Annotated in this window: 99 protein-coding genes (2 of these 99 only partly in view); 32 read left to right on the top strand and 67 right to left on the bottom strand. The window is 71.3% G+C overall.

Going from position 1 to position 114,829, the window contains the following annotated elements; genetic code table 11:
- Both ABIA33_RS12995 and ABIA33_RS12990 read right to left on the bottom strand, forming a co-directional pair.
- Positions 1-306, bottom strand: partial view of an MFS transporter gene (locus tag ABIA33_RS12995; protein WP_370080693.1) — the 5' portion only. It extends 987 nt beyond the left edge of the window; only the first 306 of its 1,293 coding nucleotides appear in the window; the start codon lies at positions 304-306; its stop codon lies beyond the left edge, outside the window.
- 111 nt (positions 307-417) lie between these two features.
- The gene (locus ABIA33_RS12990; protein ID WP_370080690.1) at positions 418-1,809 is read right to left on the bottom strand and encodes a GH1 family beta-glucosidase; all 1,392 of its coding nucleotides are present in this window, start codon (positions 1,807-1,809) and stop codon (positions 418-420) included.
- 109 nt (positions 1,810-1,918) lie between these two features.
- Here ABIA33_RS12990 and ABIA33_RS12985 point away from each other — a divergent pair, with 109 nt between their 5' ends.
- Positions 1,919-2,548, top strand: a complete 630-nt coding sequence (locus ABIA33_RS12985) for a TetR/AcrR family transcriptional regulator (protein ID WP_370080688.1) — start codon at positions 1,919-1,921, stop codon at positions 2,546-2,548.
- A 114-nt stretch (positions 2,549-2,662) separates the two neighbouring features.
- Here the strand turns inward: ABIA33_RS12985 and acnA are convergent, their stop codons facing one another.
- The 7 genes from acnA to ABIA33_RS12950 all read right to left on the bottom strand — a co-directional run bounded on the left by acnA (position 2,663) and on the right by ABIA33_RS12950 (position 13,045).
- Positions 2,663-5,371 (bottom strand): aconitate hydratase AcnA, encoded by a 2,709-nt coding sequence (gene acnA / locus ABIA33_RS12980; protein WP_370080686.1) that lies wholly within the window; start codon positions 5,369-5,371, stop codon positions 2,663-2,665.
- A 188-nt stretch (positions 5,372-5,559) separates the two neighbouring features.
- The gene (gene argF, locus ABIA33_RS12975) at positions 5,560-6,561 is read right to left on the bottom strand and encodes an ornithine carbamoyltransferase (RefSeq protein ID WP_370080684.1); all 1,002 of its coding nucleotides are present in this window, start codon (positions 6,559-6,561) and stop codon (positions 5,560-5,562) included.
- A gap of 77 nt (positions 6,562-6,638) precedes the next feature.
- On the bottom strand, positions 6,639-7,154 hold the full coding sequence (locus tag ABIA33_RS12970) for a GNAT family N-acetyltransferase (RefSeq protein ID WP_370080682.1): 516 nt from the start codon (positions 7,152-7,154) through the stop codon (positions 6,639-6,641).
- A gap of 118 nt (positions 7,155-7,272) precedes the next feature.
- Positions 7,273-9,909 (bottom strand): polynucleotide kinase-phosphatase, encoded by a 2,637-nt coding sequence (locus ABIA33_RS12965; protein ID WP_370080680.1) that lies wholly within the window; start codon positions 9,907-9,909, stop codon positions 7,273-7,275.
- Entirely contained in the window at positions 9,906-11,471 is a 1,566-nt protein-coding gene (locus ABIA33_RS12960) for a 3' terminal RNA ribose 2'-O-methyltransferase Hen1 (protein ID WP_370080678.1), read from the bottom strand. Before ABIA33_RS12960 ends, ABIA33_RS12965 begins: the two co-directional genes overlap by 4 nt.
- 79 nt (positions 11,472-11,550) lie before the next feature.
- Positions 11,551-12,048: a hypothetical protein gene (locus tag ABIA33_RS12955; RefSeq protein ID WP_370080676.1), complete on the bottom strand. Its 498-nt coding sequence runs from the start codon at positions 12,046-12,048 to the stop codon at positions 11,551-11,553.
- A 220-nt stretch (positions 12,049-12,268) separates the two neighbouring features.
- Positions 12,269-13,045, bottom strand: coding sequence for a sigma 54 modulation/S30EA ribosomal C-terminal domain-containing protein (locus ABIA33_RS12950; RefSeq protein WP_370080674.1), 777 nt, complete (start codon positions 13,043-13,045; stop codon positions 12,269-12,271).
- A 363-nt stretch (positions 13,046-13,408) separates the two neighbouring features.
- Between ABIA33_RS12950 and ABIA33_RS12945 the strand changes: the two genes are divergently transcribed.
- Positions 13,409-14,353: a VIT1/CCC1 transporter family protein gene (locus ABIA33_RS12945; protein ID WP_370080672.1), complete on the top strand. Its 945-nt coding sequence runs from the start codon at positions 13,409-13,411 to the stop codon at positions 14,351-14,353.
- 69 nt (positions 14,354-14,422) lie between these two features.
- Here ABIA33_RS12945 and ABIA33_RS12940 read toward each other — a convergent pair whose 3' ends face one another.
- The 3 genes from ABIA33_RS12940 to ABIA33_RS12930 form a co-directional block, all read right to left on the bottom strand.
- Positions 14,423-15,367 (bottom strand): MBL fold metallo-hydrolase, encoded by a 945-nt coding sequence (locus ABIA33_RS12940; protein WP_370080670.1) that lies wholly within the window; start codon positions 15,365-15,367, stop codon positions 14,423-14,425.
- Between the two features lie 75 nt (positions 15,368-15,442).
- Positions 15,443-16,357, bottom strand: coding sequence for a GlxA family transcriptional regulator (locus tag ABIA33_RS12935; RefSeq protein ID WP_370080668.1), 915 nt, complete (start codon positions 16,355-16,357; stop codon positions 15,443-15,445).
- A 7-nt stretch (positions 16,358-16,364) separates the two neighbouring features.
- The gene (locus ABIA33_RS12930; RefSeq protein WP_370080666.1) at positions 16,365-16,925 is read right to left on the bottom strand and encodes a cysteine hydrolase family protein; all 561 of its coding nucleotides are present in this window, start codon (positions 16,923-16,925) and stop codon (positions 16,365-16,367) included.
- A 137-nt stretch (positions 16,926-17,062) separates the two neighbouring features.
- On the opposite strand from ABIA33_RS12930, the gene dapD reads away from it, so the two are divergent.
- Both dapD and ABIA33_RS12920 read left to right on the top strand, forming a co-directional pair.
- Positions 17,063-18,064 carry a 2,3,4,5-tetrahydropyridine-2,6-dicarboxylate N-succinyltransferase gene (gene dapD, locus ABIA33_RS12925; RefSeq protein WP_370080664.1) on the top strand — a complete coding sequence of 334 codons (1,002 nt, stop codon included), beginning with the start codon at positions 17,063-17,065 and terminating at the stop codon, positions 18,062-18,064.
- Between the two features lie 186 nt (positions 18,065-18,250).
- Positions 18,251-18,430 carry a hypothetical protein gene (locus ABIA33_RS12920; RefSeq protein WP_370080662.1) on the top strand — a complete coding sequence of 60 codons (180 nt, stop codon included), beginning with the start codon at positions 18,251-18,253 and terminating at the stop codon, positions 18,428-18,430.
- A gap of 122 nt (positions 18,431-18,552) precedes the next feature.
- Here ABIA33_RS12920 and ABIA33_RS12915 read toward each other — a convergent pair whose 3' ends face one another.
- The 8 genes from ABIA33_RS12915 to ABIA33_RS12880 form a co-directional block, all read right to left on the bottom strand.
- Complete coding sequence (locus ABIA33_RS12915) at positions 18,553-19,080, bottom strand: DUF6099 family protein (protein ID WP_370080660.1); 528 nt, start codon at positions 19,078-19,080, stop codon at positions 18,553-18,555.
- Between the two features lie 222 nt (positions 19,081-19,302).
- Positions 19,303-19,656 carry a nucleotide pyrophosphohydrolase gene (locus ABIA33_RS12910; protein WP_370080658.1) on the bottom strand — a complete coding sequence of 118 codons (354 nt, stop codon included), beginning with the start codon at positions 19,654-19,656 and terminating at the stop codon, positions 19,303-19,305.
- 30 nt (positions 19,657-19,686) lie between these two features.
- Positions 19,687-20,895: an AAA family ATPase gene (locus ABIA33_RS12905; RefSeq protein WP_370080656.1), complete on the bottom strand. Its 1,209-nt coding sequence runs from the start codon at positions 20,893-20,895 to the stop codon at positions 19,687-19,689.
- A 53-nt stretch (positions 20,896-20,948) separates the two neighbouring features.
- Entirely contained in the window at positions 20,949-21,809 is an 861-nt protein-coding gene (locus tag ABIA33_RS12900) for a putative RNA methyltransferase (protein WP_370080654.1), read from the bottom strand.
- Between the two features lie 68 nt (positions 21,810-21,877).
- Entirely contained in the window at positions 21,878-22,309 is a 432-nt protein-coding gene (locus tag ABIA33_RS12895; RefSeq protein ID WP_370080934.1) for a fic family toxin-antitoxin system, toxin component, read from the bottom strand.
- A gap of 2 nt (positions 22,310-22,311) precedes the next feature.
- Positions 22,312-22,545: a toxin-antitoxin system HicB family antitoxin gene (locus ABIA33_RS12890; RefSeq protein ID WP_370080652.1), complete on the bottom strand. Its 234-nt coding sequence runs from the start codon at positions 22,543-22,545 to the stop codon at positions 22,312-22,314.
- A 132-nt stretch (positions 22,546-22,677) separates the two neighbouring features.
- Positions 22,678-24,042, bottom strand: a complete 1,365-nt coding sequence (locus ABIA33_RS12885) for a class I SAM-dependent RNA methyltransferase (protein ID WP_370080650.1) — start codon at positions 24,040-24,042, stop codon at positions 22,678-22,680.
- Between the two features lie 12 nt (positions 24,043-24,054).
- The gene (locus ABIA33_RS12880) at positions 24,055-26,142 is read right to left on the bottom strand and encodes an APC family permease (RefSeq protein WP_370080648.1); all 2,088 of its coding nucleotides are present in this window, start codon (positions 26,140-26,142) and stop codon (positions 24,055-24,057) included.
- Positions 26,143-26,562: 420 nt separating this feature from the next.
- Between ABIA33_RS12880 and ABIA33_RS12875 the strand changes: the two genes are divergently transcribed.
- Together ABIA33_RS12875 and ABIA33_RS12870 are read left to right on the top strand one after the other, a co-directional pair.
- Positions 26,563-27,225, top strand: coding sequence for a TrkA family potassium uptake protein (locus ABIA33_RS12875; protein WP_370080646.1), 663 nt, complete (start codon positions 26,563-26,565; stop codon positions 27,223-27,225).
- On the top strand, positions 27,225-27,887 hold the full coding sequence (locus ABIA33_RS12870; RefSeq protein ID WP_370080644.1) for a TrkA family potassium uptake protein: 663 nt from the start codon (positions 27,225-27,227) through the stop codon (positions 27,885-27,887). Before ABIA33_RS12875 ends, ABIA33_RS12870 begins: the two co-directional genes overlap by 1 nt.
- 94 nt (positions 27,888-27,981) lie before the next feature.
- Here the strand turns inward: ABIA33_RS12870 and ABIA33_RS12865 are convergent, their stop codons facing one another.
- From ABIA33_RS12865 to ABIA33_RS12850, 4 genes are read right to left on the bottom strand one after another with little or no spacing between them, the layout of a single operon-like run.
- Complete coding sequence (locus ABIA33_RS12865) at positions 27,982-28,773, bottom strand: DUF3159 domain-containing protein (protein WP_370080642.1); 792 nt, start codon at positions 28,771-28,773, stop codon at positions 27,982-27,984.
- A 5-nt stretch (positions 28,774-28,778) separates the two neighbouring features.
- Positions 28,779-29,177, bottom strand: coding sequence for an OB-fold nucleic acid binding domain-containing protein (locus ABIA33_RS12860; RefSeq protein WP_370080640.1), 399 nt, complete (start codon positions 29,175-29,177; stop codon positions 28,779-28,781).
- A gap of 46 nt (positions 29,178-29,223) precedes the next feature.
- Positions 29,224-29,916, bottom strand: coding sequence for a response regulator (locus ABIA33_RS12855; RefSeq protein WP_370080638.1), 693 nt, complete (start codon positions 29,914-29,916; stop codon positions 29,224-29,226).
- Positions 29,913-32,462, bottom strand: a complete 2,550-nt coding sequence (locus ABIA33_RS12850) for an ATP-binding protein (protein WP_370080636.1) — start codon at positions 32,460-32,462, stop codon at positions 29,913-29,915. The genes ABIA33_RS12855 and ABIA33_RS12850 overlap by 4 nt, the downstream gene beginning before the upstream one ends.
- Before the next feature lie 244 nt (positions 32,463-32,706).
- Here ABIA33_RS12850 and ABIA33_RS12845 point away from each other — a divergent pair, with 244 nt between their 5' ends.
- From ABIA33_RS12845 to ABIA33_RS12815, 7 genes are all read left to right on the top strand, one after another.
- Positions 32,707-34,137, top strand: a complete 1,431-nt coding sequence (locus ABIA33_RS12845; RefSeq protein WP_370080634.1) for an amidase — start codon at positions 32,707-32,709, stop codon at positions 34,135-34,137.
- Positions 34,138-34,350: 213 nt separating this feature from the next.
- Positions 34,351-35,562 carry an ROK family protein gene (locus tag ABIA33_RS12840; RefSeq protein WP_370080632.1) on the top strand — a complete coding sequence of 404 codons (1,212 nt, stop codon included), beginning with the start codon at positions 34,351-34,353 and terminating at the stop codon, positions 35,560-35,562.
- 337 nt (positions 35,563-35,899) lie between these two features.
- Positions 35,900-37,237: an LLM class flavin-dependent oxidoreductase gene (locus ABIA33_RS12835; RefSeq protein ID WP_370080630.1), complete on the top strand. Its 1,338-nt coding sequence runs from the start codon at positions 35,900-35,902 to the stop codon at positions 37,235-37,237.
- Positions 37,238-37,262: 25 nt separating this feature from the next.
- On the top strand, positions 37,263-38,288 hold the full coding sequence (locus ABIA33_RS12830; RefSeq protein WP_370080628.1) for an ABC transporter substrate-binding protein: 1,026 nt from the start codon (positions 37,263-37,265) through the stop codon (positions 38,286-38,288).
- A 22-nt stretch (positions 38,289-38,310) separates the two neighbouring features.
- Entirely contained in the window at positions 38,311-39,258 is a 948-nt protein-coding gene (locus tag ABIA33_RS12825; RefSeq protein ID WP_370080626.1) for a TauD/TfdA dioxygenase family protein, read from the top strand.
- Between the two features lie 77 nt (positions 39,259-39,335).
- Positions 39,336-40,193, top strand: a complete 858-nt coding sequence (locus ABIA33_RS12820; protein ID WP_370080624.1) for an ABC transporter permease — start codon at positions 39,336-39,338, stop codon at positions 40,191-40,193.
- Between the two features lie 5 nt (positions 40,194-40,198).
- Positions 40,199-40,930, top strand: coding sequence for an ABC transporter ATP-binding protein (locus tag ABIA33_RS12815; protein WP_370080622.1), 732 nt, complete (start codon positions 40,199-40,201; stop codon positions 40,928-40,930).
- Positions 40,931-41,053: 123 nt separating this feature from the next.
- On the opposite strand, the gene ABIA33_RS12810 is transcribed toward ABIA33_RS12815, so the two are convergent.
- From ABIA33_RS12810 to ABIA33_RS12800, 3 genes are read right to left on the bottom strand one after another with little or no spacing between them, the layout of a single operon-like run.
- Complete coding sequence (locus tag ABIA33_RS12810; RefSeq protein WP_370080620.1) at positions 41,054-41,842, bottom strand: DUF3710 domain-containing protein; 789 nt, start codon at positions 41,840-41,842, stop codon at positions 41,054-41,056.
- A 2-nt stretch (positions 41,843-41,844) separates the two neighbouring features.
- Positions 41,845-42,342, bottom strand: a complete 498-nt coding sequence (gene dut / locus ABIA33_RS12805; RefSeq protein WP_370080932.1) for a dUTP diphosphatase — start codon at positions 42,340-42,342, stop codon at positions 41,845-41,847.
- A gap of 17 nt (positions 42,343-42,359) precedes the next feature.
- Positions 42,360-42,902, bottom strand: coding sequence for a PaaI family thioesterase (locus ABIA33_RS12800; RefSeq protein WP_370080930.1), 543 nt, complete (start codon positions 42,900-42,902; stop codon positions 42,360-42,362).
- 145 nt (positions 42,903-43,047) lie between these two features.
- Here ABIA33_RS12800 and ABIA33_RS12795 point away from each other — a divergent pair, with 145 nt between their 5' ends.
- Positions 43,048-43,503, top strand: coding sequence for a DUF3093 domain-containing protein (locus ABIA33_RS12795; protein ID WP_370080618.1), 456 nt, complete (start codon positions 43,048-43,050; stop codon positions 43,501-43,503).
- A gap of 7 nt (positions 43,504-43,510) precedes the next feature.
- Here the strand turns inward: ABIA33_RS12795 and ABIA33_RS12790 are convergent, their stop codons facing one another.
- The 5 genes from ABIA33_RS12790 to ABIA33_RS12770 form a co-directional block, all read right to left on the bottom strand.
- Positions 43,511-44,566: a hypothetical protein gene (locus ABIA33_RS12790; protein WP_370080616.1), complete on the bottom strand. Its 1,056-nt coding sequence runs from the start codon at positions 44,564-44,566 to the stop codon at positions 43,511-43,513.
- A gap of 25 nt (positions 44,567-44,591) precedes the next feature.
- Positions 44,592-44,891, bottom strand: coding sequence for a DUF4193 domain-containing protein (locus tag ABIA33_RS12785; RefSeq protein ID WP_030258984.1), 300 nt, complete (start codon positions 44,889-44,891; stop codon positions 44,592-44,594).
- A 455-nt stretch (positions 44,892-45,346) separates the two neighbouring features.
- On the bottom strand, positions 45,347-46,321 hold the full coding sequence (locus ABIA33_RS12780; RefSeq protein WP_370080928.1) for an acyl-ACP desaturase: 975 nt from the start codon (positions 46,319-46,321) through the stop codon (positions 45,347-45,349).
- Between the two features lie 201 nt (positions 46,322-46,522).
- A complete protein-coding gene (locus ABIA33_RS12775) occupies positions 46,523-47,746 on the bottom strand; it encodes a sensor histidine kinase (protein ID WP_370080613.1) in 1,224 nt (407 codons plus the stop codon).
- A 3-nt stretch (positions 47,747-47,749) separates the two neighbouring features.
- Positions 47,750-48,403 carry a response regulator transcription factor gene (locus ABIA33_RS12770; protein WP_370080611.1) on the bottom strand — a complete coding sequence of 218 codons (654 nt, stop codon included), beginning with the start codon at positions 48,401-48,403 and terminating at the stop codon, positions 47,750-47,752.
- A gap of 391 nt (positions 48,404-48,794) precedes the next feature.
- Between ABIA33_RS12770 and ABIA33_RS12765 the strand changes: the two genes are divergently transcribed.
- Positions 48,795-48,977 carry a hypothetical protein gene (locus ABIA33_RS12765; RefSeq protein WP_370080609.1) on the top strand — a complete coding sequence of 61 codons (183 nt, stop codon included), beginning with the start codon at positions 48,795-48,797 and terminating at the stop codon, positions 48,975-48,977.
- A 222-nt stretch (positions 48,978-49,199) separates the two neighbouring features.
- Here ABIA33_RS12765 and ABIA33_RS12760 read toward each other — a convergent pair whose 3' ends face one another.
- A complete protein-coding gene (locus ABIA33_RS12760) occupies positions 49,200-50,030 on the bottom strand; it encodes an inositol monophosphatase family protein (RefSeq protein WP_370080607.1) in 831 nt (276 codons plus the stop codon).
- An 11-nt stretch (positions 50,031-50,041) separates the two neighbouring features.
- On the bottom strand, positions 50,042-51,238 hold the full coding sequence (locus ABIA33_RS12755) for a ferrochelatase (RefSeq protein WP_370080605.1): 1,197 nt from the start codon (positions 51,236-51,238) through the stop codon (positions 50,042-50,044).
- 80 nt (positions 51,239-51,318) lie between these two features.
- Between ABIA33_RS12755 and ABIA33_RS12750 the strand changes: the two genes are divergently transcribed.
- Complete coding sequence (locus tag ABIA33_RS12750; RefSeq protein ID WP_370080603.1) at positions 51,319-52,554, top strand: MFS transporter; 1,236 nt, start codon at positions 51,319-51,321, stop codon at positions 52,552-52,554.
- Positions 52,517-53,851 carry a D-arabinono-1,4-lactone oxidase gene (locus ABIA33_RS12745; RefSeq protein WP_370080601.1) on the top strand — a complete coding sequence of 445 codons (1,335 nt, stop codon included), beginning with the start codon at positions 52,517-52,519 and terminating at the stop codon, positions 53,849-53,851. Before ABIA33_RS12750 ends, ABIA33_RS12745 begins: the two co-directional genes overlap by 38 nt.
- Positions 53,852-53,870: 19 nt before the next feature.
- Here ABIA33_RS12745 and ABIA33_RS12740 read toward each other — a convergent pair whose 3' ends face one another.
- On the bottom strand, positions 53,871-54,749 hold the full coding sequence (locus ABIA33_RS12740; RefSeq protein ID WP_370080599.1) for a hypothetical protein: 879 nt from the start codon (positions 54,747-54,749) through the stop codon (positions 53,871-53,873).
- A gap of 394 nt (positions 54,750-55,143) precedes the next feature.
- On the opposite strand from ABIA33_RS12740, the gene sepH reads away from it, so the two are divergent.
- Positions 55,144-56,325 (top strand): septation protein SepH, encoded by a 1,182-nt coding sequence (sepH, locus tag ABIA33_RS12735; protein ID WP_370080597.1) that lies wholly within the window; start codon positions 55,144-55,146, stop codon positions 56,323-56,325.
- Positions 56,326-56,332: 7 nt separating this feature from the next.
- Here sepH and ABIA33_RS12730 read toward each other — a convergent pair whose 3' ends face one another.
- Positions 56,333-57,175 (bottom strand): sulfurtransferase, encoded by an 843-nt coding sequence (locus tag ABIA33_RS12730; protein WP_370080595.1) that lies wholly within the window; start codon positions 57,173-57,175, stop codon positions 56,333-56,335.
- Positions 57,176-57,308: 133 nt separating this feature from the next.
- Between ABIA33_RS12730 and ABIA33_RS12725 the strand changes: the two genes are divergently transcribed.
- Entirely contained in the window at positions 57,309-58,082 is a 774-nt protein-coding gene (locus tag ABIA33_RS12725) for a VOC family protein (RefSeq protein ID WP_370080593.1), read from the top strand.
- A 7-nt stretch (positions 58,083-58,089) separates the two neighbouring features.
- Here ABIA33_RS12725 and ABIA33_RS12720 read toward each other — a convergent pair whose 3' ends face one another.
- From ABIA33_RS12720 to ABIA33_RS12705, 4 genes are all read right to left on the bottom strand, one after another.
- Positions 58,090-58,833: a thymidine kinase gene (locus ABIA33_RS12720; RefSeq protein WP_370080591.1), complete on the bottom strand. Its 744-nt coding sequence runs from the start codon at positions 58,831-58,833 to the stop codon at positions 58,090-58,092.
- Between the two features lie 63 nt (positions 58,834-58,896).
- On the bottom strand, positions 58,897-60,063 hold the full coding sequence (locus ABIA33_RS12715; RefSeq protein WP_370080589.1) for an alkaline phosphatase family protein: 1,167 nt from the start codon (positions 60,061-60,063) through the stop codon (positions 58,897-58,899).
- A 56-nt stretch (positions 60,064-60,119) separates the two neighbouring features.
- Entirely contained in the window at positions 60,120-60,710 is a 591-nt protein-coding gene (locus tag ABIA33_RS12710; protein ID WP_370080587.1) for a DUF5998 family protein, read from the bottom strand.
- 67 nt (positions 60,711-60,777) lie between these two features.
- Positions 60,778-63,597, bottom strand: coding sequence for a GNAT family N-acetyltransferase (locus tag ABIA33_RS12705; protein ID WP_370080585.1), 2,820 nt, complete (start codon positions 63,595-63,597; stop codon positions 60,778-60,780).
- A gap of 255 nt (positions 63,598-63,852) precedes the next feature.
- Between ABIA33_RS12705 and ABIA33_RS12700 the strand changes: the two genes are divergently transcribed.
- The 3 genes from ABIA33_RS12700 to ABIA33_RS12690 all read left to right on the top strand — a co-directional run bounded on the left by ABIA33_RS12700 (position 63,853) and on the right by ABIA33_RS12690 (position 67,464).
- Entirely contained in the window at positions 63,853-64,131 is a 279-nt protein-coding gene (locus ABIA33_RS12700) for an HPr family phosphocarrier protein (RefSeq protein ID WP_370080583.1), read from the top strand.
- A 138-nt stretch (positions 64,132-64,269) separates the two neighbouring features.
- On the top strand, positions 64,270-66,042 hold the full coding sequence (locus tag ABIA33_RS12695) for an AMP-binding protein (protein WP_370080581.1): 1,773 nt from the start codon (positions 64,270-64,272) through the stop codon (positions 66,040-66,042).
- A gap of 264 nt (positions 66,043-66,306) precedes the next feature.
- A complete protein-coding gene (locus ABIA33_RS12690) occupies positions 66,307-67,464 on the top strand; it encodes an ATP-grasp domain-containing protein (protein ID WP_370080579.1) in 1,158 nt (385 codons plus the stop codon).
- A 296-nt stretch (positions 67,465-67,760) separates the two neighbouring features.
- On the opposite strand, the gene ABIA33_RS12685 is transcribed toward ABIA33_RS12690, so the two are convergent.
- Positions 67,761-68,684, bottom strand: a complete 924-nt coding sequence (locus ABIA33_RS12685; RefSeq protein WP_370080577.1) for a DMT family transporter — start codon at positions 68,682-68,684, stop codon at positions 67,761-67,763.
- 71 nt (positions 68,685-68,755) lie between these two features.
- On the opposite strand from ABIA33_RS12685, the gene ABIA33_RS12680 reads away from it, so the two are divergent.
- Positions 68,756-69,754, top strand: a complete 999-nt coding sequence (locus tag ABIA33_RS12680) for a LysR family transcriptional regulator (protein ID WP_370080575.1) — start codon at positions 68,756-68,758, stop codon at positions 69,752-69,754.
- A gap of 62 nt (positions 69,755-69,816) precedes the next feature.
- On the opposite strand, the gene ABIA33_RS12675 is transcribed toward ABIA33_RS12680, so the two are convergent.
- The 4 genes from ABIA33_RS12675 to ABIA33_RS12660 form a co-directional block, all read right to left on the bottom strand.
- Positions 69,817-72,027 carry a SpoIIE family protein phosphatase gene (locus tag ABIA33_RS12675; RefSeq protein ID WP_370080573.1) on the bottom strand — a complete coding sequence of 737 codons (2,211 nt, stop codon included), beginning with the start codon at positions 72,025-72,027 and terminating at the stop codon, positions 69,817-69,819.
- Positions 72,028-72,188: 161 nt separating this feature from the next.
- Entirely contained in the window at positions 72,189-73,382 is a 1,194-nt protein-coding gene (locus tag ABIA33_RS12670) for an RtcB family protein (protein ID WP_370080571.1), read from the bottom strand.
- Positions 73,383-73,756: 374 nt separating this feature from the next.
- Positions 73,757-75,277 (bottom strand): MFS transporter, encoded by a 1,521-nt coding sequence (locus tag ABIA33_RS12665; protein WP_370080569.1) that lies wholly within the window; start codon positions 75,275-75,277, stop codon positions 73,757-73,759.
- A 79-nt stretch (positions 75,278-75,356) separates the two neighbouring features.
- The gene (locus ABIA33_RS12660; protein WP_370080567.1) at positions 75,357-76,025 is read right to left on the bottom strand and encodes a TetR/AcrR family transcriptional regulator; all 669 of its coding nucleotides are present in this window, start codon (positions 76,023-76,025) and stop codon (positions 75,357-75,359) included.
- Positions 76,026-76,368: 343 nt separating this feature from the next.
- Here ABIA33_RS12660 and ABIA33_RS12655 point away from each other — a divergent pair, with 343 nt between their 5' ends.
- Positions 76,369-77,697: an MFS transporter gene (locus tag ABIA33_RS12655; RefSeq protein WP_370080565.1), complete on the top strand. Its 1,329-nt coding sequence runs from the start codon at positions 76,369-76,371 to the stop codon at positions 77,695-77,697.
- On the opposite strand, the gene ABIA33_RS12650 is transcribed toward ABIA33_RS12655, so the two are convergent.
- Positions 77,635-79,020, bottom strand: coding sequence for a M16 family metallopeptidase (locus tag ABIA33_RS12650; protein ID WP_370080563.1), 1,386 nt, complete (start codon positions 79,018-79,020; stop codon positions 77,635-77,637). The two genes, ABIA33_RS12655 and ABIA33_RS12650, sit on opposite strands and share 63 nt — an antisense overlap.
- Positions 79,017-80,387, bottom strand: a complete 1,371-nt coding sequence (locus ABIA33_RS12645) for a M16 family metallopeptidase (RefSeq protein ID WP_370080561.1) — start codon at positions 80,385-80,387, stop codon at positions 79,017-79,019. The genes ABIA33_RS12650 and ABIA33_RS12645 overlap by 4 nt, the downstream gene beginning before the upstream one ends.
- A 168-nt stretch (positions 80,388-80,555) precedes the next feature.
- On the opposite strand from ABIA33_RS12645, the gene ABIA33_RS12640 reads away from it, so the two are divergent.
- The 3 genes from ABIA33_RS12640 (at position 80,556) to ABIA33_RS12630 (ending at position 84,457) form a co-directional block, all read left to right on the top strand.
- The gene (locus ABIA33_RS12640; RefSeq protein ID WP_370080559.1) at positions 80,556-83,021 is read left to right on the top strand and encodes a DNA topoisomerase (ATP-hydrolyzing) subunit A; all 2,466 of its coding nucleotides are present in this window, start codon (positions 80,556-80,558) and stop codon (positions 83,019-83,021) included.
- A gap of 320 nt (positions 83,022-83,341) precedes the next feature.
- Entirely contained in the window at positions 83,342-83,986 is a 645-nt protein-coding gene (locus ABIA33_RS12635; RefSeq protein ID WP_370080557.1) for a DUF6082 family protein, read from the top strand.
- Between the two features lie 234 nt (positions 83,987-84,220).
- The gene (locus ABIA33_RS12630; RefSeq protein ID WP_370080926.1) at positions 84,221-84,457 is read left to right on the top strand and encodes a hypothetical protein; all 237 of its coding nucleotides are present in this window, start codon (positions 84,221-84,223) and stop codon (positions 84,455-84,457) included.
- Positions 84,458-84,464: 7 nt separating this feature from the next.
- Here ABIA33_RS12630 and ABIA33_RS12625 read toward each other — a convergent pair whose 3' ends face one another.
- On the bottom strand, positions 84,465-86,054 hold the full coding sequence (locus ABIA33_RS12625) for an IucA/IucC family siderophore biosynthesis protein (RefSeq protein ID WP_370080555.1): 1,590 nt from the start codon (positions 86,052-86,054) through the stop codon (positions 84,465-84,467).
- 90 nt (positions 86,055-86,144) lie between these two features.
- On the opposite strand from ABIA33_RS12625, the gene ABIA33_RS12620 reads away from it, so the two are divergent.
- Together ABIA33_RS12620 and ABIA33_RS12615 are read left to right on the top strand one after the other, a co-directional pair.
- Positions 86,145-87,716 carry an IucA/IucC family protein gene (locus ABIA33_RS12620; protein WP_370080553.1) on the top strand — a complete coding sequence of 524 codons (1,572 nt, stop codon included), beginning with the start codon at positions 86,145-86,147 and terminating at the stop codon, positions 87,714-87,716.
- A 15-nt stretch (positions 87,717-87,731) separates the two neighbouring features.
- The gene (locus ABIA33_RS12615) at positions 87,732-88,637 is read left to right on the top strand and encodes a sucrase ferredoxin (protein WP_370080551.1); all 906 of its coding nucleotides are present in this window, start codon (positions 87,732-87,734) and stop codon (positions 88,635-88,637) included.
- A gap of 5 nt (positions 88,638-88,642) precedes the next feature.
- On the opposite strand, the gene ABIA33_RS12610 is transcribed toward ABIA33_RS12615, so the two are convergent.
- The 11 genes from ABIA33_RS12610 to ABIA33_RS12560 all read right to left on the bottom strand — a co-directional run bounded on the left by ABIA33_RS12610 (position 88,643) and on the right by ABIA33_RS12560 (position 101,797).
- Positions 88,643-89,347: a response regulator gene (locus ABIA33_RS12610; RefSeq protein ID WP_370080549.1), complete on the bottom strand. Its 705-nt coding sequence runs from the start codon at positions 89,345-89,347 to the stop codon at positions 88,643-88,645.
- A complete protein-coding gene (locus tag ABIA33_RS12605) occupies positions 89,344-91,002 on the bottom strand; it encodes an ATP-binding protein (RefSeq protein WP_370080547.1) in 1,659 nt (552 codons plus the stop codon). The genes ABIA33_RS12610 and ABIA33_RS12605 overlap by 4 nt, the downstream gene beginning before the upstream one ends.
- Before the next feature lie 245 nt (positions 91,003-91,247).
- Positions 91,248-92,852: a cation acetate symporter gene (locus tag ABIA33_RS12600; protein ID WP_370080924.1), complete on the bottom strand. Its 1,605-nt coding sequence runs from the start codon at positions 92,850-92,852 to the stop codon at positions 91,248-91,250.
- A 41-nt stretch (positions 92,853-92,893) separates the two neighbouring features.
- Positions 92,894-93,406, bottom strand: coding sequence for a DUF485 domain-containing protein (locus ABIA33_RS12595; protein ID WP_370080545.1), 513 nt, complete (start codon positions 93,404-93,406; stop codon positions 92,894-92,896).
- 313 nt (positions 93,407-93,719) lie between these two features.
- Positions 93,720-94,436, bottom strand: coding sequence for a response regulator (locus ABIA33_RS12590; protein WP_370080543.1), 717 nt, complete (start codon positions 94,434-94,436; stop codon positions 93,720-93,722).
- A 231-nt stretch (positions 94,437-94,667) separates the two neighbouring features.
- Complete coding sequence (locus ABIA33_RS12585; RefSeq protein ID WP_370080540.1) at positions 94,668-95,753, bottom strand: ABC transporter substrate-binding protein; 1,086 nt, start codon at positions 95,751-95,753, stop codon at positions 94,668-94,670.
- A gap of 58 nt (positions 95,754-95,811) precedes the next feature.
- Positions 95,812-96,702 carry an ABC transporter permease gene (locus ABIA33_RS12580; RefSeq protein WP_370080538.1) on the bottom strand — a complete coding sequence of 297 codons (891 nt, stop codon included), beginning with the start codon at positions 96,700-96,702 and terminating at the stop codon, positions 95,812-95,814.
- Positions 96,699-97,559, bottom strand: coding sequence for an ABC transporter ATP-binding protein (locus ABIA33_RS12575; protein WP_370080536.1), 861 nt, complete (start codon positions 97,557-97,559; stop codon positions 96,699-96,701). Before ABIA33_RS12575 ends, ABIA33_RS12580 begins: the two co-directional genes overlap by 4 nt.
- A 212-nt stretch (positions 97,560-97,771) precedes the next feature.
- Positions 97,772-98,929, bottom strand: a complete 1,158-nt coding sequence (locus ABIA33_RS12570; RefSeq protein ID WP_370080534.1) for a sensor histidine kinase — start codon at positions 98,927-98,929, stop codon at positions 97,772-97,774.
- Between the two features lie 76 nt (positions 98,930-99,005).
- On the bottom strand, positions 99,006-99,494 hold the full coding sequence (locus tag ABIA33_RS12565; RefSeq protein WP_370080532.1) for a DUF1453 domain-containing protein: 489 nt from the start codon (positions 99,492-99,494) through the stop codon (positions 99,006-99,008).
- Positions 99,495-99,658: 164 nt separating this feature from the next.
- Positions 99,659-101,797, bottom strand: a complete 2,139-nt coding sequence (locus ABIA33_RS12560; RefSeq protein WP_370080530.1) for a type IIA DNA topoisomerase subunit B — start codon at positions 101,795-101,797, stop codon at positions 99,659-99,661.
- A 469-nt stretch (positions 101,798-102,266) separates the two neighbouring features.
- Between ABIA33_RS12560 and ABIA33_RS12555 the strand changes: the two genes are divergently transcribed.
- Entirely contained in the window at positions 102,267-102,497 is a 231-nt protein-coding gene (locus ABIA33_RS12555; RefSeq protein WP_370080528.1) for a hypothetical protein, read from the top strand.
- Between the two features lie 181 nt (positions 102,498-102,678).
- On the opposite strand, the gene ABIA33_RS12550 is transcribed toward ABIA33_RS12555, so the two are convergent.
- From ABIA33_RS12550 to ABIA33_RS12520, 7 genes are all read right to left on the bottom strand, one after another.
- The gene (locus ABIA33_RS12550) at positions 102,679-103,551 is read right to left on the bottom strand and encodes a trypsin-like serine protease (protein WP_370080526.1); all 873 of its coding nucleotides are present in this window, start codon (positions 103,549-103,551) and stop codon (positions 102,679-102,681) included.
- A gap of 249 nt (positions 103,552-103,800) precedes the next feature.
- Positions 103,801-105,426 carry an RNA polymerase sigma factor gene (locus ABIA33_RS12545; protein WP_370080524.1) on the bottom strand — a complete coding sequence of 542 codons (1,626 nt, stop codon included), beginning with the start codon at positions 105,424-105,426 and terminating at the stop codon, positions 103,801-103,803.
- 473 nt (positions 105,427-105,899) lie between these two features.
- On the bottom strand, positions 105,900-106,862 hold the full coding sequence (locus tag ABIA33_RS12540) for a FadR/GntR family transcriptional regulator (protein ID WP_370080522.1): 963 nt from the start codon (positions 106,860-106,862) through the stop codon (positions 105,900-105,902).
- A gap of 187 nt (positions 106,863-107,049) precedes the next feature.
- On the bottom strand, positions 107,050-107,805 hold the full coding sequence (locus ABIA33_RS12535; RefSeq protein ID WP_370080520.1) for a hypothetical protein: 756 nt from the start codon (positions 107,803-107,805) through the stop codon (positions 107,050-107,052).
- 4 nt (positions 107,806-107,809) lie between these two features.
- Positions 107,810-108,973 carry an ATP-binding cassette domain-containing protein gene (locus ABIA33_RS12530; RefSeq protein ID WP_370080518.1) on the bottom strand — a complete coding sequence of 388 codons (1,164 nt, stop codon included), beginning with the start codon at positions 108,971-108,973 and terminating at the stop codon, positions 107,810-107,812.
- 150 nt (positions 108,974-109,123) lie between these two features.
- Positions 109,124-109,870 carry an NUDIX domain-containing protein gene (locus ABIA33_RS12525; protein ID WP_370080516.1) on the bottom strand — a complete coding sequence of 249 codons (747 nt, stop codon included), beginning with the start codon at positions 109,868-109,870 and terminating at the stop codon, positions 109,124-109,126.
- Between the two features lie 19 nt (positions 109,871-109,889).
- A complete protein-coding gene (locus ABIA33_RS12520; protein WP_370080514.1) occupies positions 109,890-111,074 on the bottom strand; it encodes a DUF4192 domain-containing protein in 1,185 nt (394 codons plus the stop codon).
- A gap of 205 nt (positions 111,075-111,279) precedes the next feature.
- On the opposite strand from ABIA33_RS12520, the gene ABIA33_RS12515 reads away from it, so the two are divergent.
- Together ABIA33_RS12515 and ABIA33_RS12510 are read left to right on the top strand one after the other, a co-directional pair.
- Entirely contained in the window at positions 111,280-113,502 is a 2,223-nt protein-coding gene (locus ABIA33_RS12515; RefSeq protein ID WP_370080512.1) for a RecQ family ATP-dependent DNA helicase, read from the top strand.
- A gap of 330 nt (positions 113,503-113,832) precedes the next feature.
- Positions 113,833-114,474 carry a hypothetical protein gene (locus ABIA33_RS12510; protein ID WP_370080922.1) on the top strand — a complete coding sequence of 214 codons (642 nt, stop codon included), beginning with the start codon at positions 113,833-113,835 and terminating at the stop codon, positions 114,472-114,474.
- 21 nt (positions 114,475-114,495) lie between these two features.
- Here the strand turns inward: ABIA33_RS12510 and ABIA33_RS12505 are convergent, their stop codons facing one another.
- A protein-coding gene (locus tag ABIA33_RS12505; RefSeq protein WP_370080510.1) for a hypothetical protein crosses the window boundary here: on the bottom strand, positions 114,496-114,829 show its 3' portion. Its footprint extends 41 nt past the window's final position; the window shows 334 of its 375 coding nt (coding positions 42-375); its start codon lies beyond the right edge, outside the window; it ends in the stop codon at positions 114,496-114,498.

Below are 114,829 nucleotides of genomic sequence, written 5' to 3'. Positions count from 1 at the left end.
GCTCACGGTTCGGTCGGACAGAGCCCCGGCCAGGGGGTTGACGACGACGGCGACCAGAGCGCCGATTCCGGTGACCCAGGCCAGGGCGGTGGACTTGTGGGCGGGGTCGATGTGCTCCAGTTGCAGCGGCAGCAGGATCTGGATCGGCGTCATGAAGGCCATGAAGACGGCCAGCGTGGACAGGCTGAGCGAGGCCGTCCACGCGGCGCGGACCCGCGCGGTGGGCTCCGCCAGGGCGGCGGGCGGCGTGGCACCGGACTGGCCCTCGTGACCCTGCAGCGGCGTGTCCGCACTGACTCGGCGCATCTGCTCTCCCAAGCTGGAGAACATGAGATCATCTCATGTTTGCGTGAGTGTAGCGGCGCTCCAGGGCCCGGCCAAGGGGGTTGGAACAAGGGGGTTGGAAGCTGTTTGAGGTCAGTGGGTCCTGGATGCGGCGCGATGTGCGGCGATCCGGTCCCGGTACCAGGCGTAGGACGCCTTGGGCGTGCGGACCTGGGTCTCGAAGTCCACGTGGACCAGCCCGAAGCGCTGGTGGTAGCCCTCGGCCCACTCGAAGTTGTCCAGCAGCGACCAGGTGAAGTAGCCCCGGACGTCGACGCCTTGGGCGACCGCGTCCGCCACCGCGTCGATGTGGTCGCGAAGGTAGTCGATCCGCGCCTGGTCCAGGACCTGACCGTCGACCGGCCGGTCCGGCTGCGAGCAGCCGTTCTCGGTGATCCACACGGGCGGCAAGGCGTCCCCGTAGCGCTCCTTGGTGCGCACCAGCAGTTCGGTCAGCCCGTCCGGGACCACCGGCCAGCCGAAGTGCGTCCGGCGGTACCGGTCGGCGTCGGGCTCCACCAGCTCGAACGGGAGCCCGGAGTCGGGCGCGGTCGGGGCCTTGATCCAGCTGGGGTTGTAGTAGTTGACGCCGAGTCCGTCCAGGGGTGCGGAGATGGCCGCCAGGTCACCGTCCCGGACCAGGCCGCCCCAACTCGGGTCGGCCACGCCGTAGACGGACAGGTCGGGGTAACGACCCAACAGCAAAGGGTCGTTGAAGAGCCGGTTGTGGAGGTTGTCGTAGGCCTCGGCGGCGGCGCGGTCTGCCTCCGAGCCGGCGCCGTCGCGGTCGGCGTCGGCGAGGCGTACCGGGGTGCAGTTGTTGGCGATCAGCACCTCCTGGGCACCGCGCTCGCGCAGCGCGGCGACGGCCAGACCGTGGGCGAGCAGCTGGTGGTGGGCGGCCGGGAGGGCTTCGAACATCAGGGCGCGGCCGGGGGCGTGCACCCCGTAGGCGTAACCGAAGGCCATGTGCACGAAGGGCTCGTTGAGAGTGATCCAGCGCTTGACGCGGTCGCCCAGGCGGTCGGCGACGACGGCGGCGTACTCGGCGAAGCGGTACGCGGTGTCCCGGTTCAGCCAGCCGCCCTCGTCCTCGAGGGCCTGCGGAAGGTCCCAGTGGAACAGCGTCGGGGTGGGCGTGACTCCGTTCCCCAGCAGCTCGTCCACCAGGCGGTCGTAGAAGTCCAGGCCTTCGCTGTTGACGGCTCCGCTTCCGCTCGGCCGGATCCGGGGCCAGGAGAGCGAGAAGCGGTAGGCGTCCAGGCCGAGGCCCTTCATCAGGGCGACGTCCTCGGGGTAGCGGTGGTAGTGGTCGCAGGCGGTGTCCCCGGTGTGGCCGTCCCTGACCGCACCGGGACGGGCGGTGAAGGTGTCCCAGACGGACGGGCCCTTCCCTCCCTCGGTGGCGGCGCCCTCGATCTGGTACGAGGCCGTGGAGGCCCCCCAGCTGAACGAGGAGGGGAGCTGCCGCAGGGGGTCCGTCATGGGTGACCGTCTCCTTCACGTACCGGGGCACATATCGGACGAGCAGAACATGAGTACTCCTCGCCTTATCTGTTCGCCAACGCTACACCCGATCCGGCACAGTGAGAGCATGCAAAGTGCAGTGCGCCGCCGTCCCGTCCAGCGCCGCAGCCTGGAGCGGTTCGAGCGGATCCTCGACTCCTGCGCGGAGCTCCTGGACGAGGTCGGCTACACCGGCCTCACCACCAAGGAGGTCGCCCGCCGCGCGCAGGTGCCGATCGGCACGCTCTACCAGTTCTTCCCGGGTATCGAAGGTCTGCTCGGCGCCCTCGCGGAACGCAATCTGGAGCACTTCGTCGACCGGCTCTCCCGCCGCGTCGAGGCCGAACAGCCCACGCACGTGGGCACGCTGGTGGACCTCGCGGTCGAGGAGTACGTCGCCATGCACCGCGCCGTCCCCGGCTTCGGCGTGGTCGACTTCGGGGCGGTCGGGGTGGAGGACCACGACAGCATCCATCTGCTGGACGATGTGCTCGACAACAACTCCGCCGTGGCCGAACGTCTGTGGACCCTCGTCTCCGGTCTCCTCGCCGCCGAGGACACCGACCCGGCCCACCCGCGACCCAACCCCCGTCTCGCCCTGCGCGTCGCCCTGGAGTGCGCCGACGCCATCCTCCGCCTCGCCTTCCGCACCGACCCCGACGGCGACCCCGTCCTCATCGCCGAGTGCAAGCGCCTGCTCCGCGTCTACCTCGCCTGAACGGCACAGCACCTGGACGGCACGGCAGACGGCCGGCCCGCTCCCCCTGAGGGGAACGGGCCGGCCGTCGACGTTGCGTCAGAGATCGCTGCGTCAGAGATCAGAGGCCAGTGCCTACTTGGCGATCAGCGAGCGCAGCACGTACTGCAGGATGCCGCCGTTGCGGTAGTAGTCCGCCTCGCCGGGGGTGTCGATGCGCACCTTGGCGTCAAACTCCACGTCGCCTGCCGTGACCTTGACGGTCTCCGGGATGCCGCCGTCGTTGAGCGCGGTCACGCCGGTGATGGAGAAGGTCTCCTCGCCGGTCAGACCGAGCGCGTCGGCGCTGGCGCCCTCGGGGAACTGCAGCGGCAGCACCCCCATGCCGATCAGGTTGGAGCGGTGGATCCGCTCGTAGGACTCGGCGACGACGGCCTTGACGCCCAGCAGCGCGGTGCCCTTCGCGGCCCAGTCGCGGGACGAGCCCGAGCCGTACTCCTTGCCCGCCAGGATCACCAGCGGGATGCCGGCGGCCTGGTAGTTCTCCGCGGCGTCGTAGATGAACGACACCGGCGAGTCGGTCTGGGTGAAGTCGCGGGTGTAGCCGCCCTCGGTGCCCGGCGCGATCTGGTTGCGCAGGCGGATGTTGGCGAAGGTCCCGCGGATCATCACCTCGTGGTTGCCGCGGCGCGAGCCGTACGAGTTGAAGTCGCGCTTCTCCACGCCGTGCTCGGTGAGGTACTGCGCGGCCGGGGTGCCCGGCTTGATGTTGCCGGCCGGGGAGATGTGGTCGGTGGTGACCGAGTCACCCAGCTTCGCCAGGACGCGGGCGCCGGCGATGTCCACGACCGGGCTCGGCTTGTGCGCCATGCCCTCGAAGTACGGGGGCTTGCGGACGTAGGTGGACTCGCTGTCCCACTCGAAGGTGTTGCCGGTGGGGATCGACAGCGACTGCCAGCGGTGGTCGCCCGCGAAGACGTCCGCGTAGTCCTTGGTGAACATGTCCTGGTCGATCGAGGAGGCGACGACCTCGGCGATCTCCTGCTCCGACGGCCAGATGTCCGCCAGGTAGACCGGCTTGCCGTCCGCGTCGATGCCCAGCGCGTCGCGGGTGATGTCGACGTTCATGTTGCCGGCGATGGCGTAGGCGACGACCAGCGGCGGCGACGCCAGGTAGTTCATCTTGACGTCGGGGTTGATCCGGCCCTCGAAGTTGCGGTTGCCCGAGAGCACCGAGACGACCGCGAGGTCGTGCTCGTTGACGGCGGCCGAGACCTCCTCTGGCAGCGGGCCCGAGTTGCCGATGCAGGTGACGCAGCCGTAGCCGACCAGGTTGAAGCCCAGCTTCTCCATGTAGGGAGTGAGGCCGGCCTTCTCGTAGTAGTCCATGACGACCTTGGACCCGGGGGCCAGCGTGGTCTTGACCCACGGCTTGGCGTGCAGACCCCGCTCCACGGCCTTCTTGGCGAGCAGGGCGGCGCCCAGCATCACCGAGGGGTTGGAGGTGTTGGTGCAGGAGGTGATCGAGGCGATCACAACCGCGCCGTTGTCGATCTCGTACGTCGTCCCGTCCGGGGCGGTGACCAGGGTCGGCTTGTGGATGCCGTTGCTCGTCGCCGGGGCGTCGGAGGCCGGGAAGGACTCCTCGCCGGACTCGTCCGAGGTGCTGATGTAGTCGCGGACCGCGCTGCGGAACTTCTCGGCGGCCTCGGCGAGGATGACCCGGTCCTGCGGGCGCTTGGGGCCGGCGATGGAGGGGACCACCGAGGCCAGGTCCAGCTCGATGTACTCGGAGTAGACCGGCTCGACGGACGGGTCGTGCCACAGGCCCTGGGTCTTGGCGTAGGCCTCGACCAGCGCGAGCTGCTGCTCGGAGCGGCCGGTCAGCTTGAGGTAGGTGATCGTCTCGGCGTCGATCGGGAAGATGGCGCAGGTGGAACCGAACTCCGGCGACATGTTGCCGATGGTGGCGCGGTTCGCGAGCGGGATGGAGGCGACGCCCTCGCCGTAGAACTCGACGAACTTGCCGACGACGCCGTGCTTGCGCAGCATCTCGGTGATGGTGAGCACCAGGTCGGTGGCGGTGGCACCGGCCGGCAGCGCACCGTTCAGCTTGAAGCCGACCACGCGCGGGATCAGCATGGACACCGGCTGGCCCAGCATCGCGGCCTCGGCCTCGATGCCGCCGACGCCCCAACCCAGCACGCCCAGGCCGTTGACCATGGTGGTGTGCGAGTCGGTGCCGACGCAGGTGTCCGGGTAGGCCTGGCCGTTGCGGACCATGACCGTGCGGGCCAGGTGCTCGATGTTGACCTGGTGCACGATGCCGGTGCCCGGCGGGACGACCTTGAACTCGTCGAACGCGGTCTGGCCCCAGCGCAGGAACTGGTAGCGCTCCTTGTTGCGGCCGTACTCGATCTCGACGTTCTGCGCGAAGGAGTCCCTGGTGCCGAACTTGTCGGCGATGACGGAGTGGTCGATGACCAGTTCGGCCGGGGCGAGGGGGTTGATCTTCGCCGGGTCGCCGCCCAGCTCCTTGACGGCCTCACGCATGGTCGCCAGGTCGACGACGCAAGGGACACCGGTGAAGTCCTGCATGATCACGCGGGCGGGCGTGAACTGGATCTCCTGGCTGGGCTGCGCGGTGGCGTCCCAGTTGCTCAGCGCGCGGATGTGGGCGGCGGTGATGTTCGCGCCGTCCTCCGTGCGGAGCAGGTTCTCCAGGAGCACCTTCAGGCTGTAGGGAAGGCGCTCGGCGCCCTCGACCTTGTCCAGCTTGAAGATCTCGTACGACTCGTCGCCCACCTGCAGCGAGCTGCGGGCGTCGAAGCTGTTGGCGGACACGACTGTCTCCCTGGGTGTCTCTCTGGTGCACGGTCTGACGGTGCTCAGGATATCTTGACGTCGAGATAACCATAGTGCATACCCGCCGCAGCAGCGACGCCGGATGGGGGGCCGAACGGGGCAAGCCGCGCGGCCGTCCGCGGCGTGGACGTACGAGCGGCGGTAGGCGCCACTGGTGGCGCGGAGCGTCAGTCGCCCAGGGTCGCGACCATGATCGCCTTGATGGTGTGCAAGCGGTTCTCGGCCTGATCGAAGACCACGGAGTGCTCCGACTCGAACAGCTCGTCAGTGACCTCCAACTCGGTCAGCCCGGTGGTCGCGTGCAACTGCCGGGCGACCTCGGTGCCCAGGTCGTGGAAGGCCGGCAGGCAGTGCAGGAACTTCACGGACGGATTGCCGGTCGCCCGGACGGTGTCCATCGACACCTGGTACGGCAGCAGCTGCTCGATCCGCTCCGCCCAGACCTCCTTCGGCTCGCCCATCGACACCCACACGTCGGTGTAGAGGAAGTCAACGCCGCGCACGCCCTCAGCCACGTCCTCCGTGAGCATGATCCGCGCACCTGTGTTCCCGGCCAGCCTGCGCGCCTCGGCCTGGACCTCCTCCGTCGGCCACAGCTGCCGCGGCGCGACCATCCGGATGTCCAGGCCCAGCAGCGCGCCGGTGACCAGCAGCGAGTGGCCCATGTTGTTGCGGGCGTCGCCCAGGTACGCGAGGGCGACCTCGGGCAGCGGCTTGGTGCTGTGCTCCCGCACGGTGAGGATGTCGGCCAGCATCTGGGTGGGATGCCACTCGTCCGTCAGTCCGTTCCACACCGGGACACCGGCGTGGGCGGCGAGCTCCTCGACGATCTCCTGTCCGTACCCCCGGTACTCGATGCCGTCGAACATCCGGCCGAGCACTCGAGCGGTGTCCTTCACCGACTCCTTGGCGCCCAGATGGGAGCCGCTGGGGTCGAGGTACGTGGTGTGCGCGCCCTGGTCGGCCGCCGCGACCTCGAAGGAGCAGCGGGTGCGGGTGGACCCCTTCTCGAAGACCAGGGCGATGTTCTTGCCGCGCAGCCTCGGCTGCTCGGTGCCCGCGTACTTGGCCGCCTTCAGCTGGGCCGACAGGTCGAGCAGGAAGCGGAACTCCTGGGGGGTGAAGTCCAGCTCCTTGAGGAAGTGCCGGTGCCGCAGGTTGAAGGCCATGTCGGACTCCTGAGGTGACGGGGGCGTTGATTCAGGAATTCTATACGCAACTGAGCATGATTATGCAGTCCTGTCCGTCATCCGAGCGGCAACTCCATCTCCAGTTCGCAGGCCGTCGGGTCGAGCGGGTACGGAGTGGTGCGGCCGGTGCGCACGAATCCGCGCCGCTCGTAGTAGGCGATCGCGCGGGTGTTGGACTCGTGCACCTCCAGCAGCATCCGGGAGACCGCCGGCTCGGTGCGTGACCAGGCCACGACCGCGTCCAGCAGGCGGTCGGTCACCCCGAGCTTGCCGCCCCGATGGTCGGGGTGCACCCACACGCCGACCAACCAGGCGATCTCCGGGTCGTCGCCCGGCACGTAGGCGTGCATCGCACCGACCCACGCCCCGGTCGACTCGTCCACCGCGACATAGCCGGTGTTGCCGGGCTTGGTGTTGCGGGCAGCCCGGGAGTCCCACTCCTCCGCCGGGCGGTCGAGTGCGTCCTGATAGGTCTCCAGATAGGCCATCGGCGTGTCCTGCAGCATCTGCAGGCGGAGGGTGCGGCAGCGCTCACCGTCCTCGGCCCGGACGCGGTCGATGCGGTAACTCATGTCGCTCCACTTTCAGTAGCGGTGTCTCTTGGGCCACGGTGGCTCTGGGTCTGTCGTGCTCTCAGTGGTCTGTCGTGCTCTCAGTGGTCTGTCGTGCACTCAGGGGTCTGTCGCGCACTCAGAGCCGGGGGTCGACCGGCTCCGACTCGAGGGCGAGTACGGCGAACACGGCCTCGTGCACCCGCCACAGCGGCTCGTGCGCGGCGAGGCGGTCCAGCGCCTCCAGGCCGAGGGCGTACTCGCGCAGGGCGAGCGAGCGCTTGTGGCCGAGGGCGCGCGAGCGCAGCCGGTCGAGGTTGGCCGGGAGGGTGTAGTCGGGGCCGTAGATGATCCGCAGGTACTCCCGGCCGCGGACCTTCACGCCGGGCTGGACGAGACGTCCGCCGTCGGGACGGACCAGCGAGTCCAGCGGCTTGACGACCATGCCCTCTCCCCCGTTGCCGGTCAGTTCCTCCCACCAGGCGACAGCGGCGGCGACCGACTGCTCGTCAGCGGTGTCGACCAGGAGGCGGCCGGTGCGGTGGAGCAGGCCAGAGGTGCGGCGCGAAGCGCCTCGGTCCGGGGTGGCGGTGGACGACGGGCCAGCCGGGTCGGCCGCGACGAGGCGGTCGATCCAGGCGAGGTGCTGGTCGTGCGAGCGGACGGCGAGGTTGGCGCCCTCGGCGGCGAGGATCTGGAACGGGGCCAGCCTGATCCCGTCCAGCCCGTCCACCGGCCAGCAGTAGCGGCGGTACGCCTCGGTGAACGCGGCGGCGTCCGCATGGCGGGCCGTCTGACGGGTCGCCAGGTCCGCGACATCGACGTCACGTGCGCGAGCCGCGTCCAGCGCTGCGAGGGCAGCGGGCAGCGCCGCGCCCGCCGCCGCGCCCACTGCCGCGTACTGGCGGCGCAGCAGGCCCTCGGCCTTCAGCGACCAGGGCATCAGCTCGGCGTCCAGCAGCAGCCAGTCGCTGTCCAGGTCACCGAAAAGGCCGGAGTCGGTCGCAGCGGTACGCAACCGATCCAGGATCGCGGCGGTCAGTGTGTCGTCGTCCAGGAACGCACGTCCGGTGCGGGTCCAGATCGCGCCGCCGGTGGGAACGCCGAAACGCTTCTCCAGTGCGGCTTCGTTCGCGCCGAGCAGCACCACGGCGCGCGAGCCCATGTGCTTCTCCTCGCACACGACCTGCCGGACGCCGTCGGCGAGGTAGCCGGAGAACGCCTCCTCCGGGTGTTCCAGGTAGCCCTCGCGGCGCGAGGTGGCGACCGGGGCCATGGTCGGCGGCAGGTAGGCGAGCAGGCGCGGGTCGAGCGCGAAGCGGCTCATCACCTCGAGCGCTGCGGCGGCATTCTCCTCCCGGACCGAGACCCGCCCGTGGTTGGCGGTCTCGACGATGCGGCGACCGGCGACGTCGCCGAGCGCGAGGGGACGACCCTCGCGGGCGCCGGGGGCGTCCGAGATCAGCGGGCGGACCGGCTCGTACCAGACCTGCTCGGCCTCGACCTCGACGAGCGAGCGCTCCGGGTAGCGCAGCGCGGTCATGCTGCCGCCGAAGACGCAGCCGGTGTCCAGACAGATGGTGTTGTTGACGAAGCTCGCCGTCGGGGTCGGGGTGTGGCCGTAGACGACCAGGGCGCGGCCCCGGTACTCCTCGGCCCACGGGTAGCGCACGGGCAGGCCGTACTCGTCGGTCTCGCCGGTGGTGTCGCCGTAGAGGGCGTGCGAGCGGACCCGGCCGGAGGTGCGGCCGTGGTACCGCTCCGGCAGCCCGGCGTGGCAGACGACGAGGTTGCCGCCGTCCAGGACGTAGTGGCTGACCAGCCCGTCGATGAAGCGGCGCACCTCGGCGACAAAGTCCGGCGGTTCGGCGGCGAGCTGGTCCAGGGACTCCTGCAGGCCGTGACTGATCGTCACCTTGCGTCCGGACAGGGCGCGGCCGAGCTTGTTCTCGTGGTTGCCGGGAACGCAGAGGGCGTTTCCGGACGCGACCATGCCCATGACCAGGCGCAGCACGCCCGGGGTGTCCGGGCCGCGGTCGACCAGGTCGCCGACGAACACGGCGGTGCGGCCGTCCGGGTGTGCGGCGTCGACCGCGCGGCCTTCCTCGTCGCGGGTGACGCCATAGCCCAGCCGGCCGAGCAGGGTGACCAGTTCGGACCGGCAGCCGTGGATGTCGCCGATGATGTCGAAGGGCCCGGTGACGTGGCGCAGGTCGTTGTAGCGTTTCTCGTACACGATCTCGGCGGCCTCGACCTCGGCGGCGCCGCGCAGGATGTGGACCTTGCGGAAGCCCTCGCGCTCCAGGAACTTCAGCGAGCGGCGCAGCTCGCGCTGCTGACGCTGGATGACATGCGGGCTGAACCCGGCCCGGTCGGGACGCAGTGCGTTGCGCTCGGCGCAGACCTGCGGCGGGACGTCGAGCACGATCGCGATCGGCAGCACGTCGTACTCGCGGGCGAGGTTGACCAGCTGCCGCCGGGCCTCGGGCTGAACGTTGGTGGCGTCCACGACGGTGAGGCGCCCGGCCGCGAGGCGCTTGCCCGCGATGTAGTGGAGCACGTCGAAGGCGTCCGGGGTCGCCGCCTGGTCGTTGGGGTCGTCGGAGACCAGGCCGCGGCAGGTGTCGGAGGAGACCACCTGAGTGGGGAGGAAGTGCCGGGCAGCGAAGCTGGACTTGCCGGACCCGGTGGTGCCGACCAGGACGACCAGAGAGAGGTCGGGGACGGGGAGCGGGCGCGTGTCGCTCGCCCTGCTCATCTCGCGCGTGTCGCTCATCGGGCGGCTGCTTCCTGGACGGTGGTGCGTACGAACGTGGCGAGCTGGGTCGGCGGGCCGACCTCGGGGTCGTCCGGGCCGACGGGTGCGAACCCGACGGTGTAGCCGTAGCGGTCGGCGACCTCTCCGGCCCAGATCCGGAACTGGGTGCGGTCCCACTCGAACCGGTGGTCGGCATGGCGGACGTGCCCGGCCGGGAGGGACTCCCAGCGGACGTTGTACTCGGCGTTGGGCGTGGTCACGACGACCGTGCCGGGGCGCGCGGCACCGAACACCGCGTACTCCAGGGCGGGCAGCCGGGGCGGGTCGACGTGCTCGATGACCTCGGAGAGCACCGCGGCGTCATAGCCGGTGAGGCGGGCGTCGGTGTAGGTGAGCGCGCCCTGGACCAGACGGACGCGCTGCGCCTGGCGCTCGGACATTCGGTCCAGGTGCAGTCGTCGGGCGGCGATGGCGAGGGCGCGCGAGGACACGTCCACGCCGAGGATCTCGGTGACGCGCGGCTCCTTGAGCAGCGCGGCCACGAGACTGCCCTCGCCGCAGCCGAGGTCCACGACACGAGTCGCGCCGGCGGCCCTCAGCACGTCCATGATCGCCTCGCGGCGGTGGACCGCGAGCGGGGTCGGCCGGGGCTCGGCCGCGTCCGTCCCCGTCTCCGTCTCCGTCTCTGTCCCCGTCTCCGTTTCCGTCTCCGTCGGGGTCTGGTCCGGGGCCCCGTCCGAGTTCTCGTCCGGTGTCTCCTCGGGGACGGCGTTGTCGATCTCCTCGACCTCGCGGTCGTCGGCCTCGGCGAGCCGGGCCAGTTCCAGCTGCTCCATCGCACTGCGGGTCAGCGACCAGCGGCGGGCCAGGTAGCGTCGGGTGATCAGGGCCAGCTCGGGATGCTCGCCGAGCCATCCGCCGCCCACCCGCAGCAGCTTGTCGACCTCGTCGGGTGAGACCCAGTAGTGCTTGGCGTCGTCGAGCACCGGCAGCAGGATGTAGAGCTGGCTCAGCGCGTCGGCCAGACGCAGCGTGCCGAACAGTTCCAACCGCACGTACCGCGAGTCGCCCCACTCGGGGAAGGAGTCGTCGAGCGGGATCGGCTCTGCCTCAACCTGCCAGCCGAGCGGTTCGAACAGGCGGCGGACGAGCTGCGGGCCACTGTCCTGGCCTGCCTTCGCGGGCAGCGCGGGGACGGTGATCCTCAGCGGAAGCGGGTTCGCGGCGAGTTCAGGACGCTGGTCGCAGCGGCCCTTCATCGCGCTCCTGAAGACCGCGCTCAGCGCGACCGCGAGCAGCGAGGAAGCAGCGTAGGGGCGGTCGTTGACGTACTGCGCGAGGGCGAAGTCGGGCGATCCGCCTCGGCCCTTGCCGCGGCCTCGTCGGACCAGCCCGATCGGATCGACCTCCAACAGCAGTGCGGCAGTGCAACGCTGCTCGGTCGCCTCGGGGTAGAAGACGTGCGCGAGCCCGTGGGAGGTGGCGAACGACTGGGCCTTGCCCGGGTGCTTGTGCAGCAGAAAACCCAGGTCGGTGGCCGGTCGCTCGGGGGAGCCGAAGGTGCTGATCGTCAGGAACACACGGTCGAGTATCGCGTGGCACGCAGGCTCCGCACACGTGGTTTTGGAGCCGAGACCGGGTTCTGTCCAGGGTCTCGTTCTAGTCGGCGGTCGCGCCGACGGGCTCGTGCCGCGTGGCGGGGAACGTCGTGGTTCGGGTGCTGCGGGCGCTCACGAGCGCGACGAGGGAGAGCACCAGCAGCACCGACTCCACGAGGAGGCTGAGGAGACCGAGCGGTTCGGTCCAGTTGCCCTTGTCGTCGCCGTAGCCGGGGAGCCCCGGGCCGCGCGAGAGAGCGAAGCCGAGCAGCGGGCCCGCCGAGACGCCCATGGCCAGCAGCCAGGCGGCGCGGTACAGGCGGGTCCCGGGCCCGGCGACGAGAAGCACCGCCGACAACACGCCGACGGCCTCCAGCGCGAAGTACCCCAGGGCGACGTAGCCCGGCGACTTGCTCCCCGGGAAGCCGCCCTGGTCCTGCACGTGGATCCACACCACGCCCAGGCACAGGACGGCGGCGGAGAGACCGGTCGGGGACGTCCGTCGCGGCGGACGACGTTCGAGCGGGCGGTGCCGACCTTGATGTGAGGATGCTGCCACAGGGATTCCTCTGCAGTGGGACTGGCAATGTCACTCGCGGCGCCGACGGCAGGATTCTATGCACCGGCCCTGGCCGGGCGAATCCGATCACGGACTCCCGCTCGATTCACCGGCGATATGCCCTCGGGGCAGGGTATTCCTGGCGGAACCGCTCACCTGCCGGCGGGAACACATTACCGATACCTTACGGAATTGTCCCTGGCGTTTCGAAGGCAGCCCTTTATGCCTGCGGGAGCAGAAGGCCGTAGTGGCCGTCGTAGCGCTTGTAGAGCATGGCGCCCCGGGCCTCGCGGTTCGTGGCGTCCGCGAAGAACATGAAAGGCAGTCCGGTGAGGTTCAGACGTGCTGCGGCCTGGTTGGCCGTCAGGTGCGGGGCGGGCCGCGGGCGGACCGTGAAGGAGAGGTTGCGCCGACGTGGTGGGCCGTTCCTGGTGGAGAGCTGGGCCACGCTGTAGCCGGTGGGGCCGGAGCGGAAGACCATACTGTCCTGCCCGGTGTCGGAGTCGGAGAACATGTGGCAGTCGTAGTCCATCGCATCCATGCGGAAGGCGGCCTCGTCCACGGTCTCGCAGCGCAGCGTGACGGGCTTGCACCGGACGATCCGGGTCCGGGGGACGGAAAGCGAGTCCTCGCCGGCGTGCTGGTGCGGCGAATCGAGCGGCGCGCCGACCACCAGGCCGTGGTAGGGGGCGTCAGAGCGCAGTAGCCGTACCAGGCGGTCCCGCAGTCGCTCCCGGAGCAGCTGGATCGCCTGGTGCATGCTGTGAGCGGCGGTCTGGGCCCGGAGCGGAATGCCACCGATGTCCAGATTGCCCTGGGTGACTGCAGGGAGCGGCAGGGTCCAGTCCGTGAGGCGGGTCAGTTTGATGCGTGCCTGCCGGATCAGTAGGTCGGCATCGCAGTCCAGCTGCTCGATGCTGTCGCGAGCCAGGCGGCGCGCGTCCTCCCCTATCTCGCCGCGCGTCTCGACCGTCACTGTGAAGGGTGATGTGTTCACGGGAGCTCCTGCTGCTCGATGGCGGCGGTTTCCTCGGCCCGGCGGCACCGTACTCCGTATTCTGGCGACGGAATCCGCTTCCAGATGGAGGGGTACTTCGGCCGGTGCGCGGTGACTTTACCCGGCGTCGCGTATGTCGTGGATCGGATTTCAATCACAGGCACCACATTGGCATCTCCCAACGGAGAGGTGCCGCCGATGTGGTGCCTCGGTGACTGGAAACGAATCGGTAACGCCTCTTCGGGACAAATCGTCTTGGCAGGGGCCTGTTCGGGGGTACGTTCCGACCGAGGACGCGCGCAAGGGAAGTTCCACAAGAATGCCCGGGGGCAGTCCCCTTCGATTCGACCTGGAGTTGTGGGCATGGCCGCAGATACCCAATGGCAGGACCTGTATCCAGACCCGTCGGCCGAGCAGGAGAGCGACTGGCAGCGCTCGTTGCACGTGGTGCCGATGGGTCAGAACCCCGTCGATCCGCAGGAGCCGGCGTACTGGCAGCAGTATGCGGACGGGCCGCCGGCGCGGGAGCAGGCCGCCGTTCCGGAGGAGGCGGCCTATCCGCCCCCGCGCGACCTGGGCCGGGCCGAGGCGAGGAGGCGTGTCCTGGGCGCGCGCCACCGAACCCTCCAGCACCGCGACGTGTCGGGCGGCTGGCTGCGTCCCGCAGTCTTCGGCGCCATGGACGGTCTGGTCACCAACGCTTCGCTGATCGCGGGCGTCGGCGGCGGCGGGGCCGCCAACCACACCATCGTGCTGACGGGGCTGGCCGGCCTGATCGCCGGCGCGTTCTCCATGGCCACTGGCGAGTACATCTCGGTCTGCTCGCAGAACGAGCTCACCGAGGCCGAGGTTGCGGTCGAGCAGCTCCAGCACTGGCGCAATCCCCAGGGCGAGGAGCGGGAACTCGCCCAGGTCTTCGTCACCCGGGGCGTCGAACCCGAGGTCGCCGAGCTCGTCGCCCGGCAGATCTCCGCCGACCCGCGCCAGGCCGTGAAGGTCCATGTGCGCGAGGAACTCGGCATCGATCCTGACGACCTGCCATCGCCCTGGACGGCAGCGGGCGCATCCTTCGCCTCGTTCACCGTCGGCGCGCTACTGCCGCTGATGCCGTATCTCTTCGGCATCCCGGCCGCCTTCGTGCTGGCCCTGCTCCTCGCCGGGGTGGCGTCGTTCGCGGGCGGCGCGGCCGTCGCCCAACTCACCGGTCGCCCGCCGCTGCAGGGCGGGCTGCGCCAGTTCGGGCTCGGTGCCCTCGCGACCGGCATGACATTCCTCGTCGGCCTGCTCGTGGGAGCACATGTCTCCTGACCTTGAACTTCTGGGACCGCACCCTTCTGGGACCGCACCCTTCTGGGACCGCGACCTGACCGCGGCGGGTCAGCTCCGGCGGAGCTGGTTCCGCAAGCGGTCCCGGAGCGCCCGGGCGAGCTGCTTGGCCTGCTCGCCCCGGCAGGGTCCGTTCCAGATGATGAACTCGTCGCTGGGGTGCACCCCGGGTCTGTCGGCGGCGGCGTGGGCGGCGTCCCGCACGGCGACGAGCTGGTCGACCGTCAGCCGCAGTGCCGGCTCGTCGGGCTGGTAGGTGGATCCGAGCGGGTAGTCGCGTCGCGGGGTGCGGCTCATCTCGATGTGGCAGCCGAGGACACCGGTGACGTCACGGGCCCCGGCGAACTCCACCAGACGGTCGAGGCTGGCCACGAAAGCGGGGAAGTCCTCGGTGTAGAGGCGGCCGGGATAGACGGTGTCACCGGTGAGCAGAAAGCCGGACCAGGGGTCGTGGATCGCGATCGACGAGTCGTGATGCCCCGGGCATCCGGTGATCTCCAGGACGCGCCCGCCCAGGTCGAAGCGGACGACCTGCTCCGGCCAGGAGTCGAAGCCGAAGAACGTCTCCACCGAAGCGGTGTCGACGCCCACCACCGTGGTCGAGGGCCGGTCGGCGAACTGCGGGTCTCCCGCGATGTGGTCGCCGTGGCCGTGGGTGTGCGCGACCACGAGCTGGTAGTCCTCGCGCGGGTGCTCGGCGAGCCAGCCGCTGATGATGCCGTCGACCGTCTCGCGCAGCGGGAAGCGGTGCGGGTCGGCGGTGGCACCGGTGTCCAGCAGCAGCGCGCGCTCGTTGCCGAGGAACAGGAAGACGAAAGGACCCTCGTAGTGGACCGCCTTGCTCTGCCGCAGCAGGAAGGTATGCGGGTCGTGGGCGTGGACCTGGATCGGCGGGTCGGTGTTACGCCGTGCCGACGGTGCGCCGTGGATCCAGGCGGGTTCGGGCTGCCCGGCGATCGGCGGGTCGGTGACGAAGTCGATCCACCCGGTCTGCATGGTCCGGATCCTAGTGGTGCTCCGCGGAAGTAGTGCCAGACGCCGCCAGCCTCGCAGGACTTCTGCGGGGTGCCACTAGCCGTCGGGCGTCCGTGCTCTGAGGCGGCGGAGCATGCGCGGGTCCTCGAAGCCCACGGTGCGGGCCGCGTGCTCGACGGTGGTGCCGTGGGCGATGAGGTGTTCGGCACGTTCCAGGCGCAGGGTCTGCTGGTAGCGCAGCGGGGTGAGCCCGGTGGCGCGGGTGAACAGACGGGTGAGCGTACGGTCGCTGACGCCCACCGAGGCGGCGAGCTCGGCGAGTGGGAGCCGGGAGTCGTAGCGGGCGTCGATCACGTCCTGCGCATGGTGGACGGTGTCGTCGAGGTGGGAGCGGTGCCGGAGCATGGCGCTGTGCTGCTGCTCGTGGCCGTTGCGGCGGGCGAAGACGACCATCTCGCGGGCGATCTGCGCGGCGGTGGCCGGGCCGTGGCGTCCGGCGACGAGGTACAGGGCCAGGTCGATGCCGCTGGCGATGCCGGCGGACGTCACGACGCGGTCGTCGACGGTGAACAGCACGTCGCGGACCACGGTGGCCTTCGGGTAGCGCTGGGCGAGTTCCTCCTGCAGGTCGTGGTGGGTGGTGCAGCGGCGGCCGTCGAGGAGCCCGGCGCGGCCGAGGGCGTCCGCTCCGGCGCAGACGCTGGCGATCATGCCGCCTCGGTCGTAGTGCTCGCACAGGCGGCGCAGAGGACCGGGACCGATCGGGACGTCACTCGCCAGGCTGGCCGCACGCCAGCCTGGAACCAGGACCAGGTCGTCCCGATCCAGCTCGGGCCACTCCGTGTCGGCGTGCAGCGGCACCCCCTGGGCGCTGGGGACGAGCGGCTGCTCGGCGACATAGCCCAGGGTGTAGTCGTGGCCGAGGTCGGCAGCGGTGGAGAAGACCTGTGCGGGCCCGGCGAGGTCGAGCAGGTGTACGCCGGGCACGAGCAGGAACAGGACGCGGCTCATAGTGGGGTCATCGTGCCTGATCGGCCGCTGCCCGCTCCAGTCCGTCGACGGTGGCGATGGTCGCGAAGCGGTCGGCGAGGGCGAACTCGGTGCGTTGGACGATCTCCTCCGCGCTGAGCGTGACGCCGTTGCGGGTGATCGGGTTGGTGGCGGTGGCGTCGGTGACGAAGGTGACCTGGTAGCCGAGGTCGCTGCCGACCCTGGTCGTGGTCTCGACGCACTGCTCGGCGCGGATGCCGCAGACCGTCAGCTCCCGCACGCCGTGCTCGGTCAACTGCTGCTGCAGGTTGGTGGTGGTGAAGGCGTTGTGGGAGGTCTTCCGGATCAGCGGCTCGTCGTCCTGGCGCTCCAGCTCGTCCATCAGCCTGACGTGGCCGAGGGCCGGGTCGAAGACGCCGCCGCTGCCGGGCTCGGAGTGCAGCACCCAGACGACAAGGTCTCCGGCGTCGCGGGCGAGCCGAACCAGCCGGTTGACCTGCTCGGCGATCTTGGGGTTGTTGATCTCCTCCCACTCGGGTCGGGCGCGGAAGGACTCCTGGACATCGATGACGATCAGTGCTCGGGTCATGTGGATGAGTCTGGCCTGCGGATACGAGGCAGGGACAGGCCGGATCGGGTCCGGCTGCGGACCGATCCGGTCAACAGGCCGTGTCCGCGCACCGGTACGGTTCGGCAAGGGCAGCGGCCATTCGTTAACGTGCAGGGGTGACGAACGAGACTGCTTCCACCGCCCCCTCCTCCGCTCGCGGCGCTGTCGCCGCTGGTCTGGCCACCATCGCCGCCGACGGCACCGTGCTGGACACCTGGTTCCCCGCCCCCGAGCTGTCGGCCGAGCCCGGCCCTGCGGGCACCGCGCGGCTGTCCGTCGACGAGGCGGTCGCCGCCCTCGGCGCCGGTGCCGCAACCGCGCTGCGCACGGACCCGCGCCGCGGCGTCGAGGTCGTCGCGGTGCGCACGGTGATCTCCTCCCTGGACGACAAGCCGCTGGACGCGCACGACGCCTACCTGCGCCTGCACCTGCTGAGCCACCGCCTGGTCCAGCCGCACGGCCAGAGCCTGGACGGCCTCTTCGGCCTGCTCGCCAATGTCGCCTGGACCAGCATCGGCCCGGTTCCGGTCGATGGCGTCGAGGCGGCCCGGCTGGCGGTACGCGCCGAGGGCGGCCAGCTGGCTGTGTACGGCATCGACAAGTTCCCCCGGATGACGGACTACGTCGCGCCGAGCGGAGTGCGGATCGCCCACGCCGACCGGGTGCGCCTGGGGGCCCACCTGGCCGTCGGCACGACGGTGATGCACGAGGGTTTCGTCAACTTCAACGCGGGCACGCTGGGCACCTCGATGGTCGAGGGCCGGATCTCGGCCGGCGTGGTCGTGGGCGACCACAGCGACATCGGCGGCGGGGCCTCGATCATGGGCACCCTCTCGGGCGGCGGCAAGCAGGTCGTGTCGGTGGGCGAGCGCTGCCTGCTGGGCGCGAATTCCGGCATCGGCATCTCGCTGGGCAGCGACTGCGTGGTCGAGGCCGGCCTCTACGTGACCGCCGGAACCCGGGTCACGCTGCCGGACGGCAAGGTCGCCAAGGCAGTGGAGCTCTCCGGGCAGGACAACCTGCTGTTCCGCCGCAACTCGCAGACCGGCGCAGTCGAGGTCATCGCCCGCACCGGCTCCTGGGGCGGGCTCAACGCGGAGCTGCACGCGCACAACTGACACATCGACGGCCGGACCTGCCCGAACCCGTGCTCGGAACGATCGGTCAGGTCCGGACGGAGCGGCCCACCCGTCCCCCGTGGGTGTGACGGACAGTTACCGGCCCGCGCGGCAGCTCGTTTGCCCGCTCGGGACCTGCACTGCCCGCAGGGCCCGTCCGCAGCACCCAGGAGGGCCGCGTCCACCATGTCCGAGGCATCCGCCGTACCGCAGGGACCGAGCGCCGGCTCTCCCGCTCCCGCCGCCCCGCAGAACCTGCTCGCCCAGATGGAAGAGATGATCGCCGCACTCAACGCGGACCTGGTGCAACTCGACGCCGACCTGCAGGCACCGCCCCCGCACGGCGGCGGTGGCCAGGCGTTGTAGTACCGGCCCCTGCGGGAGCGCAGGAACGGTCAGGGGATCGGGCGCAGGATCGGGCGGGGGAACAGGCCGGGGGACGGGCAGGAGCGGGAGCGGGCAGACGCGCGCGAGGGTGCGGGGATCGCTCATGACTCGGCACCGCCCTCGGCCGACTGCCAGTCACCGGCGGGCTGCAGCTCCCGGTAGAGCGGGTCGACCACCCGCAACAGCTGGGTGACCAGTTCCTGGCATTCGGCCACCGCGTCCACCGAGTCGATGCAGCGCCAGTAGAGCTCCTGCTCGGCTGCCCCGCAGGCCAGGACGACCAGCGCCTCGGCGGTCTCCTGGACCAGCGTGCGCAGCTCGCGGACGGTGACCGCGAGGTCCGCCAGGACGCTCAGCCGTTCCGCCCGGCTGGGGCCGGCCTCGTCGTCCGGAGGCCGCCCCACGCAGGCGGCGGCGTGACCCGCGGCCTCGGCGACCGCTCTGGCGAGCTCGACCGGACCGCACCCGCTTCCCTCCAGCAGCGCCTGTTCCGTCAGCTCCATGGCGGCCACCAGTGAGACGGCCTCGACCAGCGCGCACGCCTGCCAGGACTCGGCGAGGACCTGCGCGACGCTCCTCGCCTCGGTCAGACCGTACCGGGTGGACTTGATCAGCTTTTGAGCGTCCATCTCGCCGCTCCCCCGCTCGAACTCCTGACGGACCATCCGTCAGGAGACCAGCGTGGACCCGCAAGCAGCTGGTCCCGGGTGATCGCCTCTCGCCTGTGGACAAAGCGGGGGCTGTGGACAACTCGGCCACCCGCACGAGTGAAGCGGCTCCGCACGCCCGCGAGGACCAGCCGGACCGGCCGGACCGGCCCCAGGAACCGCCCGCGTCTGGAGTCGCCGACGTCAGGAGCCGTCCAACGGCGGGGTCCGCCCCGCCGGGAACCGAAGCTCATTGCGCTCGATCTTGGCCGCGAGGGCCTCCAGCGGATCGACCCCGAGCACCGAGCAGAACTGCAGCAGGTAGGCCAGCACGTCGGCCACCTCGTCCTCGACCCGGTGCGCCCGCGCCGGGTCGTCCATCACCGCCGCCGCCTGCTCGGGCGTCAGCCACTGGAAGATCTCCAGCAGTTCCGAGGCCTCCACGCTGAGCGCCGCAACCAGGTTCTTCGGGGTGTGGTACCGGCCCCAGTCCCGCGCCGCCGCGAACTCGCGCAGCCGCCTCTGCAGTTCCGGGACATCCAGTCGCTCGTCACTCATGGAGCCATTGTCCTCATGGAGCACCTGTCCTCATGCACCCACCGTCGTCGACGACGTCCCGGAGCTCGCCTCCAGCACGCTGTAACCCGTGGCCGGATCACGACGGCAGCGCAGCAGCAGGACCCCCGGGGCACCGCCCGGCGCGCCCTGCGTGGTGGCGAGCAGCCGGACGTGCCCACGTCCGACCACCTCTCCCGCGAGCCGCAGCAGCTCCGCCGCCTGATCGTCGGCCAGACCCGCGTCCAGGTCCTCCGCGAGGACCGTGAGCAGCCGCTCGACATCGGGCACCTCCGCTGCCGACGCCATCTGCAGCACCCCGGGGCCGGTCAGCAGCACCGTGGCGAAGGCGAGCTGCCGCAGCAGTCCGCTGCTCATCGACTCCGCCGTGGTCCGCTGCTGCTCGCCCTCGCCGACCACCGCCATCACCCGTTCCAGGCCGTCCACTCGGTCCCTGAGCACGCCCAGTTCCTGGACCGGGCAGGGGCTTCCGGCCCGGACGGTCTGCACCAGCCTGCCGTACCTGATCCGGCACTCGCCCTGGATCCGGGCAAGCACCGCCGACAGGTTCTCCCCGGTGGTCCGCAGCCGCGCGTCGTCCCCGGCCAGCGCCCAGCCCCGCATCAGGGCCGGCACCGGGTCGATCGGGAAGACCTCGCGCAACGCCGTCAGCAGGCCCTCGACGGCTCCGAGCACCCGCTGCTCGCCCACCGTCGCACCCGCGACCCGCAGCGGCAGCTGGGCCGTGAGCAGCCTCCCCGCCGCCAGCGGCGCGCGGATGTCGCCCTGCCGGCCGTCGCTGTGCCACACGGCGTTGATCCGGCCGCGGGTCCGGTCCTCCTCGCCGGTGGAGAGCAGCACCTGCACCCGCTCGCCGGTCCGCTCCTCGGTGAGGCGTTCCGCGACGATCCTCGGCCTTCCGTCGATCCGGACCGCCACCTCGAGCCGGACCGTTCCCTGCGGCGTCCCGACCGAGCAGCCGAGGCGGAAGCCCTGCCGTCCGTACGGGACGCAGCCGGCGAGCCCACCGCGCACGGCGCCGAGCGCCTCGGCCAGCTCCGCTCCACCGGCCAGCCCGGACAGCGCCGCCAGCGCGTCCAGGACGTTGGACCGGCCCGTGCCCGAAGCCCCGTGCAGCACGGTGACCGGCGCCAGCGGAAGCACCGTCCCCACATGCGACTTGAACGCCACCAGCCGAAGTTCCTGCACGGTCGCTCGGCGTACGGGGATCGGCTGGTTCATCCGCAGGACGCTATCGAACCGGTAGGTGCCGAAACGTCCCTCCTGACGCGGGATCAGTCCTGGTCGCGGCCAGGTTCACCAGGTCGAGTGAAGACGCTGAGCATCACCGAAGCCGTGACCGGCGCGGGCTCCGGCAGCGCCGCGATCCGCTCCGCCAGCGCCGCCGGGTCGGTGTGCCAGGCGCTGGGCCCCATGCCCACGACCGTCCGGACGGCCGCGTGGTCCAGGTAGAGCGGGAAGGTCTGCTCGCTGCTCCCGGCGAACTCCAGGTACGGGCCCAGCGTCGCCGCCAGCCGCTCCTCCTTGCGTTCGTCCACTCCGAGCAGCCCCAGCTCACCGACCAGCTCACCGAGGTGGCGCGGCGTCGGCGACACCACCAGCAGCGTCCCGCCCGGCCGCAGTACTCGCCGGATCTCGGGTCCGTTGCGCGGCGCGAAGACGTTGAGCACGAGCGAGGCGGAGGCGTCCCTGAGCGGCAGCGTGCGCCAGGCGTCGCTGACCACGGCTCCGGCGCGGGGGTGGGCCCGGGCGGCGCGGCGCAGCGCGAACTTGGAGATGTCCAGGGCGATCCCGTGCGCCGCCGGCAGCGCGTCGAGCACGGCGGCGAGGTAGTGGCCGGTCCCCGCACCCAGGTCCACCACCAGGTCGGCGCCGCTGCGGGCTCCGACGGCGGCCCGTGCCAGCGCGTCGGCGATGGGCGCGTAGTGGCCCGCGCCCAGGAAGTCGTCACGGGCGGCGACCATGGCCGCGGTGTCGCCGGTGCCGGTGTGCGCGTCGCCGGGCAGCAGGCTGACGTAGCCCTGCCGGGCGATGTCGAAGGAGTGCCGCGCCGCGCAGCGCAGCACGGCGCCGTGCGGAGTCAGCGCCTGCCCGCAGTGGGGGCAGACCAGGTACTCCACGATGTCCTGCAGCACGAGCACCGTTCCTCGACGTTCCAACCCGGTGGCGTCTCACCTGGTCGCGGCACCAGGGTACGGGGCGCCTACGCCCCGCCCTCGCCGCCGTCCTCGCCGCCGGCCTCTTCCTCGCTGTCGGGCAGCTGGTCGACGATCCATCCGGCGAGACGTTCCGCGGCGCCGTCGACGCCGATCCGGCCTTCACGCATGGCCCGGGCGAGGCTGCGCATCTCCCGGGTCGTGGTCGCGACGCTGGCACCGCCGGAGACCAGGTAGGCGAAGGCCACGGCGGTGGCGAACAGCTCGTTGTTGCGTTCCAGGGCAGGCACCCGGATGAGCTGGTGCATCAGCGCCGCGGCCCGGTCCTCGGGCTCGGGGTACACCAGCACGTCGAAGATCTCGGCCTGGTGCCGGGTCACCGCGGCGACCAGCGAACCGTAGTCGGTGACCCGGGGGTCCCCCGGCGTGTACTGCTCCGCGACCATGAGCAGCCACGACAGGTCGATCTCGACGTTCACGTTCAACGGCGCGGACCCGTCCCCTCGTGCTCGCCGAACTCGGCGAGGAAGGCGGCCTCGTACTCCTTCATGAACTGCGCGGCGGCGTCCACGAAGGACCGGCCCGTCTCGCCCATGTCCTGCTGGACCAGCTTCTCGATGTACTGGTTCATGCTGATCCCCTCCTGTTCCGCCCTGGCTCGGGCGATCTCGGCCGTGGTGGCGTCCACCCGGACGTTCAGCTGCTTCTTTGTCATACCTCCAAGCTAGCGCGATTCCGCTAGCATGCAAGGCCCCTCAGAAGACCATCAGCGGGAGCGACACAGAAGGCACGGCAGAGGGCACAGGAGAGCACTACCCAGCCAGTGCACCGGACAAGATCGGGAGGCCTAACCGGCCGCCGGCTCCAGAATCGCGACGCACTCGAAGTGCTGCGTCATCGGGAACAGGTCGAAGGCTCGCAGGCTGACCGGGCGGTACCCGGCGTCGGCGAAGAAGGCCAGGTCGCGGGACAGCGCGGCCGGGTCGCAGGCGACGTAGGCGATCCGACGCGGAGTCAGACCCGCCAGGTGGCGCACGGTGTCACGGCCCGCGCCGGCGCGCGGCGGGTCCAGCACCACCAGGTCGGTCTCGGTGATGCCGGTACGCGGCAGCAGCCGCTCGACCTTGTCGCACTCGATCCGCACCCGGCCGTCCTCGATCAGGTCGGACAGGTTGTGCCGGGCGTCGAGCACCGACTGCTTGGACGACTCGATGCCGAGCACCGCCCCCGCGTCCCCGAGCTGGTCCGCCAGCGCGCCCGCGAACAGGCCGACGCCGCAGTAGAGGTCCAGGGCGTTCTCGCCCTCCTGCGGGTCCAGGCCCTCAAGGACTGCGGAGACCAGCAGGTCGGGGGCCTCCGGGTGGATCTGCCAGAAACCGCCGTCGCTGACCCGCCAGGTGCGGCCCGCCGCGCGCTCGCGGACGAAGGCGCGCCCGTGGACCCGGTGCACGCCCCCGTGGTCGTCGATGCGCTGCACCGACGCCGGCCGGTCCAGCTCGACGATGGGCAGTCGCGCGCCCTGACGGGGTGTGAGGATCACCTGACGGTCGGACGAGCCGGTGGCCGAGACCGCCTCCACCGACGCCATGCCGGTCCAGGACCGCGCCTCGATGCCCAGCTCGGTGACCCCCGGCGCGGCGATCAGGCAGCGGTCGATCGGCTGCACGTCATGCGAACGGTGGCGCCGCAGCCCGGCCTCACCGCTCACCGGGTCGATCGCGTACTGCACCCGGGTGCGCCACTGCGGCACGTCGCCCGCCGCTCGCTTGCCCCCGACGGGCTCGACGCTGCCGTCCCAGCCGGCCTCGGCCGGGGTGAGCTTGGCGAGCTGGCGCAGCTGCTCGGTGAGCACCTGCACCTTGAGCTTGCGCTGGGCTCCCGGCGTGACGTGCTGCCAGTCGCAGCCGCCGCACTTCCCCGGACCCGCGAAGGAGCAGGGCGGCTTCACCCGGTCCTTGGACGCGTCGAGCACCTCGACCGCGTCGGCGCGCAGGAAGCGTGACGAGGTGGTGCCGTCGGTGACCTCGGCGACCACCCGCTCGCCCGGAAGGGCGTGGCGGACGAACAGCACCCGGCCCTCGTGCCGGGCCACGCAGTGGCCGCCGTGGGCGACCGGGCCCACCTCGACCTCGTACCGCTGCCCCACCAGGGAGGGTGCCTCAGGGGCGGCGGGTGCCGAGGGTGCGGCAGGGGTCCTGCGGGGGGCTGTCACGCGTTGCTGTCCTTAGTTCTCGTGCTTCACGGTGCTGCCGTCGCCGGCGTCCGCCCCGTTGGCGGCTGCCTTGTCGGGGGTGCGCTGCTGCACCCGGTTCAGGTCACCTCGGCGGATCTGCCCTGGGGCGTTCCACTCCACCGGCTTGCGGCGTCGCTCGGAGGATTCCAGCTGCCAGGGTACCGAGGTCACCATGACTCCGGGTGTGAAGAGCAGCCGACCCTTGAGCCGCAGCGCGCTCTGGTTGTGCAGCAGGTGCTCGTACCAGTGGCCGACGACGTACTCGGGGATGTAGACGGTGACCACGGCGCGCGGGCTGTCCTTGCGCAGCTTGCGGACGTAGTCCACGACCGGGCGGGTGACCTCGCGGTACGGCGAGTCCAGCACCTTCAGCGGGATCTCGATCCCGCGCCGCTCCCAGTCCTCCTTGAGCGCCTGGGTGTCCGCCGGGTCGACGTTGACGGTCAGCGCCTCCAGCGTCGAGGTGTGCGCGGAGCGGGCGAGCTTCGCGTACGCCAGCGCCCGCAGCGTCGGCTTGTGCAGCTTGGACACCAGGACGACGGAGTGCACCCGGGACGGCAGCACCTCCTCGTCGGGGCGCTCCTCGGCGGCGACGAGCTCGGCGGAGACCCGGTCGTAGTGGCGCCGGATGGCCTTCATCATCACGAAGAACACGACCATCAGCAGGCAGGACATCCATGCCCCGGACATGAACTTGGTGCCGAGCACGACGACGAGGACACAGGCGGTGCAGGACAGCCCGATGGTGTTGATCACCCGGCTGCGCATCATCCGGCGCCGCACCGCCGGGTCGGTCTCGGTCTTCAGCAGCCGGGTCCAGTGCCGGATCATGCCGGTCTGGCTCATGTTGAAGGAGACGAAGACGCCGATGATGTAGAGCTGGATCAGCCGGTTGGGATCGGCGCCGTAGCCGATGATGAAGACCACGGCCACGGCCGCCAGCATGATGATGCCGTTGGAGAACGCGAGGCGGTCGCCGCGGGTGTGCAACTGGCGCGGCAGGTAGCGGTCCTGGGCGAGGATCGAGCCGAGCACCGGGAAGCCGTTGAAGGCCGTGTTGGCGGCCAGTACCAGGATCAGCCCGGTGACGGCGGCGATGAAGTAGAAGCCGGGCGTGAAGTTGCTGAACACGGCCTCGCTGATCTGTGCCAGCGCGGTCTTCTGGTGGTAGTCGGCGGGCGCGCCGATCAGCTGGCTGGTGTTCTCCGACATCTTCAGGCCGACCAGGTTGCCCATCCACACGATGCCCATCAGCATGACCACCGCGATGACCGCCATCATCAGCAGCGTCGTGGCGGCGTTCTTGCTCTTGGGCTTCTGGAAGGCCGGGACGCCGTTGCTGATCGCCTCGACGCCGGTGAGCGCGGCGCAACCGGACGAGAAGGTCTTGAGCAGCAGGAACACCAGGGCCAGTCCGGTCAGATCGGTGTGTCCAGCCTCCGGCACCAGGTTGAAGTGGTAGCTCGCGGCGTGCATCTGGCTGCCGAAGCCGAAGTGCCGCACGGCCGCGTACGCCATCAGACCCAGGATGCCGATCATGAATCCGTAGGTCGGGACGGCGAAGGCCGTACCCGACTCACGCACCCCGCGCAGGTTCATCCCCATCAGCACGACCACCAGGGTCACCGAGATGGCGACCTCGTGGCCGTGCAGGGACGGCAGCGCGGAGACGACGTTGGCGACGCCCGAGGTGGTGGAGACCGCGACGGTGAGGACGTAGTCCACCATCAGCGCCGCCGCCACGGTGAGCCCCGCGTTGTTCCCGAGGTTCACCGTGGCGACCTCGTAGTCACCGCCGCCGCTGGGGTACGCATGCACGTTCTGCCGGTAGGAGGCGACGACGACCAGCATCACCAGGGCCACCACCCCGCCGACCCACCAGGAGAAGTGGATGGTGGTGATTCCGGCGACGGCCAGAGCCAGGAAGATCTGCTCGGGTGCGTACGCAACGGAGGAGAGCGCGTCGGATGCGAAGACCGGCAGCGCGATCCGCTTCGGCAGCAGCGTCTCACCGAGCTTGTCGCTCTGCAGGGCGCGGCCGATCAGGATCCGTTTTGGAACGTCGGTGAGTTTGGACACGCTGAGGATGGTAGAGCCTCTTGTTGACGCGTTCTTAACGCCCCTCCCGGAAATCGGGCCGGGCGGGGCGCCCTGCGCAGGCAGCTCAGCCGACGATCATCAGCGAGCAAATCCACCGATTCATAGCCTGACGTGCGAAAACGCCTGCGATTCCACTGGCGGCTACCCCTCTTCGGCTGCCGATCGACTCCGATCGGTCTCCGATGCGTTGCGGATTGATCTCGGCGCCATGTGACTTCGCTCGCCCCCCGAGCGCCCCGAACGACCGTCCTGCCAGGTCCGAGGGGAACCCGGGGTGTAGCGACCCCGTTTGCCGGGGTACGGCGGTTGTGTCATTCACGCGCCGGGGTGCGACCCTGGTGCGGGCACCCGATAAGACGGTGCCAAGATCGACCGGGACATCACACCGGAAGGACGGGCGTGCACATCGTCATCATGGGTTGCGGTCGCGTGGGCTCTGCTCTCGCGCGCACCCTCGAGAAGCAGGGGCACTCGGTCGCAGTCGTCGACCAGGACCCCACGGCGTTCCGCCGTCTCGGTTCGGGCTTCGCCGGCCAGCGGGTGACCGGGGTCGGCTTCGACCAGGACACGCTCCGCGAAGCCGGTATCGAAGAAGCCGGAGCCTTCGCAGCGGTGAGCAGCGGGGACAACTCCAACATCATCGCCGCGCGGGTGGCCCGGGAGAACTTCGGCGTCGAGAACGTCGCGGCCCGGATCTACGACCCGCGTCGCGCGGAGGTGTACCAGCGCCTGGGCATCCCCACCGTCGCCACGGTCCGCTGGACCGCCGACCAGATGCTGCGCCGGCTGCTGCCGAGCGGTGCCGAGCCGCACTGGCAGGACCCGAGCGGGGCGGTACAGCTCGCCGAGGTCCCGGTCTCCCACGGCTGGATCGGCCAGCGCCTGTCCAAGCTGGAGATGGCCGCGGACGTGCGCGTCGCCTTCATCACCCGACTGGGTGTGGGCACCCTGCCCACGTCGGAGACGGTGCTGCAGGAGGGCGACCTGGTGCACATGATGATGCGCAGCACCGATCTCGAGGCCGTCGAGGCCGTGTTCGCGAAGGGCCCGGAGGAGCACTGATGCGGGTAGCCATTGCCGGGGCCGGTGCGGTGGGACGTTCCATCGCGGGCGAGCTGCTGGAGAACGGCCACGAGGTCCTCCTCGTGGACAAGAACCCCAAGTCCATCTCGGTGGAGCGGGTGCCGCAGGCCGAGTGGCTGCTCGCGGACGCCTGCGAGATCACCGCGCTCGACGAGGCGGCGCTGCAGCGCTGCAACGTCGTCATCGCCGCGACCGGGGACGACAAGGTCAACCTGGTCGTGTCGCTGCTGGCGAAGACGGAGTACGGCGTGCCGCGCGTCGTCGCCCGGGTGAACAACCCCAGGAACGAGTGGCTGTTCAACGAGGCGTGGGGGGTGGACGTGGCCGTGTCCACGCCGCGCCTGATGTCGGCGCTGGTCGAGGAAGCTGTGAGTGTCGGCGACCTGGTCCGGCTGATGCGCTTCAGCCAGGGCGACGCCAACCTGGTCGAGATGACGCTGTCCGCCGACGCCTCGTCGGTCGGCACCCGCGTCGGCGACGTCCAGTGGCCCGAGGACACCGCGCTGGTGACGATCATCCGCGAGGGCCGGGTGCTGGTGCCCAGCGGCAGCGACACCCTGGAGGGCGGCGACGAGCTGCTCTTCGTCGCCACCGCGGAGCGCGAGGCCGAGCTGGAGCAGCTGCTCGCCAGCGACGGCTGACGGACGGGTACAACAGCCACGTACCTACGTGTGGGGCCGGTGACCTGATGGTCACCGGCCCCACACGTATGCGCGAATGTCCACGCGGGCGGCGCTAGCGCCGTTCCGGGTCGGCGAGCGGCTGCTCGCGCAGCGCGTCGTCGACGGTCCCCGAGAACAGATCGTCCTCGGTGGCCTTGACGGCACCCTCCTCCTGCGCCACCTTGATCGGCGGCGGGGCCTTGGAGAGGATCAACCAGGACAGGTAGATCGCGACCAGCCACGGCGGTACGCCGAGACCGATCTTGGCGACGCCCAGCCAGGTGACGTCGTTCGCCCAGTACAGCGGGAAGAGGATCGCCGCCCGCAGCGCGAACAGCGCCACCCAGACCCAGGTGGCCTTGGTGTAGGCGGCCAGCCGGCCCGGGTTCCGGGTACGCCAGGTCATGTTCTCGCCCAGGATCGGGCCGAGCATGACGCCCACCAGCGGCCAGCGCACCAGCACCGACACCAGGTAGACCACGCCGAGCAGCAGGCCGTAGATCATGGACGGCAGGTAGAAGTTCGCGGCGTTGCCCGACTTCATCGCGATGAACGCGCCGATGGCCACGCCGAGCACCCCGCCGAAGGCGTGCTTCAGGGTCTCCTTGCGCACCACCCGGACCAGCGCCAGCAGCACCGTGGAACCGACGGCGGACCAGGCGGAGAGACCAAGCTGCTGGGTGATCGTGTAGAGCAGCACGAAGACGAATCCGGGCACGGTCATGTCGACCATGCCGCGGACACCGCCGAAGGCGTCGATCAGCGAGGTGTCGACCGCTGTCGCCTGGCCTGCGCCAGTTCCCGTGGCAGCGGCGGGTCCTGCGGCAGCGGCGGGCCCTGCGGCGCGCTTGTGGCTGGGGGTCACTCCGGCTACTCCGATCCGACGGGGCGCAGCTCGTACCGGGGGTTGAAGAGCACCCGGCGGCCCCGCGCGTGGCTGATCCGGCCGTGGGCGACCAGGCGGCGGCCCGGCTCGATCCCGGCGATGGAACGGCGGCCGAGCCACACCACGTCCAGGGCGTCGGTGCCGTCGAAGAGCTCCGCCTCCAGAGCCGGGACGCCGGCCCGCGGGCGCAGCGTCACGGCGCGCAACGTGCCGGTCACCGTGACCTGCTGACGGTCCTGGCAGGCGGCGATGGGCGTGCAGCCCGCCTCCTCTGCGTGCTGGCGGAGCTCCTCCGCCTGGAGCTCCTCGCTGCTCGCCGCGAGGCGGCTGAACATGCGGCGCAGCCGCCCCTGCGGCCGGTCACTGCGAATGTCACCACTCATGAACCGAAGGGTACCGTTCTCCGGCCCGCCCGATCACTGCGCGAAATCACTCTTCGAAGCGGTAGCCCATGCCCGGCTCGGTGATGAAGTGCCGCGGGTGAGCCGGATCGTCCTCGAGTTTGCGGCGCAGCTGCGCCATGTAGACCCGGAGGTAGTTGGTCTCGGTGCCGTACGCCGGGCCCCACACCTCCTGGAGCAGCTGCTTCTGGCTGACGAGCCGTCCGGAGTTGCGGACCAGGACCTCCAGCAGGTGCCACTCGGTCGGGGTGAGCCGGACGTCGGCGCCCTCGCGCTGGACCCGCTTGGCGACCAGGTCGACGCTGAACGAGTCGGTGGTGACGACGGCCTCGTCGGGCTCGGTGCCGACCGGCGCCGCCCGGCGCACCGCTGCCCGGAGCCGTGCCAGCAGCTCGTCCATGCCGAAGGGCTTGGTCACGTAGTCGTCCGCGCCCGCGTCCAGGGCCTCGACCTTCTCGTCCGAGGCGTGCCGTGCGGAGAGCACGATCACCGGGATCTTGGTCCAGCCGCGCAGGCCGCGGATCACCTCGGTGCCGTCCATGTCGGGCAGGCCCAGGTCGAGCAGCACGACGTCGGGGTGCCGGGCCGCCGCGAGTTCGAGTGCGGACGCGCCGTCGTGCGCGGCGTCGACCTCGTACCCGCGCGCCCGCAGGTTGATCACCAGGGCGCGGACGATCTGCGGCTCGTCGTCGACCACCAGGACCCTGGTCGAACCTGTCATTCCGGGCCGCCTTTCAGTGTCTGGATCAGTTCGGACTGCAGGACTGTTCGAAGGGTGAACACCATGGTGAGGCCGCCGCCGGGGGTGTCCTCGGCGGCGAGGCTGCCGCCCATGGCCTCGACGAAGCCCCTGGCCACGGCCAGGCCGAGGCCCACTCCGGTGCCGCGCGGCGCGTCACCGTAACGCTGGAAGGGCTCGAAGACCTTCCCCTTGGCCTCGTCGGGGATGCCGGGGCCGTGGTCGGCGACCCGCACCTCCAGACGGTCGTCTGCGTCGGGAAGGTGCAGCACGCTGCCCGACACCAGGACCTGCCCGGCGCCCTGGTACTTCACGGCGTTCTCGACCACGTTGGCGAGGGCCCGCTCCAGCAGGCCGGGATCGCCGGAGACCATGGGCAGGTCCTCGCGGATGTCGGTCCGCACCGATCCGGCGGCGACGCCCCGCAGGGCCATCGGCACCACCTCGTCGAGGTCGAACTCGCGTACCAGCGGGACCACCGCGCCGGTCTGCAGCCGGCTCATGTCCAGCAGGTTCCCGATCAGATGGTCGAGCCGGTCCGCGCCCTCCTCGATCCCCGCGAGCAGCTCGGCCTCGTCCTCCGCGCTCCAGCGGATGTCCTCGGCCCGGAGCGAGGAGACCGAGGCCTTGATCCCGGCCAGGGGCGTCCGCAGGTCGTGCGAGACGGCAGCGAGCAGGGCGGTGCGGATCCGGTTGCCCTCGGCCATCCGCCGTGCCTCGGCCGCCTCCTCGCCGAGCCTGCGCCGTTCCAGCACCACGGCCGCCTGCGCGGCGAACGCGCCCAGCACCCGCCGGTCGGCGGCCGGGAGCACTCGCCCGGACAGGGCCAGCGCCAGCCGCTCCCCCACCGGGACGTCGACGTCGGCGTCCTCGGGGCGGCTCACCGGGCGCGGACCGACCGAGCCCGCGCAGGTCCACGGGCCGAAGTCCTCGCCGCGCTCCAGCAGCGCGACCGACTCCATCTGGAAGGTCTCCTGGACCCGTTCCAGCAGCGCGGGGAGCGCCTTCTCACCGCTCAGCACGCTGCCCGCGAGGAAGCTCAGGGTCTCCGCCTCGGCCCGGCTCCGCGCCGCCTCCGCCGTGCGCGAGGCGGCCAGGTCCACCACGTAGGCGACCGACAGCGCCACCGCCAGGAACACCCCGATCGCCAGGATGTTCTGCGGGTCGTTGACGGTCAGGGTGTGCAACGGCGGGGTGAAGTACCAGTTGATCAGGAGCGAGCCGACGGCCGCCGAGGCCAGCGCCGGGAACAGTCCGCCGAGCAGCGCCGCGCCCACCGTGAGACCGAGGTAGAGCAGCATGTCGGTGTGGCCGGTCTTGGTCCCCCCGGCGAAGACGGTGAGGAACCAGGTCAGCAGCAGCGGGCCGAGGACGCCGACCAGCCAGCCGGCGACGCTGCGGGCCACCCCGAGCCTGGCGATCCGCCGGATCGGCCGGACCCGGCCCCGGGCGACGTGCTCATGGGTGACGACGTGGACGTCCACGTCCCCTGACTCCCTGGCCACGGTGGCGCCGACACCGGGGCCGAGCATCCACTGCCAGGTCTTGCGGCGGCTGCTGCCCAGCACGATCTGGGTGGCGTTGACGCCGCGCGCGAACTCCAGCAGGGCCTCGGCCGGCCGGTCGCCGAGCACCGAGTGGAAGCTGCCGCCCAGGTCCTCGACCAGGGCCCGCTGCATCGTCAGTTCCTGCGGCGAGGCACCGGTGAGGCCGTCGCTGCGAGCCACGTACACGGCCAGGATCTCGCTGCCGGAGCCCTTGGCGGCGATCCGCGCGGCGCGCCGGATCAGCGTCCGGCCCTCGGGGCCCCCGGTCAGTCCCACCACGATCCGCTCGCGGGCCTGCCAAGTGGAGTCGATGTCGTTCTCGGCCCGGTACCGCTGCAGGTACTCGTCGACCCGGTCGGCGGTCCAGAGCAGCGCGAGCTCGCGCAGCGCCGTCAGGTTTCCCGGACGGAAGTAGTTGGACAGGGCCGCGTCGACCTTCTCCGGCGTGTACACGTTGCCGTGCGCCAGCCGCCGGCGCAGCGCCTGCGGGGCCATGTCGACCAGCTCGATCTGCTCGGCCCGCCGGACCACCTCGTCCGGTACGGTCTCCTGCTGCCGCACTCCGGTGATGCCCTCGACCACGTCCGCCAGCGACTCCAGGTGCTGGATGTTCACCGTGGAGATCACGTCGATGCCGGCGTCCAGCAGCAGCTGGATGTCCTGCCAGCGCTTGGCGTGGCGCGAGCCGGGGATGTTGCTGTGGGCGAGCTCGTCGACCAGGGCCACAGCCGGCTTGCGGGCCAGCACCGCGTCGACGTCCATCTCCTCGAACTCGGCGCCGCGGTGGACCAGCCGCTGCCGGGGCACTACCTCCAGGCCCTGCAGCAACTCCTCGGTGTGGCTGCGGCCGTGGTGCTCCACGAAGGCGACGACGATGTCGGTGCCCCGTTCGAGCCGCCGGTGCGCCTCGCCGAGCATGGCGTAGGTCTTCCCCACCCCTGGGGCGGCCCCCAGATAGATCCGTAGCCTGCCGCGTGCCATAACCCGATACCCGACCTGTCCCTGCCCGGCCCGTACCTGCCTGGCTGTCCCTATTGCCGTTCCCCGCCGAGCGTACGTGAACATCCGCGCTCTTCAGGCAGCTCAGCACGGGGTCAGCGGCGCCTTGTCGACATCTTGACAGCCCCGTACCGCCGTCCAGGGGTCTGGCCGAGCCCATCCGCCGGTGCAAGGATCGGCGGGCGAAGAGTCACCACCCCGCAACTCCGCGACAAGGGGATCCGCAATGACGCAGCTCCACGACCTGACCGCGCTGGAACAGGGCGAGTTGATCAGCACCGGCAAGCTCTCGCCGGTCGAGCTGACCGACCACTACCTGGAGCGCATCGACCGCCTGAACGCGACCCTGGGTGCGTACATCACCGTCACCCCGGAGATCGCGCGCAAGCAGGCGGTCGAGGCCGAGGCCGAAGCGGCAGGCGCGCGCCGCGAGGACCGTGCGCTCTCCCCCCTGCACGGCGTCCCCGTCCCGGTGAAGGACCTCAACTTCGTCGCGGGAGTACGCGCGACCCAGGGCTCCGCCGCCTTCGCGGACCACATCCCGGCCACGGACGACCACATCGTCACCAAGCTGCGGGCCGCTGGCACGATCCTCCTCGGCAAGACCAACACCCCCGAGTTCGGCCTCCCCTGCTACACCGAGAACCAGGTGGCCCCGCCCGCCCGCACCCCCTGGGACCTGGACCGTTCCGCCGGCGGCTCCAGCGGTGGCGCCGGCGCGGCGGTCGCCTCCGGCCTGGCCCCGCTGGCGCAGGGCAGCGACGGCGGCGGCTCCATCCGCATCCCCGCCTCCGTCTGCGGTCTCTACGGCATCAAGCCCAGCCGGGGTCGCGTCAGCAGCGGACCGACCCTCTACGACGTCAGCGGGCTGAGCACCAGCGGCCCCATCGCCCGCACCGTCGCCGACGCCGCCGCGCTGCTCGACGTCCTCTCCGGCCAGATGCCCGGAGACTGCTACACCGCCCCGGCCCTCCCGCCCGGCGAGACCTTCGTCGACTACGCCGCCCGGGAACCCGGCAGCCTCCGCGTCGCTGTCCTCACCACTCCTCCGGTCCCCGGCATCGCCGTCCACCCCGACTGCGTCGCCGCGACCGAGAGCGCCGCCGAACTCCTCGCCTCGCTCGGCCACCGTCCCGAGCCCCTGGAGCTGCCCGCGGACGAGACCCTGCGCCGGGTGTTCGAGCAGGTCTGGGCCGTCATGGCGACCCAGCAGCCGGTCGACCCCGAGCGCGAGTCGGTACTCATGCCGCTCACCCGCCACCTGCGCGCCGAGGGTGTGCACGTCTCCGGGCCCGACTTCGCCACCGCCCTCTACACCTTCCGCGCCGTCGGGGCACTGGTCGCCTCGCTCCAGGAGGAGTACGACGTCATCCTCACGCCCACCCTGGCCCAGCCCCCGGCACAGATCGGCGGACTGCGCGACGACGCCGACCCCGCCCAGGAGTTCGCCAACCTCACCGCCTTCACGCCGTTCACCCCGCTCTACAACGCCACCGGGCAGCCCTCAGTCAGCCTCCCGCTGCACTGGACCGAGGCCGGGCTCCCGATCGGCGTCATGCTCGGCGGACGGTACGGCGACGAGGCCACCCTCATCGCCCTTTCCGCCCAACTGGAGCGCGCCCGCCCCTGGATCAGCCGCAAGCCGCCGGTCTGGTGAGGCCGGCGGTGACCGTGGTGGGTCGGCGGTGACGGCAGCGCGATGGCTTCGCAGAACTGCCATCCGCCCGTAACACGCGTCCATTGACCGCGACCAACGGCCTTGCGACGATCTGCGCATGACCTCAACGACCTGTCCCGGCCGCCGGTAGCTCCGCCACCGCGGAGCTGCCGGCGCTCGCCGCCCAGGACCGAAGTCGACAGAGGACCGCCGATGCCGCTCGCGCTCATCGCCACGCCCGCACCTCCGCCCTCACCCGAGCAACCCCCCGGCGCAGCCGCCGTACTCCGCGCCGCGCTGCGCCGGGGCCCGCTCGCCCGCAGCGCCATCAGCAGGGAGACCGGCCTCAGCCCTGCCGCCGTCTCCAGGCACACCGCCGAACTGCTCGCGCTCGGCCTGGTGTACGAACCGCAGGCGCCGCTAGCCCCGCCCCGGCCCGGACGGCCGCGCATCCCGCTGGACATCGACACCGCCCACCATCTGGCGGCGGGCGTGCACATCGCCGTCCCCCAGCTGACCTTCTCACTCACCGACCTGCGCGGACGGGTCGTCGCCCAGGAGCAGCTGCCCCGGCGGCCGACGGAGGCAGACGTGCTCCAGGACGTCGCCGAACACCTGCCCGGGTTCCTGCGGCGCCGGGCCGGCGGGCGTTCCGTGCTCGGCGTCGGGGTGGTCACCGGCGGCTGGGTGGACCCGGAGTCCGGCGTCCTGGTGGAGAACACGGCCCTCGGCTGGCGCGACGTGCCGCTGCGGCAGGCGCTCCAGTCCGTCACCCGGCTGCCCATCCACGTCGACAGCCATGCCCGCGCCCTGGCGCAGGCCGAGGTGCTCTTCGGCGCGGCCCAGCGCGGCGACCTGGTGCACCTCTTCGTCGGCAACGTCGTCGACGCCGCGATCGCCGCCGGCGGCACGCTGCTGCGCGGCCGCCGCAACAGCGCCGGCGGCATCGCCCACCTGCCCGTTCCGGGCTCCACGGTGGCCTGCCCCTGCGGCGGGACCGGTTGCCTGCAGGCCACCGTCTCGGACCGGACCCTGGCCGAGCGGGCAACCGCCGAGGGAGTCGTCGCGCGCCCCGAGCTCCCGTTGCTGCTCGCGGCCGCCGGGCGAGGAGATCAGCGGGCGCTGGACCTGTGCCGCGCCCGGCTGCGGCTGATCGCCCCGGCGGTGGCGCTGCTGCTGGACATGATCAGCCCGGACATCCTGGTGCTGACCGAAGCCGTCACCATGTACCTGCCGGAGCTGCTGCCCGTCCTGCACCAGGAGATCGCCGCCCGCACCCACCAGCACCAGCTGCCGGAGCAACTGGCGCAACTGGTGCGTCCCAGCTCGTTCGGGCCGACGGCGCTCGCCGTCGCCGCGGGGGCGCCGGTGCTCGCCGCCGTGCACCAGGACCCGCTGGCCCTGCGGACAGCGAGGTCGGCATGACCCGGCCCATTACTTCCACACCGTCACAAATCATTGCCCGCACCGGAGTCGGCCCGCAGACTCGGGATATGGACGCACAGCAGAAGGCGACGATCCGGGAGGCCGCAGGCCGGCATCCCGTGAACGCCTTCCGCCTGCACCACTTCGCCGGACTGGGCTGTTCGCTCTCCGTCTGATCGCCCTCCGCCTGACCGCTCTCCGCCTGACCGATCCGTTCCCTGTCGACGATCGGTCTGCCTTCCCTGCTCGCGACGCTCCCGTGAACCCACCGGGACGTCGAGGGCGCCGCCGGCCCCTCCTTCACCCGCGCCACCAACTCACCACGGAGCGCTTCCGCATGTCCTCTTCCCGCAGGCAACTGCACCTCAACCTCTTCCTGATGGGCGTCGGCCATCACGAGGCCGCCTGGCGCCACCCGCGCACCGACCCGGCGAACCTCTCCTCGCTCGCCCACTTCCAGCGCCTCGCCGCCACCGCCGAGGCCGCCGCCTTCGACTCCGTCTTCCTGGCCGACGGCGTCGAGGGCCCGGACCCTCGCCAAGGCAACGCCTGGATCAGCCACTTCGAGCCGTTCACCCTGCTCTCCGCGCTCGCCGTGAGCACCGAGCGGATCGGCCTCATCGGCACCGTCTCCACCGGGTTCACCGAGCCCTACAACCTCGCCCGGCAGTTCGCCTCGCTGGACCACCTCAGCAACGGCCGGGCCGGTTGGAACATCGTCACCTCCGCCGGCGACCGAGCCGCCCGCAACTTCAACCGCACGGCCAACCAGGAGCACGCCGTCCGCTACCAGCGCGCCGCCGAGTACCTCGACGTGGTCGAGTCGCTCTGGGACAGCTGGGAGGACGACGCCCTGGTGCTGGACCGCGCCAACGGCGTTCTCACCGACCCGGCCAAGCTCCACGAGATCAACCACAGCGGCGAGCACTTCCAGGTCCTCGGGCCGCTGAACATCCCGCGCGGCCCACAGGGGCGCCCGCTGCTGGTCCAGGCCGGAAGCTCGCAGGACGGCCGCGGCTTCGCCGCCGCGCATGCCGAGGCGGTGTTCACCGCACAGCAGACCATCGCCGAGGGGCAGGAGTTCTACAGCGACCTGAAGCGGCGTGCCGCAGCGCTCGGCCGCGACCCGCAGGGCATCGTCGTGCTTCCCGGCATCGTCCCGGTCCTGGGCTCCACCGAGGCCGAGGCCAAGGCCCTGGACCAGGAACTCGACGAGCTGATCAACCCGGCCCGCGCGATCGCGACGCTGTCCACCCTGCTCAACGTCGACCTCACCGACCATCCCCTGGACGCCCCGCTCCCGCCGCTACCCCCGCTCACCGAGATCAACGGCGCCAAGAGCCGCTTCGCGCTGATCCGCGACCTGGCCGAACGCGACGGGCTGACCCTACGTCAACTCGTGGGCCGGCTAGGCGGCGGGCGCGGGCACCAGGTACTCCCCGGCACCCCGGAGCAGATCGCGGACCACATCGAGCACTGGTTCACCCACGGCGCTGCGGACGGGTTCAACATCATGCCGCCGATCCTCCCCGAGGGCCTGGACCTGTTCGCCGAGCACGTCGTCCCGCTGCTCCGCGAGCGCGGACTGTTCCGCTCCGGGTACTCCGGCAGCACGCTGCGCGACCACTACGGGCTGGCCCGTCCCGCCAACCGGTACACAACCGTTCCGGCCTGACCCTCGACCCCCAAGGACTCGACCCATGCGTACCAGACGGCTCCAGGCCCTCGCCCTCCCCGCCCTCGCGGCTCTGCTCCTGCCGCTCACGACCGGCTGCGGCGGCGACGCGTCCGCGAACACGGACGCCGGGAGCAAGCCCGGGCAGGTGACCCTGCACGTCGGCGACCAGGGCAAGCAGGTACTGACCCTGCTCACGGCATCCGGTGAGCTCAAGAACCTTCCCTACAAGGTGCAGTTCGACCAGTTCAACAGCGGCCCGCTGGTCAACCAGGCGCTGTCGGCCGGAGTCCTCGACTTCGGGATCATGGGCGACACGCCCGCGATCTTCGCCGCGGCGGCCGGCCTCCCGGTGGACGTGGTGGCCGCGAGCCACACCGTCGGTCCCGGCTACACCCTGCTCACCCGGGCCGGCTCCGACATCCACACCCTGGCCGACATCAAGGGCCACAAGGTCGCCTACTCCAAGGGCACCGCCAACCAGGGATTCCTGATCCAGGCCCTGTCCACGGTGAACCTGAAGCAGCAGGACGTGACCCCGGTCGACGTGCCGCTGCAGAACATCGGCGGGGTGTTGGAGTCGGGCACGGTGGACGCCGCCACCGTCGCCGCCCAGGACCTGGTCACCTACACCAAGGCGCACCCGGACGCGGTGAAGCTGATCAACGGTCAGCACGTCTCCTCCGGATACGCGTTCTACCTGGCGAGCCGCAAGGCCCTGGGCAACACCGCGGAACGCGCCGCACTCCAGGACCTCGTGGGTCGCATCATCAAGGCCACCAGCTGGAGCCGGGCACACCCGGACGCCTGGATCGACGCGTTCTACGTCAAGGTCGACAAGCAGACTCCGGCCGTCGGCAGGCTCGTCTGGGAGGCCTCGGGCGAGACCCGGTTCGCGGCCGTGGACCAGACCGTCATCGGCGCGCAGCAGCGGCAGGCCGACCTCTTCCTGGCCAACGGCCAGCTCCCCGGAAAGGTCGACGTCACCAGCGAGTTCCCCGCCGACGTCGAGCAGCAGTTCAGCGCACTCATCGCAGCCGACCAGCAGTAACGACCACCGAGAGGAACTCCCCATGACCGTGACCGTCCGCCCGGTCGCCGGGCACATCGGCGCCGACATCGACGGCGTCGACCTCGCCCAGCCGCTCTCCGAGTCCGAGACCGAGCAGGTCAAGCAGGCCCTGCAGCGCCACAAGGTGGTGTTCTTCCGGGGTCAGCACCTCGACCACGCCGCCCAGATCGCCTTCGCCCGCCAGTTCGGCGAGCTGACCTACGCGCACCCGCACGACGACACCCCGCCGGAGGACCACCCGGAGATCTTCACCATCGACCCGCGCCGCTTCGAGGAGCGCTACGGCGCCGGATTCCGCGAGGAGTACCGCAAGCGCCAGTACAGCTACTTCGACGGCTGGCACACCGACGTCACCGCCGCCGTCAACCCGCCCGCCGGTTCGATCCTGCGCGCCGAGCAGGTGCCCGACTTCGGCGGCGACACCACCTGGACCAACCTGGTCGCCGCCTACCAGGGCCTCTCCGCGCCCGTCCGCGCCTTCGTGGACACCCTGCGCGCCGAGCACCGCTACGGCGGCAGCAGCAAGGTCGCGGGCGACAGCGAGTACGCCAAGCGCGTCAACGAGAACCTGCTGGTGGCGATCCACCCCGTGGTCCGGGTGCACCCGGAGACCGGCGAGCGGGCCCTGTTCGTCAACCCGGGCTTCACCAGCCACATCGTGGACGTCACCCCGAGCGAGAGCAAGCGGATCCTGGACCTGCTCTACGCGGAGATCACCCGCCCCGAGTACACCGTCCGCTTCCGCTGGGAGCCGGGCCACGTCGCCTTCTGGGACAACCGGGCCACCGCCCACCTCGCCCCGCGCGACCTGGAACACCTGGACGTCGAGCGGCGCCTGCACCGGGTCACCCTGATCGGCGACCTGCCGGTGGGCCCGGACGGTCGCGCCTCCGAGCTCGTCGCCGGACGCCCGTTCACCGCCGACCACCGCGTGGCCACGCCTGCCTGACGCCGCCCCACCTCCCGCCCGGTCCGCTGCCGCCCCTCCCCGGGACAGCGGACCGGGCCCTCCCGAAGGGATCGACCATGGCGACCACCGTCGCGGCACCACCCGCTCCCGGCCCACCGGCCTCTCCCCTGATCGACGCCGCCACGCTGAGCCGCCCGCGCCGTACCCGGGTACCGCTGCCGCGCTGGCTGCGCCGGCTCGCCGGGCCCGCCCTGGTGGTCGCCGTCTGGCAGCTCCTCGGCGCGCTGGGCCAGATCAATCCGCGCATCCTGGCGACCCCGAGCCAGGTCGCGGTGGCGGCCTGGCAGCTGGCCAAGGACGGTGAGCTGGAGAGCAACCTGCTGGCCTCACTGCAACGGGTAGCCGTCGGGCTGCTGATCGGGGTCAGCCTGGGCGTTCTGCTCGCCGTCCTGGCCGGTCTGTTCCGGCTGGGCGAGGAGCTCGTCGACTCCACCATGCAGGTGGTCCGGGCGCTGCCCGCGCTGGGCCTGCTGCCGCTGATCATCATCTGGTTCGGAGTCGGCGAGGCGCCGAAGATCGCCCTGGTGGCCTTCGCCACCGCCTGCCCCCTCTACATCAACACCTACGCCGGGATCCGCGGGGTCGAGAACCGCCTGGTCGAGGCCGGGCGGGTGCTCGGTCTCGGCCGGCTCGGGCTGATCCGCCACGTCGTGCTGCCCGGCGCCCTGCCCGGCTTCCTGGTCGGCCTGCGGTTCGCACTCACCAGCGCCTGGCTTGTGATCATCATCGCCGAGCAGCTCAACGCGACCAGCGGCATCGGCTACCTCATGAACCAGGCCCAGGCCTGGTACCGCACCGACATCATCGTCCTCGGCCTGCTCATCTACGGCCTGCTCGGCCTGCTCGCCGACGCGCTCGTCCGCCTGCTGGAGCGTCGCCTGCTGGTCTGGCGCCGCGGATTCAACGGAGCCTGACCGCCATGACCACCGCCGCCATCGGCATCGCCACCGACATCGCCGCCGACATCGCCGTCCAGGCCACCGACGTACGCCGCTCCTTCGACGGCCGCGAGGTCCTCGCCGGGGTCGACCTGACGCTGCGCCGGGGCGAGTTCCTGGCCCTGCTCGGCCGCAGCGGCTCGGGGAAGAGCACCCTGCTGCGCGCCATGGCCGGGCTCGACCCCGACTTCACCGGCCGCCTGCTCGTCCCCGAGCGGCGCTCCGTGGTGTTCCAGGACCACCGCCTCCAGCCCTGGAAGCGCGTTCTCGACAACGTCGTCCTCGGCCTGCCCCGCGGCGGCGCCCGCGAGGCCGGGCTGACCGCGCTGGCGGAGGTGGGCCTCACCGAGCGCGCCAGGGACTGGCCGATCACCCTTTCCGGCGGCGAGGCACAGCGCGCGGCACTCGCCCGGGCCCTGGTCCGCGATCCGGAACTGCTGCTGCTCGACGAGCCCTTCGGCGCGCTGGACGCGCTGACCAGGATCCGGATGCACGCGCTGCTGCGCGACCTGTGCCTGCGCCACCGACCCGCGGTGCTGCTGGTGACGCACGACGTGGACGAGGCGATCGCGCTGGCGGACCGGATCATCGTGCTGACGGACGGACGGCTGGGCCCCGCCCGCGAGGTGCGGCTTCCCGAGCCCCGCCCGCGCACAGCGCCCGGCTTCGCCGAGCTGCGCGCAGAGCTGCTGGCCGAGTTGGGCGTCGGGTGAGACCGGTCAACGCAGACAGGCCCCCTCTCGGGGGCCTGTCTGCGTTGACGCGCTCCTACCGAACCGGCCGGTCCAGCCGTCCCAGGTGATCAGCGGACCTCGGTGATCAGCGGACCTCAGCGATCAGCGGACCTCGGTGATCTCCGGTCCGCGCTCGAACGGGTTCATCGGGTCGCCGCTGAAACGGTTCTCGACCGGCGCCGCCTGCTGCTGGGGCATCCCGTCCGCCACCATCTGGGCGTCCTCCGGGAGCTTCAGCACGATCGGGTCGCGGGGCGCCATCGGCGTGTCGCCACGGACGACCACGGTCTCCCTGAACACCTGCTCCAGCACCCCGGCGGACTCGGGCTGCACCGCGGCCTGCCCGGAGATCACGCCGCGCAGGAACCAGCGCGGGCCGTCACAGCCGACGAAGCGCACCAGTTGCACACCCTGGGTGCCGTCCGGGAGCTGCACCGGGACCTGGGCCCGCAGGCCCCAGCCCAGCGGGCCCTCCTCCTCGTCCACGACGCCACCCTGCTGGGTGATGCCGGTGGCGATCTCCTCGCGGACCTCGCCCCAGATGCCCTCGGACCTGGGGGCGGCGAACGCCTGCAGCTGGATGGCGCTGTTGCCGAGGACCAGGGTCGCGGCGACGATCGAGTCACCGGCGACCTCGACCCGCAGCTCCATGCCCTCGACACCGGGCACCAGCAGGCCGCCCAGGTCCACCCGGCCCTCTACGGCGTCATCCACCTCCGTGGAGTCCCAGGGGCCGTCAGGACGCGGCGCAGGCGGCAGCCCTACCCTGGCGTCCTCGGCGTCGTCCTCCTCCATGGAGTCCACACCTGCGATGTCCTCGCTGTCCTCGAACTCTTCCGAGCCCTCAGTCTGATCGACAGCGTCCTCGCTCTTGGCGCGACGACGGAACACGGTCACTGTCCTTCCCGGTCGGGTACCGAAGGGATTTCCTGCCCGGCCGCCGGAATGCTAACCGCGGCATGGCCGCCCGTCGACCCGAAGCCTCCGATGGCACGCGCCGATCCCGGCAGCTCCTCCACCTCGTGGAAGCGAACCTTCTCAACCCGCTGGACGACCAGCTGGGCGATCCGGTCCCCTCGGTGGAAGACCACCCGCTCGCGCGGGTCGAGATTGACGACGATCACCTTGATCTCACCACGGTACCCGGCATCCACCGTTCCCGGGGCATTCACCAGAGCCAGACCGCACCGGGCAGCGAGACCCGAACGCGGGTGCACGAACGCCGCGTACCCGTCCGGAAGCGCGAGGGCGACCCCGGTCGGCAGCACAGCCCGCTCCCCAGGGGCGAGTTCGGCGTCCACGGTGGTGCGCAGGTCCGCTCCGGCGTCCCCTGGATGGGCGTAGGCGGGGGCGGGCAGTCCGGCGTCCAGGCGGCGCAGCAGGACGTCCACGGGGGCGTGGGGGGCGTTCACGGGTTCACCTCGAAGGCACGGGCACGCTTGAACAGATCGGGGTTCTCCATGGCCGCCTTGATGTCCTCGGGACGGCCGTGGGTGACGAAGTGGTCCATCTTGACCTGGACGAACAGGGCCCGCGCGGTTATCGCCAGCGGCCCGTCCGGGGCGTCGAGCCGCCCCTCGCCCTGGCAGTAGATCTTGCGGCCGGCCACCGCGTCGACCCAGGTGTGGATGTACACGGTCGAGCCCACCGGCACCGGGCGGCGGAAGTCCGTCTCCAGCCGGGCGGTCACCGAAGCGCTGTGCAGCAGCCAGTTCAGCGTCCCCAGCGCGTCGTCCATGGCCGTGACCAGGACCCCGCCGTGGGCCAGGCCCGGACCGCCCTGGTGCGCCGCGCCCACCGTGAACTCGGCGAACACGTCGACGCCCTCGCCCGCCCGCGAGGCCAGGTGCAGCCCGTGCGGCTGCTGGGGGCCGCAGCCGAAGCAGTGCTCGTAGTGCGGGTCGATCGGCTCGCCGGGCGCGGGCGCCTCCGGGTGCCGGATCGGCGCCATCGCGCCGGCCGGCGGTGCCAGCGCCGATCGGGAAGTGTCTGTGCTCACGCTCGCGACCCTACAGAACTTCGTCCGGGGAGACAGAACCGGAGCTTCGGCGGGCCCCTGTGCGGAGGCGCTCCACGGGCGTGCCCACAATGGAGGCATGTACGACGAACGCCTCACGGCTCCGCTCACCTGGTGGCTGTTCCCCGCGGGCAGCGGACTGTCCTTCGGGCTGATCTTCTATCTGTTCGGCACTGTCCCCGGACTGCTCGGCCTGGTCGCCGGCGGCGCCGCGGCGGCCGTGCTGCTGAGCTCCTACGGCTCGGCCCGGATCCGGGTCGTCCAGGGGATGCTCGTCGCGGGCGACGCGCGCGTCCCGGTGGAGGCGCTCGGCACGGCCCACCCGCTGGACCGCGACGAGGCGTTCGCCTGGCGCACCCGGAAGGCGGACGCGCGGGCCTTCATGCTGCTGCGCTCCTACATCCCGACCGCGCTGCGGGTCGAGGTCACCGACCCGCAGGACCCGACTCCGTACCTCTACCTGTCGACCCGCGACCCCGAGGGCCTGGCGAAGGCCCTGGCGACGGCCGGGCAGCAGGCAGTCCAGGCGGACTGAGCAGGCGTCACCGGGGTTCCGGGTCGGAGTCCGTGCCCTTGTCCGTGCCCCCGTCCGTGCCCTTGTCCGTGCCCCCGTCCGTGCCCTTGTCCATACCCCTGTCGGTGCCCCTGTCCGAGCGCCTGAGGAGCCCCTTCCTGACCTTGGGGACGCCGCCCTCCGGTTGGTCCGAGGGCCCCGCGACCAGTGCCGCGGCCCAGTAGCCCGGGACCGCGGGCGGCCGCGCGCGCAGGTCTCGGCGGATCTCCGCGGCCAGCTTCGCGGTGTCCCTGCGGTTGACCGTGGCACCGGCGACCGCGCCCACCATCAGCGGGGCGAGCGAGGGCAGCTTCCGCAGCCCGGAGCGGGTGAGCCGCCTGCGGAGCTGCCTGCGCAGCTCGCTACCCGCGCCGAGGACGACCAGAGTGCCCGGCCTGGAGAGGTCCAGCCCGCGCCGCTGCGACCAGACCGTCAGGCAGGCCCCGGCCCGCTGCGTGGCGCTGCCCCGGACGGGCTGCCCGTAGACCTCGTACAGCTCGGCGATCAGCTTGAACTCGACGGCCGCCACGGCGAGCAGTTCGGTGGCGAGCTCCACGGTCATGGCGGGCGGCACCGGAAGCATGGCGACGGCACCGACACCGGCGCCTATGGAGGCCGAGGCCTTGACGGCCCCGGAAGTGATGTTGTCCGCCAGGTCCTCGGCGGTGAGCGCGCCAGGATGCTGAGCGCGGAGGGTGCGGATGTCGCGGACGGGAATCCGCGGAGCCGCGTCCACCAGGCGGTCCACGAGGTGCAGGGCGCCACTCCGGGCGCCTGTCCCCACCAGGGAGCTTCCTCTGGTCCAGCCGGCCCCGAGGGTGGTTCTGAGACTGTCGGCGAGCGAGACCATCCGCCGACCCCGCTCGCCCTGGGGGACGGAGTCCGCTGGGGCGGACCCGTCCCATGCCTCCAGTTCGGCGGCAATACGGGCGAGCTCGTCGGCTGTCTCGCCGCCGGCCGCCGGGGGTGGTGCGTCCCCGGCGGATCGGTCGGTGCTGTCGGATCGGTTCGGCTCGATGCGGTTTCGCTGTCGGAACGGCCTCATGAAGACCTCCCTACCCCAAAACGCGTCAGGCCGCGCAGTCCCGGCAGATGGGGTTGCCGTTCTTCTCGCTCGCCAGCTGGCTGCGGTGGTGCACCAGGAAGCAGCTCATGCAGGTGAACTCGTCGGCCTGACGCGGCAGCACCCGGACGGAGAGCTCCTCGTTGCTGAGGTCCGCGCCGGGCAGCTCGAGCCCTTCGGCCGCCTCGAACTCGTCGACGTCGACCGAGCTGGTCGACTTCTCGTTCCGTCGGGCCTTCAGTTCCTCGATGCTGTCCTCGTTGAGGTCGTCATCGGTCTTGCGTGGGGTGTCGTAGTCAGTAGCCATGTCGCTCTCCCCCTTTGGGTGTCTGCGGGTATCTCCAGCGCAGGTAACGCGCGGGGGGCCGGACTTGTGCCCGACCCGAGGGCGAGATTTTGCCTTACTTCAAGGCCCGTTACTCAATCGACACCCGACCTGCCCCCCAAAGAGGTGATCGTGCGGGTGTTCCGGCGCAGCGCGCGGACCGAGTCGACTCTCGCTCCACTGACCACTTACCGTGATCATGGGCAGCGGAAACGTCCCGGCGGGTCCCGGTTCGTACCAAGCGGCACAAGGAAAACACATGACCAGGCCAAGCGCGACCGCTGAGACTCCGACAACTACGGTGCGTCACCGCAGCCTCAGCGGTGACGCACGGCGATCGGCTGGAAGGCTTCGCCGGACCGCGTGAATTGTGACGTTCGTCACAGTTCTGAAAAGTCCGGACTTACCCGTACAACAACGGGCGACAAACCACCACGTCAGCGCCGTTCGGCGACGGCGGCGCGGCGGGCCAGCAGGGCGGCCCGGCGCTCGTCGAAGCGCGTGGCCTGGGTGTCGAGCCCTTCGAGGTACACGCCGAGCTCCTGCTGGGCCTGCAGGCCCTCCGCGTCGAGCCCGGAGACCTCCATCACCTTGAGGTGGCGCAGCACCGGCTGCAGCACGTCGTCGTGGTGGATGCGCAGGTTGTAGATCCCGCCGATGGCCATCTGCGCGGCGGCGCGCTCGAAGCCCGGCATCCCGTGGCCCGGCATCCGGAAGCCGGTCACCACGTCCGCGACGGAGCGCATGGTCTGATTCGGGGCGATCTCCAGGGCGGCCTTCAGCAGGTTGCGGTAGAAAACCATGTGCAGGTTCTCGTCGGTGGCGATGCGGGCCAGCATCCGGTCGCAGATCGGGTCGCCGGAGTTGTGGCCGGTGTTGCGGTGCGACACGCGGGTGGCGAGCTCCTGGAAGGCGACGTACGCCACAGTGTGCAGCATCGAGTGGTTGTTGTCCGAGACGAAGCCCTCGGCCATGTGCGTCATCCGGGCCCGTTCCAGCGCGACCGGGTCGACCGCGCGGGTGGTCAGCAGGTAGTCGCGCATCACGATGGCGTGGCGGCCCTCCTCCGCCGTCCACTGGTGCACCCAGGTGCCCCACGCGCCTTCGCGGCTGAACAGGGTCGCGATCTCGTGGTGGTAGCTGGGGAGGTTGTCCTCGGTGAGCAGGTTGACGACCAGCGAGATCCGGCCGATGTCGCTCACCGGCGACTGCTCCACGGCCCAGGCCTCGCCGCCCATGATCCCGTCGAAGTCCCGCCCCTGGCTCCACGGCACGTACTCGTGCGGCATCCACTCCTTGGCGACGCCGAGGTGGCGGTTGAGCTCGCGCTCGACGACCTCCTCCAGGGCGTGCAGCAGCTGGGCGTCGGTCCACTGGGCCGAGCCGGCGGGACGGGAGGGGGCGATGGTCACGGCATCCAACTCTCGGTACGGATTCACCTACGCTTCCGTAGGTTACGCCACCGTAGGTTGTGCGCGCACCCCCTGGCAAGGGCCGCCTTTCCCATCTCCGTTAGATGTGAGAACCGCATAAGAAAGCCCCGCCGACCTGGTGAAAGATCGGCGGGGCCGGGCGTCGGCGCTGAGCGGGCGCGAGCGGGGCGGTCGGCGGTCTCACCCTCCCGGGATGCGAACCCGCATCACCAGGCCGCCATCGGGGCGTGGAGACGCCTCAATGGCGCCACCGTGCGCCCGGACGACGGAGCGGACGATGGACAGACCGAGCCCGACGCCCTTGTCGCTGCGGGTGCGCTCCTTGCTCCTGACCCGCCGGAATGGTTCGAAGATGTGCTCCAACTCATACCCGGGAACCACCGGTCCGGAGTTGGAGACGACCAGCTCGCCGCCCCCGTCCACGGTCGCGACCGATATCTCGACCCAGCCGTCCTCGGCCCGGTTGTAGCGCACCGCGTTCTGGATCAGGTTGAGCGCGACCCGCTCCAGGAGCACTCCGTTGCCGCTGACCACGGCGGGTTCCAGGGTGCTGGTCAACCGCACGCCCCGGTCGTTGGCGTCGGCCCGGGTCTGTTCGAGTGCCTGCCGGGCCACCTCGGCGAGGTCCACCGGACGGCGGTCCACCAGCTCGTTGTCGCTCCGGGCCAGCAGCAGCAGGCCCTCCACCAGCTGTTCGCTGCGCTCGTTGGTGGCGAGCAGGGTCCGGCCGAGCTGCTGCAGGTCGCTCGACGCGGCGGGGTCGGAGAGCTGCACCTCGAGCAGGGTGCGGTTGATCGCCAGCGGGGTGCGCAGCTCGTGCGAGGCGTTGGCGACGAACTTGCGCTGTGACTCGAACGAGCGGTCGAGCCGCTCCAGCATCTCGTCGAAGGTGTCGGCGAGCTCCTTGAGCTCGTCGTCGGGGCCGTCCAGCTCGATCCGCCGGTGCATGTCCGAACTGGCGACCTGGCGGGCGGTCCTGGTGATCCGACCGAGCGGCCTGAGCACCCGTCCGGCCATGGCGTAGCCGAAGGCGACGGCCAGGATCAGCAGGGCTATCAGGGCGCTTATCGACTTGAGGATCAGGATGTGCAGAGCCTGGTTGGTGTGCTGGTGCTGGTAGTCGGCGATCAGCGCGTTCAGCTGGTTGCCGGGCACGGTCTGGCCGTTCGGCAGCTGCAGCTGCACGTCGCTGGGCACCTTGATGCTCGGCGCCTGCGTGGCCAGGTCGAACGCCTGGGTCACGAACAGGTACATCACCAGGACCAGGACCAGTCCGGCGAGCAGGAACATCCCGCCGTAGAACATGGTCAGCCGGATCCGCAGGGTCGGCCGGAACGGCAGCAGCGACTGGTTGACCTCCTCGCCGGGCCAGGGACGCGGCGCTTCGGGAACACTCGTGGCCATGGCTCAGATCCGATAGCCGGAACCGGGCACGGTGATGATCACCGGCGGCTCGCCCAGCTTGCGGCGCAGGGTCATCACGGTCACCCGCACGACGTTGGTGAACGGGTCCGTGTGCTCGTCCCAGGCCTTCTCCAGCAACTGCTCGGCGGAGACGACCCCGCCGCCCGAGCGCATCAGCACCTCGAGCACGGCGAACTCCTTGGGCGCGAGCGCGATCGGCTTGCCGTCGCGCAGCACCTCCCGGCGGCCCGGGTCGAGGGTGATCCCGGCCCGCTCCAGGATCGGGGGCAGCGGCGTGGTCGCGCGGCGGCCCAGGGCCCGGACCCGGGCGACCAACTCGCTGAAGGCGAACGGTTTGGGAAGGTAGTCGTCTGCGCCGAGCTCCAGACCTTCGACCCGGTCGCTGATGTCGCCGGCGGCGGTGAGCATCAGCACCCGGGTGGAGAGGCCCTCCTCGACGATCTTCCGGCACACGTCGTCGCCGTGGACCAACGGCAGGTCGCGGTCGAGCACGACCACGTCGTAGTCGTTCACGGCGACCCGGTCCAGGGCGGCCTGGCCGTCGTAGACCACGTCGACGGCCATGGCCTCCCGCCGGAGGCCGGTCGCGACGGCATCGGCGAGCAACTGCTCGTCCTCGACCACAAGAACCCGCAACGCAGTGGTCCTTTCAAGAGCACAGCCATGCGGCGTCCCTCGTGGGACGCCGTTCACGTCGCTCCATCCTGCCTCCTCCGCACGTAAAGCAGTGGTAAGCGGTCCCCCGGCAGCCAGGTGTGTGGGCGCCGAACGCGAGTCCGGCCAGGAACGGGTGGTATACGCACGGCGTGCCTACGGCGAACGAAAACCGAACGGGAGGATTTGGGAGGGCACCGCCGAAATTCCCGGGAGTACTGAGGTTTCCGGCGCCGCGGGTGAGGGGAGGACGGTCTGTACACCCGCGATCACGCTTGCGCTTCAACGCATGCTCGCACCCGCCCGTCCGTGTGACCGTCCGCACCGGGCCCAGCCCGGGGTCGCCCGAACAACAGCAAGGGGGTCTTGCCTCATGGACGCCTTCACCGCCGGCATCCTTCAGCGCATAAGGAACGCCGAACAGGACCTGCACCGCGCCCAGGAGTCGGGGGACGACTTCCTGGCCGAGGTGGAACAGTCCGAACTCGACGACCTGCACCGTCTCGCCGCAGAGCACGGCATCTCGGTGGCGCGGCCCGAAGTTCACGCCGCCTGAACCTCTCGCGCTCCACACCCTCACGCTCACGCCCTTTCGCTCCACACCCTCAAGTAGGCTCCACACCCTCAAGCTCCACATCCACCCAGAGCTGCGCGATGCCCCGGACAGCAGGAACCGTCCGGGGCGTCCTGGTGTCCGGGGCCGGCGGGCTGCTGCCCGTCGAGGGTTGCGGCCTGGGAGCGACAGGGCTCGGGCGCGCGCCCTGTCGCTCCCAGGCCGTTAGTCGTGCCAGGCGCCGAGATCCTCGAGCAGCTGCTGCAGCGGTTCGAACAGGCCGCTCGGGGCCGCCACGGTCAGCTGGGTGGACGGGGCGTCCCCGGGACGGCCGCCGACCAGCACGCCCGCCTCGGCGGCGATGAGCACCCCGGCCGCGTAGTCCCAGGGGTTGAGTCCTCGCTCGAAGAACCCGTCGAGCCGGCCGCAGGCCACGTCGCACAGGTCCACCGCGGCCGACCCGCCGCGACGGATGTCCCGCAGCCGGGGCACCAGCTCGCGGACCACCGCCGCCTGCTGCACCCGGCGCTCGCGCAGGTAGCCGAAGCCAGTGCCGACCAGGGCCTGCGCCATCTCCGGCGCCGGGCCGACCCGCAACTGACGGCCGTTCAGGAAGGCTCCGCGGCCCAGCACTCCGTGGACGGTCTCGCCACGCGGCGGCACCTCGACGACGCCGACCAGCGCCTGCCCGTCCAGCTCCGCGCAGATGCTCACCGACCAGGCCGGGAGGCCGTAGAGGTAGTTCACCGTCCCGTCCAGGGGGTCGATCACCCAGCGCACCCCGGTGCTGCCCGGGCTGGCCGCGCCCTCCTCGCCGAGGAGTCCGTCGTCGGGGCGGCGGGCGCCGATCAGCTCGGTGATCAGCTTCTCCGCGGCGATGTCCATCTCGGTGACGACGTCCACGGAACTGGACTTGGTCGCGGCCACGCCGAGGTCGGCCGGCCGCCCGTCCCGTAGCAGGGCTCCGGCCTGCCGGGCGGCCTCCAGGGCCAGGTCGAGGAGCTCGTCCTTCAACCCGTTCAACCCGTTCAACTCGTTCGACGCCAACTCGTTCATCCATGGGCCTCTCAGTCGGTCCAGTCCGCACCGGCGGCGGCCGGGAGGGGGTTGCCAGAGGGGGCGGGCGCGGAGCGCCGCGGAACAGGGTGGCCGCCGGGCGACGGGAGGGCGGGGCAGCAGTCGACCGGGCAGAGGTCGTGGCTGGCACCCAGCGCGCCCAGAGCGCAACGCGCCGGGTTCTCACCACGCGCGCTGGCGGCGCGTTCGAGCACGAGGTCGCGCACGGCCGCGGCGAAGCGCGGGTCGGCGCCGACCGTGCGCGCCCGGGACACCGGAAGGCCCAGCTTCTCGGCCTGCTCCCGGGCCTGGGTGTCGAGGTCGTAGACGACCTCCATGTGGTCGGAGACGAAGCCGATCGGCACCATCACCACCGCCGGCGCGCCCTCGGCCCGGACGGCCTCCAGGTGGTCGCAGATGTCGGGCTCCAGCCAGGGGATGTGCGGCGCGCCGCTGCGGCTCTGGTAGACGAGCTCCCAGGGCCGTCCGGCGACTCCGGTCGCCTCCGCGACGGCCTCCGCCACCAGCCGTGCTGTCTCCAGGTGCTGGGCGACATAGGCGCCGCCGGGAGTTCCCCGGGCCGGGTCCCCGGGCGCGCCCGAGGTGTCCGCCAGCGCGTTGGGGATCGAATGGGTGGTGAACGCCAGCCGCGCGCCGTCGCGCAGGCCCTCCGGGAGCTCGGCGAGGGCGGCGAGGGTGTGGTCGATCATCGGCTCGACGAAGCCCGGATGGTTGTAGAAGTGCCGCAGCTTGTCGAGGCGCAGCTCGGCGGCTCCCGGTGCACCCTCCTCGCGCAGCTGCCTGAGCGCGGCCGCCAGGTTCTCCCGGTACTGGCGGCAGCCCGAGTAGTTGGCGTACGCGCTGGTCGCCAGCACCAGCACCCGGCGGTGGCCGTCGGCGGCGAGCTCGCGCAGGGCGTCGACCAGGTACGGGGCCCAGTTCCGGTTGCCCCAGTAGACCGGCAGGTCGAGCCCCTGCTCGGCGAAGTCCTTGCGCAGGGCCTCCAGGAGCACCCGGTTCTGGGCGTTGATCGGGCTGACCCCGCCGAAGAGGAAATAGTGCTGCCCGACCTCGGCCAGCCGCTCGCGGGGGATGCCGCGCCCCCGGGTGACGTTCTCCAGGAACGGAACCACGTCCTCGGGGCCCTCCGGGCCACCGAAGGACAGCAGAAGCAGGGCGTCATAGGGACGGGTGCGCGCGTCAGACATGGGACCGATCCTGCCACTGACAAATGGATTGACCGCGCACGTAAGCTGTGTTGGTTATCTATGTCCCTTACGGAGTCGCCGTGCTGTCCACCTACCGCCGGATCTTCGACGCCCCGGGGAGCCTGGCCTTCTCCGCTGCGGGCCTGGTCTCCCGCATGCCGCTGTCCATGACCGGCATCGGCATCGTCACCATGCTGTCGACCCTGCGCGGCGACTACGGGCTGGCCGGGGCGGTGTCCGCGACCCTGGCACTCTCCGCCGCCGTGCTGGGTCCGCAGGTCTCCCGTCTGGTGGACCGCTACGGGCAGGCCCGGGTGAGCCTGCGGGCGACCGGGATCACCGTCGCCGCGATGGGCGCGCTGCTGCTCTGCGCCCGATTCGACGCGCCCGCCTGGACCCTGTTCGCCTCCGCGTCGGTGGCGGGCTGCATGCCGAGCATGGGCTCCCTGGTGCGGGCGCGCTGGGCGCTGATCTACCGCGGCTCGCCGCTGCTGCACACCGCCTACGCCTTCGAGTCGGTGGTCGACGAGATCGTCTTCATCATCGGCCCCATCCTCTCGGTCGGCCTCTGCACGGCCGTGTTCCCGGAGGCGGGACCGCTGGTGGCGACGCTGCTGCTGGCGACCGGCGTACTGCTGTTCGCCGTGCAGAAGCGGACCGAGCCGCCGCTGCACCCGCAGACCCGGGCCAGGACCGACTCCGCAATCCGCACGCCGGGCCTGTGGGTGCTGGTCATGACGTTCGTCGGGGTCGGCGCGATCTTCGGCTCGGTGGACGTGGTGACCGTGGCCTTCGCCGACCATCTGCACCACAAAGCGCTGTCCAGCGTGGTGCTGGCGGTCTACGCGCTCGGCTCCTGCGTCGCCGGGATCGTGTTCGGGGCGCTGAAGCTGCACGGACCGCTGTCCAGGAGGTTCCTGCTGGGGATCGTCACCATGGCGGTGAGTATGCTGCCCCTCCTATTCGTGAAGAACCTCGTGGCCCTGGCGGCGGCACTGTTCGTCGCCGGGCTGTCCATCTCCCCCACCATGGTCACCACCATGGGGCTGGTGGAACGGATCGTCCCCGCCTCCAAGCTCACCGAGGGGATGACCTGGACCATCACGGGCCTCGCCGTCGGCGTGGCCCTCGGCTCCTCGGCGTCCGGCTGGGTAGTGGACGGTGCGGGCGCCGCGGCCGGTTACTGGGTGACCGTCGCCGCCGGCGGCTTGGCCGTGGCCACGGCGTTCCTCGGGGCACGCCGACTCCGGTCGGCACCGGAACAGCAGGAGCGTGCGCATGTCGACGACGACCAGTGGCAGCACCAACCCGGCTAGCACTGCCGTCTGGAGCAACTGGGCCGGAAACCAGACCGCGCGGCCGCGCCGCGCCGTGGCCCCGGCCACGGTCGAGGAGCTGGCCGCCGCGATACGCGGCGCGGCCGAGGAAGGGCTGCCGGTCAAGGCCGTCGGCAGCGCGCACTCCTTCACGTCCATCGCCGCCACGGACGGCGTGCTGGTCCGCCCCGAGCGGCTGACCGCCGTGCGCGAAGTCGACCACAAGGGCGGAACGGTCACCGTCGAGTCGGGTCTGCCGCTGGAGAAGCTCAACCTGCTGCTGGAGCACGCCGGCCTGGCGCTCACCAACATGGGCGACATCATGGTGCAGACCGTGGCCGGCGCCACCAGCACCGGCACCCATGGCACCGGCCGGGCCTCGGGCTCGCTGGCCGCGCAGATCAGGGCGCTGGAGCTGGTCCTCGCCGACGGCACCGTCACCACGTGCTCGCCGACCGAGAACGCGGAGCTGTTCGCGGGCGCCCGGCTCGGCCTCGGCGCACTCGGCGTGGTGAGCGCCGTCACCCTCGCGGTTGAGCCAGCCTTCCAGCTCACCGCGCACGAGCGGCCGATGTCCTTCGACGAGGTCACCGGCCGCTTCGACGAGCTGGTCTCCGAGAACGAGCACTTCGAGTTCTACTGGTTCCCGCACACCGAGGGCTGCAGCACCAAGCGCAACAACCGCAGCCAGGGACCGGCCGCGCCGCTGCCGCCGTTCAAGCAGTGGCTGGACGACGAGTTCCTCTCCAACACCGTCTGGGAGGGCGCCTGCCGGGTCGGCCGGCGCTTCCCCAAGGTCATCCCCGGCATCGCGCGCATCGCCAGCAAGGCGTGGTCCGAGCGGACCTACACCGACGTCTCCTACAAGGTCTTCACCAGCCCGCGCCGGGTGCGCTTCGTGGAGATGGAGTACGCGGTGCCGCGCGAGGCCGCGGTGACCGTGCTGCGGGAGCTGAAAGCGCTGGTGGAGCGCTCGGACTGGAAGATCAGCTTCCCGGTGGAGGTGCGCGTCGCGCCCGCTGACGACCTGTGGATGTCCACGGCGAACGAGCGCGACACCGCGTACATCGCCGTCCACCTCTACCGGGGGACCCAGGACCAGGGGTACTTCACCGAGGTCGAGAAGATCATGACGGCGCACCAGGGGCGCCCGCACTGGGGCAAGCTGCACACCCGGGACGCCGAGTACCTGGCCGGGGTGTACCCGCACTTCGGCGAGTTCACGGCGCTGCGCGACAAGGTCGACCCCGAGCGCCGCTTCGGCAACGACTACCTGCGGCGGGTATTGGGGGCCTGAGGCGGGGCCTGACGCAGGTTCAGGGAGTCGGCGTCGCCGAGGAGCTCGCGGCGTTGCCGGAACCCGTGGTCCCCGTGGTCGCGGTGGAGCTCGGCATGGACGAGGCCGACGGAGATGGGTCCGGGGTGACGCCGGGGCTGGGACTGGAGCTGGGACTGCTGCTCGGCAGGCCACTCGGCGTGCTGCTCGGGTCGGTCGAGGCAGCGCCGCCCGTCCCTGTCGTCACCCCTGTGCCCGGTGACGTGGCGTCGGACGCGCCGCCGGCACCGGGTGTCCCGCCGGTGTGCGCGGCGCCGACCGAGCCGCCGCCCCAGGAAGTGCCCTGGCCCGGCTCGTTCTGCACGATCGCGGCGATCGGCTTGGCCGCGACCAGCTCCACCACGGTCACCGTGCCCATCGCCAGGACGAACACCAGCCCGGTGGCCAGCAGATAGGTCTTCCAGTTCCGGGACCGCGGACCGCCGCTGCCCCGGTAGGTGGTGACCGACTCCAGCTCGGGAGGGGCGAGCACCGCCATCATCCGGGTGTGCTCACCACCGGGATCGAAGGGATCGAACGAAGCCGTCGCATCGACCGCCGGCGTGCCCGTGGGCCTGCCGAAGGCGACCACGGCATCGTTGCGGCGCTCTGCTCGTTCCTCCTCCGGGGTCCTCGCCACGACGGGCACCCGGCTGCGGAGCTCCTCGCCGGTCCGCCTGAAGACATGCTGGAAGACCGCGCCACCGGTGGTCGCTCCGATACTGACCACGGCCGCGCCGATGATCGTCCCGTAGACCCCCAGCTCGGACGCGAGCACCGCGCCGGCCACGGCCGCGAGTGCGCTCGCCGCGACCTGGACCAGACTCAGGTCGAGTGCCCGCCGCCTCGGTGTCCGGTCCGCTTTTTCCCGATCCTCCATCAATGCCCCTCGATATACGCCTTTCTCCATCTTGCATGAGGTACGACCGTTCGAGTGACCATCGGGTTCCGGCCAGCAGTAAGGTGTGAAGATGATCACCGTCCGCCAGTCGGTGGGCAGCCATCGGAGTGGCGACCCTTGAGAATCCAGTGATTCGGGGGAGACTTGAGCCGCGAGCCGCACCCCCCGGGAGCCACGAATGGAGTACTGTTCGTGAAGCCCGACTGCGGGCCTGCCTCGTCATGCCGTTCCACTGAGGACGCATCAAGGTCAAAAAGATTAACCGTGCCATAACGGTGGGTCGCGGATAGGGGCCGACACACCGGGTAACTCTGCAATGTTGTGGCCCGCCGCCCGTCGGCAGGCCACACTCGTTACGGGAGCAGCGACGCAGGTGACGTCGGCAGGCACCACCCGGGAGGTAACCGTGCCCGAACTGCGTGTCGTGGCCGTCAGCAATGACGGTTCACGACTGGTGCTCAAGGCCGCCGACTCGACGGAATACTTTCTTCCGATTGATGAGCGGCTGCGTGCCGCCGTGCGCGGCGACCGGCCCAGGCTGGGCCAGATCGACGTCGAGAGCCACCTCCGTCCGCGCGACATCCAGGCCCGGATACGAGCCGGGGCCAGCGCCGAGGAGGTCGCCCAGCTCGCCGGCATCTCCGTCGAGCGGGTCCGCCGGTTCGAGGGTCCGGTCCTGGCCGAGCGCGCCTTCATGGCCGAGCGCGCCCGCAAGACCTCCGTGCGCCGCCAGGGCGAGAGCACCGGCCCCCAGCTCGGCGACGCCGTCGCGGAGCGGCTGGTGCTGCGCGGCGCCGAGAAGGACAGCGACTCCTGGGACTCATGGCGGCGGGACGACAACACCTGGGAGATCGTGCTGACCTTCCGGGTCGGCGGGCTGCCGCAGCAGGCTCGTTGGACCTACGACCCTCCGCGCCGGCTGGTCCAGCCGCTGGACGACGAGGCGCGGTCGCTGGTCGGCGAGAGCCCGCAGCGGGTCGACGAGGAGCCGACCTTCCCGTTCGTGCCGAGGATCGCGCGGCTGCCCGGAGCCGACCGGGGCATGGGCATGCGCCCGATGGCGCCCGAGCGGCCCCCGGTGCGGATGCCGTCCGACCGCCCGGCTCCCGACCGGATGGCTCCGGACCGGCTGTCTCCTGACCGGATGTCTCCGGACCGCATGGGCGCCGACCGCATGTCCCCGGACCGGCTCGCGGCCGACCGGCTCGCACCCGACCGCGCCCTCGACCCGCCCGCCGTCACCGCGCCCGCCGCGGAGGCGCGCGACTCGCTGACCAGCCTGCTGGACGTGGCGGCGCCACCTTCGGCCGCACCGCTGGAGGACCCGGCGGCCGCCGCCGAGCAGTCGGAGACCCCGGCGACCGCTGCCGCGGCCGGCGCGGGATCGGCGTACGCGGACATCCTCATGCCGCGCGCCGCCGCACCGCACCGCGACCGGCTGATCGGCAGCACCGACCGCCAGGCCGAGGCGGACGGTGTCCGCCCCGGCCGTCGCGCGGCTGTGCCGAGCTGGGACGAGATCGTCTTCGGAACCCGGCGCAAAAAGCAGGAGTGACGGTCCGTCAGCCGCGTTCGGGGCCGGTCGCCGCAGGGCGGTCCGGCTGCCCCGACCACTCGCTCCACGAGCCCGGGTACAGCGCACCGTCGATCCCGACGAGGTGCAGTGCGAGCAGCTCGTGCGCGGCGGTCACCCCCGAGCCGCAGTACACGCCCACCTGCGTGTCCGGCTTGGCACCGAGCGCCGCGAAGCGCTCGGCCAGCGCGTCGACCGGCAGGAAGCGGCCGTCCGCACGCAGGTTGTCCGTCGTCGGGGCGCTCACCGCCCCCGGGATGTGTCCCGCGCGAGGGTCGACCGGCTCGACCTCGCCCCGGTAGCGTTCACCCGCTCGGGCGTCCAGCAGCAGACCGCTCCCGGCCAGTGCGGCAGCAGCGTCCGCGTCCAGGGTGGGCAGCGCTCCCGGGGCGGGTGCGAAGTCACCCCGCCCATCCTGCGGGACCGCCTGATCCACCGGGAGCCCCGCCGCACTCCAGGCCGCGAGACCGCCGTCCAGCACCCGCACCCGCCGGTGCCCCGCCCAGCGCAGCAGCCACCAGGCACGGGCAGCGGAGGCGGAGGTCGCGGCGTCGTAGACGACGACCTCGCGGTCCGCGGTCACCCCGGCCCGGCGCAGCGCGGCACCCAGCACCTCGGGATCGGGCAGCGGGTGACGGCCGGCCGCGCCGGGAGCCGCGGCGAGGTCATGGTCCAGGTCGAGGTAGTGCGCGCCCGGGATGTGCCCCGCCGCGTACTCCTGTGCGCCGGGTGGCCCGCCGAGCTGCCAGCGGATGTCCAGGACGGCGGGCGGCCGCGCCCCGGCGAGCGCGGCGGAGAGTTCGAGGGCGGTGATCAGCGTGGTGGTCTCCATGCGCCCATTCTGGCCCGCTTCGTGGCGCGGATTTCGCAGACGGGCGGGCCGGGGTGGTTGGTGGCAGCATCGGCAGGGTGGCGCGTACGCGCGTCAACCAGCAGCCCTCACCCTGAGACCCCGTGGAGGTCCCGTGTCCGGCACGCCGCCGCGGTACGCGCAGGGCACCCCCTGCTGGGTGAGCCTGCTGGCGCGCGACCTCGACACCGCCGAACGTTTCTACGGCCCGCTGCTCGGCTGGGACTTCGCCGCCGGCCCCACGGACCTCGGTCCCTACCTGCGGGCGGTGGTGGACGGGCTCCCGGTGGCCGGGGTGGGGGTGATGCCCGAGGGCTCGGACTTCGCCGTGGACTGGATCACCTACTTCGCCGCCGCCGACGCCGACGAGGTGGCGCAGCAGGTGCGCGACCGCGGCGGGACGCTGGCCATGGGCCCGCTGGAGTTCGGGCGCTCAGGACGGATGGCCATGGCCGCCGACCTGGACGGCGCGGTCTTCGGGATCTGGCAGGGCCGCGAGCACCTCGGCTGGGAGCGGCAGCACGAGCCGGGGACGGCCGCCTGGAGCGTGCTGGCGACACCGGAGGCCGAGCGCGCGACGAGATTCTACGCGGGGGCTTTCGGCTCGTCGGCGGTGGAGAGCGGGTCGGCCCGGGTGCACCAGGAGCAGGACGAGATCGTCCTGAAGGTCGGCGGGCGCATGGTCGCCGGAATCCGCAACGCACCGGACCTGGAGGACCGGCCGCGCTGGCGGATCCACTTCGCCGTCAGGGACGTGGACCTGGCGGTCGGTCGGGCGCGCGAGCTCGGCGGCGGGGTCGAGCAGGCCCCGGCGGACACCCCGTACGGGCGGGCGGCGCTGCTGCGGGACGCCGAGGACGGACCGTTCGCCGTCGTGCAGCTGTCCTGACGCTCCGTCAGTGGACCTGCTGCGCCTGCGCGTCGAAGGGCAGGACATCGGGCGAGAGGATCCCGGCACCGGAGGTGGCCGCGGTCATCCGGCGCCGGTGGTGCCGCCGGCAGAGCACCTCGTACCCCACCACGCCCTCCTGTCGCCCGCCACCACCCCTGTTCCAGGTTGCCCCGGACTCCGGCCGGGAGGACCCCGCTCGCGCCACCTCCTCGTGGCTCGCGGCGACGTCGCCGACGACGACCTGAGCGCCTTCCACCACCATCACTCCGCCGACCGTGCGGGCGTTGTGGGTGGCCCGCGCCCCGCACCAGCACAGTGCCTCGACCTGCAGCACCTCCACCCGGTCGGCCAGCTCGATCAGCCGCTGCGACCCGGGGAACAGGCGGGTGCGGAAGTCGGTGGTGATACCGAAGGTGAACACGTCCACGCCGAGGTCGTCCACGACCCGCGCCAGCTGGTCGACCTGCTCGGTGGTGAAGAACTGGGCCTCGTCACAGATCAGGTAGTCGCAGCGACCCCCGGCCGACAGTTCGGCGACGACATGGGCGTGGAAGTCCAGTCCGTCGCCGACCTCGACGGCCTGCGTGGCCAGCCCGAGGCGGCTGGAGAGCGTGGCCGCGCCGGCCCGGTCGTTGCGGGTGAAGATGAGCCCCTGACGGCCACGAGCTCCGTGGTTGTGGTCCATCTGGAGGGCGAGGGTGGACTTTCCGCAGTCCATCGTCCCGGAGAAGAAGACCAGCTCAGCCATGGGAAGTGCGCAGACCTTTCGGTAGTCGGACGGTGGCGGGTCGGTAGCGGGTCGCCGGCCGGATCAGCGGCGGACTTCGAGCAGCGGCACGAGCTGTTCCAGCGGGGTCATCGAGCCGTGCAGGCCGATCATCGCGGACTCGCCCGGCTCACGGCGGGTGGCGATCACGGCCATGTCGTCACAGGCGGCGGCCACCACATCGCCGATCCGCTCGTACACCCGGTCCTCGACCTTCGGGCCGAACCAGCCCTCGGCGATGGCCTGGTCCCGGTCGGCGACCCACATCTGATCGCCGAGCACCTCGCTCCAGACGGTGAGGACGTCCGCCGCGGCCCCCGGCACCGCGTAGACGTGCCGGGCCCGGCCCTCGCCGCCGAGGAGGGCGACGCCTGCACGCAGCTCCCAGTCCTCGTCGAAGTCGACCCGGTTCTCGGGGGCGATGTCGATCATGCCGTGATCCGCGGTGACGTAGAGCACCGAGCGGGGCGGGAGCTGCTCCGCCAGGCGCTGCGCGAGCCGGTCCACGACCATGAGCTGCCCGCGCCAGGCGTCGGAGTTCACGCCGTAGCGGTGGCCCATCCCGTCCAGCTCGCTGTAGTACGTGTAGACCAGGGCGCGGTCGGACGCGGCGAGGCGTTCCGCGGCGAGGTCCATCCGCTCCTCGCCGGGGAGGCGGCCGAGGAACGTGCCGCCTTCCAGGGCCACTTCGGTGAGCGGGGTGTACTCGAACTTGGGCGAGGACACCTGACAGGTCGCCACACCCGCGCGGTCGGTGAGCCGGAACACGGTGGGGTGCGGCTGCCAGCTGCGCGGGTTGACGTGCGGCTGCCAGCGCAGCTGGTTCATCAGCCGCCGCTCGCCCGGGATCCGGACGGTGTACCCGGCGAGGCCGTGGACACCGGGCGGAAGGCCGGTGCCGAAGGACGCGAGGCTGGTGGCGGTGGTCGCGGGGAACCCGGCCGTCAGGGGGCGTCCGGTACCGGCGAGGGAGCTGGGCAGCAGCGAGGTCAGGAACGGGGCTTCCGCCGGGTGCGCGCGCAGTTGTTCCCAACCGAGGCCGTCCACCAGGAAGACGCAGACCCGGTCCGCGGGCGGCAGCACCAGGCCGGTCTCCGGCGCGTCGGAGACGCCCAGGCCCTTGGCGACCGCCGGCAGCAGGTCGGAGAGAGCGGCGCTTCCGTAGGCGGGTGCGGGCGCGGAGGCAGGGTCGAGCATGGCAGTCGAGTTCATCGGTCTTCTTCGAGGCGGTGGCTGGGGTGCTGGGCGGGGCGCAGGGCAACGCCCGATCAGGCCCCGGCCGCCACCGTCGCCTCGGACAACGCGTGGGCGAAGGACAGCGCCTGGGCGACCGTCTCCGGACCGTCCCCGGCCTCGCTCACCCGCAGCGACAGGTCGTCGGCGGTGGAGGAGCCGGTGTAGCCGTGGTCGGCCTCGCAGTTGGGGTCGCCGCAGGCGGCCGGCTCCAGGTCGATCCGGGACACCGCGCCCCAGCCGATGGTCAGCACGACCTCGCGGGGCAGCGTGCCCCTGGTGTACGTCTCGGGGTTGGCGACGACGCGGCTGAGCACGACGGAGGAGATCCGGTCGATCCGGACGCTCTCGGTGGACGTGGTCGCGTACGGCACCGGGGACGAGTCGTCGGCGCCCTGCTCGTCGGTGTGGCTGACGATGAAGCGGCCGTCGGTGAGCACCAGGACGGTGACGTGGCGGCGGACCTCGTTGGCGTCGAAGGTGGTCTCCTGGTGGACCAGGAAGGCGGAGACGGGCTCGGCGCCCACGGCCGACTCGACCGCCTCGATGACGAGTGTCGGGTAGTAGCCGCTGCGTTCGATCGCGGAGCGCAGCCCCTGGGTGGTGGTCATACCGGTCTTCGCCATGACTCCATCCTGGCACGTACTGGTGACAGCGCGCGCCACCGTGCCGGGAGTGGAACGCGGTGGTGCCCTACCCGAGTGCTCGGGGGCCCAGGTCGGTGCGGGCGGGCAGGCGCGCGAGACGGACGGACGCCCCGAGTACGGCGAGGGCGTGTGGGGCGACCACGACGGGTTCCAGGGAGACCGAGGCGACCTCGGGGATGTCGTCCACCAGCTGGGACACCCGCAGCAGGAGTTCCTCCAGCGCGTCGGTGTCCACCGGCTCCGCGCCGCGCCAGCCGAACAGCAGCGGGGCCGCCCTTATCTCCCGGACCAGTCCGGCGACATCGTGGTCTGTGGCCGGAATCAGCCGGTGGGCGACGTCGCCGAGGAGTTCGGAGGCGGCTCCGGCCAGGCCGAAGGAGAGGATCGCGCCGACGGCGGGGTCGACGGTGGCGGACACGGTGGTGTCGACGCCGCGCGCGGCCATCGGCTGCACGACGAGACGGGCGCCGGGACCGAGGAGCGCTGTCGTCTCCCGGTGGGCGCGGCGCAGTTCGGCCTTGTTGGTGAGGTCGAGGCGGACCGAGCCGAGGTCGGCGCGGTGGCGCAGGCCGGGGCTGGTGGCCTTGAGCGCGACGGGGTAGCCGAGGTCGGCGGCGGCCCGGACCGCGTCCCGCTCGTCGTCGGCGGGGAGGGTGCGGAGCAGGTCGATGCCGTAGTGGCCGAGGAGGGTGGCGGTGGCCTCGTCGTCCAGCTGGACCTGCTTCGCCGCTGCGAGGGCTGCCGCGACCTGGCGGCGGGCCGGGTTCTCGGCAACGCGGTCGAGCTCGGGGATGCGGCCGGTGTCGGCGTTGCCGCGACGCCAGGCCGCGTGGCGGGTGGCGAGGGCGAGGGCGCGCACCGCGCGTTCCGGACGCGGGTAGCAGGGGACGGTGGCGCGGAGGCGGTTGGCCAGTTCGGGCAGCGCGAGGTGGATCACCAGCAGCGGCTTGCCCGCCGCCGCGGCGTGTTCGGCGGCGGCGGCGAGCGCGTCCGCGAAGGGCGCGGCGTCGCTGTCCGCGCCACCGTCGCCCGCACCACCGTTGCTCGTACCACCGTTGCTCGTACCACCGTTGCTCGCACCACCGTTGCTCGCACCTGTGGACGAGGACAGCAGGCCGGAGCCGGGGAAGTGGGGGAGGCCGCCGGCCCCGATGGGCGGGATGACGACGGCGACGACGGTGTCGCTGTCCGTGCTGTCGATGGCGGCGGTGAGGCCGGCCGTGAAGTCCTCGGGGGTGGCGCTGGTGGTGAGGTCGTGCGGGGGCAGGGGGTGCAGTCCCGCGCTGAGCGCGGCGTCGTGGGTGAGCAGCGCCAGGGAGTCGGAGTTGCCGACGACGGCGATCCGGTCGCCGGGCGGCAGGGGCTGGTGGGCGAGCAGGTCGGCGGCGTCGTAGAGCTCGGTGATGGTGTCCACGCGGATCACTCCGGCCTGCGCGAACAGCGTGTCGACGGTGCTGTCGTCGATTCGGGTGACGGCTGCGGCGTGGCCTGCGGGAATGCTTGCGGTGTGACGGCCGCCCTTGATCACGACAATGGGCTTGGTCGCGGAGACACGGCGGGCGATCCGGCTGAACTTGCGGGGGTTGCCGAAGGACTCCAGGTAGAGCAGCACGACGCGGGTGTGCTCGTCCTCCTCCCAGTACTGGAGCAGGTCGTTGCCGGAGACGTCGGCGCGGTTGCCCGCGGAGACGAAGCTCGACAGTCCGAGACCGCGCCGGTGCGCGGCTTCGAGCAGGGCCGCGCCGATCGCTCCGGACTGACTGAAGACGCCCAACGGGCCACCGGCCGCTAGCTCGGGTGAGAGAGAGGCGTTGAGGCGGACGTCGGGGTCGGTGTTGATCAGGCCGAAGGCGTTGGGGCCGATCACCCGCATTCCCGCGGCGCGGGCCTGCCGAACCAGCTCGCGTTGGCGGGTCCGACCGGCGGCGCCGGTCTCGGCGTAGCCTGCGGTGACCACGATCAGACCCTGCACGCCGCGCGCGCCGCACTCGGCGACGACCGCCGGGACCTGTTCCACGGGGACGGCGATCACGGCGAGGTCGACCGGCTCGGGGAGGTCGCCGACAGTGGATCGGACCGGGACGCCGTCCAGTTCGGCCGACTCGATGGTGTCCGCGTTGCGGTTGACCGCCTGCAGGCGCCCGGTGAACCCGGCCGCCAGCAGGTTGCGCAGCACGCTGCGGCCGACGCCGAGCGGTTCGCGTCCGGCGCCGATGACCGCGACCGAGCCGGGGGCGAGCAGGCGCTGCATGGAGTGGGCCTCGGCGCGGTGCTCGCGGGCCCGCATCACGGCGAGGGACTGCTCAGTGGGTTCCAGGTCGAGCTCGAAGTGCATGACGCCGTCGGCGAAGCTGCGGTGCTGGGTATAGCCGGCGTCGGTGAAGACCTTGCCCATCCTGCGGTTCTCGGGCAGCACCTCGGCGATGAAGCGGCGGATGCCGCGCTCGCGGGCGACGGCGGCGATGTGTTCGAGCGACGCGGAGGCGACGCCGCGGCCCTGGTGCGCGTCCTGGACCAGGAAGGCGACCTCCGCGTCCGTGCCGGACTCAGCGGGCTTGCCGGTCTCGTCGATCCGGTCGAAGCGGACGGTCGCGATGATCTCGTCGCGGACCAGGACGGCGAGGCCGACCCGGTTGATCTGGTCGTGATGGGTGAAGCGGCGGACGTCGCGGTCCGAGAGCCGGGGGTAGGGGGCGAAGAAGCGGAAGTACTTGGACTGGTCGGAGACCTCCGTGTAGAAGGCGACCAGCCGCCCGGCGTCGTCGGGGGTGAGCGGGCGGATACGCGCGGTACCGCCGTCGCGCAGGACGATGTCTGCCTCCCAGTGGGAGGGGTAGGGGGGTGCCGTGCCCTGCGTGTCGGTCACGGGGTCAGGTTACGACTTCCGGGGAGTTGCGACTTCCCGCGAGTTCGGAGCGTTCCGGAGTTCGGAGCGTTCCGGAGTTCGGAGCGTTCCCGCGAGTTCGGGGTGCGGGTGGAGACATGGCGCGGCAAGGTGGGGCGTGAGGGGGCAAGGCCGTTTTCGCCGTGCCTCGGCACGTCCCGCCACCGGGAACCCGCGAGCGTGGTCTGGACACCCTGGCGGCATCGTCCCTCCGCGCCTCGCGAAAGGCACCGCACCATGGCTGAGCGCCACGTCACCGTCGGTTGGCCGGAGGGCCTGCACGCCCGCCCCGCCGCCGTCTTCGTCCGCGCCGCCGGCGCCGTCGGCGTGCCCGTGACCATCGCCAAGGCGGGCGGCAGCCCGGTCAACGCCGCCTCCATGCTGGCGCTGCTGGGCCTCGGCGCCGAGAGCGGTGACGAGGTCGTGCTCTCCTCCGAGGCCGAGGGTGCCGACGCCGCGCTCGACCGACTCGCGAAGCTCGTCTCCGAGGGCCTGAACGAACTGCCCCCGGCCTGACCGGCCTGACCGGCCTCCCGGAGCGACCGCCACCGCTCTACCGCGTCGGACTTCTCGCGTGGTGCCCTTGACCTGCCGCGCCCTGCCCTGCGAACGTGCCAACGGACCGCAGCGGGGCGGTCCCGGGAGGAGATCGCCGTGACCGCGAACAGCGCCAACGAAGCCGCCTACAGGGACTTCAAGGCTGCCAGGGACCACCTGCTGAAGCACCGCGGCGACCTGACCGGCGCTCGCGCCTTCCCCCGCCCCGAACCGGAGTTCTTCAACTGGGCCCTGGACTGGTTCGACCGCGAGGCCGCGGGCAACGACTCAGTTGCACTGCGGGTCGTCGACCTGGACGCCGACGGCTCGGTCCAGGCCGAGACGGCACTGAGCTTCGCCGAGCTCAGCCGACGGTCCGACCAGGTCGCCGGATGGCTCCGGGCTCAGGGCGTCGGACGCGGGGACCGCGTCCTGCTGCTGCTCGGCAACCGGGTGGCACTGTGGGAGACCATGCTCGCCGCGATCAAGCTGGGCGCGGTCGTCATCCCCGCCAGCACTCTGCTCTCCCCCGACGACCTGGCCGACCGGATCGCCCGGGGCGCGGTCAAGTACGTGGTCGCCGAGGCGGCGCTGACCGGCGGCTTCGCCGGGATCGGCGGCTTCGGCAGCGAGTGGCGCGGAATCACCGTCGGCGGTGCCGCCGCCACCGAGGGCTGGCTGCGCTACGAGGACGCACTCGACCACACCGAAGCGTTCCGGCCGGACGACGTCACCCGAGCACAGGACCCGCTGCTGCTGTACTTCACCTCCGGCACCACCAGCCGCCCCAAGCTGGTGCAGCACACCCACCGCTCGTACCCGGTAGGACACCTGTCCACCATGTACTGGATCGGGCTTCGCCCCGGCGACGTGCACCTGAACGTCTCCTCCCCCGGCTGGGCCAAGCACGCCTGGAGCAACTTCTTCGCCCCCTGGAACGCCGGTGCGGAGATCCTGATCGTCAACCAGCCGCGCTTCGCCGCCCGCCCGCTGCTCGACGCGATGGCGCAGCACGGCGTGACGTCGTTCTGCGCCCCGCCCACGGTCTGGCGGATGCTGGTGCTGGAGGACCTCGCCAAGTGGAAGGTCCCGCTGCGCGAACTCGTGGGCGCGGGCGAGCCGTTGAACCCCGAGATCATCGAACGCGTGCGGGACGCCTGGGGCGTGCTGCTGCGCGACGGCTTCGGGCAGACCGAGACCACGGCCCAGGTCGGCAACCCGCCCGGGCTCACGGTCAAGCCGGGGTCAATGGGGCTGCCGCTGCCCGGCTACGAGATCGCCCTGGTGGACCCGCTGACCGGGGCCGTCGTGACCGGCGACGGTGCGGAGGGTGAGCTCTGCCTGCCGCTCGACAGCGCACCGCTGGGCCTGATGACCGGCTACCAGGACGACCCCGCGCGGCAGGCCGAGGCGACGGCGGGCGGTTTCTACCACACCGGCGACGTGGCCTTCCGTGACGCCGACGGCTACGTCACCTACGTGGGCCGCACCGACGACGTGTTCAAGTCCTCGGACTACCGGATCTCGCCGTTCGAGCTGGAGAGCGTCCTGGTCGAGCATCCGGCGGTGGCCGAGGCGGCCGTCGTGCCATCCCCCGACCCCGTGCGGCTCTCCGTGCCCAAGGCCTACGTGGTCCTCGCCCCCGGACACGAGCCGACCGCCGAGACCGCGCGCTCCGTCCTGGACTGGGCCAGGGAGCGGCTCGCCCCCTACAAGCGGGTCCGCCGCCTGGAGTTCGCCGACCTCCCGAAAACCGTCTCCGGCAAGATCCGCCGCGTCGAACTGCGCGGCCGCGAGGACGAACTGCACGGCGGCCCGGCCGCTCCGCCGCGCGGCGCGGTCGAGTTCTGGGAGGAGGACTTCCCCCGGGACGCTCCTGACCTGCGGTGATCCCCACAGAGCTCAGCCGAGCGGGGGCGGGTCGTGTTAACAACGGATGACGCACCGGACGGTGGCCAACCTGCCACTCGCGCAACCACCCCGCGACGTGATCTGATACGGCCACGACCCACGCGGCACAGGCCCTCCAGCCCCTGCAGTTCGTTCGGTCGCACCCGACCACGGCCACGGCACCCACGATCCTCTGAGTGCCGTGAACCAGTGTCGCCACGAAGCCCTTCCCTGCCCTGCCGGCCTTCGTCCTGGAGACACCGCGTGAACCACCCGCTGCGCATCTGGCTGAACCGTACCTACGCCGAGAACGCCTTCTTCATCGGGCTGTTGCGAGAGAATCGCGACGGGGTCGAGCCTGAGGTGCACGCCACCCATGTCGACGCCGACTCGCCGGTGCTCCGGGCCGCGGACGTGTCCTCGCTGGAACCGGACCGGCTCTCGCCGGCGGCGTACGTGGAGTTCGCACTGGACTACTGCACCCGGCACGGCATCACGCTGTTCCTCCCCCGGCTGCACCAGCAGGCCATCGCGGCCCGCCGGGCGGACTTCGCCGCCGTGGGCACGACCGTGCTGAGCCCGCCCAGCGGGGCGATCGAGCTGTTCAGCGACAAGGCCGCCGCGTACGAGAAGTTGAGCGCGGCCGGGCTGCCGGTGCCGCCGTGGTGGCGGGTGCGCGACTCCGCCGAACTGCTCTCGGCCGTGGAGACGATCGAGGCGGACGGCGGCGCGCCCTGCCTGAAGCCGGTCACCGGCGCGGGCGGCGAGGGCTTCCGGATGCTTTCCCGGAAGCCCTTCTCGCTGGCCCGGCTCGCGGGCTCGCCCAGCTGGCAGGTGTCGCTCGACCAGGTCGTCGAGGCCCTGGACCGCGCGCCCGAGGCCCAGCCGGTGGACTGGCTGGTGATGCCGCACCTGGCCGGTCCCGAGGTGTCGGTGGACTGCCTGGCCGACCCGGACGGGCGGCTGCGCGCCGCCGTCGGCCGCAGCAAGGAGGGGCGCCGGCGTGGCTTCACGCTGGACGCCGCCTACCTGGAACCGACCGAACTGCTGGTGGAGACGTTCGGGCTGGCCTATCTGACGAATGTTCAGTTCCGGCACCACCGGGGCGTGCCCGTGCTGCTCGACATCAACACCCGCCCGTCGGGCGGACTGCACCAGCTTTCCCGCTGCGGCGTCAACTTCCCTTGGGCCGCAATGCAGTTGGCACTCGGGCAGGAGCCGACGGAGATCGCCGTGCGGACGCTGGGCGAGGACTACACGCTGATCTCCACCCCCTACCCGGCGCTGCCCCGGCAGCTTCCGATCCCGGTCCCGCGGATTCCCGCCGAGGTCGTCACGGCGGAGGTCGTCCCCACCGTCGCCGCTGTCGCCTCAGTCAGCGGAGTCGCCGGCACGCCGGCCGGTCTCGTCGGCCTGGGCTGACGACCTGGGGAGCTACATGGGCCCGCCGCGCCGGCCGCTGATGTCGGAGCCGGCAACGCGGCAAACGGAGGTGCCGGGCGGTGGGCGCCCGGCCCTGTCGCTCCCCAGCTCGCAGGGGCCGGCCCGGCCGGCGGTCGCGGCGGCGGGGCACGGCATGGGCCCGTCGGGAAGGGTGCGGACGGGTGGACCCGCCAGGAAGGGTCCCCCCGTCCGCACCCCCACCCTGCCCCATCCGGCTGTGTTCGCGGCAGACCGCCTCAGGCCGCTCGCACGGCTGGCGTTCCCGAAGGCGGTGGTCAGGAGTCCCCGCAGACGAGCTGAGCACTGTGACGGACGGACTCGGCGACCACACGCCCCTCCTTCTGCCGCCGCGTCGACAGCCACCCGCCGACCAGGACCAGCACGAAGCCGCCGAGGGCAGACCAGCGCAGCGGCTCGTGCAGCACCGCCACCCCGAGCAGGACCGCGATGGCCGGGTCCGCGTAGTTGATGAGCGAGGCGCGTCCGGCCCCGGCCTCCGCGATCAGGCGGTAGAAGGCAAGGAACGCCGTCGCCGTGCAGAACACCCCGAGGACCACGATCGCGCCCGCCGAAGCCGCACCGGGCATCCGGCCGGGCGCGGTGAGCAGCGCGACCGGCAGCAGGATCAGCGTGTTGAGGGTCATCGTGGACGCCACGACGCCGAGTGGGGGCACGTCCGCGAGCCGGTTCTTGACCAACAGCGCCGCCGCGCCGTAGCCCAGCGCCGCGAGCAGGACCAACCCCGCGCCCAGCCAGCGGTAGCGGTCACCGCTGGGGTCAAAACCGACCACCCCGGCCACACCCACCAACCCCACCCCGAGCCCGACCGCACGCCAGCCGCGCACGGTCTCCGAGGCGTCCCCGCTGCGCAGCGCGAGCAGCGCGACCAACACCGGCTGGGTGGCGATCAGCAGCGCGGTGAGCGAGGAGGGGATGTGGGTCTCGCCATAGGTGATCAGCAGGAAGGGTCCGGTGATGTGAGTGAGGGTCAGCAGCACGATCGTGCCGCGCCGCTCGCGGAGCGCCCGAAGCGCACCGCTGCGCAGTGCGATCGGCAGCAGGATCGCCGCCGCGATCCCGGTCCTGGCCACCACGACCACGGGCGGCGCCAGATCCTGCACGGCGATCTTGATGAACAGGTACGGGATGCCCCACAGCACGGACACCAGGGCGAACAACAGCCAGGCTCTGCGACTCATGCGCCCAGCCTGCCCGGGGTAGGGTCACCAGCAGAAGTGATGACTTGCTGGGGTGGGGGTTAGCAGAACTGATGGTCGATGTGCGCCGCCTCCACATCCTGCGCGAGGTCGCCCGCCAGGGCAGCTTCGCCAAGGCAGCCGCCGTGCTGCTGCTCACCCCCTCCGCGGTGTCCCAGCAGATCGCGGCGCTGGAACGCTCGCTGGGCCTGCCCGTGGTCGAGCGCAGTACCCGTGGCGTCCGGCTCACCGAGCCAGGCCGGATCATGGTCGACGCCGCCGACGCCGTGGCCGCCGAACTCGCGGACGCGCAGTGCCGCATCAGCGAGCTCGTGGACGGCCACACCGGCAGCCTCTGCCTCGACACCTTCAGCTCGGGCGGCCAGCTCCTGCTGCCAGACGCGCTCTCCCGGCTCCTGGCCGAACAGCCCGGCGTCGAGCTGGCCGTCGCCGAGGCCGACCTCGAGGAGAGCGTCGTCCATGTCCGGGAGGGCAGCGCCGACCTCGCGCTGACCTTCCACTTCGACGGCCCCTACATGCCCGAGGGTGCCCTCAGCTGGACCCCGCTGCTGCGCGATCCGCTGTGGGTGGTCCTGCCGGACGGCCACCGGCTCGCCGGGCGCGACGCACTGGCTCTCGCCGAACTCGCGGACGAGCCCTGGGTGTTGGGCTGCATGCTCGCCGCGCAGGCGATCGACCAGTACGCGGCGGTCGCGGGGTTCCGCCCGCGGGTGGTGTGCCGCTCCAGCGACTACGTGTTCGCACAGTCCCTGGTGGCCGCGGGCGTCGGCATCAGCCTCATCCCGGAGACGGCGCTCGCCACCTCCCCCGGGCCGTCCGGCCGGGTCGGGAGTTCGGGACCCGGCGGCCATCCGGGCCTGCGCGGTCTGACCGCCGTCCCGCTCCGCGGCCCCGGCCCGTCCCGCCACATCGGCGCCCTCACCCTCCGCCGCCGCTGGCCCCAGCCGCTCGTCGGCCGACTGCTGCAGGCCTTGCGCGACACGGCAGCAGGCCTCCCCTCCACGGGGGCGCACGGCTCACATCGGAGTGTCGCGCCCCTTGCGCCGGGGTGAACGGTGCTCCGCCGTACCGGTGCGCTTCCCGGACGGTCACCTGAGCCTGCTGGAACCCGTCTTCACCGGGCGACCAGGATCAGGGCAGCCTGGTCGTCCTCGGCGACTCCGCCGGTGAAGCCGTCCACCGCCGTGTTGATCGCGTCGAGTGTCTGCTGCGCCGTGGCAGTGCCGGCGAGCTGGACGGCTTGGACCAGGCGGTCCTCGCCGAAGAAGGTGCCTTCGGCGTCGCGGACTTCCAGGATGCCGTCGGTGACCAGGACGAGGGCGTCGCCGCCGGCCAGTTCCATGGTCTCCGCGTGCAGCACCGGGTCCGATGAGACGCCGAGCAACTGGCCGGGCGTGGTGGGCACGGAGACGGTGCCGTCGACCCGGCGCAGCACCGGCGACGGGTGGCCGGCCCGGACCAGATGGAGGGTGAGCCCGGTGGGACCGGGCTGGAGTTCGGCATAGATGAGGGTCACGAAGCTCTCCTGGCTGTTCGGCTGGGCGAGGAGAGCGCGGTTGATGGCGTGCGCCACGGCGACGGGGGTGGGTAGGAGGGGCGCGACCGCGCGGGCGGTGTGGCGGACCAGAGCGGTGGTGGTGGCGGCGTGGGCCCCGCGTCCGCAGACGTCTCCGATGATCAGGCCCCAGCGGTCGCCGGGCAGAGGGAAGACGTCGTAGAAGTCGCCGCCGATCTCGAGTCCTTCGCCGGCGGGATGGTAGGAGGCGGCGAGCTGCGCGCCTGGCACGGTGGGCAGTGCGGCGAGGAGGAGTCCGGCTTGGAGGTCACCGGCCAGTCGGGCGCGGTGGGCGTACTGACGGGTGGTCTCCGCGCTCGCGGCGGCTGTGCGGGCGAGTTCTTCGGCCAGGGCCATGCTGCGTGCGTCCAGGGGGTTGTCCGCGGTGGCGACCAGGGTCAGGACTCCGAAGGTGCGGCCGCGGGCCGTCAGCGGTACGCACATATAGCTGGTGACCTGGAGGTCGAGGTCGGCCCACGGGCTGGGCGGAGGGCCCTCGGCGACCTCGCTGACTCCGCCGGCCAGCACGCGGGTGACCGGACCCTCGGCCCGGCTGCTCGGTGCCTGCCCGGCCAGGATTTCTTTGGCCCCGGGTGGCAGATCGGTGCCGGCGGCAGCGGCGACTCGGCGGACGTAGCCGTCCTCGAGGACGTCGATGGTGCAGATCGGAGAAAGCGCGGGCACCGCCAGGTCGGCGAGGCACTGCAGGTTCTGTGGATAGTGCGTTTCCCGGCTGACGGCGGTGTTGGTCTCCAGGATGAAGGCCAGGTCCGCGCTGGCGGCCTGCTCGCGCGCGTATGCGGTACGGCGGGCGTGCTCGGCCCGGTCGCGCTCGATGGCGAGGGCAGCGGTACGCGCGAACACGGTGGACAGATCCAGGTCCTCCGCACGAGGGGCTCTGGGAGTGCGATGGTAGACGGCGAAAGTTCCCAGCAACTCGCCCGTCGCGGACATGATCGGAGTGGACCAGCACGCGGCCAGTCCGGCCTCCCGGGCCAGGTCTTTGAAATCGGTCCACAGATCGTCGCCCTCGATATCGGCGACGACGACCATCTTCCGCCGGTGGGCGGCAGTGCCGCACGAACCCTGTCGCGGGCCGATTTCGGTACCGTCGATGGCCTGGTTGTAGAAGTCGGGCAGGCTCGGCCCGGCGCCGTGCCGCAGGTGGCGTCCGCTCTGGTCCACGAGCAGGACCGAGACCAGTACCTTCGGTGAGAGCTTCTCGATCGCGCGTGCCATGCCGTCGAGCACCTCGGACAGGGGCGCGTTGCGGGCGATCTGCTCGAGCAGCGCCTGCTGCTCGGCGGCGAGTTTGTGCGCCCGACGCTGTTTGGTGACGTCCACGGCCAGGAACGCGACGCCCATGATCCGGCCGGCGGAGTCGTGGCGCGGCTCGAAGCTGAAGTCGTAGTATCCGTGGCGCGCGCTTCCCGCGGGCCCGAGCAGGACGCTTGCGCCTTGGGTGGCGAAGGGCACGCCGGTGCGGTAGACGCCGTCCAGCAGGTGCACCAGTCCCTGATGGACGAGTTCCGGAACCGTCTCGGTCACCGGAAGCCCCAGTGCCTCGTTGCCGCGCCCGGCCCCGATGGCCGCGAAGAACGCCTGGTTCGCGCCTTCCAGGACATGGTCCGGGCCGCTCAACGCTGCGAAGATCACCGGCGCGTGGGTGAACATGTCGGCGAGCGAGCGGAGTTCTTCCACGCGTCCTGCGTCCAGCTGAGCCGCAGAACCCGCCGACCCCAGCTGGGCGGCCGCAGGCCGGATTCTCATCGCGACCTCCTCGTGAACCCGTTGTTGCCGCCGGGACCAGCTCATTCATGGTAACGACCGGTCATCATCAGCCGCGACAGCGGTCACTTCGGCAGCAGCCACCGCGACCGGGCGGAGCAGGGCCCCCGCCCCGCCCCGCCCGGTTCGTCACTCGCGTGCCGTCAGCCCTTGACGCAGACGACCTGCTTCAGCTGGGCGACGACCTCGACCAGGTCGCTCTGCTGGGACATGACCTTCTCGATGGACTTGTACGCGCCTGGAATCTCGTCCACGACGCCGGAGTCCTTACGGCACTCCACACCCCGCGTCTGCTCCTCCAGGTCCCGTACGCCGAACGTCTTCTTGGCCGCGGTACGGCTCATCTTGCGCCCGGCACCGTGCGAGGCCGAGTTGAACGCCGCGGCGTTTCCCAGACCCTTGACGATGTACGAACCGGTGCCCATCGAGCCCGGGACTATCCCGAAGTCCCCCGAGCCGGCGCGGATCGCACCCTTGCGGGTGACCAGCAGGTCCTGGCCGTCGTAGCGCTCCTCGCTGACGTAGTTGTGGTGGCAGGAGATCACCTGGTCGAAGCCGACCTTCGCCCGTGCGAACTCCTTGCGCAGCACGTCCTGGAAGAGCGCCATCATGACCGCCCGGTTGTGCTTCGCGTACTCCTGCGCCCAGAACAGATCCTGGCGGTAGGCCGCCATCTGCGGGGTGTCCGCGATGAACACCGCCAGGTCGCGGTCGACCAGGCCCTGGTTGTGCGGGAGCGAGCGGGCGACGCCCATGTGGTGCTCCGCCAGTTCCTTGCCGATGTTCCGGGAGCCGGAGTGCAGCATCAGCCAGACCGACCCGGAGGTGTCGACGCAGACCTCGATGAAGTGGTTTCCCGAACCGAGCGATCCCATCTGCGACATCGCCCGCTCGCGACGCCACCTCACCGCGTCCGCGACCCCGTCGAACCGCGCCCAGAAGTCGTCCCACCCCGCTGTCGGATAACCGTGCAGCTTGTGCGGGTCGACTGCCTCCGCGTGTGCGCCACGGCCGACCGGGATGGCCTGCTCGATCTTCGACCGCAGCCGGCTGAGGTTGTCCGGCAGGTCGCGGGCGGTGAGCGAGGTCCTGACCGCGCTCATCCCGCAGCCGATGTCCACGCCGACGGCAGCCGGGCAGACCGCGCCCCGCATGGCGATGACGGAACCGACGGTCGCCCCCTTGCCCAGGTGGACGTCCGGCATGACGGCGAGGCCGGTGATCCACGGCAGCGAGGAGATGTTCCGCAGCTGCTGCATGGCCTGGCTCTCGACGGTCGCCGGGTCCGCCCACATCCGGATGGGTACCCGGACGCCGGGAACTTCGGTGTACGACATGGTGAATCGACCTCCGCGGTCGGAAGGGAGAACAAAAGTCGGAAGATGCCGTACGAATGGCCGGTACGGCGCGGCGCGTCTTCGCTCAGCGTTGGGGACAGGCAGTGGAGGGGCGTCGCCTGGGGGAGGTGCAGGCGCTGACGCGCCCGCGAGTCGTCTCGACCCGCACGGTGACCGCCTCCTCTCCACTGCCCGATGGACCGGCGTGGCTGCCGGTCACATGGACTATCTAGCCACGCGGCAAGGGCACCCGCAATGGAATATCGCCCGCGTTGCACGCTGTGCGGCGATCGACAACGCAGCGGTCCCCGCCTCGGCGTTCGAGACGGGGACCGCTGCGTTGCTGTGGTGCTGTGACGCGAGCCGACGAGGTGTCAGTGAGCGATGACCGGGATCGCGAGGTCGTCGGCCTCCGCGCCCGCGCCGCCTCCGATCGGCGCGGCGACGGCGTCGCGCCCCACGGTGACCAGGGTGAAGGTGATCAGCGCGGAGAGGACCAGGATGCCGACGGCGAACCAGATCGCGGCCGCGTAGCCGTGCACCGCCGCCGTGTTGATCAGCGCCGGGTTGCCGTGGTGGGCGACCATGTAGCTGTGCGTGGCGTTGACGGCGATGGTGCTCAGCAGCGCCGTACCGATGGAACCGCCGACCTGCTGCGAGGTGTTGATCATCGCGGAAGCGACACCCGAGTCACGCGGCTCCACCCCGTAGGTGGACAGGCTCATGGCGGGCATGAACGCAGTGCCCATGCCGAGGCCGAGCAGGACCAGTGCGGGCAGCACCACCGTCGTGTACGAGCTGGTGACGCTGAGCTGGGTGAGGATCAGCATGCCGAGGGCCGCGACCAGGAAGCCGGGGGTCATCAGCAGGCGGGGCGGGACCCGGTTCATCAGCCGGGCACCGATCTGGGTCGATCCGGTGATCATGCCCACGATCATCGGCAGGAAGGCCACACCGGTCATGACCGGCGAGTAGCCCTTGATCTGCTGCAGGTAGTAGGTCAGGAACAGGAACAGGCCGAACATGCCGATCACGGCCAGGCCCAGCGCCAGGTAGACGCCACCGCGGTTGCGGTTGGTGATGACGCGCAGCGGCAGCAGCGGCGCCTTGACCTTGGCCTCGACCAGCACGAAGGCGGCCAGCAGCACGACCGAGGCGACGAACATGCTGATGGTGATGGTCGCGCCCCAGCCGTCGGAGGCGGCCTTGGTGAAGCCGTAGACCAGGGCGACAAGCCCAGTGGTGGCGAGCAGCACGCCGGGGATGTCGAGCTTGTTGCGGTTGCGGCCGTCCGCGCGCTCGTGGACGTAGAGCGCGGCGCCGACGGCGGCGATCACGGCGAAGAAGATGTTCACGAACAGGGCCCAGCGCCAGTTGACGTACTGGGTGAGCACCCCGCCGAGGATGAGGCCGACCGCGCCGCCGGCGCCGGCGATGGCACCGAAGATGCCGAATGCCTGGGCACGCTCCTTGGCCTCGGTGAAGGTCACCGCGAGCAGCGACAGGGCCGCCGGGGCGAGCAGTGCGCCGAAGACGCCCTGCAGGGCGCGGGCGCCGAGCAGCATGCCCTCGTTGACCGCCGCTCCACCGAGCGCTGAGGCCAGCGCGAAGCCGACCAGGCCGATGATGAAGGCACGCTTGCGCCCCCACAGGTCGGAGATGCGCCCGCCGAACAGCAGCAGACCGCCGAAGGCGAGGCTGTAGGCGGTGATGACCCACTGGCGGTTGGCGTCGGAGATGTGCAGCGACGCCTGGGCGTGCGGGAGGGCGATGTTCACGACGGTGGCGTCAAGGACGACCATGAGCTGGGCTATCGCGATGAAGATCAGCGCCTTCCAGCGCTGAGGATCCGGTTCGAGCTGGAGGGGCCGGTCGGACTGAACGGTTTTGGGCATGACTGTTCCCGTGGCTGTGTAGGCAGAAGTGATCAGGGGCCGGCGTGCGGTCGTTGCGCGCCCGGTGTGCGTGGGTCTTTCAGCTCTGCTGGGCCCGTGTGGCGGCGCAGCGTTCGCGGAGGTCTTCGAGAGTTGAGGGCCGACCGGGAAGGACCGAGCGCTGCGGTGCGCGGAGTCCGTCGAGGACGAGTTGGAGGTGCCGGTGCACGAAGTACTGGTGGTCGACGAGGGAGGCGCCCGGTAGCGGCCGGGCGATCTGGGCAGCGATCAGCATGATGTCGCCGGGGCCGACGTCGTTGCGGAGACTGCCTTCGGCCTGGGCCCTGTCGATGACCGAGGCGACGACGGTGTCGAGGCGGTCGCGGGCGGCGAGGATGTCCGGCTCGGCCAGATCCATCCACTCGGAGAGCAGGGGGCAGAGCGCGCCGACCTTCCAGTCGACCGCTCCGTGGACAACACCCTCCAGTGCGGTGAAGGCGTCAGGTGCTTCGTTGAGGATGGTGTCCGCCTCGGCGGCCATCTTCGCCAGTACGGCCAGCACCACGCTGCGGATGAGCTCGCGCCGATCCGGGAAGTGCCGGTAGAGAGTGGCGTTGCCGATGCCGGCCCGGCGGGCGATCTCGTCGAGGGGTGCGTCCGCCCCGAACTCGATGAACGCCTCCTGAGCGGCGGCGACGATGAGCTCCCGGTTGCGGGTGGCGTCCGCCCTGAGCCGGGGTGTGCAACTCTTGACGGCCTGGCTGACCATGCTGGGGCACTCCTCTGCTCTCGGGATCCGGTGCTCTTGGGTGTCGAAGCGGGGACTTGCTCCCCGCTTGACTCAGTCAATCAGCTAAACGGGGAGAGAGTCCCCGGAAATTTCACAGCACCGTGTGACCTACGTCACATTTTGGTGACCTGCGTCGCATGTGGATCGCCGATCGCCTCGCCGCCGGCCGATAACTGCTCGCGGACAGGTCGTCGCCGGGTCTAGTCTCACGTCCATGCATCTCTCCGGACCGCACTAGACGACTCTCCCGCCGCCCGGCGCCGCATTCGGCGGCCGGCGGCACAGCTTCGTCATGTCCGCGTTCTGAATCCGGAGAGTCCCCATGCCACGCCCCTTCGGGGGCAGCGCGTCCTATCGCGCTGTCCTCGCACTGCCCCATGCCCCCGGCCTGTTCGCCGCCGCGATGCTCGCCCGGCTCTCGTACGGTGTGCTGTCCCTCCCCCTGCTGCTCTCGCTGCGGCAGGCCACCGGTTCCTATGCCGTCGCCGGCACCGCAACCGGCCTCTTCGGCCTGGCCGTCGCCCTGCTCGCCCCCCTCCGCGGCCGGTTGGTGGACCGCCGGCCCGGCTCGCTGATGCTGCTCGCGTCCGGCTATGCGATGCTGCTCGCGTTGATCGCGGGCACCGGCGTCGTCGGTGCCGCGCCCTGGGTCGCCGTCATCCTGGCCATCGCCGCTGGAACGGTTCCGCCTCCGGTCGGGCCGCTGATGCGAACCCTGTGGGGTGTCCTGGCCGCCGACGAGGCGCAGCGGCAGGCCGCGCTCAGCCTGGACACCGCGGCCGAGTCGACCGTCTTCGCCCTCGGACCCGTCCTCGGCGGAGCCCTGATCGTGATGGGCTCCCCGCCGGTGGCGCTCGCCGCCTGCGCCGCGCTGGTGCTCCTCGGCTTCGCTGCCTTCGCTGCGGCCCTGCGGCGCTCGTCCGTTCGGCTTCCCGGCGGAGCGGCTGAGGCCGCGTCAGAACAGCAGTCCCGTTGGAACCCGCTTCGCGTTCGCGGTTTCGCCGCTCTGCTGGTCGTGGCCTGCTGCACCGGCTGCACCCTCGCCGTGGAGGAACTGGCGGCGATCGCGGCCTGGGGCGCCGGCGCCACCGGGGCGCTGATGGCGCTGGTCTCGGTGGGGGGCGTGCTCGGCGGCCTGCTCTACGGGAAGCGGCAGTGGCGGGCCGCGCCCGGTCGGCGGCTGGCGGCGCTCGCCGCCGCCGGCACCGCCTGCTTCGCACTCCCCGCGCTGGTGCCCGCCGTACCGGCCGCCGCACTCGCCCTGCTGCTCGGCGGCGCGTGCATCGACACCCAGCTGATCACCTCGTACCTGCTGGTGGACGGGCTGGTGCCGGCCGGCTCGCGGACAGAGGCCGGGTCCTGGCTGAACAGCGCGTTCAACCTGGGGGTCGCCGCGGGCGCGGGTTGTGCGGGAGTCCTCGTCGACCGTGCCGGGGCGGGCGCGGGGTTCCTCGCAGCCGCGCTGGTCGCGGGCGGCGCGGCAGTCGCGGCGGTGCTGGTCGCTTACGACCTGGGTCGTGCGCCGGCACCGGGTGGACCGGCTCCCGCGGCGCGGGGGCCGGTCCACCCGGCGGTGACCGACGGAACGTCAGGCCGGGACCACGGTGATCTCGCCGATGCCGAGATCCTTGAGCGGAGCGGCAATTGCTGAAGCGTCACCCACCAGAACGGTGACCAGGCGGTCCGGCGGGAAGGCCGCGACCACGGCCTCAGTCGCCTCGGCCGTCGTGGTCTCCGCCAGGCGACGGTAGACCTGCGCCTGGTAGTCGTCGGGCAGCCCCTGCTCCACCTGGTCGGCCAGGGTGGAGCAGACGGCCGACGCCGTCTCGTACCGCAGCGGGGCGACGCCGACGAGGTTCTGCACGGCGACGTCGCGCTCCTCGTCGGTGAGGCCCTCGGCGGCGAGGGTGCGCAGGATCGTCCAGGTGTCGGCGAGGGCCGGGACGGTGGACTCCGTGTCCACCGATCCGGAGATCGCCAGCATCGCCCGGCCGCTGCCGTCCGGAGCCGAGCGGAGCGGCTGGGCGAAGGCGCGGACGCCGTAGGTGTAGCCCTTCTCCTCGCGCAGCACCCGGTCCAGGCGTGAGGTGAGGGTGCCGCCGAGGCAGTAGGTGCCCAGGATCTGGGCGGCCCAGGCCGGGTCGTGGCGGTCCGGGCCGATCCGGCCGATCAGTACCTGGGTCTGTACCGATCCGGGGCGGTCGACGATGATGACGCGGCCCGTGTCGTCGGCGGTGACGGCGTCCGCGACGGACGGCGCGGCCGACCCGGCGGTCCAGTCGCCGAGAGTGGCGGCGAGCACGGCGTCGAAGTCGACGGCCGAGAAGTCGCCGACGATCACGGCGGTCGCGGTCGACGGACGCACGTGCGCGGCATAGAAGGCGGCGACAGCGTCGCGGTCGATGCCCTTGACCGTGTCGGCGGTGCCGGCGCGGGGGCGGGAGATCCGGTCGGCGGCGTCGAAGAGGTCCCCGTACAGGGCGAAGGCGGCCCGGCGGGAGGGATTGGCGAGCTCGTGCACGATCTCGTCCAGGCGGTTGGCGACGACGCGCTCGATCTCGGCGACGGGCAGCGCGGGGGCGCGGACGGCGTCAGCGAGCAGGGTGAGGCCGCGCTCCAGCCGGGAGGCCGGGACCTCCAGCGAGAGCCGCAGCGAGGTGTGGTCGGCGTGGGCGTCGAGAGTGGCCCCGGCGCGCTCCAGTTCGGCGGCGAACTCCTCGGCGCTGAGGGTCTCGGTGCCCTCCGAGAAGGCGCGCGCGAGGATGGTCGCGACGCCGTCCTGGCCTGCGGGCTCGGCGGCGAGCGGGGCGTCGAGGAGCAGTTCGACGGCGACGAGCTTCTGGCCGGGCCGGTCGCAGCGCAGCACGGTCAGGCCGTTGGGCAGGGTGCTGCGGGTGGGCGCCGGGAACGCCCAGGGGGTTGCCTCGCCCGGCTCGGGGCGGGGGTGGAACGTCATCGTGGGGGCGATGGTCATGCGTTCACGTCCTCGTCGGAGTCGGAGTCGGCGCCGTCAGCGTCGGTGTCGTCAGCGGCGTCGGCGTCGCTGTGCGGGGCGGGCTCGTAGGTGAGGACGGCGCGGTTGTCCGGCGTCAGATAGCGCGCCGCGACGGCCTGCACCTCCTCGGCGGTGACGTCGAGGACCTTCGCCAGCGCGGTGTCGAGCAGCTTCGGGTCGCCGAACAGCACTGCGTAGCGGCACAGTTCGTCGGCGCGCCCGCCGACGGTGTCCAGCCGGTCCAACCACTCGCGTTCGATCTGCGCCTGGGCACGCTCCAACTCCTCCGGCGTGGGGCCCTCCGCGGCGAAGCGGGCGAGCTCCTCGTCGATCGCGGCCTCGACGCTCTCGACGGCCGCCTCTCCCGAGGTCTTGGCATCGAGCCAGCCCAGGGAAGGCGCACCGGCGAGGCGCAGCAGCCCGAAGCCCGCGGTGACCGCGCTCCGGTCGCGGCGCACCAGCCGGTTGTACAGGCGGCTGGACTCGCCGGAGCCGAGGATCGTCAGCGCCAGGTCGGCGGCGTCGGCCTCGCGGGTGCCGTCCAGGGGCAGCGGATAGGCCGCCATCAGCGCGCGGGAGGGGACCTCCTCGACCAGGTGCTGGCGCATCGGGGCGGCGGCGTCGCGCTCGACCTTGCTGCCGTCGCGCGGCGGGCGCTTTCCGTCGTGGGCCGGGATCGAGCCGAAGTACTTCTCGATCCAGCCGAGGGTCTGCTCCGGGTCGATGTCGCCGACGACGGAGAGGACCGCGTTGTTGGGCGCGTAGTAGGTGCGGAAGAAGTCCTGGGCGTCGGCGAGGGTGGCCGCGTCGAGGTCCGCCATGGAACCGATGGGGGTGTGGTGGTAGGGGTGGCCGTCCGGGAAGGCCATCGCCACCAGGCGCTCGAAGGCAGTGCCGTAGGGGACGTTGTCGTAGCGCTGGCGGCGCTCGTTCTTGACCACGGCGCGCTGGTTGTCCAGGCCGGTGAGGTCGAGCGCGGAGAGCAGCGAGCCCATCCGGTCGGCCTCCAGCCACAGCGCGAGCTCGGTCTGGTGCGCGGGCATGGTCTCGAAGTAGTTGGTGCGCTCGAAGCTGGTGGTGCCGTTCAGGGAGCCGCCGGCGGCCTGGACCAGCTCGAAGTGGCCGTTGCCGGGGACCGAAGCGGAGCCCTGGAACATCAGGTGCTCGAAGAGGTGGGCCAGGCCGGTGCGGCCCTCGACCTCGTGCCGCGAGCCCACGTCGTACCAGAGGCACACGGCCGCGACCGGGGTCAGGTGGTCCTCGGAGAGCACCACCCGCAGGCCGTTGGCCAGGGTGTGCTCGGTGACACTGAATCCTCCGGTGGAGGTGGGGGCCGAGTGGGCCATCCGCTCTACGTCCTTCCGGTCGGTCGCTGCTGACTACCTCATTGTGGTCCAACGAACGAGAGCCCCGACACGTGCGGGCGGACCGGACTGTCAGTGGGAGGGGCCACAATGGGGTGCCCGTACCGATACGCCCGTCCAGTTCCATGAGTGCAAGGGAGCGCCGCCGCGATGGCCCGCCGCAGTTCGCAGACCCCGCCGCCCGAGGATTTCGAGGAGCGCATCCTCGACATCGACGTCGTGGACGAGATGCAGGGCTCCTTCCTGGAGTACGCCTACTCGGTGATCTACTCCCGTGCCCTTCCCGACGCGCGGGACGGCCTGAAGCCCGTGCACCGCCGGGTGCTGTACCAGGCCAACGAGATGGGTCTGCGCCCCGAGCGCGGATATGTGAAGAGCGCCCGCGTGGTGGGCGAGGTGATGGGCCGGCTGCACCCGCACGGCGACGCGTCGATCTACGACACGCTGGTGCGTCTGGCGCAGCCGTTCTCCATGCGCATCCCGCTGATCGACGGTCACGGCAACTTCGGCTCGCTGGGCAACGACGACCCGCCTGCCGCGATGCGCTACACCGAGTCCAAGCTGACCGCCGCGTCGATGGCGATGGTGGAGTCCATCGACGAGGACACCGTCGACTTCAACCCCAACTACGACGGCAGCGAGCAGGAGCCGGGTGTGCTGCCCGCCGCCTTCCCGAACCTGCTGGTCAATGGCGCGACGGGGATCGCGGTCGGCATGGCGACGAACATGCCGCCGCACAACCTGGGCGAGGTGGTGGCCGCAGCACGGCATCTGATCAGGCATCCGAGTGCCGACCTGGACACGCTGATGCGCTTCATCCCCGGCCCCGACCTGCCCACGGGCGGCCGGATCGTGGGCCTGAGCGGGATCAGGGACGCGTACGAGAGCGGCCGCGGCACCTTCCGGATCCGCGCCAAGGTGGCGGTGGAGGACGTCACTCCGCGCCGCAAGGGCCTGGTGGTGACCGAGCTGCCGTTCAACGTCGGCCCGGAGAAGGTGATCGCGAAGATCAAGGACCTGGTCAACGCGAAGAAGCTGCAGGGCATCTCCGACGTCAAGGACCTGACCGACCGTACCCACGGTCTGCGCCTGGTCATCGAGGTGAAGAACGGCTTCGTTCCCGAGGCGCTGCTGGAGCAGCTGTACCGGCTGACGCCGATGGAGGAGACCTTCGGCATCAACAACGTGGCGCTGGTGGACGGCCAGCCGCTGACGCTCGGCCTCAAGGAGTTGCTGGAGGTCTACGTCGACCACCGCTTCGAGGTGGTCCGACGCCGCTCCGACTTCCGCCGCCGCAAGCGTCAGGAGCGGCTGCACCTGGTCGAGGGCCTGCTGGTGGCGCTGCTGGACATCGACCAGGTCATCGCGATCATCCGCAGCAGCGACAACACGGCGCAGGCGAAGGAGCGCCTGATCGAGCACTTCTCGCTGTCCGAGACGCAGACCACGTACATCCTGGACACCCCGCTGCGCCGGCTCACCCGCTTCGACCAGGTCGAACTGGAGGCGGAGCAGGACAGGCTGCACAGCGAGATCCAGGGGCTGACGGAGATCCTGGAGTCCGACACGGTGCTGCGCAAGGTCGTCTCGGACGAGCTCGCCGCGGTGGCGAAGAAGTTCGGCACGGAGCGGCGCACCGTGCTGCTCGAGGCCGGCGCGGTGGCGACGGCGGTACCGCTGGAGGTCGCCGACGATCCGTGCCGGGTGCTGCTGTCCTCGACCGGTCTGCTGGCGCGTACCGCCGACGCGGTGCAGACGGTGGCGAGCGGCGACGCCGACACCGGGCGGGCGCGGCACGATGTGGTGGTGTCCGCGGTGGCCGCGACGGCGCGCGCCGATGTGGGCGCGGTGACCAGCGCGGGCCGGGTGCTGCGGCTGCCGGTGATCGATCTGCCGTCACTGCCGCCGAGTTCGGCCGCGCCCACCCTGTCGGGCGGCGCCCCGGTCGCGGAGTTCCTCAAGCTGGACGCAGGCGAGCGGGTGCTCGCGCTGACCACCCTGGACGAGTCCTCGCCGGGACTGGCGCTGGGCACGGAGCAGGGCGTGGTCAAGCGGGTCGTGCCGGACTGGCCGGAGAACAAGGACGAGTTCGAGGTGATCTCGCTGAAGGACGGCGACCGTCTCGTCGGCGCCGTCGAACTGCGGACCGGTGAGGAGGAGTTGGTGTTCATCAGCTCCGACGCGCAACTGCTGCGCTTCCAGGCGACGCAGGTGCGCCCGCAGGGGCGCCCGGCCGGCGGCATGGCGGGGATCAAGCTGACCGAGGGGGCGCGGGTGCTGTCGTTCACGGCGGTGGACGCGTCGGCTGACGCGGTGGTGGTGACGGTGGCGGGTACCACGGGGGCGCTGGACGGCCTCGAAGGGCTGACCGCGGGCACCGCGAAGGCCACGCCGTTCGACCAGTACCCGCGGAAGGGGCGCGCGACCGGCGGGGTGCGCTGCCAGCGCTTCCTCAAGGGCGAGGACGTCCTCGTCCTGGCCTGGGCCGGCGCGGCTCCGGCCCGGGCGGCCACCGCGAACGGCTCGCCCGCGGAACTCCCCGGACGCGACCCCCGCCGCGACGGCTCGGGCGTGCCCCTGGCCAAGGAGATCGCAGCCGTCGCCGGCCCGGCGTAGCGGCGCCAAGGCGTCAGATGGGTCCGTCCCCGAGTCCCGGACGGACCCATCTGACGCACCCTCACCGCAGGGCAACTCCCCTGCTCACACGCCGGGCAACTGGCGCATTGCCGCCGTTTCCGCCGCCGCCCGTCGGGAATCTACGGGGGGAGGCGCCGGGATGGACCCTCTCCCCTGGCGCCCGCGGCCAGCCGGCCAGCGTTGCTCGGTAGTCATGCACACGTCCAATTAGCGCGGCGTGCAGAACGCCCTGACCGGTGACGGGGGTCACTATGGGCACTGGGAGGGGGCTCTCCTCTCGACGGATCATCATCTGGCTCGTGACCGGAACGCTCCTGCTCTTCGCGATCGTCCTGGCCTGCGTCGCCCTGAGCGGATGGATGAACTACCTTGTCGAGGTGTCCTGGGGCGGCAGCTCCCGCGCCACCGAACTCGGCACCGTCGGCCAGTACTTCGACGCAGTCAGCGCGGTCTTCTCCGGTGCGGCGTTGCTCCTCGTCATCGGGAACACCGTGCTGCAGCGGCGGGAACTGCGCTCCCAGCGAGAGGAGCTGAGCCTGCAGCGGGAGGCGCTGCTCGATTCGAACGCGCAGCTCCGCCGCAGTGCGGAGGCCGACCTTCGCTCCCTGCACATGCAGCTGCTGCGGATGGGAATCGACGATCCGGAACTCGCCGCCGTGTGGCCGTCCGGATCAGGACCCCCCGAGCGTCGGCGACAGTTCCTCTACGCGAATCTCATCTTCTCGCACTACTTCCTGAACCATCGACTGGGCATCGTGACCGACGAGGAGGTTCGGGGCCACCTCCGCATCCTGGGTCAGAGCCCTGTCTTCCGGGACTACTGGCGCACGGCGGCGGAGGAACGCTCCTGCCTCGCCGCGGACTCCGACGAGCGCCGGTTCGGTCTGATCGTGGACGAAGTGCTCACGGAGCCAGGCGGCCCCCCGGACCTCCATGTGGCCTGACGCGACAGCAGTTGCGCGCAACGACTGCACTGCTGTGCCAAGGGAGTGAATCCGATCGGCAGGCTGGCGTCCGAGTCAGTGAATCCGTTCACCCGCTCGATGTATCGATTGGGTAAATGGTCGCGGATCCCGTGCGCCCAGCGGCCATCATTGGTCCGTCCACATCCCCAAATTCCCCGTATGGGCCTCTGCGCAACCAAAAGAGCCCAGGTCAGGTATCAGGTATACAGCGTGCTGCATATCCTTCGCCGCGTCGGTGCGTCCCCACGCGAGCGCGGAAGCCTGTCGGGGACGAGCTGCCCCGACATCTTCGAGCTCTCGGACGGGCGGTTCGCCGTGATCGGCGCCGAGATGACGGATGAGCTGGACGGCCTCCTCCCCTCCGACGCGGGCCGCGCCGACTACGAACGCATCGTGGTCATCAGCCGGGACACCCTGCTTCGCGCGAAGGCGGACATCCCCGATATCTGACCTGCCCTCAGCCGCAGCCGCTGAACAAGGGGTTGGCGAGGGGCGTGTAGGTGGAGTCGCCGCCGTCGGCATCCAGCCAGCGGAGCAGCAGATTGGTCTTGGCCGGGACGGTCGGGGACGCGAGGAGTCCACGTACCTCGGGCTGGTCGGCGTAGTCCTCGAACACCGTCCGGGCCAGCGGCCACAGCTCGGCGGAGAGGCCGGGGTGGCGTTCGGTGACGGCTCCGGCGATCTCCAGGAGGTTGTTCGTCACCAGGCAGTAGACGAGGCGCTGCCAGCCGTAAGCGGCGGGCACACCCGGGGTGGGGACGTCCGGCCCGAATACGGCCAGGAGGCCCGCGTGACGCTCGGTCAGCAGCTTGACCCCCTCGTGGTCGCGGAAGACCGCACGCGCGGGGAGGCCGCTCCGGTCCATGGCGACCAGGACGTTCTGCAGGTGGCACTCCAGCACCACGCCGTGCCGGAAGAAGGCGTGCAGGACCGGCCGGGCGATCCGCTCGACGTAGCGCCGCCACCAACTCCGGGCCTGGTCCGCGGTCAGGCCGTCCAGCGGGTTGCCGGGGAAGCCCTCACTGATCCCCGCGGCCAGCAGCGGCCGGCGGCCCGCACCCAGGCCCGCACCCAGGTCGGCGCCCAGGTCGCCACCCGCGCCGGGAGCCGTGCCGAAGCCGTCGCGGAGCAGCACCGCGAACGCCTCGTATGCGTCCTCGCCTCCCAGGTCGGCCGTGCGGTAGCCGCGGTCCGCCAGCATGGACGCGCCCTCAGGTGCGTCCGCGAAGGTCTTCGCCATCAGCTCGTCCACGGGCGCCAGCCAGCGCAGGTCGCGTAGCCACAGGCGGCGGACGTCGTTGGTGATCCTGACCTCCAGGCTGAACTTCAGGAAGAGGTCCGAGTCGGGCAGGTAGACGGTGCGCAGCGACGACGTCGCCCAGCCGCGTTCGGTGGTCTCCCCCAGCAGCCGTAGCCGGCCGTCGTGCAGGGCCGGATGGTCGCCCAGCAACCGAAGTTGCCAGGGGTGGGCCGGCAGCAGCCGGTAGCCCTCCGGCGCCGCCGCTCCCCGGAGCACGTCGAGAACGCCGGTGTCGCCCTCGCCGGCCAGGAGGTCCTCGCGCACGCCCAGCAGTGTGAGCGGGAAGGCCGCGTACGCCTCGGGAGCGTACGGCAGCCAACTGCTCGGGGGGCCTCCACCCCGGGTCTTGGCGGCAGGGTGGTAGCGGTGGCCGGCGAGCAGCGCCTGCTCGGAGCGCAGGTTGGCATCGGCGGGGGGCCGCAGCTGCTCCCGAGCGGCGAGCAGAGCCGCGATGACGTCCCTGCTGTCGGCGATCTCCGCGGCTAGGGTGGCGTTGGCCACTCCGGTACGGGCCTTGAGTTCCTGTTCGGTGAGGGCGACCAGCTCGGCCAGCGCGAGCGGTTGCCAGCCGTCCGGTGTCGACAACGCGGGGTCCGCGGGCCATCGTCCGTGCCCGGCGACACGGAGCCGCTGCCCGCTCACGGGGAGCAGATAGGCGCCGTCCGCGGGCTGCGCCAGCTCACGGATCAGGCAGTTGAGCAGCGCCGTCGCCGCCAGGGCGTCCGCCCGGGTTCCGTCCTCGCCCATGCGCATATCCTTCCACCAGACTGAACTGCCCCAGATCCTGGGAGGCCTCTCCCCTCGTGATCTCCCGCAAACCCTGGGTATGCCTGCCTCATGCACCCCGACTCCGCACCGCTTCCGCGTCCGCTGGAAGCCTCCTTCGTCGCCGAACTGCGCGCCGTCCGCCCCGACCTGGTCGCGCCGTTCACGGAGGCGCTGCCCGGGGCCCGGGCAGCGGTGATGGCGCGACTGTGGCGCTCGATGCGGTTCGAGCACCTGCCGGGGCTGGCCGGCCGTCAGCTGCGCGGCCCCGAGCTGCGCTCCTACGACGTGCGCCGACACGATGCGCGGGCGCCCACAGGCGAGTTGACCGTGCGGGTGGACGGCAGGGCGTACACCCATCCCGCGGACGTGATCCGCGTCGTCGAGGGCAGTGGCGGCTTCGCGGCGGAACTGGAGCACAGCGTCGCCTCGCTGGCGCTGTCCCGGGCCGGCGCGGCCGGACCGGGCGGGGACGGGCGCAGCCTGGTCGCCTACGAGCAGAGCGTGGTGGACGGGCACCCGTACCACCCGTGCTGCCGCAGCCGCCCCGGCTTCAGCGTCGCGGACCAGCTGGCGTACGCACCTGAGCACCGGCCGCTGGTGGCATTGGGTCTGGTCCCGGTACCGGCGGCGTCCTGCGTGGTGGTCGGCGACTGGCCGGATCGGCTGAGGGACGGCGACCGCGTGCTGCTGCCGGCGCATCCCTGGCAGCTGCGCGAGGTCCTGCCGGGCCTCGGCCTCGGCCCCGCACACGGTGAAGTACCGGCGCATCCGCTGATGTCACTGCGGACGCTGGCCCCGGTGGACGGCGGTCCGCACCTCAAGACCGCCCTGTCACTGCGGATGACCTCGGCCGTCCGCGACATCTCCGGCGAGTCGGTGGTGAACAGCGCGCCGCTGTCGGCCCTGCTGGAGGACCTGTTCCGCCGGCTGGACGGCAGCCTGCGGCTCACTCGCAACATCGCCGCGGCGAGCGCCCTGGTCGGCGGCGCTCCCAGCCCCGACCTGGCCGTGCTGCTGCGCGAGTCGCCGGAGGTCCACGCCGGTCCGGGCGAACGGGTCGTGCCGCTCGCGGCGCTCGCCGAGCACCCGCTCGACACGGCCGACTCCGTGGCGTGGCTGGGAGCGCTGGCCGGACTGGTCTGGACGCCGCTGCTGCGCCTGCTGGACTGGGGCGTCGCGTTGGAGGCCCACGGGCAGAACCTGCTCGTCGTGCTGGACCAGGCGGACCGTCCGGTGCGCCTGGTCTACCGGGACCTCGCCGACGTCCGGGTCAGCGCGGAACGGCTGTCCTCGATCGGCGTCCGGCTGTCCGGCCTCGGCGGCCACGTCCTGGACGGCGATCCGACCGTGCTGCGCCGCAAGCTCTTCGGGTCGCTGGTCGGCGGCATGTTCAGCAGCCTGGTCTCGGCGCTCGGCGGCGGCATCCGCCCGCTGGAGGCCGACCTCTGGGGGGCCGTCGCGGCGGAGGCAGGGAAGGCGGCTGTGGTGCTGCGTCCCGGTGACCGCCGGGCACTGCTGGAGGAGCCGCTGCCGGTCAAGGCGTTGAGCCTGATGCGCCTGGACGGCGCACCGCCGGGCGACCGGTGGACGCTGCTGCCGAACCCCCTCGCGGCGGCCGAGGCGGGGTTGGCCGGGCGGTAAGGCTAACCTTGCCAGGTGAGCACATGCACCACCCTTTCGAGGGAGTTGACGGAGCCCCTGGGCGGTACAGCCGCCACGGGTGCCAGCTGGCTGCTCCTGGAGCAGCCGGGCCCCTGGGGTGCCAGGGCGCTCACTCAGAGCCACCTCGATCCGGACCTCGGCCGCACCCTCGAAGCCCGCGCCGCCGGGACGGATCTGCGCATCGCGCTGATCCGTCGCCCCGGCCGTCACGCCGACCCGCCGCCCGCGCCGACCCGGCAGGTCTACCTGGCCCACACCCGCCCCGGGCGGTCCTGGGTCCGCGAACACGTACTGGCGGACCCGACCGACCTGCTCGACCTGGACTTCGACGCGCTGGGCCGGGGCGAGCACGGCGGCGTCGGGACGGCGTACCAGGGCGACCCGCTGGCGCTGGTGTGCACCAACGGCCGTCGCGACCGCTGCTGCGCGCTGCTCGGCCGTCCGCTCGCCGCCGAGTTGGCAGCCGGCGGCCACGCCCAGGTCTGGGAGGTCACCCACCTCGGCGGCCACCGCTTCGCCCCAACCATGCTGGTGCTGCCCTACGGCTACGCCTACGGGCGGCTGTCCGCGCACACCGCGAAGGACATCCTGGAGGCGACCCGCGACGGTCGGATGGTGACCGAGTGGAGCCGGGGCCGTTCCTTCTGGGACCGTCCGGGCCAGGTGGCCGAGCTGGCGGTGCGCGAGGCGACCGGCGAGACCGCCGCCGAGGTACTGACGATCAGTCAGTCCACGGTCGCGGACGACGCCTGGTCGGTGCAGGTCGCCCACGAGGACGGCCGCCGCTGGACGGCGGAGGTCCACCGCACCGCTGCCGAACCCGCCCGCGCCGAGAGCTGCCTCAAGTCGCCCACCAACCCGGACCGCTTCGAGGTGCGGAAGCTCACATCGGCTTCCTGAGCAGGTCAGCCCGCCGAGCGGTAACGGTGCTCGGGCCGTCCGGTCGTGCCGTAGCGCAGCTCCAGCCGGGCCGCACCCTCCCGCACCAGGTAGGAGAGGTAGCGCTGCGCCGTGGCCCGGGACACCCCGGTGAGCTCGGCGACCTCGGCCGCGGACAGGTCGCGGCGGGCGGAGCGGACGGCCTCGCGGACCAGCGCCAGGGTGGGCGCGGAATGGCCCTTCGCCGGAACCGCCGGGAGCGGCGCGGGCCGCCCGGCGTTGAAGAGGGCGTCGACGTCCGCCTGGTCGGTCTCCGCCGCGGGACCGAGGGCCGCCATCCGGTGCCGCAGGTCCTGGTACGCCGCCAGCTTCTCCGACAGCGCGGCGAAGCCGAACGGCTTCACCAGGTAGCCGACCGCACCGAGCTGCATGGCCTCGCGGACCGAGCCCAGGTCGCGGGCGGCCGTGATCATGACGGCGTCGGGACGTTCGGCCGCCGCCTCGGTGGTGAGCCTGCGCAGCACGTCGTGCCCGGTGCCGTCGGGGAGGTAGACGTCGAGCAGCAGCAGGTGCGGACGCTGCGTGCGCACCGCTTCCAGCGCGGCCTCGACGGTCGCGACCTGACCGACCACCTCGAAGCCGGGGACCTTGTTGACATAGGCGGCATGGATACCGCTGACCCGGAAGTCGTCGTCCACCACCAGGGTGCGGATCGTCAGGGACCGGTTCACGGGAAAGCACCTCCTCCTGCCATGCTGACCAGCGGCGGCAGCCCGGTCGCCCACGCGGCCTCCTCCGGCACCGGCCGGACGTCGGGCAGCGGCAGCCGCACCTCGAACACGGCCCCCGGCCCTTCCGACACCTCGATCGTGCCACCGTTGCGCTGTACCAGTCGATGGACCAGCGCCAGTCCGAGGCCGCGGCGGGCCGTGCCACGATCGGGCCGAGTGGACCAGCCGTCCTCGAAGATGGCCTCAGCGGACCCCTTGGGGACCCCGGGACCGCTGTCCGCGACCCGGACCGTGATCTGCGTCGGGCCCTCCAGCAGTTCGAGCCGGACCTCGGAGCGGCCGGGGCCGGTCGCCGCCGCGTCGACGGCGTTGTCGAGCAGATTGCCGACGATCGTCAGCAGTCGGCGCAGATGCGCGGGCTGGTCCCCGAGCAGCGAGTCCTCGCTCAGGATCAGCCGCACTCCCCGCTCGGCGGCCACCGCCGTCTTGGCGACGATCAGACCCACCAGCAACGGGTTGCCGATGCGGGACCGCACCGACTCCGCCAGCAGCCGCTCGACGGAGCCGAGCTCGACGGCGTACTCCAGCGCGGACTCCTGCTCGCCGAGTTCCAGCAGCCCGGCGAGGGTGTGCATCCGGTTGGCGAACTCGTGCTGCTGGGCCCGGAGCGCGTCGGTGAGGCCGCGCACCGAGTCGAGCTCGCGCAACAGCCCCACCAGCTCGGTCCGGTCGCGGACGGTGACGACCGCGCCCAGCTCGCGACCGTGCAGCACCACCGGCATCCGGTTGACGGCCAGGCAGTGGCTGTCGGTCAGCACGGTGAGATCGTCGCCGACCAGGGAGCCGTCGAGGGCGCGCAGCAGCCGCCCCGGGGGAAGTACCTGGTCCAAGCGCGCGCCCAGTGCCGTGCCCAGGCCCAGCAGCCGTCGGGCCTCGTCGTTGACGACGCTGATCCTGCCCTTGGGATCGAGCGCGATCACGCCCTCCTTGATGCCGTGCAGCATCGCCTCACGGTCCTGCAGCAGCCCGGCGATCTCGTCCAGTTCCAGGCCGAAGGTGCTGCGCTTGAGCCGCCGCGCCAGCAGGTAGGAGGCCGTCGCGCCGACGGCGAGGGCGAGCGAGGCGTAGAGGGCGAAGGTCGGCAGCTCCCGGAGCAGTTGCCTGACCACGTTCTTCTCGGCGATACCGACCGAGACCTCGCCGACGAGGGCGCCGGACGGTCCGAACAGCGCCGCCCTGCCGTTCGCGGAGCGGCCGGTGGCACCGTCGTCCATGCCGGTGATCGCCGGATTGCTGAGGTCGGCGATCGGCTCCGCGACGCGTTTCCCGATCAGGTCCGGGTGCGGGTGCGAGTGCCTGATCCCGTGCAGGTCGACGACGACCACATAGAGAGCTCCGGACGCGTGTTCGATCCGGTTGGCGACGGTCTGCACCACATCGCCCCCGCCGCCGTACTCCATGGCGTTGCGGATCTGCGGGTCGGCAGCGGTGGTCTGGGCGATGGCCAGAGCCCGCTGCTCGTACTCCCGGTCCAGCTCGGCCCGCTGGGCCACCGCGAACAGCACGAAGCCGATCACGCTGGTGATGGCGAGGATCGCGAGCTGGCCCGCCAGGATGCGAGTGGAGAGCCTGTGGCGCTTGGCGCGCAGCGTCATCGACGGCCTCCCGGACTTGGGGCCGGCCCCATCGCCGAACCCGCGTGTCGGCGATTGTGCCTGGTGGGAGCGGCTTTGCCTACCCCCGCCCCGGTGAGCAGAACGAGCAGAACCTTCAGTACGAGCAGATCTCACGGAACCGACGCCGTGCGGGTTAGCCTGGAGCGGTCCCCCGGGCGCGCCTCCCCCGTCGCGCCCGGGGGCCTTGCCATGTCCGGGTTGCCACGTGGCGCGTACACCGTGGACTACACCGCGCCGGCGCCGGTCAGCGACCGCACCTCCAGTTCGGCATAGGCATCCCGGTCGGCCCTCTCCCGGGAGGTGACCGTCCCCAGCCAGCCGAAGAAGAAGCCGCAGGGGATCGAGGCGATACCGGGGTTCTGCAGCGGGAACCAGTGGAAGTCCACGTCGGGGAAGATCGCCGCCGGGCTGCCGGACACCACCGGTGAGAACACCACCAGCACCAGCGCCGGGATCAGCCCGCCGTAGATCGCCCAGGTCGCGCCGCGGGTGGTGAAGCGCCGCCAGAAGAGGTTGAACAGCAGCGTCGGCAGATTCGCGGAGGCCGCGACGGCGAAGGAGATTCCGACCAGGAAGGCAACGTTCAGCTTCTGCGCGTACAGGCTCAGCACGATCGCGACGGCCCCGATGACCACGGCGGCGATCCGGGCGACCACGACCTCCTGGCGCTCCGGCGGCGGCTCCTCGTCCTGGTGCCGGAACGCCCGCGCCCACAGGTCATGGGCGAAGGACGCCGACGAGGCGAGGGTCAGCCCGGCGACGACGGCCAGGATCGTGGCGAAGGCCACCGCCGAGGTCAGCGCGAACAGCACCGCCCCGCCGTTGCTGCCCGTCCCGCCGCCGAGGACCTCGGAGAGCAGTGGTACGGCGGTGTTGCCCGCCGCGTTCGACGCCCGTACCGCGGTGGAGCCCACCAGAGCGGCGGCACCCAGGCCCAGGACGATGGTCATCAGATAGAACGAACCGACCAGGCCGATCGCCCACATCGCCGAGCGCCGGGCGGCCCGCGCCGTGGGAACGGTGTAGAAGCGGGCCAGGATGTGCGGCAGGCCGCCGGTGCCGAGCACCAGGGCCAGGCCGAGGCTGACGAAGTCGAGCCGGTTGGTGCCGCTGCCCCCGTACTTGAGACCGGGCGCGAGGTAGCGGTCGCCGTAGCCGCTGCCTGCGGCGGCCGAACGCATCAGCGCGCCCAGGTCGCCGTGGAAGCGGACCAGTACCAGGACGCAGAGCATGGCCGTGCCGGCGATGAGCAGGACGCACTTGACGATCTGGATCCAGGTGGTGGCCTTCATCCCGCCGACCGTGACGTACACCACCATCAGCGCTCCCACGCCGATGATCGCCCAGGCCCGCGCCTGGCCGGAGTGCAGTCCGAGCAGCAGCGAGACCAGACTGCCCGCGCCGACCATCTGCGCCAGCAGGTAGAACAGCGACACCACGATGGACGAGATGCCCGCCGCAGCGCGTACCGGGCGTTGCCGCATCCGCATCGCCAGTACGTCGGCGAGGGTGTACCGGCCGCAGTTCCGGACCAGCTCGGCGACCAGCATCAGCACCACCAGCCAGGCCACCAGAAAGCCGATGGTGTAGAGCAGGCCGTCGTAGCCGTACAGGGCGATCAGACCGGTGACGCCGAGGAAGGAGGCGGCCGACATGTAGTCACCGGAGATGGCGAAACCGTTCTGCAGAGGGCTGAAGTCCCGTCCCCCCGCGTAGAAGTCCTCCGCTGCGCGGCTACGGCGACCGGCCCAGACGGTGATGCCCAGGGTGACGATCACGATCACCACGAACAGGCCGGTGGCCAGGGTCTGGTGACTGCCCGAGGCCATGGCGACTTCCCGGGGGCGGCTGACGGAGACGGGTGCGAGACTCATCGGAGCCGGTCCTGGGTCTCCCAGCGCAGTCCGAGCGCGGCCCGGTCACGCCGGTCACGGGCGTGCCTCGCGTACAGCCAGGTGATCAGGAAGGTGCTGGCGAACTGCAGCAGGCCCAGCAGCCAGGCCACGTTGAGCGGGCCGGCGACCTGGCGGCCCATCAGGCCCGGGAGCGTGACGGCGGCGACGATGTAGAGCAGATACCAGGCGAGGAAGGCGGCGCAGGCCGGGAAGACGAAGCGGCGGTACTCGCGACGGATCTCCTGGAACTCCTCGCCAGCCTGGACATGGCGGTAGATCTCGGCGGAGCTGGGGGCCGTGTCCGGCTCGACCATCGAGGGAGGGTCCCGGCGAGGCTCGGGATCGGGCTCGGGCTCGGAGTCCGTGTCCTGGACCTGGTCCCGGTCCGGTTCCCGGTCCCGGTCCCGGTCCCAGGCGAGGTCGAGGTGCGGCTCCGCGTCCAGCCCGGCGTCCAGCTCCGCCTCGGGCTCGTTTCGAGCCAGCGGCACGGTCTCTGACGTGACCTCAGAGTCCGTCGCGAGTCGCGCGCCGTCGAGCAGGTCAGGCGGCTCCTCGGGCCGTGGACGCGTCGGCGCCGACCACCAGTCGAAACCTTTCTCCTCCGACTGTGCCGGCGGCGTGGCCGCACGCGCGTCGGGGGCGGGCGTATCTGTGCGTTCCCGGTGTCTCAACAACTGTGCTCCCGCGTCGATGGAGTGACGGGAGCCCCCTCTTCAGCCCCACCCGTCGCCTCCAGCATGGTGAGCAGCCGGAACGCGTGTGGTCCGGTGTGCGGACGTTCACTCCATCAGGTGATGGGGGCTAACTGTTACCCGAGAGCCCATGCCGGTAGGCGTATCGGACCGCCTGGGCCCGGTCGCGAACCCCGGTTTTGGCGAAGAGGTTGTTGATGTGGGTCTTCACCGTGGCCATGCTGACGAACAGTTGCGTGGCGATCTCGGTGTTCGACAGACCGTCGGCGATCAGCGCGAGCACCTCCACCTCACGGGCCGTCAACCCGTCCGGCAGCGTCGGCGCGGACGGCGGCGCAGGTGCGGAAGGCGGATCGGCCGCGCGGGTCGCCGCCGCGGTCGCCGCAGGGGCCGCCGACCCGGCGATCCGCTCCAGCAGCCGGGCCTGGACCTGCGGCGACAGACCGCCTGCGCCCGCCCGTACGTCGGTGATCGCCCGGGCGATCTCCTCCGCCCCGGCGTCCTTGGTCAGATAGCCCCGTGCGCCGGCCTCCAGCGCGGGGAACAGCGAGCCGTCGTCCGCATAGGTGGTCAGCACCACGACCTCGGTCGAGGGGTGCGCCGCACGGATCCGCCGGGTGGCCTGCACCCCGTCGCACCGGGGCATCCGCAGGTCCATGAGCACCACGTCCGGCCGATGCGTCGCAGCCAGCTCGACGGCCTCCTCACCGTCGGCCGCGGCCCCTACCACCTCGATCCCCGGCAGCAGCCCGAGCAGCATCACGATCCCCTCGCGCACGACCTTCTGGTCGTCCGCCACCAGCACCCGCACGGCGTTATCGCTCACCCGTCAACCCTAGCCGCGCGCGGGGACGCCCGGGCGACTGTCGCCCGGGCGTCCCTGTGTGTAAGACCGACCGGCGAATGGGGGGCGGCGTCGCGGGCCGATGGCTCTCGCCTGGCCGGGTTGTCGTCAGTCGCCAGTGCTCCGCAGTGGCTCCTTCCTCCGCCCCGCCCAGACTCGGCCCTCGACCCGCTCCTTCACCCACCCCCCATTCGCCGGCCGGTCTAAGTCTGCTCAGCCGTTCGAGTCGGCGGGGGTGGTCGTGGTGGTGAAGCCTTCGAGCTTGTTGGCCGCGATAGCGAAGTCGTTGGTGAACGTCGTGCCGAGGTTTATCGACGAGGTCGCGTTGCCGACCAGCACCTCGGTGGCGAGGGAGGTCTTCGGGCCGCCGGCCGGCATGATGCCGTCCGGGAGGAACTGGCCCTTGTCCTGGTTCAGGGCGGTGATGTAGTCGTCCTTGGTCACCAGGGTGTTCGACACGAACGACGCCGGCAGGTTGTTGGCGATGTCGGCCGCGCTGTGGGTGTTGATCCAGTGCATGGTGGCGACGAGTGCGTCGACGACCTTCTGGGCCGCGTCCTTGTGGGAGTTCACCCAGTCGGTCCGGGCGAGGACGCCGGCCGCCGGCCAGGAGCCGCCGAGCGCGGCCTGGGCGCCCGCGGTGGTGGCCAGGTCGATCGCCGAGTAGGCGATGTTCTTCTTCTCGAGCGCGGTGACCGTCGGCTGCGTCGTCATGACGCAGGCGGTCTTGCCATTCTGCAGAGCGGCAACAGCCGTCGAACCCGCGCCGACGCCGATTCTGCTGTAGTCGCTGGTCTTCAGGCCCTTCTGGGCGGCCAGCAGCTTGGTCAGGGTGTCCGTCCCGGAACCCAGGTCGGTGACGCCGACCGTCTTGCCCTTGAAGTCGGCGGCCGAGTGGACGTTGCTGCCGTTGGTGCACATCACGCGCTCGCCCGGGGCGCCGGACAGCTGGACGATGTCCTCGACCGCCTTGCCCTTCGCCTGGAAGTCGATGGTGTGGTTGTACCAGGCTCCGGCCATGTCGACCTGCCCCGAGGCCATCGCGTCCTCCGCGCCGACACCGCCGTCGGACTCGGTGCTCAGCGTGACGTCGACGCCGTACTTCTTGTAGAAGCCGAGGTTCTGGGCCAGCTGGTACGGCAGGTAGATCTGCTTGTCGATGCCGCCGACCATCAGCGACACCTTCGGCACACTGGCGCCGGAGGCGGAGCTCTTGGAACTACTGCTGGACGAACAGGCGGTGGCCGTGCCGAGGGCGAGCAGGGCGACGCACGACGCCGTGAGGGTGCGCTTGAACATGGCTTGCCACGTTCCTTTCGGGTGGGGGGTGGGGGTGGAGCCGGGGAGCAACGGTGGGTCAGATGGCGTTCGAGGCTTCGGAGGGCGACGGCGGGCGCCACGAGAGCAGCCGCCGCTCGAGCCTGGTGATGAGGGACTCCGCTGCGAGCACGATGACCGCGATGACGAGCATCGTCGCGAACACCCCGTTGGGGTCAAAGTTGTTCTGCGCGGTCTTGATGACGAGGCCGAGACCGTTCTGGGCACCGAGCACCTCGCCTACCAGCGCACCGACGATGGCGAAGCCGAACGCGGTGTGCAGGCTGGCGATGATCCAGGTGAGCGCGGAGGGCACGATGACGTGCTTGACGATCTGCATCTGCGAGGCGCCGAGCACCTTGGCGTTGGCGAGGATGTTGCGGTCGACCTCGCGGACGCCCTGGAAGGCGTTGAAGAAGACCACGAAGAACACGAGTACCGCGGCGAGCAGGATCTTCGGTGTCGGGCCGATACCGAAGGCGACCACGAAGATCGAGCCGAGGACGATACGCGGGATCGCGTTCACGATCTTGATGTAGGGGCCGAGCACGTCGGAGAGGAACCGGCTCTGGCCCAACAGGACGCCGAGGAGGATGCCGGTGACCGCGCCGAGGGCGAAGCCGATGAGCGCTTCCTCGATCGTGACCCAGATGTTCTGGTAGAAGGAACCGAACTCGGTGCCGTGCTCGAAGAGGTCGATCAGACGCGACCAGATACCGGAGGGCTGCCCGAAGAAGAACGGGTCGACGATCCCCCAGGTGGTGAATGCCTGCCAGCCACCGAGAATCACGGCCGCGAAGCCGAGACGGGCAGCCCAGACCAGGGCGATGCGCCGTCGGAAGGCGCTCTTCGCCGCGGCTGCGGCCGATGTCTGCGCACGGTCGGCGACTGGAGCGGCGGATGTGGTGGGGACAGTGGGTGCCGTGCTCATGCCTTACCTCCAGCGGTGCGTGCGTACGCGCGCTCCACTTCCTCCCGCAGCGTGTCCCAGATCTGGTGCTGCAGTTCGAGGAAGCGGGGCTCGAAGCGGATCTCCTGGACCGAACCGCGCGGGCGAGGCAGGTCGATGTCGTAGACGGCCTTCACAGAACCCGGGCCCGACGTCATGACGACCACCCGGTCGGCGAGCGCCACGGCCTCGTCCAGGTCGTGGGTGATGAAGAGGACCGACGGGCGGCTCTGCTCCCAAAGACCGAGCAGCTCGTTCGACATGATCGCCTTGGTCTGCACGTCGAGCGCGCCGAACGGCTCGTCCATCAGCAGGATCTTCGGCTCGTTGATCAGTGCCGCGGCCATCGCCACGCGCTTGCGCATGCCGCCGGAGAGTTGGTGCGGATACCGGTCCTCGAACCCGGTCAGGCCCACTCGGCGCAGCCAGTCGCGCGCCGACTCCAGTGCCACCCGCTTGGCGACTCCGCGGAAGACCGGGCCCATGGCCACGTTCGCCAGCACGGTCTTCCATGGCAGCAGTGCGTCGGCCTGGAACATGTAGCTGACGCCGTCCGTGATGCCGTCCACTTCGCGGCCGCCGACCTTGACCGAGCCCTCGCTCGGCCGGTCGAGCCCGGACACCATGCTCAGCGTTGTCGATTTGCCGCAGCCGGTCGGACCGACCACCGCGCAGAACTGGCCCGGCTCCACGGTGAACGAAACGTCCCGCAGAGCCGTGAACACCTCACCGCTGGGTGTCAGGAACCGCTTGGTGAGCCCGGAAATCTCAATCCGGGCGCTCTCCTGATCGGTTCGGTCGGCGGTCGGGCTTGTCGCGACGATGTTTCGCGCAGCCATGAAACCGTCTCCTTTCTTGCCTCGGGGTCGAGGAAGACCGACGCTAGATGTCACCCCGTGTTACGTCACTGTTTCCCCTGTATCTCGCGTTAGCCGCGTTAGCGGGCCTATTGCTCGTTCTGCGCAACGCCTCATGAAGGCCGCGAGAACAGCACGTTGCGCGCGCCCACCCTCGACCGGGTGACGCATCATCAGATGAACCGCCGGGGCCCTCAGACCGGGAGAGTGAGCAGCACCTTGAAGCCGTCGCCATCCGGCCCCGCGTCCAGCGTCCCGCCCAGCAGTTCGGCCCGCTCACGCATGCCGAGCAGGCCCAATCCGCTCCCGCTCTCAGCCAGTTCGCTCATCGGCCGGCCCTCGACCGCCCCGTTGCGCACTGCCAACTCGACCGTGCCGTCGAGGTACGACAACCGAATGGCGCAGACCGCGCCAGGGGCGTGCTTGCGCGCGTTGGTGAGCGCCTCCTGCACCGTGCGCCGCACGGCGACCCCGGCCTCCGCCGCCAGCGGACGGGGCTCCCCCTCCACGGTCAGCGCAGCCCCCTCGTTCCTGGCGAGGGACTCCAGGAACTCGCTGACGGGAGCGAATTCGCCGCGCAGCGCCGAGAGCGCCTGCCGGGTCTCGGCCAGGCCGTCCTGCGCCATCCGCCGGGCCGCGACGATTCGTTCGCGCAACTGCGCCCGGTCCGCGCCGGCGTCGAGCATCAGCCGCGCCGCCTCCAGGTGCACCAGTTGAGCGGAGAGGCTGTGGGCGAGGACGTCGTGGATCTCGCGGGCGATCCTGGCCCGCTCCGCGAGGGCCGCCGACTCGGCCTCCGCCGCGCGCGCCGCGCGTTCCTGGGTCAGCAGCCGCTGTGTGGTGGCGCGGGCCTCCCAGTCCAACCGAATCACATAGCCCATCACACCGAGGCCGACGATGAGCCCGACATTGCCGAGCCAGGAGGAGGGCTTCGGGACCAGGACCAGGAAGAGCACCGTCGCGAGCGCGGTCGTGGGGACGGCCACGACCAGCGGCATCCGCTGGGCGGTACCCATGGCGATACCGCAGACGAAGATCAACCCGATCACCGGAGCGCCGACGGCCACGGCGAGCATCGCCATCGCCAGAACCAGGGCCAGCCAGGCGAGCGACCTCTCGATCCGCATCTTCGGAGCGCTGCCCAGGAAGCCCCAGAATCCGACCATCCCGAGCACGGAGGCGCCGGCGACCAGCCACACCGACCATCCGCGGAGATGCGCGGACCCGAAGGTCGCCAGGATCGCCGCGCCGATGCCGAGGTATCGCGCAGCGATCGCCACCCGGCGCCGGGCAGGCGCGAGGCCCTCCCGGTTGAGTGCCTCCCGGGAGGGCCAGTCGGTCCAGTTGTCCACGCCGCTCCTCGTCGGTTCCCGCGTTCCGGCCCCCGAGTTCCTGCCCCGAGTTCCTAACCCGAGTCCTGCGTCGCCATCAGCCCGCGGCAGGGACACCGTACGACGGCTGCAGCTCGCGTGCCCTCCAGCTGACCACGGCGGTCCGCACCAGGAGCACGGCCGCCAGCGAGAGCAGCAGCGCGCCCTGGCCGGTGGCGACGCCGAGCGCGGAGCCGATCACGGCCAGCAGCACCCGCACGACGACCATGCCGATCCAGGCCGCCAGGGTGGCCTTGGTCCCCTTGGACCAGACGCCGCCGGACTCGTCGCGCCAGATCCGGGTGGTGAAGCCCCAGGCGAAGCCCACGCCGACCTCCAGCACGATGCTGATGACCAGCAGGGTCATGGAGGTTCCCGGGTGGGCCCGGTCCACCAGGTGGTGGTCCCTGAAGGCGAGGAAAGCGAGGACCGCCGGGATGATCAGCATCCTCCGGGTGTCACCGGTGACCTGCCGAGCGCTGAACTGGCGGGCGACGACGTAGCCGACAACCGCGATGATCAGTGCGACGTTCGCTGTGCTGTTCATGGCCTGCTCCGAGGTGGTGGGCTCGCTCCGACACTCCCGAAGGTACGGATCCGCGCAGCTCAGAGCCTCGGCGCAGGGGTGGAACGGGAGATGGAGACGGCCCTCCACCCGAGGGTGGAGGGCCGTTGGCGCGTGCCCGAGGCCGATGCCCGCTCGGGTGCCGGTCAGGCGTCGATGCGGGAGCGGTCGAGCAGAGCGGCCGAGTCCACGATGAACTCCTTGCGCGGGGCGACGTCATTGCCCATCAGCAGCCCGAAGACCCGCTCCGCCGCCTCCAGGTCCCCGACGTTGATCCGGCGCAGGGTCCGGTGGCGCGGGTCGAGCGTGGTCTCCGCGAGCTGGTCGGCGTCCATCTCGCCAAGGCCCTTGTAACGCTGCACCGGCTCCTTCCAGCGCTGACCCTTGCGCTGCAGTTCGAGCAGCGCGTTGCGCAGCTCGCTGTCGGAGTAGGTGTAGATGTACTTGTCCTGGCCCTTGCGCGGGTTGGAGAGCTCGATCCGGTGCAGCGGCGGGACCGCCGAGAACACCCGGCCGGCCTCGATCATCGGCCGCATGTACCGCTGGAACAGGGTGAGCAGCAGGGTACGGATGTGGGCGCCGTCGACGTCGGCGTCCGCAAGCAGGACGATCTTGCCGTAGCGGGCCTGGTCGATGTCGAAGGTCCGGCCCGAGCCCGCTCCTATCACCTGGATGATCGCGGCGCACTCGGTGTTCTTGAGCATGTCCGAGACGGACGCCTTCTGGACGTTGAGGATCTTGCCCCGGATCGGCAGCAGCGCCTGGAACTCGGAGTTGCGCGCGACCTTGGCGGTGCCGAGCGCCGAGTCCCCCTCGACGATGAACAGCTCGCTGCGGTCCACGTCGTCGCTGCGGCAGTCGGCCAGCTTGGCGGGCAGCGAACTGGTCTCCAGCGCGGTCTTCCGACGCTGGGCCTCCTTGTGCTGCCGGGCGGCGACGCGGGTGCGGGCCGCGGCGACGACCTTCTCCATGACGGCGCGAGCCTGTGCCTTGTCGTCGCGCTTCGCCGAGGTGAGGAACGCCTTGAGCTCCTTGGCGACGACGGCGGCGACGATCCGGGTCGCCGCGGACGTGCCCAGGACCTCCTTGGTCTGGCCCTCGAACTGCGGCTCGGCGAGCCGGACGGTCACGACCGCGGTGAGACCCTCGGTGACGTCGTCCTTGGTGACGTCGTCCTCGGCGACCCGGAGCAGCTTGGCCGAGCGCAGTGCCTCGCCCACGGTCTTGGTGAGCGAGCGTTCGAAGCCGGCGACATGGGTGCCGCCCTTGGGGGTGGCGATGATGTTGACGAAGGAGCGCAGGGTCGTGTCGTAGCCGGTGCCCCAGCGCAGCGCGATGTCCACCCCCAGCTCGCGAGTGACCTCGGTGGGGGTCATGTGCCCGAGCTCGTCGAGAACCGGCACGGTCTCCTTGAAGGTGCCCGTACCGTTGAGGCGCACCGTGTCGCAGACGGCCTTGTCGGGAGCCAGGAAGTCGCAGAACTCGGCGATGCCGCCGTCGAAGCGGAAGGTCTGCTCGTCGACGGGGGCACCGTCGACGGCGCGCTCGTCGCGGACCACGATGGTCAGGCCGGGGACGAGGAAGGCGGTCTGGCGGGCGCGGGCGTGCAGGTTCTCCAGGGAGAGCCGGGCATCCTTGAGGAAGATCTGCCGGTCCGCCCAGTAGCGGACCCGCGTACCGGTACGGCCTCGCGGGGCCTTGCGGACCTTGGTGAGGCCGCCCTCGGAGCCGGCCGCAGGGGTGAAGGCGTCGTCGGGACCGTCGCCGCCGAAGCTGCCGGGGGCGCCGCGGCGGAAGCTGATCGCGTGGGTGTGGCCCACCCGGTCGACCTCGACGTCCAGGCGCGCGGAGAGCGCGTTGACGACGGAGGCGCCGACGCCGTGCAGGCCGCCGGAGGCCGCGTAGGAGCCGCCGCCGAACTTGCCGCCCGCGTGCAGCTTGGTCATCACCACCTCGACACCGGACAGTCCGGTCTTGGGCTCGACATCGACCGGGATACCCCGGCCGTTGTCCCTGACCTCGACCGAGTTGTCGGCGTGCAGCAGGACGTCGATGTGGTCGCAGTGGCCGCCGAGCGCCTCGTCCACGGAGTTGTCGATGATCTCCCAGAGGCAGTGCATCAGTCCGCGGCTGTCGGTGGAGCCGATGTACATGCCGGGCCGCTTGCGTACCGCCTCCAGACCCTCGAGGACGAGGAGGTGCCGCGCGGTGTAGTTGGAACCGTCGTGGCTGGAACCCCCGGCGCCCCGGAGGGCGGCGGTCTGCACGGTCGTTTCGGCGGTCACGCGCGTACTACTCCTCGTTCTCGGGTCCGGCTCGGACCCCGGCGGGGCCGGTTCGGCGCTACGCGGAGCGCGAACACGGGCTCTTTTCCTGGCTCCGGATCGGGCCACCAGTGCACCATGGCGTCAATGCTGCCGGGATGCAGGCTACCGGTGTCTGGGCTGGGGCTTCTGCTCCGACCTGACAGGCGCTTATGCTACGCGCACCTCGTACGGGCGTTCGATAGCCACGAACGGGTGAGGCACATGCCATAGTCGGCAGCAGGCATGAACCGTTGGGCCTTGGGGCACGTCCTCTCCAACAACAGAAAAACTCCCCCGCCCTCCGGACGGGGACCCCCTTCCCGGCTCAGCAGCCGGGCCGACCCGCACCCCCGAGCTTCACAAAAGAAAAGCCGCGAGCGGGAACGTTTTCGGCCTGGTTGGATGTTGACCCTGGTACGACAGCTCGTCGAGCTAGAGAAGAGGCGACGTGACTACAGTTCTGACCCCCGCGAGCCCGCTGACCGCAGCAGACCGCTGCGACCGGTGCGGCGCTCAGGCCTACCTGCGCGTTGTGCTGGCATCCGGCGGCGAGCTGCTCTTCTGCGCTCACCACGGCCGCAAGTTCGAGCCGGAGCTGAAGAAGATCGCAGCTGACATACAGGACGAGACCGGCCGGCTGACGGCCGTCCCCGCCTCCATGGGCGAAGAGGATCACTGAGGCGCTCAACCGGGCTGCGACGGAGGCAGCTCTGACGACGAGCTGAACAGCGGAATCAGCCCGGGCGGTGGCCGAGAGGCCACCGCCCGGGCTGATGTGTCGCATGTCACACTCTTTCAGTTCCGAACTCACACTGCGTCAGCTCACCTGGACGGTCGGCAACGAGCCCGTAGGTGAGGCGTCACAGTTGCCCGCGCACCGCGTCCGCGATGGCGGCCACTCGTGTGTACACCCCGGGGTGCCCCGGCTCCGCGCAGCCCGTTCCCCAGGAGACCAGGCCCGCGAGCCGACCTGCGACGACCAGCGGGCCGCCGCTGTCGCCCTGACACGCGTCCCGGCCGCCGACGTTCTGCTCCCCCGCGCAGACCATGGCGCTGGACTGGAAGGCTCCGTCCGGACCACCCGGGTAGTCCTGCGCGCAGGTCGTGTCCCGGATCACCGGCACCTGCACCGAGTGCAGGTTCGTCGGGTACTGCCCGTTTCCCTGGACGTCGCCCCAGCCGTAGACCGTGGCCGTGGTGCCCGGCTGGTACGGGCCCGTCTGCCCCTGTGCCACCAGGGGCAGCACCTCACGGTCCGGCTGGGGCACGGCGAGCGTCAGAACCGCGACGTCCCACATGTTGGTGTGCATGGAGTAGTCCGGGTCGATCCACACCTGCGACACCGGCACCTCCGCCCCGGCCGAGCTGGAGAGGTCGGTGCGTCCCACGAGCACCTTCAGGTCGGGGCGGTCGGCGGGGCGCATCGTCGCCTCGTCGTAGAGGCAGTGCGCCGCGGTGACCACCTTGGTCGGCGACACCAGCGTTCCACCGCAGAACTGGCCGGACCGGTAGTCCCCGTACACCGAGCGGCTGGCCAGAGCGACCATCCAGGGGTGCTGCTCCGTGGTCGCCGTGCCACCACCGACGATGCGCACTTCCCCGTACGCCGGCGCGGGGAGGGTCGCCACCGCGGCGGGAAGCGCGGCAAGCAGGACCAGCAGCGCTCTGCGTCCCCTCCCCCGCGACTCCCCGGTCGCCCCGGCCTCCTCCACCGCACGCTTCTTGACCGCCACCCGTCGCCTTTCGCCGCTGTCCAGCCCGCCGGACGCGGTGCGTGCGGCGCATGAGCGCCGCCCAGAGTATTGGCTTCATCACGCTCGGTGCCTGGTCGGCGCGCCGAAGCGGGGTCGAGCACATGCCTTCGAGGTGTGAGGCGACCCGTACACGGGAACGGGCGAGGCCCGGAGCTCGTCGCTCCGGGCCTCGGCCTCGTCCCGGTGGAGATCAGTACGGCCGGTGGGAATCACTCCAACCGGTCGGGATCAGTCCAGGTAGTCGCGCAGGACCTGCGAGCGCGAGGGGTGGCGCAGCTTGGACATGGTCTTGGACTCGATCTGGCGGATCCGCTCGCGGGTCACCCCGTAGACCTTGCCGATCTCGTCCAGGGTCTTCGGCTGACCGTCCGTCAGGCCGAAGCGCATCGAGACCACGCCCGCCTCGCGCTCGCTCAAGGTGTCGAGCACCGAGTGCAGCTGCTCCTGGAGCAGGGTGAAGCTGACCGCGTCGGCCGGCACGACGGCCTCGGAGTCCTCGATGAGGTCGCCGAACTCGCTGTCGCCGTCCTCGCCGAGGGGGGTGTGCAGCGAGATGGGCTCGCGGCCGTACTTCTGGACCTCGACGACCTTCTCCGGGGTCATGTCGAGTTCCTTGGCCAGCTCCTCCGGGGTGGGCTCGCGGCCCAGGTCCTGGAGCATCTGGCGCTGGACCCGGGCCAGCTTGTTGATGACCTCGACCATGTGCACCGGGATGCGGATGGTGCGGGCCTGGTCCGCCATGGCGCGGGTGATCGCCTGGCGGATCCACCAGGTGGCGTACGTGGAGAACTTGTAGCCCTTGGTGTAGTCGAACTTCTCGACCGCGCGGATCAGACCCAGGTTGCCCTCCTGGATCAGGTCCAGGAACAGCATGCCGCGGCCGGTGTAGCGCTTGGCCAGCGAGACCACCAGGCGGAGGTTGGCCTCCAGCAGGTGGTTCTTGGCGCGGCGGCCGTCCTCGGCGATGATCTCCAGCTCGCGCTTGAGCTTGGGGGCCAGCTTGTCGGCAGCGGCCAGCTTGTCCTCGGCGAAGAGACCGGCCTCGATCCGCTTGGCGAGCTCGACCTCCTGCTCTGCGTTGAGCAGCGGGACCTTGCCGATCTGCTTGAGGTAGTCCTTGACCGGGTCGGCGGTGGCACCGGCGACGGCGACCTGCTGCGCCGGGGCGTCATCCTCGTCGTCGTCGGAGAGGACGAAGCCCTTCGACTCCTCCTCGCCCTCGACCGCCTCACCGTCGGCCTTCTCGGGACCGGCCTCCTCGGCCGCCTCGTCCTCGCCGACCTCGTCGTCGGAGGCCTTGCCCGCCTTGCCGGCGGCGGTCTTCTTGGCGGCGGTCCTCTTCGCCGGGGCCGCCTTCTTGGCGACCGTCTTCTTCGCGACGGCCTTCTTGGCCGGCGCTGCCACCTCGTCGACGGTCAGCACCGCCTCGTCAAGGTCGTCTACCGTATTCGCCGAGCTCACCACGGCAGCCGCCTTGGTCGTCGTCGTCACGGCGGCGGCGCGGGGTGCCGCTGCCCGGGTCGTGATGGCCGCGGCGGCAGCGCGCGAGGGCACGGCCTTGGTCGCGGTCGCCTTGGTCGCGGTGCTCTTGGCCGCGACGCTCTTGCGGGGGCGCTTGGGGGCGGACGACTCCGCCGCGCTCACCATCAGCGTCACACCCTCCTCGTCGAGGACCTGGTTGAGGCTGCGCATGACGTTCTTCCACTTGGTGACCGGGATCTGGTCCACCTCGAAGGCGTGGCGCACGTCATCGCCGGCGATCTGCCCCTGTGCCTTGCCCCGCTCGATGAGTGCCATCAGCGCGGTGGACTCGGCGATTTCGGGGGGGAGCGAACGGGATGTGCTGGCCGACACGAACAACCTCTCGGACGTGAGTGGACAGAAACCGACCCGTCAGGGGCGGGTTCTGGAAACTGCGGGACTAGACATTCTGGCGCTTGGGACGAAGGAGCGACCGGCGACTGCTCATGACTTCCGGTGTGCCGCTACCTCCGTAGACATCGCTGCGCACGGAGAAGTGTTACGCCTTCCTTTCGTGGTGCAGGTCACAGTGGCCGCGACAGGCTTCCGGAAAGACGTCTACCCCGGAGAACGCCGAGAGATGAGCGGTCATTCCGGCAGTCGCCTGATCCAGTGACCCGGAGGGCCACCGGGCTGACCGTGCCGGCTGCCCGGCGCCACATGCCGGAGGCCGCCGTCCTTGTCGGGACGGCGGCCTCCTCGCATGGCCTGTGGCTGCGTCGCAGGTTCGGGCGGTGGCGATCCGGGGTGTGGCGCAGGGCCGGGCTGTGGCGCAGGGTCCGGACTTGGCGCAGGCTCCGGGCTGCTCAGTGCTCCCGCGGCGCGGGCACCACATGGTCGACCTCGGGGTGAACGGTGAGCAGCGCGCGCATCGCCGCCTCGGCAGCGGTGCCGTCGCCGGTCCCCAGCGCCTCCACCAGGCGCGCATGCAGACCGACCGAGGGCTCGGAGGGGCGTTCGCAGGCGGTCACCGGGCTGCCGGACACGGTGAGCGCGGAGCCGACGATGCCCGCGAGGTGCTCCAGCATGCGGTTCCCGGCGAGCTCCAGCAGCAGCGTGTGGAACTCGCTGTCGGCGCGGCTGAAGGTGACCTGGTCGGCCTGGCTGACCGCGTGCCCCATGATCTCGGTCATGTCGACCATGCGCTGGTGGATCTCGTCCCGGCCGTGCCCTGCGGCGAGCCGGGCGGCCAGCGGTTCAATGGCCCAGCGCAGCTCGAACAGCTCGCGGCGCTGGTCGTCCCGCTGGGGACCGTAGGCGCGCCACTCGATGATGTCGGGGTCGAGCAGGTTCCAGTCGGCGACCGGGCGCACCCGGGTGCCGACGTTGGGCCGGGCGCTGACCAAGCCCTTGGCCTCGAGCACGCGCAGCGACTCGCGGACGACGGTGCGGGACACCTCGAAACGCTGGCCGATCTCCTCGGGCACCAGCGGGCGGTCGGCGCCCAGGTCACCGGAAACGATCATCTGGCCGAGCTGCTGGACGAGTTGGCCGTGCAGCCCCCGGCCACGGCTGCCGGCAGCCCGGCGGCCGGCCCGGCTGAGTTCGGGTTCGGCACTGTCCCAGTGGAGCGAGGGGCCGGGTGCGCCGCGCTCGGGGAAGACCCGCTCGGCGGTGCGTTCGCCGACGGGGAAGCGGTCCAGTTCGCCGGCGCCTGGGCGGGCCGTCTCGGACAGGCGGGCGGTGGTCATCGGGGGATGCGCAACGGTACTCACCTCTCCTTTGTCGGCGATGGCGGCCCGCGCCTTGAGGACTTTCGTGAAAAGCACACGAAAGGGTGATCGCCCGTCACCGTACAATTGACGTCATATCGGTGTATATCGCACCAAAATGGCAACCAGAAGGGGCGTCCCGACCGCTGACGGTCACTCAGCGTCAGCTGCGACCTGCCCGGAACTCAGACTTCGGGGCTCAAACAGTGGGGGCATTCAGACGTGAGGGCTCTGACGTGAGGGCTCAGACCTCGCGCCGTCGGGGCAGCGACAGGAGGTAGCAGGCGAGCAGCAGGACCACAGGTCCGGCCACCAGGGCGAGCAAGCCGCGCGGTGGCAGCGCAGCTGTGCTGTGGAGCCCGCTCAGCGGCCCGTAGAGCCACGCATGGCCGGTGTCCACGGGGAACAGCGCGTGCCACCTCGACACCCCCGGCAGGCCTCCGCTGAGCTGCCGGCTGCGCAGCAGGCTCACCACGGGCTCGACCATGACCGGGATCGTCAGCAGGAGCAGCATTCCGGCTGCGGCACTGCGCAGCAGCCCGGCGGCGAGGAGACCGATCCATCCTCCGGTCACCACGAGCGCGACGAATCCGCCGAGAGCGGGGACGATCGGCGGCGTCCGGTGCAGCACGGCCGCGTAGACGACACCGTCCAGCGCCAGGGTCGCGGCGGCGAGCAGCGCGGAGAAGGCACCGATCACGATCAGCTTGGCGACCAGCAGGCCCACCCGGCGTCGGACGGAGAGCAGCAGCGGCCGCAGCACCGGGTAGCGGACCTCCTGCCCGTACGAGAACGCACCGACGACACCCGCGCCGAGCGCGGCCACCGGCAGGGGCAGCAACGGGACTCCCGCGGTCAGCACCCGGACGGGGACCGCGAGCGCGGGCTGGCGAACCGTCAGAACGGCGACGGCGCTGTCGATCGCCAGCACCGCGAGGAGGACCAGCCAGGTGGACCGGACGCCGGTGAGCCTGCGCCGCTCATAGGTCAGTGCGTGCACGGGATCACTCGATTCGATCGTCGGGCGGGGCGGGCTCGTCCCGGTAGAGCGGTCCACTCACCGAGGCGAAGCCCGCCGGGAGGCGGTTTCGGACCGAGGTGGTCGCGGGGCCCGCCACCGACGCGGAAACGGCTGTCCCCGGAGTGAGGACGACGACGGTCTCGCCCGAGTCGCTGCGCACCCGTGCGCCTGCATCCGCCTCCGGGGCCGGTTTCGGAGCCGGTTTCGGGGCCGCAACATGGGGCGTCACTCTGCCAGCAGCCTGCGGGACCGGAGCCGCCGCGTGCGCGACCCTCTGCTGCGGGGGCGCCTCGACGACGTGGTCGGCGAGCTCGTGCAGCAGGATGCCGTGCCGGAAGGCGAGTTCGCCGATCTCGGTGCGCGTCGCACCGGACACCGAGATCCTGGCGCCACCCTCTCGGCGAACCAGCGCCCCGGATTCGGCGAGTAGGTCCGCGAGGCGGCCCACCTGGGGGCCGCACACGGAGACCTCGGCGCGCAGCCTGGTCCGGAGGAACTCGGCGATCGGCTGGTCAGCGAGGAGTCTCCCGCCATCGAGGGTGACCACCCGATCGGCCAGTGCCGCGGCCTCCTGCGGGCTGCGTACGGTGACCAGGACCGATCCGCCGCCTGCGGCGAAGGCCCGCAGGAAGGCGTGGAACCACTCGGTGTTCTTCGGGGAGAGGCCGTGGGTGGGCTCGTCCAGGAGCAGGGTTCCGGGGTCGCCGAGGAGTGCCTCGGCCAGTGCGAGCCGTCTGGTCATTCCGGGCGAGAAGGTGCGCAGCCGGTGCCCGGCGGCGGGAGCCAGCCTGGTCTGCTCCAGCAACTGGTCGGCGCGCCGCGCGGGGACGCCTGCCGCAGCGGCCATCATCCGCAGATGCGCGCGGGCCCGTCGCCCGGGATGCCCGGCCGGACGGCCCGGTGCGCCGAGAACGGTGCCGACTTCACGCTCGGGTCGGCGGATCCGGCGGTAGGTCCGTCCGTCGAAGAGCGCGACGCCCTGACCGCTCTCGAGGCCGAGGGCGAGCCTCAGCGTGGTCGAGCGCCCGGAGTCCTCAGGGCCCAGCAGTGCGGTGACCTGCCCTTCGCGCGCGTCGAAGGACACGTCGAACAGCGCGGGGGGACGCCCCCGGCGATAGCTCTTGGTCAGTCCGATCGCCTGGAACATTGCGCTTCACCTCGCGATGCCGGTGCGCAGCCTTCCTCCGCCCGTTGCCAGCACGATAGACCGACATAGTTACTTTGCGTGGCATTGGCGATACGGCGTGTGCGCGCGTCAGGCGTCGGCCTTCAGGCTTCAGGCTTCAGGCTTCAGGCTTCAGGCTTCAGGGCGGAGCATGGGCGGGTTGAGGACGGTCGCGTCGCCCGCCCGGAACAGCTGGGCGGGACGACCGCCCTGCCTGGTCGTCGTCCCTCCGGCCGGCACCAGGAACCCGGGGGTTCCGGTGACCTTGCGGTGGAAGTTGCGGGGGTCGAGCGCCACGCCCCAGACGGACTCGTAGACCTGGCGGAGCTCCCCGACGGTGAACTCCGCCGGGCAGAACGCGGTGGCGAGCGAGGAGTACTCGATCTTCGAACGGGCCCGCTCCACGCCGTCGGCGAGGATGCGGGTGTGGTCGAAGGCCAGCAGCAAGCCGTCGTCCTTGCCGCGGCCGAGCAGCTCCTCGACGGGGGCCCAGCGGGCGCTGCGGACGTCCCCGCCAGGGCGAGGGGTGGGCAGGTCGGGGGCGAGCGCCAGATGGGCGACGCTCACCACCCGCATCCGCGGGTCCCGCTGGGGGTCGCCATAGGTGGCCAGTTGTTCCAGGTGCGCACCGACTCCCGGCCCCTGGCCGGCCGCGCCGTGGGTGCGGAGTCCGGTCTCCTCGGCCAGCTCTCGGGCCGCCGCCTCGATAAGCCCCTCGTCAGGGCGCACAAACCCGCCGGGGAGCGCCCAGAACCCCTGGAAGGGCGGTTCCCCGCGTCGGACCATCAGCGCACACAGGGCGTGATCGCGCACAGTCAACACCACCAGGTCGACGGTGACCGCGAACGGAGGGAAGGCCGACGGATCGTAGCGCGACATGCCCGTGATCATAGTCGTCTCACTGACGATAAACACCCCCACCACTGCAGTAGCGCCTGCGGCGTAGCGTGCGTCTGCGCGCGCCCGGTCGGCGACCGGACCGCTGCCGCTCCCGGGAGCGGCGCTCCGCGCGAAGCGTGGCACAGAGAGAGCCGGGCTCAGCACCAGTGTTGACGGCCTCGTAGAGCAGCTGGGCGAAGGTGTAGTCCGGGTCGGACAACAGCGCCCGACCCAGGGCGATCCGCGCGGTCACGTGGTCGCCGGTCACCCACGCGGTCCAGCCGAGCAGGGAGAGCGGGGCCGCGGCCTGGTTGTCGAAGGGGACGGCACAGCGTCGGGCCAGGAAGCGCCACAGCCGCTGAGCGTGCTCCACATCGGGTGGATCGAGCCACTCGGCCGCCCGGTCACGGGCCAACCGGTCCTGGAGACCGAGGACCAACCGAGCCGCCTCGTCGGCCGGAATCTCCTGTGCCCCGGCCCGGAACCGGGCCACTGCGGAATCCACCAGTTCGGCCGTGCGCTCTCTGACCGCCTCGCGGCCTCCGCAGCGCAGGAGCTCCTCGACCAGCGCAGGCACGGCCTCCTCGAAAGCTCGGAGCTGGGCCTCGGCGGTCGGTGCGCCCACCGGATCGAGCTCCTGCTGCAGCTCCTTGAGGCTGCCGCGTACCTGGATGCCCGCGTAGGCGGCTGCGGCGGCCACCGGCGAGGTGGTGCCGGGCCGGTCGACCGGCGTGCCGTCCGCCGAGCAGCATTCGGCGTCCCCGCAGGCGTACGACCACCACCGGCCGTCGGAGACGCAGAGCGACTCGTGCACGGGGATGCCCACGGCCTGGAAGGCGACGGCCAGGGCGGTGGCGAGCGGCCTGAGCAGGTCGCTGACCGCGCGTCCGTCCTCGCCGGGGGCCGGATCGCGGCAGAGGTAGAGGATCACGGCGTCGGGGCGGCGGTCGCGGTGCTCGGAGAGCGCCACCAGGAAGCGGGCGACCTCCTCGGCTGCCTCCGGCCAGGCGGCGGGATCGGGGATGTCGATCCGGACCGTACCGCCCTGGCGGCGGCGCGGCCCCTGCAGCCCCAGCGCCACGATGCTGTCGCTGGGGAAGAAGCCGAGAAGGTAGGGAAGGGCGTCCGCCACGTCGGCCGGGGTGCGCATCTTCACCACGGGGTGCTCGAAGGGGGTCGTCGACGGAAGTGCGTGTTCGTTCATGACTCGAGAATGGCCGCCGCCGCGAGCGCGGAGAATGCTCTGACCAGGGGCTGTGGACAGATCGGGGGGTGTGGAAAACTCCGCCACCCGTGCGGGTGAAGCGGAATCGTCCCTGCGCCGGAGGGACGCCGACCGGCCCCCGGCGAGCCCCGCCCTGCACCCTTGCCGTTCGCTGTTTGTCGGACCCACCGGCTATCAATGAACCATGGACAAAACCCCCAGTGCTCAGGCCACCGGCCCGCACGCCCCCGACGCCGCGGACCTCAGCGACCGCGCGCTGGTGCGGAAGCGTGCCGACGCCGTGCTCCGCGAGCTGGCCGGCGGCGACGCGCGGCTGCGCGAGGACCAGTGGCGTGCCATCGAGGCCCTGGTGGTCGACCATCGGCGCGCCCTGGTGGTGCAACGCACCGGCTGGGGCAAGTCCGCGGTGTACTTCGTGGCCACGGCCCTGCTCCGGGCCGCCGGGGCGGGACCCACGGTCATCGTCTCCCCGCTGCTCGCCCTGATGCGCAACCAGATCGACTCCGCCGCCCGGGCCGGGATCACCGCACGCACCATCAACTCCGCCAACGCCGACGAGTGGGAGTCCGTCCAGGCCGAGGTGACAGCCGGATCCGTGGACGTGCTGCTGGTCAGCCCCGAGCGCCTCAACAATCCCGACTTCCGCGACCAGGTGCTGCCCCGGCTCGCGGCGTCGACCGGACTCCTGGTCGTCGACGAGGCCCACTGCATCTCCGACTGGGGCCACGACTTCCGTCCGGACTACCGCAGGCTCCGCACCATGCTCGCGGAACTGCCCGCCGGGGTCCCGGTCCTGGCGACCACCGCCACCGCGAACGCCCGGGTCACCGCGGACGTCGCCGAGCAGCTCGGCACCGGGGGCGGCGAGGCGCTGGTTCTGCGCGGACCGCTGGACCGGGAGAGCCTGACCCTCTGCGTGCTGCCCCTGAGCGACCCGGCGCACCGGCTGGCCTGGCTCGCCGACCATCTGCAGGAGCTGCCGGGTTCCGGCATCATCTACACGCTGACCGTCGCCGCAGCCGAAGAGGTCACCGCGTTCCTGCGGCAGCGCGGCTTCCCGGTCGCCTCCTACTCCGGCCGCACCGAGGACGTCGACCGGCGCAGCGCCGAGGCCGACCTGCTGGCCAACCGGGTGAAGGCCCTGGTCGCCACGTCGGCCCTGGGCATGGGCTTCGACAAGCCGGACCTGGGGTTCGTGGTGCATCTCGGCTCCCCGCAGTCGCCGATCGCGTACTACCAGCAGGTCGGCCGCGCGGGGCGCGGGATCGAGCGGGCGGAGGCACTGTTGCTGCCCGGCCCGGAGGACCAGGCCATCTGGCGCTACTTCGCCAGCCTCGCCTTCCCGCCCGAGGAGCAGGTCAGGAGCACCCTCGCAGCGCTGGCCGGACACACCGACGCCGACGGCGTCCCGCTCCCGCTGTCCACTCCGGCGCTGGAGGCGCGGGTCGACCTCCGGCGCACCCGACTGGAGACCATGCTCAAGGTCCTCGACGTCGACGGCGCGGTCAGGCGCGTCCGCGGCGGCTGGACGTCCACCGGTCGCCCCTGGTCCTACGACAGCGAGCGGTACGCGCGGGTCGCCGAGACCCGTCAGTTCGAGCAGCAGTCGATGCTCGACTACGCCGCCACCGAGGGCTGCCGGATGGACTTCCTCCGTCGCCAGCTCGACGACGAGCAGGCCGCGCCCTGCGGTCGTTGCGACAACTGCGCCGGGGCCAGGCACTCGGCGGAGGTCTCGGCCGAAGCCCTCGCGGCGGCGCGGGCCGCGCTGGGCCGGCCCGGGATCGAGCTGGAGCCCCGACGGCAGTGGCCCACCGGCCTGGCCGCAGCCGGGATCGACCTCAAGGGCCGGATCGCCCCGGGCGAGCAGTCCGCGGCGGGGCGCGCCCTCGGCCGGCTCTCCGACATCGGCTGGGGCACCCGGCTGCGCACCCTGCTCGCCCCGGGAGCGCCCGATGTTCCCGTCCCGCCGGAGGTGCTGGATGCGGTGGTCACGGTTCTCGCCGACTGGGCTCGCGGTCCCGGCGGCTGGGCCGGCCCCGACAACGCGCAGGGACGTCCCGCCGGAGTGGTCACCCTGGCATCCCGAACCCGCCCGCTGCTGGTCGAGAGCCTGGGTGCGGGGATCGCACGGGTGGGTCGGCTCCCGCTGCTCGGGCGGATCGAGTACGCCCCCGGGGATCTCCCGCGCGGCTCCCGCAGCAACAGCGCGCAACGGCTGCGGACGCTGCACGGCTCCTTCCGGCTCCCCGACGCGCTCGCCGAGGTACTCCCCTCCCTCGACGGCCCGGTGCTCCTCGTCGACGACTTCACCGACAGCGGCTGGACGATCGCGGTCGCGGCCAGGCTCCTGCGCCGCGCCGGGGCGTCGGGCGTGCTGCCCCTCGTGCTGGCCCAGCAGAGCTGAGGGGAGCAGCCGAACTTTCGTCCGCGCGCGCTGTCGCGCCTTCCGACGCATCATCGAGGTCAGTGCTGGAATGCACGATGTTGGTTTGCGGCAATGCGCGGGAAGACAGGCTACGGATTGGCTGATCTCGGACACTTCCGAAAGGAAGACCGTTGCCGCATCCGGCCCCGGGACGTGAGAATTGGCGCGTGCCCCGGCCTGGCGAAAGCCTCGCCACCACACGCGGAGGTGCCCGCGCGGGCACGGGGAAGGAGGGCCTTGAGTATCGACTCCGCCGGCCGCAGGCCCCCCGGAACGGCACGTCCGCGAACTACGCCCAACGCCCCCGTACTGCTGCGCGCGGCAGTGCCGCGCACGGCGGGGCAGCGCTCCATCGACCAGGCGACCTGGGCGCAGTCCGGGCTTCCCCTGCTCCGCGCTCCTCGCGAACTGGTCACCGACCTGCACCGGGTGCACCGTCCGCAGCCGGGCACCGCCGTTGTGGGCGTGCTGGAACAGGAGGGCCGGGTGGTGGCAGGGGCGTCGTTCCCCGCTCGCCTGGGCCAGGGCGACGGCTGGCAGTACCGCAACGCGATCCTCACCCATCTGCGCCGGATCGTCCCGCACGACCTGCGGCGGGCCCGCCCGGTCCGTACCGCCGTGCTGATGCTCTGCCGTCGGGGCACTGCCGAATGGACCGAGGACGACGGAGCCTGGATGTGGGGTCTCCGGGACGCCTGCGCGCTGCACGGGCTTCGCTGCGGCGCCTATGTCACGCTCGCGGACACAGGCTGGCAGGTCATCGGCGATCGCCGGGGCGGCCGTCACCCCCACTCCGGCTCCTGGGCCGAGGAGACCTTGCGGACCGTCAGCTCCCTGCCCGCTCGTGACCGGACGACACCGCTGCGAGGCCTGGAACCGGCTCTGGAACGGGTTTTGGAACCGGCGGGCATGGAGACCGCCTCGGAGCGGGCCCGGGCAGCCGTCCGCTGACCGCCGGACAGCGCTCGGGGCTCAGCCGTCCTGGGCGGGAAGGCTCCCTGCCTCGCCGCAGACCACGACCAGGCGGGTGGCCCGGTCGACTGCGGCGCTGAACGCGCTGCGCAGATCCGCCGGGTCGCCGCCGTTCACCGCCAGTACCACGACCTCGCGCCGGGCCGGGCGGCACTGGAGCGCGTCCGCATAGAAGACGTCAGCGCCTTCGCTCAGCTGCGCCCAGTAGTGGTTGGCACCGAACGACTCCTCGTGCAACTGCCAGGGGTGGTGTTCACCGGTCGTCAGCACCAGGACCTGGCCGGGGAGTCGACCCGAGTCCAGCAGCAGGTCGACGGAGTCGTCCGCCCGGTCC

The organism is Streptacidiphilus sp. MAP12-16 (assembly GCF_041262165.1).
Classification (GTDB): Bacteria; Actinomycetota; Actinomycetes; order Streptomycetales; family Streptomycetaceae; genus Streptacidiphilus.
The sequence above is the reverse complement of the archived record's forward strand: the minus strand, read 5'-3'. Positions and strand labels throughout refer to the sequence as shown.

Excerpts from the sequence above, each read along its gene's own strand:
- ABIA33_RS12840 (WP_370080632.1), top strand. The coding sequence starts at position 34,351 with ATGCCGCTCGCGCTCATCGCCACGCCCGCACCTCCGCCCTCACCCGAG.
- ABIA33_RS12585 (WP_370080540.1), bottom strand. The coding sequence starts at position 95,753 with ATGTTCAAGCGCACCCTCACGGCGTCGTGCGTCGCCCTGCTCGCCCTC.
- ABIA33_RS12855 (WP_370080638.1), bottom strand. The coding sequence starts at position 29,916 with ATGACAGGTTCGACCAGGGTCCTGGTGGTCGACGACGAGCCGCAGATC.
- ABIA33_RS12685 (WP_370080577.1), bottom strand. The coding sequence starts at position 68,684 with ATGAGTCGCAGAGCCTGGCTGTTGTTCGCCCTGGTGTCCGTGCTGTGG.
- ABIA33_RS12910 (WP_370080658.1), bottom strand. The coding sequence starts at position 19,656 with ATGAGTGACGAGCGACTGGATGTCCCGGAACTGCAGAGGCGGCTGCGC.
- ABIA33_RS12710 (WP_370080587.1), bottom strand. The coding sequence starts at position 60,710 with ATGGCGAAGACCGGTATGACCACCACCCAGGGGCTGCGCTCCGCGATC.
- ABIA33_RS12930 (WP_370080666.1), bottom strand. The coding sequence starts at position 16,925 with ATGACCCGAGCACTGATCGTCATCGATGTCCAGGAGTCCTTCCGCGCC.
- ABIA33_RS12870 (WP_370080644.1), top strand. The coding sequence starts at position 27,225 with ATGCGGGTAGCCATTGCCGGGGCCGGTGCGGTGGGACGTTCCATCGCG.
- ABIA33_RS12755 (WP_370080605.1), bottom strand. The coding sequence starts at position 51,238 with ATGTCTGACGCGCGCACCCGTCCCTATGACGCCCTGCTTCTGCTGTCC.
- ABIA33_RS12985 (WP_370080688.1), top strand. The coding sequence starts at position 1,919 with ATGCAAAGTGCAGTGCGCCGCCGTCCCGTCCAGCGCCGCAGCCTGGAG.
- ABIA33_RS12765 (WP_370080609.1), top strand. The coding sequence starts at position 48,795 with ATGGACGCCTTCACCGCCGGCATCCTTCAGCGCATAAGGAACGCCGAA.
- ABIA33_RS12580 (WP_370080538.1), bottom strand. The coding sequence starts at position 96,702 with ATGAGCACGGCACCCACTGTCCCCACCACATCCGCCGCTCCAGTCGCC.
- ABIA33_RS12935 (WP_370080668.1), bottom strand. The coding sequence starts at position 16,357 with ATGAGCCGCGTCCTGTTCCTGCTCGTGCCCGGCGTACACCTGCTCGAC.
- ABIA33_RS12645 (WP_370080561.1), bottom strand. The coding sequence starts at position 80,387 with ATGGCCCACTCGGCCCCCACCTCCACCGGAGGATTCAGTGTCACCGAG.
- ABIA33_RS12835 (WP_370080630.1), top strand. The coding sequence starts at position 35,900 with ATGTCCTCTTCCCGCAGGCAACTGCACCTCAACCTCTTCCTGATGGGC.
- ABIA33_RS12785 (WP_030258984.1), bottom strand. The coding sequence starts at position 44,891 with ATGGCTACTGACTACGACACCCCACGCAAGACCGATGACGACCTCAAC.
- ABIA33_RS12745 (WP_370080601.1), top strand. The coding sequence starts at position 52,517 with ATGTCGACGACGACCAGTGGCAGCACCAACCCGGCTAGCACTGCCGTC.
- ABIA33_RS12760 (WP_370080607.1), bottom strand. The coding sequence starts at position 50,030 with ATGAACGAGTTGGCGTCGAACGAGTTGAACGGGTTGAACGGGTTGAAG.
- ABIA33_RS12625 (WP_370080555.1), bottom strand. The coding sequence starts at position 86,054 with ATGGGCGAGGACGGAACCCGGGCGGACGCCCTGGCGGCGACGGCGCTG.
- ABIA33_RS12915 (WP_370080660.1), bottom strand. The coding sequence starts at position 19,080 with ATGGACGCTCAAAAGCTGATCAAGTCCACCCGGTACGGTCTGACCGAG.
- ABIA33_RS12940 (WP_370080670.1), bottom strand. The coding sequence starts at position 15,367 with ATGCAGACCGGGTGGATCGACTTCGTCACCGACCCGCCGATCGCCGGG.
- ABIA33_RS12525 (WP_370080516.1), bottom strand. The coding sequence starts at position 109,870 with ATGTCGCGCTACGATCCGTCGGCCTTCCCTCCGTTCGCGGTCACCGTC.
- ABIA33_RS12680 (WP_370080575.1), top strand. The coding sequence starts at position 68,756 with ATGGTCGATGTGCGCCGCCTCCACATCCTGCGCGAGGTCGCCCGCCAG.
- ABIA33_RS12890 (WP_370080652.1), bottom strand. The coding sequence starts at position 22,545 with ATGACAAAGAAGCAGCTGAACGTCCGGGTGGACGCCACCACGGCCGAG.
- ABIA33_RS12715 (WP_370080589.1), bottom strand. The coding sequence starts at position 60,063 with ATGAACTCGACTGCCATGCTCGACCCTGCCTCCGCGCCCGCACCCGCC.
- ABIA33_RS12970 (WP_370080682.1), bottom strand. The coding sequence starts at position 7,154 with ATGAGTTACCGCATCGACCGCGTCCGGGCCGAGGACGGTGAGCGCTGC.
- ABIA33_RS12655 (WP_370080565.1), top strand. The coding sequence starts at position 76,369 with ATGCCACGCCCCTTCGGGGGCAGCGCGTCCTATCGCGCTGTCCTCGCA.
- ABIA33_RS12990 (WP_370080690.1), bottom strand. The coding sequence starts at position 1,809 with ATGACGGACCCCCTGCGGCAGCTCCCCTCCTCGTTCAGCTGGGGGGCC.
- ABIA33_RS12945 (WP_370080672.1), top strand. The coding sequence starts at position 13,409 with ATGGCCGCAGATACCCAATGGCAGGACCTGTATCCAGACCCGTCGGCC.
- ABIA33_RS12665 (WP_370080569.1), bottom strand. The coding sequence starts at position 75,277 with ATGCCCAAAACCGTTCAGTCCGACCGGCCCCTCCAGCTCGAACCGGAT.
- ABIA33_RS12520 (WP_370080514.1), bottom strand. The coding sequence starts at position 111,074 with ATGAACGAACACGCACTTCCGTCGACGACCCCCTTCGAGCACCCCGTG.
- ABIA33_RS12640 (WP_370080559.1), top strand. The coding sequence starts at position 80,556 with ATGGCCCGCCGCAGTTCGCAGACCCCGCCGCCCGAGGATTTCGAGGAG.
- ABIA33_RS12860 (WP_370080640.1), bottom strand. The coding sequence starts at position 29,177 with ATGAGTGGTGACATTCGCAGTGACCGGCCGCAGGGGCGGCTGCGCCGC.
- ABIA33_RS12675 (WP_370080573.1), bottom strand. The coding sequence starts at position 72,027 with ATGAGAATCCGGCCTGCGGCCGCCCAGCTGGGGTCGGCGGGTTCTGCG.
- ABIA33_RS12800 (WP_370080930.1), bottom strand. The coding sequence starts at position 42,902 with ATGGCGCCGATCCGGCACCCGGAGGCGCCCGCGCCCGGCGAGCCGATC.
- ABIA33_RS12650 (WP_370080563.1), bottom strand. The coding sequence starts at position 79,020 with ATGACCATCGCCCCCACGATGACGTTCCACCCCCGCCCCGAGCCGGGC.
- ABIA33_RS12605 (WP_370080547.1), bottom strand. The coding sequence starts at position 91,002 with ATGACGCTGCGCGCCAAGCGCCACAGGCTCTCCACTCGCATCCTGGCG.
- ABIA33_RS12620 (WP_370080553.1), top strand. The coding sequence starts at position 86,145 with ATGCACCCCGACTCCGCACCGCTTCCGCGTCCGCTGGAAGCCTCCTTC.
- argF (WP_370080684.1), bottom strand. The coding sequence starts at position 6,561 with ATGGCCTTCAACCTGCGGCACCGGCACTTCCTCAAGGAGCTGGACTTC.
- ABIA33_RS12825 (WP_370080626.1), top strand. The coding sequence starts at position 38,311 with ATGACCGTGACCGTCCGCCCGGTCGCCGGGCACATCGGCGCCGACATC.
- ABIA33_RS12575 (WP_370080536.1), bottom strand. The coding sequence starts at position 97,559 with ATGGCTGCGCGAAACATCGTCGCGACAAGCCCGACCGCCGACCGAACC.
- ABIA33_RS12660 (WP_370080567.1), bottom strand. The coding sequence starts at position 76,025 with ATGGTCAGCCAGGCCGTCAAGAGTTGCACACCCCGGCTCAGGGCGGAC.
- ABIA33_RS12720 (WP_370080591.1), bottom strand. The coding sequence starts at position 58,833 with ATGGCTGAGCTGGTCTTCTTCTCCGGGACGATGGACTGCGGAAAGTCC.
- ABIA33_RS12515 (WP_370080512.1), top strand. The coding sequence starts at position 111,280 with ATGGACAAAACCCCCAGTGCTCAGGCCACCGGCCCGCACGCCCCCGAC.
- ABIA33_RS12600 (WP_370080924.1), bottom strand. The coding sequence starts at position 92,852 with ATGGCCTCGGGCAGTCACCAGACCCTGGCCACCGGCCTGTTCGTGGTG.
- ABIA33_RS12730 (WP_370080595.1), bottom strand. The coding sequence starts at position 57,175 with ATGGAGACCACCACGCTGATCACCGCCCTCGAACTCTCCGCCGCGCTC.
- ABIA33_RS12820 (WP_370080624.1), top strand. The coding sequence starts at position 39,336 with ATGGCGACCACCGTCGCGGCACCACCCGCTCCCGGCCCACCGGCCTCT.
- ABIA33_RS12790 (WP_370080616.1), bottom strand. The coding sequence starts at position 44,566 with ATGAGGCCGTTCCGACAGCGAAACCGCATCGAGCCGAACCGATCCGAC.
- ABIA33_RS12830 (WP_370080628.1), top strand. The coding sequence starts at position 37,263 with ATGCGTACCAGACGGCTCCAGGCCCTCGCCCTCCCCGCCCTCGCGGCT.
- ABIA33_RS12845 (WP_370080634.1), top strand. The coding sequence starts at position 32,707 with ATGACGCAGCTCCACGACCTGACCGCGCTGGAACAGGGCGAGTTGATC.
- ABIA33_RS12700 (WP_370080583.1), top strand. The coding sequence starts at position 63,853 with ATGGCTGAGCGCCACGTCACCGTCGGTTGGCCGGAGGGCCTGCACGCC.
- ABIA33_RS12795 (WP_370080618.1), top strand. The coding sequence starts at position 43,048 with ATGTACGACGAACGCCTCACGGCTCCGCTCACCTGGTGGCTGTTCCCC.
- ABIA33_RS12815 (WP_370080622.1), top strand. The coding sequence starts at position 40,199 with ATGACCACCGCCGCCATCGGCATCGCCACCGACATCGCCGCCGACATC.
- ABIA33_RS12850 (WP_370080636.1), bottom strand. The coding sequence starts at position 32,462 with ATGGCACGCGGCAGGCTACGGATCTATCTGGGGGCCGCCCCAGGGGTG.
- ABIA33_RS12920 (WP_370080662.1), top strand. The coding sequence starts at position 18,251 with ATGTCCGAGGCATCCGCCGTACCGCAGGGACCGAGCGCCGGCTCTCCC.
- ABIA33_RS12775 (WP_370080613.1), bottom strand. The coding sequence starts at position 47,746 with ATGGCCACGAGTGTTCCCGAAGCGCCGCGTCCCTGGCCCGGCGAGGAG.
- ABIA33_RS12905 (WP_370080656.1), bottom strand. The coding sequence starts at position 20,895 with ATGAACCAGCCGATCCCCGTACGCCGAGCGACCGTGCAGGAACTTCGG.
- ABIA33_RS12670 (WP_370080571.1), bottom strand. The coding sequence starts at position 73,382 with ATGTCGTACACCGAAGTTCCCGGCGTCCGGGTACCCATCCGGATGTGG.
- ABIA33_RS12565 (WP_370080532.1), bottom strand. The coding sequence starts at position 99,494 with ATGAACAGCACAGCGAACGTCGCACTGATCATCGCGGTTGTCGGCTAC.
- ABIA33_RS12530 (WP_370080518.1), bottom strand. The coding sequence starts at position 108,973 with ATGTTCCAGGCGATCGGACTGACCAAGAGCTATCGCCGGGGGCGTCCC.
- ABIA33_RS12965 (WP_370080680.1), bottom strand. The coding sequence starts at position 9,909 with ATGAGCGACACGCGCGAGATGAGCAGGGCGAGCGACACGCGCCCGCTC.
- ABIA33_RS12740 (WP_370080599.1), bottom strand. The coding sequence starts at position 54,749 with ATGGAGGATCGGGAAAAAGCGGACCGGACACCGAGGCGGCGGGCACTC.